The 115,343-nt window shown below is 59.8% G+C and carries 81 protein-coding genes and 8 tRNA genes (1 of these 89 running past the window's edge); 18 read left to right on the forward strand and 71 right to left on the reverse strand.

Annotation, left to right across the window (positions count from 1 at the left end; genetic code table 11):
* Nucleotides 1-179 precede the first annotated feature (179 nt).
* On the forward strand, nt 180-1,745 hold the full coding sequence (locus O3648_RS02950; protein WP_279754143.1) for an LssY C-terminal domain-containing protein: 1,566 nt from the start codon (nt 180-182) through the stop codon (nt 1,743-1,745).
* A 133-nt stretch (nt 1,746-1,878) separates the two neighbouring features.
* On the opposite strand, the gene O3648_RS02955 is transcribed toward O3648_RS02950, so the two are convergent.
* The 9 genes from O3648_RS02955 to O3648_RS02995 all read right to left on the reverse strand — a co-directional run bounded on the left by O3648_RS02955 (nt 1,879) and on the right by O3648_RS02995 (nt 9,633).
* On the reverse strand, nt 1,879-2,520 hold the full coding sequence (locus tag O3648_RS02955) for a DsbA family protein (RefSeq protein ID WP_279740141.1): 642 nt from the start codon (nt 2,518-2,520) through the stop codon (nt 1,879-1,881).
* Between the two features lie 189 nt (nt 2,521-2,709).
* Nucleotides 2,710-4,077 (reverse strand): ATP-dependent Clp protease ATP-binding subunit ClpX, encoded by a 1,368-nt coding sequence (gene clpX / locus O3648_RS02960; protein ID WP_279740143.1) that lies wholly within the window; start codon nt 4,075-4,077, stop codon nt 2,710-2,712.
* Nucleotides 4,078-4,577: 500 nt separating this feature from the next.
* Nucleotides 4,578-5,267 carry an ATP-dependent Clp protease proteolytic subunit gene (locus O3648_RS02965; protein WP_012903382.1) on the reverse strand — a complete coding sequence of 230 codons (690 nt, stop codon included), beginning with the start codon at nt 5,265-5,267 and terminating at the stop codon, nt 4,578-4,580.
* 5 nt (nt 5,268-5,272) lie between these two features.
* Nucleotides 5,273-5,926, reverse strand: a complete 654-nt coding sequence (locus tag O3648_RS02970) for an ATP-dependent Clp protease proteolytic subunit (protein ID WP_005505718.1) — start codon at nt 5,924-5,926, stop codon at nt 5,273-5,275.
* Nucleotides 5,927-6,229: 303 nt separating this feature from the next.
* The gene (gene tig / locus O3648_RS02975; protein ID WP_279740149.1) at nt 6,230-7,531 is read right to left on the reverse strand and encodes a trigger factor; all 1,302 of its coding nucleotides are present in this window, start codon (nt 7,529-7,531) and stop codon (nt 6,230-6,232) included.
* Between the two features lie 109 nt (nt 7,532-7,640).
* Nucleotides 7,641-7,715: transfer RNA gene (locus tag O3648_RS02980), tRNA-Pro, on the reverse strand.
* Nucleotides 7,716-8,006: 291 nt separating this feature from the next.
* Nucleotides 8,007-8,080 (reverse strand) — tRNA-Gly (locus tag O3648_RS02985).
* A 73-nt stretch (nt 8,081-8,153) separates the two neighbouring features.
* Nucleotides 8,154-9,038: an Fpg/Nei family DNA glycosylase gene (locus O3648_RS02990; protein WP_371568337.1), complete on the reverse strand. Its 885-nt coding sequence runs from the start codon at nt 9,036-9,038 to the stop codon at nt 8,154-8,156.
* 103 nt (nt 9,039-9,141) lie between these two features.
* Complete coding sequence (locus O3648_RS02995) at nt 9,142-9,633, reverse strand: ribose-5-phosphate isomerase (RefSeq protein WP_279790196.1); 492 nt, start codon at nt 9,631-9,633, stop codon at nt 9,142-9,144.
* A gap of 377 nt (nt 9,634-10,010) precedes the next feature.
* On the opposite strand from O3648_RS02995, the gene pepN reads away from it, so the two are divergent.
* Entirely contained in the window at nt 10,011-12,560 is a 2,550-nt protein-coding gene (pepN, locus tag O3648_RS03000) for an aminopeptidase N (RefSeq protein WP_371568339.1), read from the forward strand.
* Nucleotides 12,561-12,763: 203 nt separating this feature from the next.
* The gene (locus tag O3648_RS03005; RefSeq protein WP_371568342.1) at nt 12,764-13,924 is read left to right on the forward strand and encodes a GDSL-type esterase/lipase family protein; all 1,161 of its coding nucleotides are present in this window, start codon (nt 12,764-12,766) and stop codon (nt 13,922-13,924) included.
* Between the two features lie 547 nt (nt 13,925-14,471).
* Here O3648_RS03005 and O3648_RS03010 read toward each other — a convergent pair.
* Nucleotides 14,472-15,335: a transcriptional regulator gene (locus O3648_RS03010; protein WP_279754144.1), complete on the reverse strand. Its 864-nt coding sequence runs from the start codon at nt 15,333-15,335 to the stop codon at nt 14,472-14,474.
* 206 nt (nt 15,336-15,541) lie between these two features.
* Here O3648_RS03010 and O3648_RS03015 point away from each other — a divergent pair, with 206 nt between their 5' ends.
* Nucleotides 15,542-16,450: an acyl-CoA thioesterase II gene (locus O3648_RS03015; RefSeq protein ID WP_279754145.1), complete on the forward strand. Its 909-nt coding sequence runs from the start codon at nt 15,542-15,544 to the stop codon at nt 16,448-16,450.
* Nucleotides 16,451-16,600: 150 nt separating this feature from the next.
* Here the strand turns inward: O3648_RS03015 and O3648_RS03020 are convergent, their stop codons facing one another.
* The 10 genes from O3648_RS03020 to ffh form a co-directional block, all read right to left on the reverse strand.
* A complete protein-coding gene (locus O3648_RS03020) occupies nt 16,601-17,176 on the reverse strand; it encodes an HdeD family acid-resistance protein (protein WP_279754146.1) in 576 nt (191 codons plus the stop codon).
* Nucleotides 17,177-17,398: 222 nt separating this feature from the next.
* Nucleotides 17,399-19,078 (reverse strand): energy-dependent translational throttle protein EttA, encoded by a 1,680-nt coding sequence (ettA, locus tag O3648_RS03025; protein WP_279788945.1) that lies wholly within the window; start codon nt 19,076-19,078, stop codon nt 17,399-17,401.
* Nucleotides 19,079-19,887: 809 nt separating this feature from the next.
* Nucleotides 19,888-20,175 (reverse strand): antibiotic biosynthesis monooxygenase, encoded by a 288-nt coding sequence (locus tag O3648_RS03030; protein WP_371568346.1) that lies wholly within the window; start codon nt 20,173-20,175, stop codon nt 19,888-19,890.
* Nucleotides 20,176-20,382: 207 nt separating this feature from the next.
* On the reverse strand, nt 20,383-21,339 hold the full coding sequence (gene trmD, locus O3648_RS03035; RefSeq protein ID WP_371568349.1) for a tRNA (guanosine(37)-N1)-methyltransferase TrmD: 957 nt from the start codon (nt 21,337-21,339) through the stop codon (nt 20,383-20,385).
* A 3-nt stretch (nt 21,340-21,342) separates the two neighbouring features.
* Entirely contained in the window at nt 21,343-22,005 is a 663-nt protein-coding gene (gene rimM, locus O3648_RS03040) for a ribosome maturation factor RimM (RefSeq protein ID WP_371568352.1), read from the reverse strand.
* A gap of 237 nt (nt 22,006-22,242) precedes the next feature.
* Nucleotides 22,243-22,488: an RNA-binding protein gene (locus tag O3648_RS03045; RefSeq protein ID WP_005505691.1), complete on the reverse strand. Its 246-nt coding sequence runs from the start codon at nt 22,486-22,488 to the stop codon at nt 22,243-22,245.
* Between the two features lie 2 nt (nt 22,489-22,490).
* The gene (gene rpsP, locus O3648_RS03050; protein ID WP_005505689.1) at nt 22,491-22,913 is read right to left on the reverse strand and encodes a 30S ribosomal protein S16; all 423 of its coding nucleotides are present in this window, start codon (nt 22,911-22,913) and stop codon (nt 22,491-22,493) included.
* A gap of 254 nt (nt 22,914-23,167) precedes the next feature.
* Nucleotides 23,168-23,653: an NUDIX domain-containing protein gene (locus O3648_RS03055; RefSeq protein ID WP_371568355.1), complete on the reverse strand. Its 486-nt coding sequence runs from the start codon at nt 23,651-23,653 to the stop codon at nt 23,168-23,170.
* Nucleotides 23,654-23,665: 12 nt separating this feature from the next.
* Nucleotides 23,666-26,338 (reverse strand): hypothetical protein, encoded by a 2,673-nt coding sequence (locus O3648_RS03060; RefSeq protein ID WP_371568357.1) that lies wholly within the window; start codon nt 26,336-26,338, stop codon nt 23,666-23,668.
* A gap of 118 nt (nt 26,339-26,456) precedes the next feature.
* On the reverse strand, nt 26,457-28,034 hold the full coding sequence (gene ffh / locus O3648_RS03065) for a signal recognition particle protein (RefSeq protein WP_371568360.1): 1,578 nt from the start codon (nt 28,032-28,034) through the stop codon (nt 26,457-26,459).
* Nucleotides 28,035-28,345: 311 nt separating this feature from the next.
* On the opposite strand from ffh, the gene O3648_RS03070 reads away from it, so the two are divergent.
* Nucleotides 28,346-28,425, forward strand: a tRNA-Leu gene (locus tag O3648_RS03070).
* Nucleotides 28,426-28,654: 229 nt separating this feature from the next.
* Here O3648_RS03070 and pyk read toward each other — a convergent pair.
* A complete protein-coding gene (gene pyk / locus O3648_RS03075) occupies nt 28,655-30,118 on the reverse strand; it encodes a pyruvate kinase (RefSeq protein WP_314079126.1) in 1,464 nt (487 codons plus the stop codon).
* Nucleotides 30,119-30,634: 516 nt separating this feature from the next.
* Here pyk and O3648_RS03080 point away from each other — a divergent pair.
* Nucleotides 30,635-31,207: a flavodoxin domain-containing protein gene (locus tag O3648_RS03080; RefSeq protein ID WP_049354549.1), complete on the forward strand. Its 573-nt coding sequence runs from the start codon at nt 30,635-30,637 to the stop codon at nt 31,205-31,207.
* Nucleotides 31,208-33,027: 1,820 nt separating this feature from the next.
* On the opposite strand, the gene adhP is transcribed toward O3648_RS03080, so the two are convergent.
* From adhP to O3648_RS03105, 5 genes are all read right to left on the reverse strand, one after another.
* Nucleotides 33,028-34,068 (reverse strand): alcohol dehydrogenase AdhP, encoded by a 1,041-nt coding sequence (gene adhP / locus O3648_RS03085; RefSeq protein ID WP_279790177.1) that lies wholly within the window; start codon nt 34,066-34,068, stop codon nt 33,028-33,030.
* A gap of 722 nt (nt 34,069-34,790) precedes the next feature.
* The gene (gene lgt / locus O3648_RS03090; RefSeq protein WP_279790175.1) at nt 34,791-35,795 is read right to left on the reverse strand and encodes a prolipoprotein diacylglyceryl transferase; all 1,005 of its coding nucleotides are present in this window, start codon (nt 35,793-35,795) and stop codon (nt 34,791-34,793) included.
* The gene (trpA, locus tag O3648_RS03095; RefSeq protein WP_371568365.1) at nt 35,795-36,649 is read right to left on the reverse strand and encodes a tryptophan synthase subunit alpha; all 855 of its coding nucleotides are present in this window, start codon (nt 36,647-36,649) and stop codon (nt 35,795-35,797) included. Before trpA ends, lgt begins: the two co-directional genes overlap by 1 nt.
* Nucleotides 36,649-37,983: a tryptophan synthase subunit beta gene (gene trpB / locus O3648_RS03100; RefSeq protein ID WP_371568367.1), complete on the reverse strand. Its 1,335-nt coding sequence runs from the start codon at nt 37,981-37,983 to the stop codon at nt 36,649-36,651. The genes trpA and trpB overlap by 1 nt, the downstream gene beginning before the upstream one ends.
* 331 nt (nt 37,984-38,314) lie before the next feature.
* Nucleotides 38,315-41,593, reverse strand: a complete 3,279-nt coding sequence (locus tag O3648_RS03105; protein WP_371568477.1) for a chromosome segregation SMC family protein — start codon at nt 41,591-41,593, stop codon at nt 38,315-38,317.
* Between the two features lie 318 nt (nt 41,594-41,911).
* On the opposite strand from O3648_RS03105, the gene O3648_RS03110 reads away from it, so the two are divergent.
* The 3 genes from O3648_RS03110 (at nt 41,912) to O3648_RS03120 (ending at nt 47,352) form a co-directional block, all read left to right on the forward strand.
* A complete protein-coding gene (locus tag O3648_RS03110; protein WP_371568369.1) occupies nt 41,912-42,967 on the forward strand; it encodes a 3-oxoacyl-ACP synthase III in 1,056 nt (351 codons plus the stop codon).
* An 87-nt stretch (nt 42,968-43,054) separates the two neighbouring features.
* Nucleotides 43,055-46,060, forward strand: coding sequence for an alpha/beta fold hydrolase (locus tag O3648_RS03115; RefSeq protein ID WP_371568371.1), 3,006 nt, complete (start codon nt 43,055-43,057; stop codon nt 46,058-46,060).
* A gap of 35 nt (nt 46,061-46,095) precedes the next feature.
* On the forward strand, nt 46,096-47,352 hold the full coding sequence (locus O3648_RS03120) for an NAD(P)-dependent oxidoreductase (protein ID WP_279789006.1): 1,257 nt from the start codon (nt 46,096-46,098) through the stop codon (nt 47,350-47,352).
* Between the two features lie 159 nt (nt 47,353-47,511).
* Here O3648_RS03120 and mutM read toward each other — a convergent pair whose 3' ends face one another.
* The 14 genes from mutM to murA all read right to left on the reverse strand — a co-directional run bounded on the left by mutM (nt 47,512) and on the right by murA (nt 65,243).
* Nucleotides 47,512-48,567 carry a bifunctional DNA-formamidopyrimidine glycosylase/DNA-(apurinic or apyrimidinic site) lyase gene (gene mutM, locus O3648_RS03125; protein ID WP_371568373.1) on the reverse strand — a complete coding sequence of 352 codons (1,056 nt, stop codon included), beginning with the start codon at nt 48,565-48,567 and terminating at the stop codon, nt 47,512-47,514.
* A 76-nt stretch (nt 48,568-48,643) separates the two neighbouring features.
* Complete coding sequence (rnc, locus tag O3648_RS03130; protein WP_371568375.1) at nt 48,644-49,333, reverse strand: ribonuclease III; 690 nt, start codon at nt 49,331-49,333, stop codon at nt 48,644-48,646.
* Nucleotides 49,334-49,349: 16 nt separating this feature from the next.
* Nucleotides 49,350-49,553, reverse strand: coding sequence for a 50S ribosomal protein L32 (rpmF, locus tag O3648_RS03135; protein WP_005505656.1), 204 nt, complete (start codon nt 49,551-49,553; stop codon nt 49,350-49,352).
* 30 nt (nt 49,554-49,583) lie between these two features.
* Entirely contained in the window at nt 49,584-50,192 is a 609-nt protein-coding gene (locus O3648_RS03140; protein ID WP_348539273.1) for a DUF177 domain-containing protein, read from the reverse strand.
* Nucleotides 50,193-50,396: 204 nt separating this feature from the next.
* On the reverse strand, nt 50,397-50,873 hold the full coding sequence (coaD, locus tag O3648_RS03145; protein WP_371568377.1) for a pantetheine-phosphate adenylyltransferase: 477 nt from the start codon (nt 50,871-50,873) through the stop codon (nt 50,397-50,399).
* A 132-nt stretch (nt 50,874-51,005) separates the two neighbouring features.
* Nucleotides 51,006-51,665 (reverse strand): 16S rRNA (guanine(966)-N(2))-methyltransferase RsmD, encoded by a 660-nt coding sequence (rsmD, locus tag O3648_RS03150; protein WP_371568380.1) that lies wholly within the window; start codon nt 51,663-51,665, stop codon nt 51,006-51,008.
* 110 nt (nt 51,666-51,775) lie between these two features.
* Nucleotides 51,776-55,486 carry a helicase-related protein gene (locus O3648_RS03155; RefSeq protein ID WP_371568383.1) on the reverse strand — a complete coding sequence of 1,237 codons (3,711 nt, stop codon included), beginning with the start codon at nt 55,484-55,486 and terminating at the stop codon, nt 51,776-51,778.
* A complete protein-coding gene (locus O3648_RS03160) occupies nt 55,483-56,790 on the reverse strand; it encodes a Dak phosphatase (protein WP_371568385.1) in 1,308 nt (435 codons plus the stop codon). The genes O3648_RS03155 and O3648_RS03160 overlap by 4 nt, the downstream gene beginning before the upstream one ends.
* A gap of 234 nt (nt 56,791-57,024) precedes the next feature.
* Entirely contained in the window at nt 57,025-58,386 is a 1,362-nt protein-coding gene (locus O3648_RS03165) for a thiamine-monophosphate kinase (RefSeq protein ID WP_371568388.1), read from the reverse strand.
* A gap of 78 nt (nt 58,387-58,464) precedes the next feature.
* Nucleotides 58,465-59,766: a hypothetical protein gene (locus O3648_RS03170; RefSeq protein WP_371568390.1), complete on the reverse strand. Its 1,302-nt coding sequence runs from the start codon at nt 59,764-59,766 to the stop codon at nt 58,465-58,467.
* Between the two features lie 620 nt (nt 59,767-60,386).
* Nucleotides 60,387-61,505 (reverse strand): D-alanine--D-alanine ligase, encoded by a 1,119-nt coding sequence (locus tag O3648_RS03175; protein WP_279740207.1) that lies wholly within the window; start codon nt 61,503-61,505, stop codon nt 60,387-60,389.
* Nucleotides 61,506-61,731: 226 nt separating this feature from the next.
* Complete coding sequence (locus O3648_RS03180) at nt 61,732-62,850, reverse strand: NAD(P)H-dependent glycerol-3-phosphate dehydrogenase (RefSeq protein ID WP_279740208.1); 1,119 nt, start codon at nt 62,848-62,850, stop codon at nt 61,732-61,734.
* A 102-nt stretch (nt 62,851-62,952) separates the two neighbouring features.
* Nucleotides 62,953-63,810: a 1-acyl-sn-glycerol-3-phosphate acyltransferase gene (locus O3648_RS03185; RefSeq protein ID WP_279740209.1), complete on the reverse strand. Its 858-nt coding sequence runs from the start codon at nt 63,808-63,810 to the stop codon at nt 62,953-62,955.
* Nucleotides 63,810-65,243 (reverse strand): UDP-N-acetylglucosamine 1-carboxyvinyltransferase, encoded by a 1,434-nt coding sequence (gene murA / locus O3648_RS03190; RefSeq protein WP_279740210.1) that lies wholly within the window; start codon nt 65,241-65,243, stop codon nt 63,810-63,812. Before murA ends, O3648_RS03185 begins: the two co-directional genes overlap by 1 nt.
* Nucleotides 65,244-65,929: 686 nt before the next feature.
* Here murA and O3648_RS03195 point away from each other — a divergent pair.
* Complete coding sequence (locus tag O3648_RS03195) at nt 65,930-67,378, forward strand: transcriptional initiation protein Tat (RefSeq protein WP_371568394.1); 1,449 nt, start codon at nt 65,930-65,932, stop codon at nt 67,376-67,378.
* A gap of 189 nt (nt 67,379-67,567) precedes the next feature.
* Here O3648_RS03195 and leuD read toward each other — a convergent pair whose 3' ends face one another.
* Both leuD and leuC read right to left on the reverse strand, forming a co-directional pair.
* A complete protein-coding gene (gene leuD, locus O3648_RS03200) occupies nt 67,568-68,161 on the reverse strand; it encodes a 3-isopropylmalate dehydratase small subunit (protein WP_371568396.1) in 594 nt (197 codons plus the stop codon).
* A gap of 26 nt (nt 68,162-68,187) precedes the next feature.
* The gene (gene leuC / locus O3648_RS03205) at nt 68,188-69,630 is read right to left on the reverse strand and encodes a 3-isopropylmalate dehydratase large subunit (RefSeq protein WP_279740215.1); all 1,443 of its coding nucleotides are present in this window, start codon (nt 69,628-69,630) and stop codon (nt 68,188-68,190) included.
* Nucleotides 69,631-70,041: 411 nt separating this feature from the next.
* Between leuC and O3648_RS03210 the strand changes: the two genes are divergently transcribed.
* Nucleotides 70,042-70,929: an IclR family transcriptional regulator gene (locus tag O3648_RS03210; protein WP_371568400.1), complete on the forward strand. Its 888-nt coding sequence runs from the start codon at nt 70,042-70,044 to the stop codon at nt 70,927-70,929.
* Nucleotides 70,930-71,042: 113 nt separating this feature from the next.
* Here O3648_RS03210 and O3648_RS03215 read toward each other — a convergent pair whose 3' ends face one another.
* Complete coding sequence (locus tag O3648_RS03215; RefSeq protein ID WP_371568403.1) at nt 71,043-72,929, reverse strand: GTPase; 1,887 nt, start codon at nt 72,927-72,929, stop codon at nt 71,043-71,045.
* 87 nt (nt 72,930-73,016) lie between these two features.
* Complete coding sequence (locus tag O3648_RS03220) at nt 73,017-74,912, reverse strand: dynamin family protein (RefSeq protein ID WP_371568406.1); 1,896 nt, start codon at nt 74,910-74,912, stop codon at nt 73,017-73,019.
* 659 nt (nt 74,913-75,571) lie between these two features.
* On the opposite strand from O3648_RS03220, the gene O3648_RS03225 reads away from it, so the two are divergent.
* From O3648_RS03225 to epsC, 6 genes are all read left to right on the forward strand, one after another.
* Nucleotides 75,572-76,693, forward strand: a complete 1,122-nt coding sequence (locus O3648_RS03225) for a DUF6318 family protein (RefSeq protein ID WP_371568409.1) — start codon at nt 75,572-75,574, stop codon at nt 76,691-76,693.
* A 260-nt stretch (nt 76,694-76,953) separates the two neighbouring features.
* The gene (locus O3648_RS03230) at nt 76,954-77,784 is read left to right on the forward strand and encodes a DUF6318 family protein (protein ID WP_371568412.1); all 831 of its coding nucleotides are present in this window, start codon (nt 76,954-76,956) and stop codon (nt 77,782-77,784) included.
* A gap of 106 nt (nt 77,785-77,890) precedes the next feature.
* On the forward strand, nt 77,891-78,835 hold the full coding sequence (locus tag O3648_RS03235; RefSeq protein WP_371568414.1) for a DUF6318 family protein: 945 nt from the start codon (nt 77,891-77,893) through the stop codon (nt 78,833-78,835).
* Between the two features lie 118 nt (nt 78,836-78,953).
* A complete protein-coding gene (locus tag O3648_RS03240; protein WP_371568416.1) occupies nt 78,954-79,706 on the forward strand; it encodes a DUF6318 family protein in 753 nt (250 codons plus the stop codon).
* A 398-nt stretch (nt 79,707-80,104) separates the two neighbouring features.
* A complete protein-coding gene (gene cysK, locus O3648_RS03245) occupies nt 80,105-81,040 on the forward strand; it encodes a cysteine synthase A (protein WP_279754173.1) in 936 nt (311 codons plus the stop codon).
* Nucleotides 81,041-81,305: 265 nt separating this feature from the next.
* On the forward strand, nt 81,306-81,890 hold the full coding sequence (gene epsC, locus O3648_RS03250) for a serine O-acetyltransferase EpsC (RefSeq protein WP_005507433.1): 585 nt from the start codon (nt 81,306-81,308) through the stop codon (nt 81,888-81,890).
* A 210-nt stretch (nt 81,891-82,100) separates the two neighbouring features.
* Here the strand turns inward: epsC and gndA are convergent, their stop codons facing one another.
* Nucleotides 82,101-83,573 (reverse strand): NADP-dependent phosphogluconate dehydrogenase, encoded by a 1,473-nt coding sequence (gene gndA, locus O3648_RS03255; protein ID WP_371568418.1) that lies wholly within the window; start codon nt 83,571-83,573, stop codon nt 82,101-82,103.
* A gap of 195 nt (nt 83,574-83,768) precedes the next feature.
* Nucleotides 83,769-83,841, reverse strand: a tRNA-Val gene (locus tag O3648_RS03260).
* A 489-nt stretch (nt 83,842-84,330) separates the two neighbouring features.
* Here O3648_RS03260 and aceE point away from each other — a divergent pair.
* Nucleotides 84,331-87,063, forward strand: a complete 2,733-nt coding sequence (aceE, locus tag O3648_RS03265) for a pyruvate dehydrogenase (acetyl-transferring), homodimeric type (RefSeq protein ID WP_371568421.1) — start codon at nt 84,331-84,333, stop codon at nt 87,061-87,063.
* A gap of 83 nt (nt 87,064-87,146) precedes the next feature.
* Here aceE and O3648_RS03270 read toward each other — a convergent pair whose 3' ends face one another.
* The 25 genes from O3648_RS03270 to O3648_RS03390 form a co-directional block, all read right to left on the reverse strand.
* Complete coding sequence (locus O3648_RS03270) at nt 87,147-88,016, reverse strand: hypothetical protein (protein ID WP_279754176.1); 870 nt, start codon at nt 88,014-88,016, stop codon at nt 87,147-87,149.
* 97 nt (nt 88,017-88,113) lie between these two features.
* Nucleotides 88,114-88,467, reverse strand: a complete 354-nt coding sequence (locus O3648_RS03275) for a beta/gamma crystallin-related protein (protein ID WP_279754177.1) — start codon at nt 88,465-88,467, stop codon at nt 88,114-88,116.
* 456 nt (nt 88,468-88,923) lie between these two features.
* Complete coding sequence (locus O3648_RS03280; protein ID WP_371568425.1) at nt 88,924-93,246, reverse strand: amino acid adenylation domain-containing protein; 4,323 nt, start codon at nt 93,244-93,246, stop codon at nt 88,924-88,926.
* Nucleotides 93,247-93,433: 187 nt separating this feature from the next.
* Entirely contained in the window at nt 93,434-93,661 is a 228-nt protein-coding gene (locus O3648_RS03285; RefSeq protein WP_219101141.1) for a phosphopantetheine-binding protein, read from the reverse strand.
* Between the two features lie 38 nt (nt 93,662-93,699).
* Nucleotides 93,700-95,400, reverse strand: a complete 1,701-nt coding sequence (locus O3648_RS03290) for a (2,3-dihydroxybenzoyl)adenylate synthase (protein ID WP_279754180.1) — start codon at nt 95,398-95,400, stop codon at nt 93,700-93,702.
* A gap of 315 nt (nt 95,401-95,715) precedes the next feature.
* Nucleotides 95,716-97,152: an enterochelin esterase domain-containing protein gene (locus O3648_RS03295; RefSeq protein WP_279754181.1), complete on the reverse strand. Its 1,437-nt coding sequence runs from the start codon at nt 97,150-97,152 to the stop codon at nt 95,716-95,718.
* A gap of 533 nt (nt 97,153-97,685) precedes the next feature.
* A complete protein-coding gene (locus tag O3648_RS03300) occupies nt 97,686-98,528 on the reverse strand; it encodes an ABC transporter ATP-binding protein (protein WP_279754182.1) in 843 nt (280 codons plus the stop codon).
* Entirely contained in the window at nt 98,528-99,634 is a 1,107-nt protein-coding gene (locus O3648_RS03305) for an iron chelate uptake ABC transporter family permease subunit (RefSeq protein ID WP_279740247.1), read from the reverse strand. The genes O3648_RS03300 and O3648_RS03305 overlap by 1 nt, the downstream gene beginning before the upstream one ends.
* The gene (locus tag O3648_RS03310) at nt 99,634-100,683 is read right to left on the reverse strand and encodes an iron ABC transporter permease (RefSeq protein ID WP_280926398.1); all 1,050 of its coding nucleotides are present in this window, start codon (nt 100,681-100,683) and stop codon (nt 99,634-99,636) included. The genes O3648_RS03305 and O3648_RS03310 overlap by 1 nt, the downstream gene beginning before the upstream one ends.
* Before the next feature lie 164 nt (nt 100,684-100,847).
* Nucleotides 100,848-101,738 carry a plasmid partitioning protein gene (locus O3648_RS03315; RefSeq protein WP_279740251.1) on the reverse strand — a complete coding sequence of 297 codons (891 nt, stop codon included), beginning with the start codon at nt 101,736-101,738 and terminating at the stop codon, nt 100,848-100,850.
* A 171-nt stretch (nt 101,739-101,909) separates the two neighbouring features.
* Nucleotides 101,910-103,340, reverse strand: coding sequence for a hypothetical protein (locus O3648_RS03320; RefSeq protein WP_279740252.1), 1,431 nt, complete (start codon nt 103,338-103,340; stop codon nt 101,910-101,912).
* A gap of 129 nt (nt 103,341-103,469) precedes the next feature.
* On the reverse strand, nt 103,470-104,543 hold the full coding sequence (locus O3648_RS03325) for an iron-siderophore ABC transporter substrate-binding protein (protein ID WP_279740254.1): 1,074 nt from the start codon (nt 104,541-104,543) through the stop codon (nt 103,470-103,472).
* Nucleotides 104,544-104,909: 366 nt separating this feature from the next.
* Nucleotides 104,910-105,605, reverse strand: coding sequence for a ribulose-phosphate 3-epimerase (gene rpe, locus O3648_RS03330; RefSeq protein WP_279740256.1), 696 nt, complete (start codon nt 105,603-105,605; stop codon nt 104,910-104,912).
* Nucleotides 105,606-105,659: 54 nt separating this feature from the next.
* On the reverse strand, nt 105,660-107,642 hold the full coding sequence (locus O3648_RS03335) for a transcription antitermination factor NusB (protein ID WP_371568431.1): 1,983 nt from the start codon (nt 107,640-107,642) through the stop codon (nt 105,660-105,662).
* On the reverse strand, nt 107,639-108,607 hold the full coding sequence (gene fmt / locus O3648_RS03340; protein WP_279740260.1) for a methionyl-tRNA formyltransferase: 969 nt from the start codon (nt 108,605-108,607) through the stop codon (nt 107,639-107,641). The genes O3648_RS03335 and fmt overlap by 4 nt, the downstream gene beginning before the upstream one ends.
* Before the next feature lie 6 nt (nt 108,608-108,613).
* A complete protein-coding gene (gene def / locus O3648_RS03345) occupies nt 108,614-109,210 on the reverse strand; it encodes a peptide deformylase (protein WP_279740262.1) in 597 nt (198 codons plus the stop codon).
* Nucleotides 109,211-109,475: 265 nt separating this feature from the next.
* A complete protein-coding gene (locus tag O3648_RS03350) occupies nt 109,476-110,324 on the reverse strand; it encodes a PD-(D/E)XK nuclease family protein (protein ID WP_279754185.1) in 849 nt (282 codons plus the stop codon).
* 108 nt (nt 110,325-110,432) lie between these two features.
* A tRNA-Val gene (locus O3648_RS03355) sits at nt 110,433-110,507 on the reverse strand.
* Nucleotides 110,508-110,704: 197 nt separating this feature from the next.
* Nucleotides 110,705-110,780 (reverse strand) — tRNA-Glu (locus O3648_RS03360).
* Between the two features lie 22 nt (nt 110,781-110,802).
* Nucleotides 110,803-110,874, reverse strand: a tRNA-Gln gene (locus tag O3648_RS03365).
* A gap of 519 nt (nt 110,875-111,393) precedes the next feature.
* Nucleotides 111,394-111,469 (reverse strand) — tRNA-Gly (locus tag O3648_RS03370).
* Nucleotides 111,470-111,856: 387 nt separating this feature from the next.
* Entirely contained in the window at nt 111,857-112,222 is a 366-nt protein-coding gene (locus tag O3648_RS03375; RefSeq protein ID WP_279754186.1) for a hypothetical protein, read from the reverse strand.
* A gap of 17 nt (nt 112,223-112,239) precedes the next feature.
* Complete coding sequence (gltX, locus tag O3648_RS03380) at nt 112,240-113,751, reverse strand: glutamate--tRNA ligase (RefSeq protein ID WP_279788870.1); 1,512 nt, start codon at nt 113,749-113,751, stop codon at nt 112,240-112,242.
* A 57-nt stretch (nt 113,752-113,808) separates the two neighbouring features.
* Nucleotides 113,809-114,561, reverse strand: a complete 753-nt coding sequence (locus tag O3648_RS03385) for a fumarylacetoacetate hydrolase family protein (protein ID WP_371568434.1) — start codon at nt 114,559-114,561, stop codon at nt 113,809-113,811.
* Between the two features lie 235 nt (nt 114,562-114,796).
* Nucleotides 114,797-115,343, reverse strand: the 3' portion of a protein-coding gene (locus O3648_RS03390) for a branched-chain amino acid aminotransferase (RefSeq protein WP_279790114.1). It continues 551 nt past the right edge of the window; 547 of the gene's 1,098 nt are visible here — the last part of the coding sequence; the start codon falls outside the window, past its right edge; the stop codon is at nt 114,797-114,799.

Here is a 115,343-nt window from a genome sequence, read left to right on the forward strand (position 1 = left end):
CCATATTCTCTTTCGTGCGGCAACACTAGCACTTTCGCGTTGGTACCGCGTTTTTCTGGGGCGGGGCAATCAAGCCAAGCAATTAAGCCCTGCCCGGAATGCATACTTCACACAACCCGTCCCTTGCTATAGTTATGGATATTCAAAGACCCTAACTATGTTTTGCAGAAAGGGCGGGAATGCCCCACCAAAAACGCGTCCTGCGGCCTATACGTAGTGACGTTGCTCCCCCAGTTACCTCTCCACCGGTCTACCGTGGCGATATTGACACACGCGGCTCAGCTCAAGACCTCGTCCCGCGCAGCTTGTGGGTCAATTTCTGGGATATTCTGTTCTTCATCTTCGCAGGCATCGCGGCTCTCGTACTGACCTTCATGATTCTGGCGAATACGGTCGGCCACTCTTTTTGGGGTTTCCCCATCGCCTTCATTTTCTGGGCGGTCACCGCATACCTGACGCTACCGCGTTTTCACGCCATCATGACCCGCATCTACGTACCCGACTACTTTATTGGCCGTACCCGCACCCCGGACGGCCTGCTTGGTGACCCGGTCAATATCGGTCTGATTGGTACCGAGGAGCAGATTCACCAGGTCATGCAGGACGCCGGCTGGACTCGCGCTGACGACGTTACCCTCGTCTCTTCCTGGAAGATTATTCTTTCCACCATCACCCGCCGCTCCTACGCGGAGGCACCCGTCTCCCCGCTGAAAATTTTTGGCAAGACACAGGCTTTCGCCTATCAGAAGGAAGTGGACGGCAACCCCGAGAAACGCCACCATGTGCGCTTCTGGAAAACCCCGGACGGCTGGTTGCTGCCGGGCGGTCACCAGGTGGATTGGTTGGCAGCGGGCACGTACGACTCCGGCGTGGGTTTCAGCTTCTTCACCCTGCAGGTCACGCACCGCATTGACGCTGAAACCGACTTTGAACGCGACTACATTGTGGAGTCCATTCAGTACGCTCACCCGGAAACTCACGTTGAGATTCTGCACGATTTTTCCTCCGGGTACCACGCCCGTAACGGTGGCGGTGACGCAATCCGCACGGACGGCGCGCTCCCGGTCATCGTGCTGAACAACGAGGGCCTGGAGCCGCAGGAGCAGGAAGAAATTCACCTCTCCAGCGCACACGACCTGGCGTACCGCATGCCGCTGAGTCTGCTGGTCGGCTCGGGTATGCTCATCGCCGTGACGCTCGCAGACATTATCAATAGCATCATTCTGGCGCTCAGCCGCCCGGCAATGCGCGCCAAGTTGCTGGAGGAAGGCTCCGGCAACGATGTTGAGTTGTTAAGCCTTTTCGATCAGATGGATAGCGACGTACTGCTGACCATTACCAGTACGGTGCTGGTTGGTTTCGTAGCGATTTATTCGGCGGTGCACCTGTTCCTACTGTGGAGCACCTTGCGAGGCTCGTCGAAGGCTCGCCGACTGGCTCTACTATTAACGGCTCTGAACTTCACGGCGATTACCGGCGGCGTGCTGTTGGGGCGCCAGTCCCTAATGCTGTCCACGATTTTCTTCCAGTTGGGCGTTGCCGTGTTCGCGATGCTAGCTTTCACCTCGGACGCGGCAGTCCAGTACACGGCAACCCGCACCTTCCATATGCGTGATACGAAGATCGTGCAGCGCGCAACGCACCCGAAGGTGCTCGAGCACAGGGCTCAGCACAAGGCACAGAAAACGCAGAAGGCGCAGAAGGCTCGCAGGGGTACCTCTGCAAGCCGCACTCACCGCGCGTAGAGTGCACGCTTCAGGGATTGTACGCTTCAGGGCAACATAGTGAATAGAAAAGTACCGCCCGGTCAGTAACCGGGCGGTACTTTTATGCTCTGCAGCCGCAGACTCTAACGAGCCTCAGCGCAGTGCAGGATTCTTAGGCTTCGCCGATTTCGCCGTGGAAAATCGGGCCCACGTTACGGGGGCGCTTGAGCTCAAAGAAGCCGGGGTAGGAAGCCAGCGCCAGGGCGCCGTCGAAGAGCTTACCTGCCTCTTCACCGGCAGGGCTCGGGGAGATGACCGGGCCGAAGAAAGCGGTGCCGTTGATAGAGATCAGCGGAACACCAACATCGGTGCCGCCCACGGTCTCCAGCGCCAGGTTCAAGGAAGCGCGCATCTGCTCATCGTACTGATCGGTGAAGGCGACATCTGCCAGCTCTACGGGCAGGTTGACCTCCTCCAGTGCCTTGACGATTGCGTCGCGGTAGGAATCAGCCTTGTTGCTATTGTGGTGAATCTGCTCACCCAGAGCGTCGTAGAGGGGCTTGATGACCTTGTTGCCGTGCAGCTCCCGCACAGCGGTGATAAGGCGGGTCGGCGCCCAGGACTGGTCCATCATTGTCTGGTAGTCAGCGGGCAGCTCGCGACCCTGGTTGTGCATGGACAGGGAGAAGGGGCGCCAGGTCACCTCAACGTTGCGGACCTTCTGCACCTCACCAATCCAACGGGAGGTAATCCAGCACCAGGGGCAAATCGGGTCAAACCAAAAATCAACCTGTGCGGGTGCGTTCTCAGCCATGAGTGTTCCTCTCTCATATGATTGCGCCAGCCGCTTCTATGAGCCGGCGCTTATTCTTCGGTACATGCTCTTCAACATATGCTCTTCAGGACATGTCAATGAGAGCGGTACCTGCTAGTGAGCCGTCACCCCATACAACCAGGGCGACGGCTTCTTTATTCCCTAGCCTTATCGGCTGGAAGTATTCGGTTATGCTGCCTGACGGTCCGCATCTTTCAGGGAGGCGGTCTTCGCTCCCCCCTTCACGGTGCGGGTGGCCTCGGCTTCAGGGTCGGGCGCCTGTAGCACGTAGCGGGGTTCCGTGCCGTTGAGCACGGTGTCCTCACCAATGACGATAGATACCACATCGGTACGGTCCGGGATGTCAAACATAATCGGCTGCAGAATCTGCTCCATCATGGAGCGCAGGCCGCGGGCACCAGTACCGCGCTCGGCAGCGAGGCGCGCAATAGCCTCGACTGCTGCGTCATCAATGATGAGTTCTACTCCGTCCAGGGCGAAGAGGTGACGGTACTGCTTGAGCAGTGCGTTCTTCGGTTCGGTCAGCACGCGAGCCAGCTCTTCTTCATTGAGCTCGCTCAGGGTCGAGATAACCGGCAGACGGCCAATCAGCTCGGGGATGATGCCGTAGTGCGCCAGGTCCTCGGGCATGATCTGGTCCAGCGGGTTCTTCACGGAACCGCCCAGTTCAGCACCGAAACCGATACCGCCGGCACCCACGCGGGCTGCGATGCGGTCGTCAATATTGTCGAAGGCACCAGCCACGATGAAGAGAATGTTTGAGGTATCAATCTCAATGTTTGCGTGCGCGGGGTGCTTGCGTCCGCCCTCCGGCGGTACGGTCGCCACGGTGCCCTCAATAATCTTCAGCAGCGCCTGCTGCACGCCTTCACCGGACACGTCACGGGTGATGGAGAGGTTCTCGCCACCCTTGCGGGCAATCTTGTCGATCTCGTCAATATAAATAATGCCGCGCTGAGCCTTGGCAATATCACCGTCAGCAGCGTTAATGAGGCGCAGCAGAATGTTCTCCACGTCGTCACCCACGTAGCCCGCCTCGGTGAGAGTGGTTGCGTCGACCAGGGCGAAGGGCACATCCAGCTTCTTCGCCAGGGTTGCCGCCAGGTAGGTTTTACCGCAACCGGTCGGGCCGAGCATCAGAATATTCGACTTGCCCAGCTCCACCTGCTCCCCCGCGGTCGCTGAAAGAATGCGGGAAGTCAGTACTGGGTTATCAATATCGTGGATGCGCTTGTAGTGGTTGTACACCGCCACCGCCAGGGTGCGTTTCGCCGCGTCCTGACCGATGACGTAGTCGTTGAGGTAGCTGTAAATTTCGCGCGGAGTAGCCAGCTGAGCCGCGGGGGCAGCTGCGGGGGCTTTGACTTTCAGACGCTCTTCAGCGAGAATCTCTTCGCACAGCTCCACGCATTCGTCGCAGATGGAAACGTTCGGGCCGAGCACAATCTTGAAAACCTGCGCGCGAGTCTTCTTGCAGAATGAGCATCGCATGCTGGCGTTGGGCTGTTCGGGAGGCACAATGATGTCTGTAGCCACGAAAATTCCCTTTCAATCGGCGTGGTGAAATCGGTACAGAAGGGTCGGTGACCTGATATCTGCGGTGATTTCTCAGGAGGTGCACCGGCGGGTAGTGGGTGCCTTAAGTTTGAGTGAGAAAACGATATGAAATACTCGAATTTTCTCCTTCTCTAAGGCTACCGGAGTTCACCCCGGAACCAAGAATTACGCACCGCAAATGCACGGACTTACCGGGCATATGACAAAGCGCGTCTTTTATGACGGCGGCGGGGGCTGATACTCCGGCATGTGACGCGACAACCCGGCAGAGGCTAAAGCCTGGCAGATCGCAAAACCTTACAAGAAAGCGCAGGCCAACGCCACCTGTCAGCTGGTCTCGCCGCACCCCACCCGGCGGGCACAAATCAGCGGACACAAAAAGGGCGGCACCACACCGCGCACCAGCCCGAAGGCTCGCACACGGCACGATGCCGCCCCTCCCCTAAAAAATGCTCGGGGATATTCCTCAAAACTAAAGTTTAGGTGTGGGAAATAGCAGTGTTGGTCGCAGGCTTACGTAGCTTACGAGACTCCAGCACCTTATCGACCAGGCCGTACTCCAGGGCAGCAGCCGCAGTCAGAATGTTGTCACGCTCAATGGATCGGTCAACTTCCTCGTAGGTCTTGCCCGAGTGCAGTGCCAGGGTCTGTGCAGTCCACTCACGCATACGCATAACTTCGTTTGCGTGAATCTCAATGTCAGATGCCTGACCGCCCTGCTGGCCGCTCAGCGCGGGCTGGTGAATCAGCACGCGAGCGTTCGGCAGTGCCAGACGCTTGCCGGGGGTACCGGCAGCCAGCAGAACCGCCGCAGCGGATGCCGCCTGGCCCAGGCATACGGTCTGGATTTCGGGGCGGATGAACTGCATGGTGTCGTAGATGGCGGTCATTGCGGTGAAGGAGCCGCCGGGCGAGTTGATGTACAGGGTGATGTCACGCTCGGGGTCCTGTGCCTCCAGCACCAGCAGCTGAGCCATGATGTCGTCAGCGGATGCGTCATCCACCTGGGTGCCCAGGAAAATGATGCGGTCCTCGAACAGCTTTGCGTACGGGTCCTGACGCTTGTAACCGTAGGGGGTGCGCTCCTCGAAGCTGGGGAGCACATAGCGGTTGCTCGGCATAGCCGGCGCCGAGGTGGTGATATCGTTCGGCAGGTAGTTCATGTGCATCTCCCTTATGCGTTCTTCGATTCGGGCAGCTTACCGGCGGTGGTGGCAATGTGGTCGAAGAAGCCGTATTCCAGGCCTTCTTCCGCGTTGAACCAGTTGTCGCGGTCGTTATCCTTCAGGATGGTTTCCAGGCTCTTGCCGGTGCGCTCAGCGGTGATCTCTGCCAGGCGCTTCTTCATGTCCAGAATCAGCTCAGCCTGGGTGCGGATATCCGATGCGGTACCGCCAATGCCACCGAGGGGCTGGTGCATGAGGATGCGGGCGTTCGGGGTTGCGTAGCGCTTGCCGATGGTGCCTGCAGTGAGCAGGAACTGACCCATGGATGCTGCCATACCGGTCACCACGGTCACCACGTCGTTCGGGATGAGCTGCATGGTGTCGTAGATAGCCATGCCGGCGGTTACAGAACCGCCGGGAGAGTTGATGTACAGGTAGATGTCTGCCTCGGGGTCTTCAGCCGAGAGCAGCAGCATCTGGGAGCAGATGAGGTTAGCGTTGGAGTCGCGCACCTCGGAGCCGAGCCAGATAATACGCTCCTTCAGGAGGCTGTTGTAGACGTAATCTTCCTGGGCACCAACGATGGGGGTTGCCATAGACGGCGCGGGCGCCACGCCGGCTGCCTGGGAGGCGCCGATGGGCAGAGGCATGTAGCTGGACATTCTTCCTCTTCTTCTCTAATGGGTCTTCGCTGCGTCTTTGCGCGATTTACGCGCCGGAGCGCACGCGAAAAGTTTCGTTGCTACTACCTTACCGATAGTTGCTCTCCCCCGCTTCTCTGCACGTTGTTCGTTCGCCAGGGGGTGAAGCATAGGCAAAAACTTGGGGTGGAATAGATTGGGGGGTGAAAAGAGCCTCAGCGGGCACCCAACCGGTAACTCGGTGGATGCCCGCTGAGGCTACACGTTTCAACCAATCAGCTCACGCCCTCTAGCGGGGTGGCTTCTTGCAGACCATGGCGGGATTTAGGCAGCTGCCTCTTCGCCCTCACCCAGGTACTTGGACAGGTCAACAACGTTGCCCTTGGTGTCCTTGACCACTGCGGTCTTCAGCACAGTTGCCAGAGCCTTGGAGCGGCGAACCTCGCCGACCAGTGCGCCAGCCTGGCCGGAGCCATCCAGCATCTGTGCGAACTGGTTGGGGTCCATGCCGTACTGGGAGCTCATGGTGATGATGTAGTTGATCATCTCAGCCTGGTCAACGGTCACTTCTTCCTTGTCCGCAACAGCGTCGAGAACCATCTCGTTCTTGAATGCGGTCTCGGTGTTCTCGCGAACCTCGGCGCGGTGCTCCTCGGTATCGTGAGCTGCTTCAGCGTTGGGGCTGTTGAAGTGCTGCTCGAGCTGGTCTTCGATAACCTTCTCGGGGACGGGGATCTCAACGAGCTCAACGAGCTTTGCGAGGACCTTGTCGCGTGCCTGGGTGCCCTGCTCGGCAACCTTAGCTTCTGCAACCTGCTTCTTGATGTCTTCCTTCAGCTCGTCGATGGTGTCGAACTCGGAAGCCAGCTGTGCGAACTCGTCGTCAGCTGCGGGCAGCTCGCGCTCCTTAACTGCCGAGAGCTTGACCTTGATGACTGCCTGCTCGCCTGCGTGCTCGCCACCGGAGAGCTTGGTCTCGAAGGTTGCGTCCTCGCCAGCAGACAGGCCGGTCAGAGCCTCGTCGATGCCGTCAAGCATGGTACCGGAACCGATCTGGTAGGACAGGTCGTTTGCTGCGTCTACCTGCTCGCCGTCGATTTCTGCGGTGATGTCGATGGTCACGAAGTCCTTGTCAGCTGCGGGGCGCTCAACGGTCTTCAGCGTGCCGAAGCGCTCACGCAGAGCGTCCAGTGCCTGAACCTCGTCCTCAGCGGTGACCTCTACCTCGTCAACCTCAATCTCGAGGCCCTCGTAGTTGGGCAGCTCGATTTCGGGGCGGACGGTGACGGTAATGGTCAGCTTGACGTCTGCCTCACGGTTCTCGGTGGAGGGCTGGGACTGAACGTCCAGCTCGGGCTGTGCCAGGGGGGAGAGTTCGTTCTCGCCCAGTGCCTGTGCGTAGTAGTCGTTCAGAGCGTCGTTCAGGGATGCCTCGACGATGTAGTCGAAGCCCGCACGCTGCTCGATGAGCTGCTTGGGCAGCTTACCCTTGCGGAAGCCGGGAACGCTGATCTGGCCTGCGAGGTTCTTGTAGGTGCGGTCCAGGTAGGGCTTGAATTCTGCGAAGGGAACCTCGACCTCAATCTTTGCGAGGGTCGGGTTGAGCTTCTCGACGGCGGTCTTCACGTCCGTGATCTCCTCATATCGTTTCGGTGCGGCACGAATCGTGTGTGCCGCGGTTGCTTACTGGAAAGAGCGCCGCGACACGATACGATGTCGCGGCGCTCGTTTCACGTCGGGGCGACAGGATTCGAACCTGCGATCTCCTGCTCCCAAAGCAGGCGCGTTAGCCAAGCTACGCCACGCCCCGTGAAACTGACCATGCTAAACATATACATGCATAACACAATCAGTGCTCTAGTTTACCTGTTTTCCTGCTAAATGCCCAACACAGCGGCTCGTGCACAAATTATTTCCACTCAGCGCGTACTCTTCTGTCTTCCTTGGTTTTGTAGGGTGTTTTGTGTGGATGCGCGGTGAGGGGATGACGAGCTGGAGCATGCGGATTCCGAGCGCGCGAGGAAACAAATCCGCATGCGGAAGGGATTCCCGTCATCCCGCAACGAAAAAGGCCCCGGCGCTTACGCCGGAGCCTTTGAAGTGGAGGGGATGACGGGAATCGAACCCGCGTAATCAGTTTGGAAGACTGAGGCTTTACCATTAAGCTACATCCCCGGAATGGAACTTGACTATAGTAGCGAGGTTCCATCTGGGCTGTCAAATATATGAGCAAATGTATGAGTAGTTTTTAGACCTGGCAGCCGGGGCACCAGTAGAGTTTGCGGCCGGCGATTTCTTCCATACGGATGGTGGTTCCGCAGCGACGGCAAGGTTCGCCGTGGTGCATGTACACGTAGTTGGCGTGCTCGGGCCAGGCTTCGGTTTCGGGTATGCCGGGGCGGTCTTTTGGTTCGGTGGTGATGATGCGGCCCACGCGCACGCCGATGACCAGCAGATGCTTATTGTCTTCCCAGAGTCGCTTCAGCTCCTCGTCGCTAAGGCTCTTGCCGGGGCGTAGCGGGTCAATTTCCTGGCGGTAGAGCGATTCGGCGCGGAAGATATTGCCCACGCCGGAGATTGCTGCCTGATCCATCAGAATCACACCGATCGGGCGGGAGCTCTTACGTGCGGCGCGGTAGAAATGTTCGGGGTCGGCGTCCGGGTTGAGCGGGTCGGGGCCAAGCTTAGAGCGGACGGTGCGAACCTCATCCGGCGTAAGGGTGCGGCAGATAGTCGGGCCCACCAGATCCGCCCAGCCGTGTTCGGAAACAATACGGCAACGCACCGTGCTCTTCGGCTCGGGAGGACCGGCGTAGGGCTCTCCCTCCCCCGCGGCGTATTCTTTTTCGCCAATCTTGCGGGGCGCACCGATGCTCGAAGCACCCGTGAACGTTTCGTCTCCGCCGAAGCTCCAGTTACCGTAAATACCCAGATGCACATTCAGGGTCAGGTCGTTGTCGAAAGTCACGAACAGGTGCTTACCGTGCGCGTATGCACCGGTGATGGTGTGCCCGTCCAGCAGGGCGGCACCCTCAGCGTAGCGGCCCTGCGGGGAGGAAACCTGCACGTGCTCGCCGGTGAAGACGTCGCTAATCTGGCGGGCGATACGGTGGATGGAGTGGCCTTCGGGCACGGGTTCTCCTCGAAAACTTGCTGGTTAGAAATAGTGTGGATTATATGGGGTGCAGAAATAACTGAGGCGTATAGCCTGCACTATACGCCTCAGATTTTAGAGCTTAGGCAGCGTCAATCTGCTTGCCGGCAATGTCGCCGGTCTGCTCGTACTCAGCCAGCTGACCGATACGGCGTGCGTGACGCTCTTCGTTGGTCCAGGGGGTAGCCAGGAAGACCTTGATGATTTCCAGTGCTTCTTCCTTGGTGTGCTGGCGGCCGCCCACAGCAACGACCTGTGCGTTGTTGTGCTCGCGAGCCAGTGCCGCGGTGTCATGGTTCCATGCCAGAGCCGCACGGATACCCTCAACTTTGTTCGCTGCCATCTGTTCGCCGTTGCCGCTACCGCCGAGCACGATACCCAGGGAGTCCAGGCCGCTCTCGCGGTCGCGCTTCACGCCAAGGGCTGCGTTAATACAGAACGAGGGGTAGTCATCCAGCGGGTCGTAGTCGGCGGGGCCATGGTCAATCATTTCGTAGCCCGCAGCGGTGAGGGCCTCGATCAGATAGTGGCTCAGTTCGAGGCCAGCGTGGTCGGTTGCGATGTGTACGCGCATGGGTACTCTCCTGGTGATTTTGTCTTGGTGTGACGTGCGAATGTGTGTTCGTGGGAGACGCCGGTTCTCAGTTCTGAGCACCGTTGCTAGAGTGCGCCGCGCATCCATCAGGTGGGATGCGCTTCCCCGTTTAGGTTTTTTCTGTCTTAACTGTATCGAATTCGCGTTGGTTCGGGTAATGGGATGCCTTCTAGACCCCCGCCTATGCGGTAGACTGTGGGATATGGCACTTTGAGTGTCCCGATTCACCGCGCCTGAGTTTCAAAACCTCCAGCACTACGTATGCAGCGTCGCAGGAGCCGCACCTCGGGAACCAGGACACCATGACAGAGCGTGCCAGCACGGCACGCTATTCACATCTAAGGAGAGGGAGCTGTATGCCCGGCCTGAACCTAACCCGCAATGAGGCAATCGAACGCGCATCCATTATTAAGCGTGTGCACTCGTACCGTATTGAACTCGACCTGCCGAAGGACAAAGACGTCTTCTCCTCGAAGGTTGAAATCCGCTTCGACGCTCAGGAAGGTGCCTCCACCTTCATTGACGCCATCACTTCCTCGGTCAAGTCCATTAACCTCAACGGCGAAGAGCTGAACACCGAGCTGGCTGACGGCGAGCGCATCCAGCTGCCGACCCTTGCTGCTGAGAACACCCTGGTCATTGACGCAGAGATGTTCTACACCAACACCGGTGAGGGTCTGCACCGTTTCGTGGATCCCGCCGACGGCGAAGTGTACCTGTACTCCCAGTTTGAGGTGCCGGACTCCCGCCGCGTGTTCCCCGTCTTTGAGCAGCCCGACCTGAAGGCTGAGTTCGAGTTTATTGTGCGGGTTCCCTCGCACTGGGTGGTTGTGTCTAACCAGCCCGAGGTGAAGGTTGAGGAGAAGGAGTGCGGTTGCGGCCGTGCGAAGACTTGGTTCTTCAAGCCGACCCCGCGCATGTCTTCGTACATTACCGCGATTGTGGCTGGCCCCTACGAGAAGGTCACCAGCGAGCTGACTAACTCTGAGGGTCGCGTGATTCCGCTGGGCGTGTACGCTCGTAAGTCTCTCATGCCGTTTGTGGATGCTGAGGATATGTTTGAGCTGACCCGTCAGGGCTTCGAGTTCTACGAGGAGCAGTTCAAGACCCCGTACCCGTTCGAGAAGTACGATCAGCTGTTCGTGCCCGAGTTCAACGCCGGTGCGATGGAGAACGCTGGCTGCGTGACCTACCTGGAGACTTACGTCTTCCGCTCCAAGGTTGCGGAGGCTCTGCGTGAGCGCCGCGCTATCACCGTTCTGCACGAGCTGGCTCACATGTGGTTCGGCGACCTGGTCACCATGAAGTGGTGGAACGACCTGTGGCTGAACGAGTCTTTCGCTGAGTTCATGTCGACCCTGGCTGCTGCGGAGAACACCCGCTACGCGAAGGAGGCGTGGGCTACCTTCGCCGCGTCGGAGAAGACCTGGGCGTACCGTCAGGATCAGCTGTCTTCGACTCACCCGATTGTGGCTGAGATTCGTGACCTTGCCGATGTTCAGGTGAACTTCGACGGCATTACGTACGCGAAGGGCGCTTCGGTGCTGCGTCAGATGGTGGCGTGGGTTGGTCAGGAGAACTTCATGGCTGCTCTGAAGGTGTACTTCGATAAGCACAGCTGGGGCAACACCGTTCTGGATGACCTGCTGGTTGAGCTGGAGCGCACCTCCGGCCGTGACGTGCGTGCGTGGAGCGCTAAGTGGCTTGAGACCGCTGGCGTGAACACTCTCGCCGTTGAGGTTGAGAATGACGAGGCGGGCAACATTTCGAACCTGGGTATCCGTCAGTCCTACGCTGAGGGCTTTGAGACTCTGCGCCCGCACCGTGCCGTGATTGGTTTCTACAACCTGGTGGACGGCAAGCTGACCCGCACCGACCGCATCGAGCTGGACATTGACGGAGAGATGACCGTGGTTGAGGAGGCTATCGGCAAGAAGCGCCCCGACCTGCTGCTGCTGAATGATGAGGACCTGGCGTACGCAAAGATTCGCCTGGACGAGCGTTCCATCGAGACCGCGATCAAGCACCTAGGTGACATTGATTCTTCCGTGGCTCGCGGCGTAGTCTGGGGTTCGCTCTGGGATACCGTGCGTGACGCTCAGATGCCAGCACGCAAGTACGTTGACTTGGTGCTGAACAACATCGGTCAGGAGACCAACTCCACCGCTCTACGCACCCAGATTAACAACCTGTCTGCTACCCTGCACTCCTTCGTGGCTCCCGAGGCTCGTGAGGAGACTCGCCGCCGTGCTGCTGACCGTCTGTGGGAGCTGGCTAACGCCGCAGAGCCCGATTCGGATGCTCAGTTGCAGCTGGTGCAGGCGTTTATCAACCAGACCCGCACCGAGGTGCAGTACGACAACGTGCAGCGCCTCTTCGAGGGCGAGCTGGCCCTTGAGGGCCTGGACATTGATGCTGACCTGCGTTGGAACCTGGTGTGCCGTCTGGCAACCGGTGGCCGCTTCACCGCGGAGCAGGTCGCTGAAGAGCTGGAGAACGACAACACCGCTAACGGCCAGCAGTATGCTGCTCAGGCGTACGCTTCCATGCCCTCTGCTGAGGCAAAGGCAGAGTACTGGAATAAGATTATGGTTACCGGCGAGCTGTCGAACATGATTCAGCGTTACGCTATTTCTGGTTTCCAGTCCGGCAAGCCCGAGCTGATCAAGCAGTACCACGAGCCGTATTTCGAGCAGATTGAGGGTATCTGGCGTTCGCGTTCGCATGAGATTTCCATGCAGATTATTAGCGGCATGTACCCGAGCGAGCCGACTGCTGAGCTGTTGGAGCGCACTGAGTCGTACTTGGCTTCTTTACCTGATGATGCTGCGGCTCTGTACCGTCAGATTGCGGAGGCACGCGATGGCGTGGCTCGTGCCCTGAAGGTTCAGGCTGCTGACATCTAACAATTCTTGTGAGCGGAGGTGGGTTGACCGTCTGCTCTTATAGGTTTTGTTCGTCCCCTTCTGCCCCGTTCTGGGGTGGGAGGGGACGTTTTGCATCAAGGGTTTAAAATCTTGTCACTGCGGTGCATATTTTTTGTTATTTTCATTTGATTATCCTTCAAAGGCTCTCTACTTGGGGTTGCGGCTATCGTATACTGTTGTGCATGCCTTCTATCCAGTCTCCTATCGCGAAAGTTTCTCTGACCGGCGCAATCCTTGCTGTGGTTGCCACCGGTTCTGTTGGCGTGTACTACTCCGTAGGAGGCTTCAACTCACCTGGTAGCACCACCGCAACCGCTGCGGCGAGTGCTGAGCCTACCCAGTCAGCGCAGGAAAGCCCGAGTGAGTCCCCCTCCCCCGAGCCGACTCCGGAACCGACCACCCCAGCGCAGAAGATGGAACGCACCGCACAGAACGCCTTCGGCAAGGAGGGGGCGCAGGCAACCAGCGAGGCTCAGGTGCCGTTCTCTACCTCCGCTGATACCGCCGACATGCAGGTTCAGCAGTTCAAGGGTGGCGTGGTCATGTACACCCCCAAGTACGGTCCGGTTGCGGTGGAATCCGGTGTCTACGAGCATTGGTGGAAGCAGCGCGGGTACAGCGACTTTGCCTCTTGGGAAGGTCTGCCGGTGAGCTGGCGATCCGAGAACGGCGTTCTGTACACTAAGTTTGAGAAGGCTGAACTCTACTGGGATAAGGGGAATGGTCTGCCGCGTAACGCGAACATCCTGGGCGCTCAGGATGCCCTGGTGATTGGTGACTCGCAGGTGACCTCAACCTCATGGGTTGGTTTGGGTCTCAAGCAGGCAGGTTTCATTCCTTATCTGTTCCGTTGCGGCGGCGTGGGTTTTGTGATCGCCCGCGACGGTGCATGCCCCTCCTACTATCAGGGTGTGATGGGTGGCCGTTGGGCTCTACCGAGCGGTAACCCCGGCGTGATTTATCTGGATGCCTCCGGTAACGACATTTATATTCACGAGGATGAGACGAAGGCTCGTGAGCACGTGAACGCGCACCAGACTCAGGTCATTGAGCAGTTGCGACGCATGTACCCGTCTTCGAAGATTGTGCTCGGTGGCGTGGTGTCTATGGATGAGGCGTCTGCACCGGATAAGCAGCTGGCCCATAAGCGTCACGTGGCGAACGAGGTCGCACAGCAGGGTGCCCGCGAGACTGGTGTACTATTCATGGACACCGCGGGCTGGCAGACCATTTATCTGGCTGAGGGTGACATGGCTGATAGCGTGCACCTGAAGGATGAGGCACAGTACAAGCTGGCGGCACCCTTTGCAACTCGCCTGCGTGAATTGCTCGGCACCGCCTAATCAGCTGCGTGCATCAGCTTCAATCAACGCATATAGCATCAAAAATGAGGCGCCGGAAGGATTCAAGCCTTCCGGCGCCTCATTTGTTTGACCTGTTCCCGTTTATACCGCCATGGCGCGAATACGGTCAGCAACTTCAACGTTAACAGTTGTGTGGCGAATCGCCTTGAAGAATCGGCAGTAGCTGGCGAAGAAACCGGTCAGGTATTTGTCCATCTAATCTCGGTTACTGGCAAGAGTGCCATCGATATTGACTGCCATCAGATCCATAAAGGTCTCACGTTCGATCTGTACTGGAAGGATACGCCTGGTTAGGGTGCTGCGGAAGAGTTCCCGTGCGGTGTAGCTGGTAATCGGCGTGTCAAAGATGCCCCGGTGAAAGGGCGTGTTTTTTCTAGAAAACCCTATTTTTGTAAAGTAATGCCTCATCGAGCATCATATTAAGCTTGTCATCTTTATTTTAATGCGTCTAGAAAAACCGCTGGTGGTGCAGGCGAAAATCCCACGCCACCAGCGTAAAGAGTCAACAAGTGTCTCAAGGAGCGGTTTAGAGCAGCGAACCGGAACCGCGGCGCACCAGCACCATACCGGCGGGCGCCACAATGCGTAGCCACTCTTCCGAACCTACATGCGCCGCGAACAGCGGCAGATCACCCGTGAAGCCTTCCGGGATGAAACCGAACACGCGCAGGGCAAATGCTGCACCGGTCGGTACAAGCACGATATCAAATTCTGGTAGGTACTCCAGCACCATATCGGAGGACCAAATACGAGAGCGCACCGTGGAAAGCACCGCGGCGCCGGGGTTCTCGGGCAGGGCGCGTTCTACCGCCTCCAGGCCTTCTGCGGTGGCCCGGTGGAACTCTTCAACCGGGACGGTGCCGACCTCGTACCAGCCGCTGAGCGGGGCTGACTTACCTGCCCAGCTAGCGTTGACGGTCACCGGCGGCATGAACAGCACCAGCTGCGGGTTCCCTTCGTTGCGCTGTTCTTCTGCCTGCTTCTGCAGATGTGCCAGACGGTCCAGCAGCGCCTGCGCCTGAACAGTCATGTCCAGGGTGGAGTCAGCCAGCAGATGCAGGGCACGCAGACCCATGATGACCGGGGTATCCGAGGATGCGTCCTCCGGCTCCAGGGAGCAGGCGAATACCGCCACCACGCGGCCGCGCGCGGTCAGTCGGATAACGGCGTCCGGGTTCACCGCCAGGGCGCGAGAAATGTAGGTGGCAAGGTCCTTAACCACTGCGGCCCCCTGGGCTCCGCCGGGCAGAATCAGGTAGGGTTCCTCCACGCCTTCGTGGGGGTTGTATTTGAGTTCAATAGGTGCTGCAGCGTTCGGCACGCTGTTCTGGTTGGGAGCGTTCTCCTGCACGGGGGTATTGTCAGGGGTGGTTTCAGACGTCGTAGTCATCTCTGCTCCTTCTCGGCGTTGGCCTGCTCGGTGGCAAGTTGGTGGGTGATATTGTGCGATGGTGTGTTAGGTAGGCGTTCCGGATCGACAATCCGGGTCAATGTTCACAGTCAATACTCCAAATCAACCCGTCGTGGTTATCTCAGAGTATGCTCTCCCACTCTACGCCAGAAACCGGTTCCTTGAAAACGTGCGAGAATAAAATCATGACCAAGCCCACTGTGACCCAAAACCTTATGCGAATGCTGGACCTCTCCCCCGTGGAGGTGGCGCCCGCCTCCTTCGGTAGTGATGAAGTGTCTACCGGCGTGACACTCACCCGCGAGCAGCCGCGTACTTTCGGTGGTCAGGTTCTTGCCCAGTCGATTATTGCCGCCGACCGCACGGTGGAGGGCAAGGGCATCCACTCGATTCACGCTTATTTTCTGCGCCCCGGCGATATTGAGCGTGAACTGTTCTTCGCCACTCAGCGCCTAAACGATAGCCGTTCCTTCTCGACCCGTCGTGTGCAGGTGTTCCAGGATGAGGTGCCCATGTTCTCGGCGATTATGTCTTTTCAGTCCGATAGCCGCGGCCCGGAGCACACCGCGGTAACTATGCCGGAGGTTCCGGACCCCGAATCGCTGCCGATGGTCAGCGACTACCTGGGCCAGCTCCCCCACCCCATTGCACAGGCGGTCGCGTGGGAACGCCCCATTGATATGCGACACGTGGACGCACCCCTGTACACTCAGGCGGATGCTTCCTCGACACAGCCGCGTGCCTGTGTGTGGTTCAAGACCTTTGACCGCCTGGTGCATGCTGATGGTTCTGAGGCCTCGGAGGCGGAGCACCGCGCCGCTATCGCCTACGCTTCGGATTATCTGCCGCTGGAGCCGGCTCTGCGCCGTCACGGCAAGTTCTGGCTGGAGCCGGGCCTCAAGAGCGCCTCGCTAGATCACGCAATGTGGTTCCACCGTTCGGCACGTGCCGATAAGTGGCTACTGTACGTGCTGGATTCCCCGAGCGCGCAGGGCGGTAGAATGCTCGCGCAGGGGTCGATTTTTAATCGTTCCGGCGAGCTGGTGGCAACCGTGGCGCAGGAAATGATGTTCCGCCTGCCCGAATACCGCTAAAGTCGAGCACCGCTAAAGCCGAATACCTTTAGAGTTTCGGCACCGTAACAGCGTAAAACGTCAGAGCATACAGAAAGACCGTGTGAGGTGGTTGTCTCACACGGTCTTTCTTATGTTCTAGTGTACGGTCTAGAAGCCGTTTGGAAACTCTTATTTGGTTTCGACGTCAATCACACCGTCCGGAGAAATATGCACGGTGCGCTTGGTGCGGCGGGAAACAAAGAAGTCACCCACAAACACCAGACCAGCCAGCAGGAGCACCAGGGCAATCAGCCACACTGCCACCGCGCCGAAGAACATCGGGAACAGCAGCACGAGCAAACCCAGGATCAGGGTACCGATAGCAGAGAACTGCAGGTGGCGTCCGGCGGCGAAGCTCAGGTACTTCAGGCCCTGAGCAGCCATCAAACGAATCAGCGCCCACGCAATCAGCCATACGCCCACAATGGTCGGGATGTAGGTCGCCTGTGCGCCCGCCGAGGCTGTCAGCAGAATCAGGCCAACCACCATGGTCAGGATGCCGTTGATTAGGTCCCAGCCGGTACGTACCTGCTTCAGCGCACCGAAGTAGCGGACCACTTCAAACACACCACCGAGTAGCACCGCAATGGAGAACACAAAACCCAGAACAGCCAGCGGGGTGGCGGGGTTGGCGAACATGTAGATTGCCGTTGCAAACAGCAACAGACCGGTAATGAGGGACATCCAGTTATATTTTGAAAGCATGAGCTCCAGTCCTTCGTATCAAATGTGTTAGTTATACACACCCATTAAACCATGAATGTGAACTCCGCCATGACGCACCGGTCACCACTGGGCGAACTATTTCTACCGGCGAACACACACTCCTTCCCTCACCAGCGCATACGGCATCTAGCGTGCACAGCAAAGCCCCGCCTCCTGCGTCATAACAGCATCAGGAGGCGGGGCTCGCTACCGAACCGAACCCTATCGGGTCAGCTTGCGGTGCACCACGCGGTGCGGCTTAGCAGCCTCAGGGCCGAGGCGCTCAATCTTGTTCTTCTCGTAGGACTCGAAGTTACCTTCGAACCAGTACCACTGATCCGGGGTCTCATCGGTGCCTTCCCACGCCAGGATGTGGGTTGCCACGCGGTCCAGGAACCAACGGTCGTGGGAGACGACCACTGCACAGCCGGGGAATTCCAGCAGCGCATTTTCCAGGGATGCGAGGGTCTCAACATCCAGGTCGTTAGTGGGCTCATCGAGCAGCAGCAGGTTACCGCCCTGCTTGAGGGTCAGCGCCAGGTTCAGACGGTTACGCTCACCACCGGAGAGCACACCCGCCTTCTTCTGCTGGTCCGGGCCCTTGAAGCCGAACGCGGAAACGTACGCACGCGAAGGCATTTCTACATTGCCGACCTGGATGTAGTCCAGACCGTCAGAGACGACCTCCCAGAGACTCTTCTCCGGGTCGATGTTCGCACGGTTCTGGTCAACATAGGAGATCTTCACGGTCTCGCCGACCTTCAGGTTGCCGCCGTCGAGAGGCTCCAGACCAACGATGGTCTTGAACAGGGTGGACTTACCCACACCATTGGGACCAATCACACCCACGATGCCGTTACGGGGTAGGGAGAAGGACAGACCGTTAATCAGGGAGCGGCCGTCGAAGCCCTTCTGCAGGTTCTCAGCCTCAATAACCACGTTACCCAGGCGGGGTCCCGGAGGAATCTGAATCTCTTCGAAGTCAAGCTTGCGGGTCTTCTCAGCCTCCGCAGCCATCTCCTCGTAGCGTGCCAGACGAGCCTTTGACTTAGCCTGGCGGCCCTTAGCGTTGGAACGGACCCAGTCCAGTTCCTCGCTCAGGCGCTTAGCGAGCTTAGCGTCCTTCTTGCCCTGAACTTCGAGGCGGGAGCGCTTCTTCTCCAGGTAGGTGGAGTAGTTACCCTCGTAGGGGTACAGGTTACCGCGGTCAACCTCAGCAATCCACTCGGCCACGTGGTCGAGGAAGTAACGGTCGTGGGTAATCGCGATGACCGCACCCTCGTAGGACTGCAGGTGCTGCTCCAGCCAGAGCACGGACTCTGCGTCCAGGTGGTTAGTGGGCTCGTCGAGCAGCAGCAGGTCAGGCTTCTGCAGTAGCAGCTTGCACAGCGCCACGCGGCGGCGCTCACCACCGGAGAGGTGGGTGACGGGCATGTCAGCGGGTGGGCAGCGCAGCGCTTCCATTGCCTGCTCCAGCTGGGAGTCGAGGTCCCAAGCGTTAGCAGCGTCGATAGCTTCCTGCAGCTGACCCATTTCTTCCATGAGGGCGTCGAAGTCAGCGTCGGGCTCAGCCATGAGGGCGGAGATTTCGTTGAAGCGGTCCAGCTTGGACTTGATTTCGCCCACGCCTTCTTCAACGTTGCCCAAAACGGTCTTCTCTTCGTTCAGCGGCGGCTCCTGCATGAGGATGCCCACGCTGTAGCCTGCGGTCAGGCGCGCCTCACCGTTGGAGGGCTGGTCGAGGCCAGCCATGATTTTCAGGATGGTCGACTTACCCGCGCCGTTCGGACCAACCATACCAATCTTGGCGCCGGGGAAGAACGACATCGTCACGTCGTTAAGGATGACCTTGTCACCCACAGTCTTGCGGGCCTTGATCATCTGATAAATAAATTCAGCCATAGTTACCTATTTTAGCGTGAATTCGATTGAGGGTACGAGAGTTTTGGATTACATGCTATGCGGAGTACCACGCAGGCACTATACTCGAAGCTATCACAAGAAGACTTAAAGCAGGAAGCACTGAGCCTAGTGTGTGAAAAGCGGTCCTTAACGGCGGAGCGGGTGAGCACCGGTCCGGACCACCGGCTTACTCACCCGCTTTGCAAAGCACATTCCTATCCGCATTGGGTGGGTCATCAACCACGATGAACGCTCGAACCACCAAGCTCCCATCCCATATATTGCGGGGTTTTGTACCATGCACCACTTGTGTGAATACGTGATAGTTGAGTTGGCTCCCTTGCCAGAGCTTCCTATGGAGAGGAAGCGCTCACATGGGTGCGCTGAATATTTCCCTTGAGTGACTCAACCACATCATACGACATAGCTGAGAGGGGATCGCTGTCTTCGCCCGAACTACCGGCACGGACGAATGTGTGCTCTCGGGAACCATAATAACCTTTTTGCATCAAGGTGTCACTTTCAGGTTGAGGTATTCCACCGGTTCCCGTTGAGCACATTTCAGGTGCTTTATAGTGCCGACCCCATATATCCAGCCAGGACAAAACACCCGCGGACTATAACCCCTGAAAAATCAAGGAGGGGCCACCCTAAACCTTCCCTATATCACTCCACCTGGGCTAATACCCACCTAAAGCAATATGCAGAAAAGTTAGTGCAGCCCCTCACTGTTTGAGATAAAAATGAGATAGAACCCTGCTCAGGGCGATAACCGGTGGAGTTTATCCGTAGTTCTCCCGAGTGACCGGTTACTCGCCGAACTCCACCTTCTCGAAGCTCATGGTGCCATCAGTGTGAGAGACAACAGTATTGGGGGCACGCTCACGACGAGCCGCCGCGTACGCATCATGGCTTGCCTCATCAACCCAGCGGGTCACCACAAAGTAGTCGCCACCCTCATCCAGGGGGCGCCAGAGCTCAAACCCCTCAAAGCCGGGGAAAGAGTCAGCAATGTGGCGGGCAGCAGCAAAGCGCTTCTCCAGCTCAGCGCGGTTGTCGCCAACGACAGTCAAACGGTGAACCTTAACAACGGACATATGTCCTCCTTCTGTTGAGTACGTACTTTCAACAATGAAAGCGGGTTACAACCTCGCGCCAGCTATAGGTAGACTATGCTCTTAGCGAGGTTAACCTCAGCATAACGGTTCATGGACACAAAAAATAGGGGTTAGCACCAACTAACAGTTATATGACGCTAACCCCCGTTCAGAGAATCACAAGGCACTCACGAGCACCCGTTCAGCTTAGGATTCCGGCTGGGTCTGCACGGTATCAGGCTGTGCTGTCTGAGCCACGATATCAGTCTGAGCCACACCATCAGCCTGAGGTGCGGGGTTCTTCTTCGCCTTCTTCTGAGCAGCCTTCGCCGGGTTCGCAAAATGCACCCCACGCTCAGCCAAGAAGCGGCGGTCCTTCTTATCCCACTGCTCCACCGGGTACGCCTCCAACAGGTCGGGGCGGCGCTCCAGGGTGCGCTCAATCTGACGGTCACGACGCCAACGCGCAATCGCACCGTGATTACCCGATAGCAGCACCTCCGGCACCTCACGGTTACGCCACACGGCGGGCTTCGTATACACCGGATACTCCAGCAGACCACCCGTATGCGACTCCTCCTCCAGGGAGGCGGGGTTACCCATCGCACCCGGAATCAGGCGGGTGATAGCCTCAATCATTGCCATGACTGCAACCTCACCACCGTAGAGCACATAGTCGCCCAGGGAAACGGGCATCACGCGGAAGCTCTCCTGCGCCCAGTCCAGCACGCGCTCGTCAATGCCCTCGTAGCGCGCCGGGGCGAAGACGATATGCTTCTCCTCCGCCAGCTTGTACGCCATTGCCTGATCAAAAACGGCACCCGCCGGGGACGGGACAATCAGTAGCGGGCGGGTATCAGCAGGAGTATCGGCGGCAGGCCCAGCGCCCTCAGACTTGGCGCCCTCAGACGCATCTTCGGTAACGTTCAGCGGGGAGGCGGCAAGCACCTCATCCAGCGCCAAACCCCACGGCTCCGCCTTCATCACCATGCCCGCGCCACCGCCATACGGGGTGTCATCCACCGTGCGGTGACGGTCAAAGGTGTGCTCACGCAAATCGTGCAGGTGCAGGTCCACCAGGCCCTTCTCGCGCGCCTTACCCAGCAGGGACAGCTTCAGCGGCTCCAGGTACTCGGGGAAAATCGTGACCACATCGTAGCGCACGGACTACTCCCCCGCCTGCTCGGTCGAATGCTCAGTCACCTGGGCAGAATCCTCAACCAGATCAATCAAACCCGCCGGAGGAGTCAGCAGTACAAAGCCGGGCTCATTCTCGGTCGAGGGAACCACCTCGGGCACAATCTCCTCAACAAAAGGGATCATGATCTCTTCACCCGCACCGGAGGCAAGACGGGGCGAACGAGCCAGCTTAATCAGCAGCAAATCCTGCACCGGCATGGTCTGCAGGCCGGTCACCTTACCCAACGGCTTACCCACAGCCGGGTTATCCACGGGGCTCTCACCCTCGGGAACGTCTGCCAGTAGGTACACTGGCAGGTCCACGAGCTCCTGCTCGTAGAAGCCCTCTTCATCGCCCTCGTCCTCGGGAACCTCGTAGACCAGGCGGCTGCCGCGTAGCTCCTCAGCCTGGTTGCGGGTAGTCACCTCATCAAAACGGACCACCAGAATCTTCTTGTTCCAGCGGGCACCGGCAACCGTCAGCGCACCGGTGGGCGCCACCGAAGCGACAGCAGAGCCGGGCTTGAAATTCTCGATACCGAGCACCTCACCGCGGGCAAAACGTTCCTGCGGGGCATCAGTAAAGAGCTGAACCGTCACCTCACCACGAATACCGTGAGGCTTACCGATACGAGCCACCACAACCTGCATAATTTTCCTCCGCTGGGTACAAGCCAAAAACCTACGCCGTGCTCGTACACGGCTCCCCCTATTCTACCGGGCACTTAGGGCGGGCGCATTCTTCTGCCTCTCCCTCGCCTCCACGGTGACCGGGGCGAGCGCTCGTACAGATAACTCACAGCAATAACTCGCGCAGAGAAAACGGGTACGCAAAAGCCCCCGCCTTCCGGAATAATTCCGGGAGCGGGGGCTTCAAGCGTTTACGAGCTAGCGTCGCTTTTTGTCGGTGTCGATAATGTCGATACGCATCGGCTCGCCATCAGATATCGCGTCCATCACCAGACGGATGCTCTTGGCGGTACGACCGGACCTGCCGATAACTCGGCCCAGGTCATCCGGATGCACGCGAACCTCAAGGGTTTCACGGTGACGCTGGGTGCGCAGGCGCACCTTTACGTCTTCCGGACGATCGACAATCCCTCGAACCAGGTGTTCGAGTGCATCAGCCAACATAATTACTCAGCTGCTTCCTCAGCCTCAGCCTCGGGTGCTGCTTCTTCAGCAGCCTCTTCAGCCTTCTCAGCCTTGGGGGTGATAGCCTCGGGCAGGATCACGGAACCCTTTTCGGGAACAACGAACTCAGCCTTAGCTTCAACGGGCAGAACCTTGGACTCTGCCTTCTCGCCCTTGAATGCGGCCCAGTCGCCCGAGAGCTTCAGCAGAGCCAGAACCTGCTCGGTCGGCTGTGCGCCGACGGAGAGCCAGTACTGAGCACGCTCAGAGTTGATCTCGATACGCGAGGGGTGCTCGGTCGGGTGGTAAATACCGATCTCTTCGATGGTCTTACCGTCGCGCTTGACGCGCGAATCAGCGATCACGACGCGGTAACGAGGATCGCGGATCTTACCCATACGCTTGAGACGAATCTTAACAGCCACTTTAGTGGTTACTCCTGTTTCATAATTTGGTGCGAGGCACACGGTTCAGCACCCGTGGGGCGGGCCATTCACGGCGCCTCTATGGACACAACGGCGCGCGAAGAGAGGGGTCGCGCGTCGCCGGGTACTCAGCTAGGGTATCAGAGCCCAAGATTTTAAGCTAGCGACACAGAAAAATAATTGCCGCAGGCACCGAACATCACTTTTAAACAGCGTTCTGTAACAGTGTTCTGCGCCCGTGATGCGCCCGGCCGCTAGTCGAGGTTGCTCATCTCCAGAGTCTCCCCCGTCTCCAGGGCGCGGTAGCACTCACGCAGACGCTCCACCATCGACGGACGCACGTAGCCATCTAGGTTCTCCGGAGCAACCCACTCGTAGGTCACCAGCTCAGCATCCTGCAGGGTAATCTTCGTATCCGCTGCTATCACGCCGCCGTCATACATGTAGTAGGTCGAATCGCCCCACACGCCCAACGCCAGGCCGTGGAAAATCAGCAACACACGACCCAGCTTCACATCCAGGCCCAGCTCCTCCGTAATCTCACGCTCACAACCGGGCTTGGGCGCCTCGCCTGCCTCCACGGTACCGCCGGGAAGAATCCAGCCGTCCTTATAGTTCGGCTTCACCAGCAGCATCTCGCCACGCTCATTACGAATCAGCGCACCCGCCGCCAAACGGCGCGTGGGCAAGGTGGCGATAAAAGCCTTCAGCTCTTCATTGCTCAGATAGGAATCCTTCATGGCTTCTTTCCTTTAGCGGTCGGTTTTCTTCGCAGCACGCTGCCTGATGCTACGCACTATACCCAGGGCACGCTCGCGCAGTCCAGAGGGTGCCTGCTCCGTGGACGGGGTAGCATCCTCCACCGTGCGGTAGTGACCCTCACGCAAATCATCAATCAGAGTGCGCTTCTTGGTCGAGCGCTCATCGCTCCCGCTACCACCCGGATGCACCAGCTCAGCGTCCGCCACCGTGTGGGCATGCTTCTTCGTCTGAGTACGTTCAAAAGAACGCAGCACAGTGGGAATCAGCGCAGATTCCACGGTGGCATTCAGAGCAAAGAGCGCTGCGGCCACCGAGCACTTACGGCTCGCCTTACCCTGAGCGCGACGGCGGCGTGCCACATTCGCCAGGATCAAGGCGATAGCGCTCTGAGCCGTCACATCAATGCTGAGGGCAATGCCCACGCGGCGGGTCTTGGCACGAATCTGCTCCGGAGTCAGACGCTTGCAGCGCGAACGTGGTACAAGGCTCTGCACGAAGGAACCCTTCGGTGCGGAGCTCTGAGATGCACTCATCTGCGGGGCATTCGGCTCATTTCCTTCACTCACCACAGCATTCTTCTGAGGCACGAGCCCAGCAGAACCCTCGAAATCCTGCTGACTCACCATCACCTCCTGCGATACGATGCCATACCCCTCATCCACCGCGGAGTCAGCCTCATGCAGGGCGCTGTCAAGAGTCAGGTAGCCTTCTTCAGTCTCCACAAAAGAGTCCGACTCAGAACCTTCCGGGGAACCCAGGTGGGTGTACTCGTAAGGAATATGAGCGTTATTGATAGCGTCCGTCCACTCGGCAAGAGTCACGCGGCGGCCAGTCGACACGAGGCGGTAGCTACGATCCAGCGGCGAGGTGTAGCCGCCCGGGTAAGGTGCGACCTCCTCATCCTCCTCAGAGAACGTACCTTTAGACACATCGGCAGTTTCAGCCGCATCTGCAGGCTGCGTGAAGCCCTCATCCTCATTGCCGAAGACGCGCGCCGTACTAATCGACGCCACATCAAAACCGGTGGTCGGCACCAGCGCCAGCTCCGTGGGAACATCCAGCAGCTGCAGCACCGACTCCAACGCTAAGGTATTGCTCGTATCGCGCAGGTACGCATTCAGGCGGCGACTGGTAATGGAGTCAACCTCCACACCAAACATCGCCATGACATTAGCGATACCCTGCTCGATTTCCTCCTCCTCGAAACCGAAAATCTTCGAACCCGACAGCTCCGGGGCGCTACCGGGAAGCTCCGAAAGCAGGTCCTCCAACACACCTCCAAAACGTGCAATTTCCTCACGACTGAGAGCACGGTTCAGGCGCTTAGGGACACGCTGCCAGGTGAACTCCTCCACGATATTCTCGTAGGGCTCACCGAACGTCTCCAGGTACCACTCCTCATCCGAGTAGGGTTCACGGGCAGGCTCCTCATAGACCACCAGGTGCTGCTGGTTCGCGTTGCCCTCAGCAATCAGGGCGTTACAGTTCAGCAGGCCCAGCAGGCCCATCAGATCCACCGGATCGGCAGAAATGAGGGTCCACTCCCCCGCCGGCGCGGCAACAACCTGCCGGGTACCAGCAGGAAGGTACGCCAAAAGAAGCCCCGTAATCATGTCAATGGGCAGGTCAATGAGCATGGCGGCGTCGCCGTCCACCAGGAACTCCAACTCACCCTGTCCATTGGGCAGTTCCTCCCACACGGTCGCCTCACCCTCAAGGGCGGCACCGGTAACCGGCAGCTGATCCACCAGCTGCGCCACGTAATCCTCAACCGGAGTACCCACGTGCAGGTGGCCGTCAGCGACCTCCAGCACATTCATGTAACCTTCATCATCCACGGCGCACAGCACGTAGAGTTGTACCTGATGCTCGCCCACCTCGTAGGCAATCAGTTCCGGGGAGGCGGCGGTCGCTTCAATGAGGGCGACAATCAGCTCCTCATCGGTGGTGGAGCGAGCCATGATGCGGCGGCGCTGAATGTTCTCCTCCAGCTCCATGGTCTGCTCGATGCGCTCATTGCGCTGCTTCTTAGCGGTTCGCTCCTCATTCTGGGCGCGCAGGTACTCGGGGTTATCCGATTCGCCGGTTCCGGCGGGTGCGGGGGCGTCGTCCCACATGCCGGTGAGCTTATCGACGGTCCACTCTTCGCTCTCCAGGGCGGCGGCTAGGCGGTCAACCTTCGTGCGGTCGTTCCAGGTGCGCTGCTTATCGTGGTCTTCCGCCTTCACCTCATCGTGTATGCTGCGGGCTTCACGAATGAGGTTCATGATGGTTGCGGCAACGTCGTCAACGGCGGGGTCTTCGCTCTCGCTGGAGTAGATGAGGTCGCCCGTCAGTTCGGCGGAGTGCTCCCCGTACTCGAGGGCGATACGCGCCCAGACGGGGGTGTACCCGGGAAGGATGCTCGAACCATCGTCGAAGCCATCCGCAAAGTCCTTTGAAAAGTCACCTGAAAGGTCGTCTTCACTACCCTCTGCGGGAGCATCGGAGAAGCCCAGCGAGCCCTCCTCAGCTACAGGCTCAGCTGCAGACTCAACTGCAGATTCGCCGGCGGGGTCCTCTACAGCGTCATCAGCGAAGGCGCGCTGAGACCACGGCATGACCTGCTCATCCAGCTGATCATCCGCGTTCTCTCGATTCCAATTCTGCTCGTTCTGAGCCATTGATACCTTCCCTTCACACACCCGTTCATATACCCAACCCGGGCACCATACCGGTACGGGTGCGCCCCGTCACCACGTGCGCACCCGTACCACCCCTTACCGGGGCTCATATTTGCTCTTACTGCAGGAACTTCTCGAAGCCCTTCGGCAAGTTCATGCTGGACAGATCCATCTCCTGGCTCTGAGCCTGCTGACCGAATGCAGCACCGGCGCGGGCCTGCTGTGCCTTAGCTACTGCCGCCTCCTGAGCCGCACGCTTCTGCGGGTTGCCGGAGCGAGCCTTCTTCTTCTTGTTGTTCTTCGCGTTCTTACGAGCGCCACCGGCTGCAGCCGCCATACCGGGCATCTGCATACCACCGGGCATGCCGGGCATCTTGCCCGAAGCAAGCTTCTTCATCATCTTCTGAGCCTGAGCGAAACGCTCCATCAGCTGGTTCACCTCAGACACGGTTACACCCGCACCCTTAGCAATACGGGCACGGCGAGACCCGTTAATGATGCGCGGAGCCACACGCTCGTGCGGGGTCATGGAGCGAACAATCGCCTCCACGCGGTCAATTTCGCGCTCGTCAAAAGCCTCAAGCTGCTGACGCATCTGAGCCGCACCGGGCATCATCATAAGCAGCTTCTTCATGGAACCGAGCTTACGAATCTGCTGCATCTGAGCCAGGAAGTCCTCAAACGTGAAGTCCTCCTGATCGATGAACTTCTTCGCCATGCGGTCGGCTTCAGCCTTATCCCACTGAGCTTCAGCCTGCTCAATCAGAGTCAGGATGTCACCCATATCCAGGATGCGGCTTGCCATACGGTCCGGGTGGAACTGCTCGAAGTCAGTGACGTTCTCACCGGTGGACGCGAACATAATCGGCTTGCCGGTGACCGAAGCCACCGACAGTGCCGCACCACCGCGGGCATCACCATCAAGCTTAGAGAGGACCACGCCGGTGAAGTCCACCCCCTCGTTGAAGGCGTTAGCAGTGTTCACGGCGTCCTGACCAATCATCGCATCGATGACGAACAGAACTTCGTGCGGCTCAATAGCGTCACGGATATTACGTGCCTGCTGCATGAGCTCAGCGTCAACACCCAGACGACCCGCGGTATCGACGATGACCACATCGTGCAGCTTAGCGCGAGCCTCAGCTACGCCGTCACGCGCCACCTGCACGGGGTCGCCGGTGGGTACGTCAAACTCGCTGGTCACACCGGGGTGCGGCGCGTACACGGGCACGCCCGCTCGCTCACCGACGACCTTCAGCTGAGTCACCGCGTTGGGGCGCTGCAGGTCGGATGCAATCAGCATCGGGGTGTGGCCCTGGCCCTTCAGCCAGTGAGCCAGTTTGCCAGCCAAGGTGGTCTTACCAGCACCCTGCAGACCCGCCAGCATAATGATGGTCGGGCCGCTCTTCGCCATGTTGATGCGGCGGGTAGAGCCGCCGAGAATATTCACCAGCTCCTCGTTCACAATCTTGACGATCTGCTGGGAGGGGTTCAGCGCCTCGGAAACTTCCGCACCGAGAGCGCGTTCCTTCACGTGGGCGGTGAATTCGCGGACCACGGGGACAGCGACGTCAGCGTCGAGCAGGGCGCGGCGGATTTCGCGGACGGTTGCATCAATGTCTGCCTCGGAGAGGCGGCCCTTGCCGCGCAGGTTCTTAAAAGTTGCCGTCAAGCGGTCTGAGAGAGAATTGAACACGAGCCGTGATCACTTTCTTAACGTTGAGATGGCCCCCAGCCGCGAAGGCGAACGGGGATGGTTAGTCAGTCTTTAAGGATACAGGATGAGCGCTTTCTCCCCCGCCTCCACCTGTGGATAAGCTCCACCGGTTCACCCTCAGCTCAGGATTTAGACCGAGGGGCGCCTCTAGCTAAGGCGTATCAGGAGCACGGCAAATACCTTCAACAGACGCTCCGCACCCCGCAGTACCCTCAACATGTCAGATGAATTAGATTTTCTAGACAGCCTGGGTTAGAATTCTAAAGGTGTTACGCACTAGTGCGTGATACGCCCGAGTGGCGGAATTGGCAGACGCGCCTGACTCAAAATCAGGTTCTTCGGAGTGTGGGTTCGAGTCCCACCTCGGGCACTCACACTGAAGCGGCGGGAAAGTTTGAAACTTTCCCGCCGCTTTTTCTATACCTGTGCATGCCCATACCTTCGCATAGCCAGCCGAAGGTAAACACCCGTAAGCATAAGAAACCTCCGCCCAGCCATGATAGTTCACGACCGGGCGGAGATTTCTATACATCGGGCAGTATGTTCCAGGAACTAATCCGAGCTACCCCTCAAAAATTCACTCAGAAAGAGTTAGCGGCTTAGCGCTTGACCTCGTTCTCCTCGTAAGGACGCAGGTCCTCACGCTCACCCTCAGCACCGGAGACGCGGTGTACCTGCACCATATTGGTGGTACCTGCGTGGCCTGCAGGAGCACCAGCAGCAACGACGACCAGGTCGCCAGCTTCTGCCAGACCATTCTCAAGCAGGTACTCATCCACGTAGTGGAACATATCTTCCTGGTTGGTAATCATCTCAACCTGCTCAGCGTCAACACCCCACAGCATGGACAGGAAGGAGCGAACCTTCGAGCTGGTGGTGAACGCAACAATCGGAGTCTCGGGGCGCAGACGTGCCAGACGACGTGCCGAGTCACCGGACTGGGTGAAGGTTACGATGAGCTTTGCATCCAGCTGGTCTGCGATGTTCACTGCTGCACGGGTGATTGCACCACCGCGGGTTCGGGGCTTGCGGTCCAACTCAGGTACGCGGTACAGGCCGTCCTTTTCGGTGTCCTTGACGATTGCAGCCATTGCCTGCAGGGTCAGAATCGGGTACTTACCGACCGAGGTCTCACCGGAGAGCATAACGGCGTCTGCACCGTCGAGGATTGCGTTAGCGCAGTCAGAAACCTCTGCACGGGTGGGAACGGGGTTGTCGGTCATGGACTCGAGCACCTGGGTTGCCACGATGACGGGCTTTGCCCAGCGGCGTGCCATGTCAATAGCCTTCTTCTGGACGAGGGGAACCTCAGAGAAGGGTAGCTCAACACCGAGGTCACCACGAGCGACCATAATGCCATCGAACTTGTCAATGATGTCCTGCAGGTTCTCAACTGCCTGGGGCTTCTCAATCTTTGCGATAACGGGCACGCGGATGCCCTCTTCGTCCATGATCTTGTGGACGGGGTCAACGTCTGCACCGGTACGAACGAAAGAGAGTGCAATAATGTCTGCACCCATCTTCAGTGCGAAGCGCAGGTCGTCTGCGTCCTTCTCGGTCAGCGCGGGCAGGGAGACTGCTGCGCCGGGCAGGTTAATACCCTTGTTGTTAGAGATGGGGCCGCCGACAATCACGCGGGTGCGAACGGTGGTGGGGGTGACCTCAATTGCTTCGAGGCGAATCTTGCCGTCATCGAGCAGGAGCTTGTCACCGAGCTTTACGTCGCCGGGCAGGCCCTTGTAAGTGGTGCCGCAGATTTCTGTGGTACCTTCAACGTCTTCGGAGGTGATGGTAAAATCTGCACCGGGCTCAAGGTATTCCTTACCGTTGGCGAAACGCTCGAGGCGAATCTTGGGGCCCTGCAGGTCGGCGAGGATTGCAACATCCTTACCGAGCTTTGCGGATTCTTCACGGATAGTGTTGTAACGCCCCTGGTGCTCGGCGTGGTCACCGTGGCTCATGTTCAGACGGGCGACGTTCAGGCCAGCCTTGATTGCCTCGGAAATCTTCTCGGGGGATTCGATTGCCGGACCGATGGTTGCAACGATTTTTGCGCGCCTCATGTACCTAACCTTTGTGTATTGTTTTGCGTGACCTCTAGGGTTCACGCTGATTTTCCAGGGAAGACTAACGTCAAAATTCCCAACTATTCCCACGTGCTCTAACAGGTCACCACGTGCCAGATGCGTGGGGTTCCTTCTTAATTATAGGCGTTTTGGCTCTAGTTGGGTATGCCTCACCCAACTCTTTCCACTTGAAGAATAGTGTTTCACATCGCATTTTATTTACCCCTCCCCACTGGACACACCAGAGGGAGCCAACCGTCACCCCATTCACCCTCATTCCCCGGAAAGTAGATTAGGGTACTTTTTACTCATGCATAGCCCCTACTGCACAATATTTAGTTACATTCGAGAACGTTCGAGCATATTTCAAAAACATAGAGACACTCAGACTGGGCTATGAGAAAATAGATAGGGCATCCAAGAGCTAGGCGATTTCACATTTTCGCGCGCCTAGCCTATATTGGAACCCATAATTAGTATTTGAAATGCGAAATATATCTGGAAGGTTCACAGATGACTACTCGCGTGCTGATTATCTTCGGCTCCACCTACGGCTACACCGAACAGTACGCCACCTGGTTGGCAGAAGATTTGCGTGCACTCCCGCAGGCTCCCGAAGTTGAGACTGTCCCCGCTTCCAAGGTCACCCCCGAGCAGGCAGAGGCATTCGACGCTTTCGTAATTGCCGGCAGCGACTACGGTGGATTCCTCAACGGGGCACCGGCACTTCGCAAGAAGATTCTGCCGATTATTGCACCCAAGAAGAACCGCACCGCATTCTTCACCGTCTCTTTCACCGGTGAATACTCCAAGAAGCTGCTGGACAAGGCCGTCGCCAAGAGCTACACGCCTGAACTCACCGAAGGTCGCCCCGTCTACCACCTGCGTGGCGGTATCGACTTCGACAAGATTTCACTGGCTCATAAGACCGCACTGAAGGGCCCGGTACGCGCATGGCTCATGGCGAACCCGCACCCCAACGAAGGTATTCAGCAGATGCTCGAATGCTACAAGACCGGCAAGGCTGAGTACATCGACCGCGAGACTCTCAAGCCGCTGATTGAGGACATCGCGAAGTTCCTCTAAATCCTTCAGGATTCACTAGCTTTCGTTGACCCCCACCCGCCCCTCTCGGATAGGCACGGTAAGAAGCCAAGAGGTCGGGCGGGGCTCACCGAGATAAACGTGCCAACAGGCACCATAGCGTGGTCGATGACTCTTCATCTCTCCTGCATCGGCCATGTAACTCCGGATGCTGGATGCGAGGCCGCACCCCAACAGTAGCCGGACGCTGAGGGGGTGGGTCTTTGTGTGTGCGGCCCACCCCCTTCCTTCGCGCTCCAAGAGGTATTCCCTCAGGCCGATCACACCGCGCTAGACACCTCCGACAGACACCTCGACAGACAGTCGCCCGATAGTGCGGTCCGCACAGTAATGAACACACGAACCGGTGCCACCTCCCCCGCTTTTACCACAACTCTGAGCGGTATTTCCACAACCCGGAGCTCCGCACAGGGTCTGGCGGCTGGTCAGGGCCTGGCATCCGGTCAAGCGCTGGCGCAAGGCCGCTCCTTCTAGATCCCTTCCGGCGGAACCCTCGGCATGGACGTCTCCTCACACCAGCAGAACGTGAACTGGGTGAGTGCCTACGCCGTAGATTCCGCTTTGCCTACGCGAAAGCGGCCGAGAGCACCTACTACACCAACCCCTACTTTGCTCAGCAGTACAACGGCTCGTCGCAGTTCTGCACTCTGCCGCTGCACCTGGCAAGCTACTCGACCGTGGTCGATGCAATTCCGGCGGGTTGGAGCAGCTACAGCATGTGGCAGTTCACCAACTCCGGCCCGTTCGTGGGTGACTCGAACTTTTTCCTTGGCATCGTGAATGATCTGAAGGCTCTGGCGAAGAATCCCAACGCGGTGCACCGCAACCGGGTGAACGGCCAGGACCGCGCAGCGTGGAATCTACCAAAGAGCGCGTCAGGTACTAAACGGCGTGGAATCTACTCAACGATAAAACGCACATATAAGAACGAGAGGCACCTGGCAGAGGTGCCCCTCGTTCTTTCGCTACGGGACGCATCTTTTGAACAACACAAAAATCAAGATGTGCTCTGTAGCGGGTGAGGTACCGAGTGAGTAGAGAACTCAGCTATATTACCCGTGCCTGCAGATAAATTTATGTCGAGGCAGTGCGCCGCCGCAAAGCGTTGGTGCGGTATCGTCCAAGAATTTCGGATTAGTGTGGCGGACATAGTCCCCATTGACTATGTCCGTGGGGCCCACACTAATCTTTCTGAGACCTCTTCCGCAGGTATCTTAGAGGGGTGCCTGGCCGGAAGTAAGGACTCAATGGTGAATAACGGCACGGTACGAAGATGCTGAAATTCACCCGGGTATAACGTTCTGGGAGAAGGAATCGATATCTAGGAGGCCGAAACCTTCACACGTTACATCCCGATACATCAAGGGTATGCGCAGGGGCGTTCGAAACCTATCTTTTCGGCAAATATTACACTTCAACCAGTGATTAAATGTTTACAATGTAAGTATGTATTTTAAGGTCAATAGACGTCAAATAAGGTACTCTAATGAACTAATATGGTGGGAATTTTGAGATATTCTCCGATATTTTCAAAATAAATTCCCGTACATATTACGTTTATGAACATAGTACTCACACAGATTTTCAGCCCCTTACGATAACGGCTCTCAAAAACCCGGCACTAAAACATCTAGCTAAAAACACTAGGACGCACCCCGCGTCGTATGCACGGCAGAAAGAGTACCCCTACTCCCCCGCCACACGGGATGCGCCCTAGACGTTATAACCATCGAAACTACCGGCAGGACCCCAGCCGAGTGAGACCTTGAAGCCCTACCGAGGACCTGGAATCATCCGCCAGCTTAGAGGCTGGTGAAGTCCAGAACCATACGGCCGGTAATCTTACCTGCCGCCATTTCCTCGAAGACAGCCGGTGCTTCATCAACCTCACGCAGCTGAACCACCGGAACCACGATGCCGTCAGCACCGAACTGGAACGCCTCCGCCAAATCCTGACGGGTGCCCACCAGGGAGCCCACCACGCGGATGCCATCCAGAATAATCTTCACAATGGACAGTTCCATCATCTCCGAGGGCAGGCCAACAGCCACCACAGAACCGCCCGCACGAACCGACTCGACAGCCTGGTTGAACGCAACCTTCGACACTGCGGTCACCACAGCAGCGTGAGCGCCGCCGCCGGTCAGCTCGCGAATACGAGCCGGAACATCCTCAACCTTACGGCCGTTGATGACGTGGTCAGCGCCGGTCTCACGAGCCAGAGCCAACTTGTCATCGTTGATGTCAACAGCGATAACCTTAGCGCCGAAAACCTTCTTAGCGTACTGAACAGCCAGGTTACCCAGACCGCCAGCACCGTAAGCAACCAGCCACTCGCCGGGGCGAACCAGCGACTCCTTAATCGCCTTGTAGGTGGTCACACCGGCGCAGGTAATCGAGCTTGCCTGCGCCGGGTCAAGACCCTCGGGAACCTTCACAGCGTAATCAGCGGTCACCAGGGTGTACTCGCTCATGCCGCCATCAACCGAGTAGCCTGCGTTCTTCACTGAACGACACAGGGTCTCACGGCCCGAGGTGCAGTACTCACAGTGACCGCAGCCCTCGAAGAACCAAGCCACCGACACGCGGTCGCCTTCCTTCAGGGACTCAACACCCTCGCCAACCTTGACAACACGACCGATACCCTCGTGGCCCAGAATACGACCCGGAACCCCACCGAAATCGCCGGAAGCCACATGCAGGTCAGTGTGGCACACACCCGAGTACTCAATCTTCACAAGCGCCTGGCCGTGACCGACAGCCGGAACGGGAACCTCACGGACAACAACCGAACCGTCAACCTTCTCAGGGACGACAACAGCCTTCATGGTTTCCTTGCACATGACCTAAACTCCTTAGTCATTGGTGGCCGCGCTCAAGCCGCAATTTGCGCTGTACAACCTAACGGGGTGGGCGCGCGTATTCTTTACATTTCCACCGTAAAATGATGAGCCGCCAATCTAAAGGTTTACCCCCGAATATGACAGAGGGGTTACTTAGTGGTCGGCACGCGAGCGAGGATAAGCTTTCGATAAGGTCTATTCCTACCAATGCACTAAACCGCCAAAGGTTTATATGACGCTATGACGAAGTGACACAGAAGATGAGAATGCTTCCTAAACCAGAGGCCTGGGAAGCATTTAGAAAAAAAATTTAAATATTAAGTTTGAGGCGCATACCACCCTAAAGAAAGGGTTCAATCTGCACCTATACAATCCCTACAGGCTCATAGCCGCTCATAGCCACCGTCTAGAAGCAGAATACAACCCTAATAGCCTGCACCGCCGCGCTCACCCGGACCATTCGGAGCGTTCAACGCCTAGCCCAGATCCATGAACCTACTACCGCTGCCAGCGCCACCGTCAGCCAGCTGCACCGGCAGTCGCAGTACTCACTAGCTTCTGGGTGCAAGTGCTCGAAAAATCAATCACCGAACCATCAGCAGTCGGCGGCGTGACAGGGCAGATGAAGCATCGGCAAGTACAGCAAACCCGCCGTGCGGAGTGCACCTCCACACGGCGGGTTCAATCAAGATGAAATTTAGACGAAAGCTAGAAGACGAAAGCTAGGAGCCCTTCCTCGAAGACTCAGAAGAGTCAGAATCCTCGGCGGACTCTGCCCTCTCGGATGCCTTCTTCTCAGCATCCTCTGCAGACTCATCTGCGGCAGGCTTCGGAACGAACTCCGCAGGAGCTGGCTCAATACCCGCAGCAGCCTTCGCCGCCGCACGACGACCAGCCACCACAAAACCAGTAGCACCCAGCAGAACCAGCAGCAGAGCAGTCCACACGTGAATACGAACACCCCAGAGCATCTCCGAGGTATCAATACGCAGGAACATCTCAATGAAGAGGCGCCCTATACCGTAGTAGAGCACGTACAGCCACAGGGTCTGCCCCAGCTTCAGCACGCCCTTACGGCCCAGCCACAGCAACAAAGCCACACCCAGCAGGTTCCACAACGACTCATACAGAAATGTCGGATGGAACAGCGTACCCGCCGGATACTGGGGCGGGAAATTACTGCTCGACGCGCTAATCTCCAAGCCCCACGGCAGAGTCGTCGGCTTGCCGAACAGTTCCTGGTTGAACCAGTTACCCCAGCGGCCAAACGCCTGAGCCAGCAGTATACCCGGCGCTACCGCATCCGCAAAAGCCGGGAAATTAATCCCGTAGCGGCGGCAACCATACCAAGCACCCAATGCGCCAACCGACACGGCACCCATGATGCCGATGCCGCCCTCCCAAATCTTCAGGAAAGCCCACGGATCAGCAACATTCGGACCGAAATAGCTACCCGGGTCAGTAATCAGCACGTGGTAGGCGCGAGCACCAATAATGCCCGCCGGAATAGCCCACATCGCCACGTCAAAAACGCGTTCAGGGGTGCCACCCGCCGCCTTCCAACGGCGAGCGCCCAGCCACAAGCACACCGCCATACCCGCAAGAATACACAGGGCATAGAAATGCACACGGAACGGGCCCAGCTGCAGGTACGAAACGCTCGGGGAGGGAATCGAAGCCAGCACGTTAGCTACCGGCACGCTCGCCAGAGAGAGTACATCAGACATTAGCCTTCACACCCCGCCAGCTCACGGGTCAGCTTAGCCACCGCATCAACACCGCCAGAAGCCAAAGCCTTCACCAGTGCGGTACCGACAATCACGCCGTCCGCATACGCACCAATCTCCTCGACGTGAGCGCGAGTCGAAACACCCAGGCCCACGCACGCACGAGGCGCACCGGCAGCCTTAATGTCTGCAACCAGGGTACGAGCCGCCTCCGACACGGAGGTGCGGGCACCAGTCACACCCATCACCGACACGGCGTATACGAAGCCGCTCGACGCCTTCGCAATAGTCGCCAGACGCTCCGGCGAAGAAGAAAGAGCCGCCAAGAATATACGATCCAGACCGTACTCGTCAGAAGCCTCAAACCACGCCGACGCCTCATCAGGCACCAAATCCGGTGTGATCATACCCGCGCCACCGGCGGCTACCAAATCACGCGCAAAATTCTTCACACCGTACGCCAGAACCGGGTTCCAGTAAGTCATCACTACAACCACCGCGTCGGTCGCCTCGGTAATACGGCGGACCGCCTCAAACAGATGAGGAAGCTTGAAACCGTTCTCCAGCGCCATGCCAGTCGCCTTCTGAATCACCGGGCCATCCATGACCGGATCAGAATAAGGCACGCCCAGCTCAATAATGTCCGCGCCGTTATTGCCCAAAGCGATCGCCGCGTCAATCGACTCATCCAGGGTCGGAAAGCCCACCGGCAGGTAGCCAATCAGCGCCGCGCGGCCCTGCTTCTCACACTCAGTCAGACGAGCTGCCAGCGGCGAATCGGGGTTAGAAGTCGGGAACGTACCGTCCAACACCTCAAAGGGGGCAGCATGCGAAATAGCGTCCTGGTAGCTCATTACTTAGCCTCACTTTCAGCCTGTGCGTTCCGTGCAGTGGATGCGGCAGCTTCCTTATTACCGGTCATCAGGGTTGAAGAGGGAATCGCCTTACCCAGGCCGAACCACTTCAGGGCGGTCTCCATGTCCTTATCGCCACGACCGGACAGGCAGACAATCATCGTCTTCTCGCGTGCGGCTTCCGGGTCCTCCGCAGCCCAACGCTGGCACACGCGCAGCGCGCCCGCCAGAGCGTGTGAGGATTCAATCGCCGGGATAATACCCTCAGTACGGCACAGCAGGCTCAGGGCATCCATCGCCTCGGTGTCAGTCACCGGCTCGTAGGTCACGCGACCAATATCAGACAGGTAGGAGTGTTCCGGACCCACACCAGGGTAGTCCAAACCAGCCGAAATCGAGTGGGACTCAATAGTCTGACCGTCTTCATCCTGCATCAGGTAGGTCATCGCGCCGTGCAACATGCCCGGACGACCCAGAGTAATAGTCGCCGCGTGACGGCCCGTCTCCACGCCGTCGCCACCAGCCTCAAAACCGTAAATCTCAACCGACGAATCGTCCAAGAACGCGTGAAACAGGCCAATCGCGTTCGAACCGCCACCCACGCAGGCAGCAATACCATCGGGCAGGCGGCCGGTCTCAACCAGAATCTGCTCACGCGCCTCCTCACCGATAGCGTCGTGGAAGAAACGCACCATCGCCGGGAACGGATGCGCACCAGCAGCAGTACCCAGCAGATAGTGGGTGTTCTCAACGTTCGAAACCCAATCGCGCAGCGCCTCATTAATGGCATCCTTGAGAGTGCGGGAACCGTTCTGAACCGCAATCACCTTCGCACCCAGTAGCTGCATACGGGCCACATTCAGCGCCTGACGCTCAGTATCTTCCTCACCCATGTAGACCACGCACTCCATGCCGAAGAGCGCAGCCGCAGTAGCAGTCGCAACACCGTGCTGACCCGCGCCAGTCTCCGCAATCAGACGGGTCTTACCCATACGCTTAGCCAGCAGAGCCTGACCCAGCACGTTATTAATCTTATGGCTACCGGTGTGGTTCAGGTCCTCACGCTTGAGGAACACACGCGCACCAGCATGCTCAGAGAACTTCGGAACCTCCGTCAGCAGCGACGGACGGTTCGAATACTCAGCAGAAAGACGCTGGAACTCAGCAATAAACTCGGGGTCGTTCTTCGCCTCGTTAAAGGTCGCCTCCAGCTCATCCATGGCGGCAATCAGCGACTCGGGCATCCACCGCCCGCCGTACTCACCAAAATAGGGGCCGGGGGCATTCTTCAACGACTTACCGTTGAGGAAAGCATCTGCCAGGTTTTCGCTCATCACTATTCCTTCCCTGGATGGTTACCGCCAGATGCGCGCCGCGGGTAGGGCGGGGCATCAGGCCTAATCACAGCGAAACACCACGCAGCCGCGGGTAGGGCGGGGCGACGTTCGCATATATCCCCCTATAGTACCCGGGCGCAGGCGGTGAACAGTACCCTGGGGTGCACATGACCACCCCTAGGACATGTGACATTCGCCGGGGTGGGTGCGCTCGAGGGTATGTGAGGCTCACCTGGGAAGATTTCAACGCTACGCAAGCGAGGGTAGGCAGGGGTGTGCGGCAAGAGCGCACAGGTTAAGGGGTGCATAGTTTGAGGGGCGCGTCGAGCTACAGCAGCTCGCGCAGCTCCTCCATCTGCTGAGAAAGCACCGTCGATACGCCACCGCGCATCGATACCCCGTACAGGGTCTCCGCAATCTGCATCGTGCGCTTCTGATGCGTAATCACAATCAGCTGCGAACGCTCCCCCAACTCCCCAACCACCTGCAGCAGGCGCGACAGGTTGCGGTCATCCAGCGCCGCCTCAACCTCATCGAGGGCGTAGAACGGCGAAGGGCGAGACATATAAATCGCAATCAACAGCGCCAGCGAAGCGAGCGAACGCTCACCGCCAGACAGCAGCGACAGGCGCTTAACCTTTTTACCCGCCGGGCGCGCGTGAATCTCCACACCCGAATTCAACGGATCGGACGGATCGTCCAGCTCCAGGTGGCCCTCGCCTCCCGGGAATAGGGTCTCAAAGATACGGCGGTAGTGGGTATTAATGTCCTCCATCGCGGCGGTGAACACATCCGCAATGTGGCTGCTGACCTCATCCATGACCGTGTTCAGGTCACGGCGGGTAGCCTTCAAATCCTCAATCTGCTGGTTCAGGTAGGCGTGGCGTTCAGACAACGCCTCATACTCCTCCAGCGCCAGCGGGTTAATGGCACCCAGCGCCTCCAATTCGGCGCGGGTTGCCTTGAGGCGAGCGCGGACGCTCTCGGTGGAGGCTTCGGTAGTCTCTGATGCCGTTCCGGTAGCAGTGTTTTCGGAATCCGCGTTTTTGGACATCTCCTGAACGGGCGCGTCAACCGGCAGCTGCTCGGAGTACTCCTCCTCCAGCTGCTCCAGGGTCAAACCGGTCACCAGGCGGGCACGCTCAGCCAGAGCCTGCACACGCTCCTGCACGCGCGCCGCCTCCGTCTGGGTGCGCGCCAGCAGGGTCAGTGCCGCCGCGTGTGCCCCTTGCAAATCCTGCACCTCGTCATTGGTGCTGGTCAAGCCCTCCTGGGCGTTCTTGAAGTCGGTGCTCAACTCGTGCAGCTGCTGCTCACGCTCGCTTACCTGCTCGGCAAGTACCTCACTCAGACGCTGGGCGCGGCACTCAATTGTCGCCGCGGGAGCCTGCTCCCCCGTGCCCGCCAGGTAGGAATCCTCGCGGGTGCGCGCCGACTCGTAGGCGGTACGCGCCTGCGCCACGGATTCCTCTGCGGCGGTTAGGCGCTCGTTCAGGCGGGCGCGCTCGTTCTGAATGTTCTGCGCGGATGCTTCCAGGGACTCTGCCTGGGCGCGGGCACGCGCATGCTCAGCACTCGCCACGCCCGCTGCCTTCGCAGCCTCGCGTTCTACTTCAACCGCTGCCTCTGCCGCGGCCTGAGCCTTCTGAACGGTCTGCTCGGTTTCATCCAGTTCGGCGCGGGTGTGGGTCACGACCTGGGATGCAGCGCGGTATGCGGCGGCAAGTTCCAGGGGGCTGGCGCCATCAGCCGGGTAGAGCAGGCTGTAGCGGGTGTGCTCGGTGCCTGCGGGGTCAAAAATACGCCAGATAGTGCGCTGACCTGCGCTCTCTGCGAGCAGATGCAGGGCGTACTCTGCGGAGGCGGCATCCGGCGCAAACAGCACGCCCGCCAGGCGCTCGCCCAGCGCCGCGGTGATGCGAGTGAGGGTATGCTTGTCGATGCCTGCGAGCGCGGCGGCGTCTTCGCTGAGCGGCTTAATCATCTCGGTTGCGGGGCGGATACCCAGCTCATGCAGCTCGGCGGCGCAGGATTCGGGCAGTTCTGTTGAAAGTTCCTTCGCGGCAGATTCGCCGCTTTCTTCACCCTTATTACCGCGCAGCTGCGATACCTCGGCGCCCTCAACCGGCACGCTCAACGCCGCGGTTGCCAGCGAGGTCAGTGCCGCAGATGCCGCGCGCGCATACTCGGGGTTAATCTGCACGGCATCCAGCACACGCAGCAGGCTCGCGCCCTCGCTCGCAGAATCCATGAGCTCACCAGTCTCAGGGTCGAACACCGCCTCGGCAGATTCAGTGCCCAGCTCGGCGGGTACTTCCCCCAGGCTCTGACCCAGCGCCTCACGCAGAGTTGCTGCACGCTCAGCCGCCGCCGCGTAGGCGCGGGTCGCCTCCACCGCAGCGGCGCGGGCGGTATCGAGCTGAGCCTGCGCGCGGGCACGAGACTGCGCTGCCTCACCCGAGACACGCTCAGTCTGCGCCACCTCAGATGCCGCCTTCTCAACGTTCTTCAGTGCCGCATCGTAGCGCTCTTCAAAGCTAGAGTAGATTTCAACTGCGCGTTCTGCCTCTTCGCGGCGTTCCTCCAGCAGTTCCAGGGTACGTTCGTATCCGGCGCGGGCGGAGGCGGTTGCCTCGGTCAGCTCCACGCGGTAGGTGCGCACACGTTCGGCGGCGATGGACTGCACGGTGCGCACGCGCGCGGCGGACTCGCGCAGGGTCGACACGGCCTTCTGGCAAGCGGTGACCTCAGCGTTCAGACGGTTCTGCTCCTGCTGATGCTTCGCGGATGCGGCACGCGCCGCCTCCAGCTGTTCTTTCAGGGTTTCGGTGCGACGGGTACCTTCAGACTCGGAGGCGAGAGCCTGCGCTTGCTCAGCCTGCAGAACACCCAGCTGACGCGCCAAAAGTACCGCCTCCAGCTGGCGGATGCGCGCCTGCAGCTGACGCGCGGTCGCGGCGGATTCCGCTTGCTCGCTCAGCGGCTGCAGCTGCGAATCCAGCTCGGCCACCAGGTCGCTCAGGCGGGTAACGTTCGATGCCACAGACTCCAGCTTGCGGCTGGTCTTCTCCTGGCGGCGGCGGTACTTGACCACGCCTGCCGCCTGCTCAATCATGTCGCGGCGCTGCTGGGCGGTAGCGTGCAGAACCGCATCCAGCTGCCCCTGCCCGACGAGCACGTGCATCTGCTGACCCAGACCCGCCTCCGAGAGCAGGTCCTGAATATCGGCAAGACGCGCCGGGGAACCGTTAATCTCGTACTCGCTGCCACCTGAGCGGAACATGGTGCGCGAAATCTGCACCCGGTCAGCGGGAATGCTGAGGGTGCCGTCGGAATTATCGAAAGTCAGGGTGACTTTGGCCCGACCCAGGGGCGCACGCTGGGCCCCGTCGCCCGAACCAGCCTCGCCGGAGCCCGCGAAAATGACGTCCTTCATGCTGCCGCCACGTAGGCTCTTAGCGCCCTGCTCTCCCATCACCCAGGCGAGCGCATCCAACACATTGGACTTACCGGAGCCGTTGGGTCCGACCACCGCGTTAATGCCGGAGGTGAACTCAAAAGTGGTAGCGGAGGCGAAAGACTTGAACCCGCGCAGGGTCAGCGACATCAGGTGCACAAGGGGCCTTTCTGCAAAAGAACTGGTGTGTGCCAGGCACGTTTTGTGGTGCGTGGCGGCATCCCTCTAGTGTACGCGGTGCGGCAGGCGGGCGGCGTTAGCGTGCACCGGGTGATGGGGAGTCAAAGTTCGTCATTGTGCATCATCTTACGCGCGGGGTGAACGGGGGCGTCCATATTGGGTCTACGGATACGGGTCCGCTCGACCGGTGCGGTATGTTGGAATGAGCATCGCGAATTCTGCGGGAGCGCAGTGCGTATCCCCGCCGTCTTTGTATACCACTGACATCTATTTTCAAGGGCCACACCATTGTTGAATGCACCCGCCGAGAAGGTCGGCACGAACTCTGACATTCGTCACGCTAATGCAGCTCTGCTGTCCATTACTCATGAGCTGCCTCCGGAGGTCGTCACAAGCGACTACTTCGATGAGCAGCTGGCCCAAACCTATCAGCGTCTGCGCATGCCGAAGGGCCTGCTGGAGCGTCTTGCAGGTATTAGCACTCGCCGCGGCTGGACCGAGGGCCAGACCTTCGAGGACGGCGTGGTTGCCGCAGCCGAGAAGGCTATTGCGGAGGCGGGTATTGACCGTTCCCAGATTGGCCTGCTGATTAACGCTTCGGTGACTCGCGATAACTTTGAGCCCGCCGTTTCGGTGGGTGTGCATGACCGCTTGGAGCTGCCGCGTCACGCCCTGAACTTCGATATTACGAACGCCTGCCTGGGCTTTGTGAACGCGATGACTGTTGCCTCCACCATGATTGATGCGGGTGCTATCGACTACGCCCTGATTGTCGCTGGCGAGGATCCCTCCCCGTGGCACCGTACCGCGGTGCGCATTCTGAACAACCCTGATTCGACCCGCGAGGATGTGCTGGCACAGTTCGCGACCCTGACCCTCGGTTCGGGCGCGGCGGCGGCTGTGATCGGTCGCGCTGACCGCCACCCGGAGGGTCACCGCATTGTCGGTTCGGTATCCCGTGCGGGCACTGAGCATCGTAACCTGTGCATCGGTGGCGAGGCGGATCAGGGCATGAACACTGATGCTGAGGGCCTGCTCAAGCACGGTCTGGAGCTGGTGGCGCAGGCCTGGGAGCAAGCGCATCAGGACGGCTGGGAGTGGAACGACATGACCTCCTACGTGACCCACCAGATTTCTAACGCCCACACGAACGCGATTATTGAGGCGGTCGGTATTGAGCGTGAGCGCATCCCCATGACCTTCCCGAAGTGGGGCAATGTGGCTGCGGCAGCTCTGCCGATGACTCTTGCGGAGTGCGCCCCGACCTACAAGGGGGGCGACCGTATTTTGTGCATGGGTGTGGGTTCTGGTCTGAACACTGCCCTACTTGAAATTCAGTGGTAGCCCGTTAGTCGGCAACCTTTAGCCGGCAGCCCCTTAACCTTTGTGCGGTAGACATTTACCGATTCGATCCGGAAGGATTCCCCCAGCATGCGCCATTTGAACTTCCCTAAGGCTCAGCCTCCCTACAACCCGGAGGAATGGGCGGGCGTGAACCCGCGCTACTCCCACCTTCTGGAGGTGCCCACCACCGCTCCCATTGAGCAGCGGGCGCAGCAGGCTGGTGCGCGCCGCTGGCACTACCTAGATAACCTTCCGGTGCTGGTCGAGCAGGGTTTGGAGCCGATTGGCACTATCCTCTGTGTGCACGGGAACCCGACCTGGTCGTACCTGTGGCGTACCGTGCTGGATGCGGGTGTGAATGAGCGCGCTCCGTGGCGTGTGGTTGCGGTTGATCAGATTGATATGGGTTATTCGGAGCGAACCCACCTGGATTTGGAGGGTGAGCGCCGTACCCTGACCGACCGTATCGCTGACCTGGGTGATTTCACGAAGGCGCTGGGTCTGGATGAGACCAACAAGCCGGTCGTGATTCTCGCCCATGATTGGGGTGGGCTGGTGTCCTTTGGTTGGGCGCTGGAGCATCGTGAGATTCTTTCGGGCGTGATGCTGACGAACACCGCGGTCTACCATGACGGCATTGAGAATATCCCTGCCGCCCTACGTCTGGCGTTGGGTGTGCACGAGTGGGGTACTCACGATTCGACCGCGTTTATTGATGTGACTTTGGGCTTGGCTCAGAATGAGGGTCGCCTGCCTGTGCCGGGTTCTGCCGGTGCCGGGGCGCTTGATGGTGCTCTACCGCAGCCGGTAGGTAAGCAGCCTAAGCGCCTGTACCCGAGCCCTCTGAACGAGGCGATATACCGTACATACCGTGCGCCGTACGCTCATTCGGCGTGGCGTGAGGGTGTGCGTAATTTTGTGGGTGATATTCCGACCGGTACTGATATCCCCTCCTATGCTCCGATGCAGCATATTGCCGAGCAGATCCGTGAGCTGGATGTGCCCGCGTTCTTCCAGTGGGGGACGAAGGACCCGGTGTTCCAGCGCCGCTACCTGTTCGATCTGATGGAGCGCATGCCGCAGGCGAAGGTGCACCGTTACGAGAAGGCGTCGCACCTGGTCATTGAGGATTACGATATTGCCACCCCCATGATTTCGTGGCTTGCGCAAACCTTTGGCACGCTGGAGGATGGCGTATTGGTTCCGGCGCGTAATGCGGAGGCGGAGCATCGTGCCGCACGCGCACGCCGCCACGGCCTTACGACCGGCGAGGGCGCTGCCGCTGAGGAATCTGAGGGTACTGTTCCCGCGGCGTTCCGCCCCATGCTCGCCGCTCTCACCGAACGCGCCGACGATGCCTCCATCGCCGTGGTGGATATGGACCCCAAGGGTGACGGCACCTCCGTGTCTGTGACCCTGACCTGGACTGAACTGAACCAGCAGGTCAACGCCACCGCTACCCGCCTGCACGCCCTGGGTGTGCGTCCGGGCGACCGCGTGAACCTGATGGTGCCTCCGGGTGCCCGTCTGACCACTCTGATTTACGCTTGCATGAAGCTGGGCGCTGTCATTGTGGTGGCTGATACCGGTCTGGGTCTGCCGGGTCTGACTCGCGCGTTGAAGGGTGCTAACCCGGGCTTCCTGGTGGGTATTCCCGCTGCGCTCAGTGCTGCACGTACGCTGCTGTGGCCGGGTGTGCGTATTTCTGTGGATCCGCTGGGTCCGGTGCAGGAGAAGCTACTAGGCGTTGCCGGTTCGGTATTTACCGCGCCCGCCGCTGACGGTACTCCGGGTGCGCCAGTGCCCACCCCGACCGTGGTGGAGTTCCCCTCCCCCGTGCCGGATGCTGATGCAGCGGTGCTGTACACCTCCGGTTCGACCGGCCCGGCTAAGGGCGTGGTGTACACGCAGCGTCAGCTGGCGGGTATGCGTGATGCCATTGCGAATACGTACGGTTTTGCGCCCGGTAGCGGTCTGGTGGCTGGCTTCGCGCCTTTTGCTCTGTTGGGCCCGGCGCTGGGTGCTACCAGCGTGACTCCTACGATGGATGTGACCCGCCCGAAGACTCTGACGGCTTCTGCACTGGCGTCGGCTGCGGCGGCTATTGATGCGACGGTCGTGTTCGCTTCCCCTGCCGCTCTGGTGAATGTTGTGGCAACCGCCGATGAGCTGAACGGGGAGCAGCGTGCGGCATTGGCTAAGGTTCAGACCGTGCTGAGTGCTGGCGCACCAATTCCCATGCCGCTGCTGGAGGCGCTCTTCGCCCTGGTGCCGAACGCTTCCCTGCACACCCCGTACGGCATGACCGAGGGCCTGCCGGTGACCGATGTGTCTTTCGAGATGATTCGCCAGGCGATTGCTGAGGGCACCCCGAATGCTGCCGGTGAGGTGCTTGACCCGTTCGCCCGTGACGGCGTATGCGTTGGGTTTGCGGTGTACGGTGCGGCGGTCGCTATTGCGCCGCTGCTGCAGGACGGTTCGGTGGCGGATGAGCTGACCCATGAGCCGGGTGTGACCGGTGAGATTCTGGTGTCGGCACCGCATGTGAAGGACCGCTACGACACCCTGTGGGTGACTGAGGAGCAGTCCATTAGCACTCCGGGTTGGCATCATACCGGTGACGTTGGACACCTGGACGCTTCGGGTCGCCTGTGGGTTGAAGGCCGTCTCGCGCACGTACTGCTGACTTCGCAGGGTGTACTGACCCCGGTTGCGGCTGAGCAGTCCGCCGAGTCCCTGCCGGAGGTGCGCCGCGCCGCCCTGGTTGCGGTGGGCCCTGCCGGTACTGCCGCCCCGGTGCTGGTCATTGAGGCTTCGGCGAATACTGCCGCTTTGGAGGCACGCCAGTCGGCATCGGGTCTCAAGCGTGCCCTGCTCAATCGCGTGCCTGGCACCAACCGCTTCCCCGTTGTAGAGGGTGTGGCTCCCTTCGAGCTGTCGCAGCTGGTGCGTCAGAAGGTTGCCGAGGATACCGGTGTGGAGCTTGCCGCGGTGCTGGTGGTGCACGAGCATCCGACCGATATTCGCCATAATTCGAAGATTGACCGCCCCGCCCTGGGTGAGTGGGCGTCGAAGGTTCTTGCGGGGGCGTAAGCGCCTGCCGGATCCCCCTAAGTCTAAGGAGTATGATGTCCCCTCATTCTTCGCGTGAGTCCTCTTCCCATGAGTCTGTACCCCGCTTATCTGTACCCCGCTTATCTGAACCGCGCCTGTCGACCTCGCATGCGGTGACTTCCCCGACGGCTCGGTTCCGTAAGCCGGCGCAGCCGCTGGCGGCACGCTACACTGATCCCGCCCCGCGTTCGCTACGCCCAATTGAGGAGCCTGATTTTGCGCCGCGTATTGGCGAGCGCATCCTCTTTACCGGTGCGAGCGGCCTGCTAGGTCGTGAGAGTGTGTTGGCGTTGTTGCGTGCCGGCTATGATGTGCGCGTTTTTCAGCGTGGTGATTCGGGTATTGCGGCTCTGTTGCCCGATTCGGTGCGCCCGCGTTTTGAGCAGGTGCGCGGCGATATTACGAACGCGCAGGCTGTGGATCTGGCGATGACCGGTATGAACGGCGTGGTGCATGCTGCGGCGAAGGTTTCGGTCAGCGGCGAGTGGTCTGATTATGAGCGCATCAACATTGAGGGAACCCGCACCCTGTTGCAGGCGGCACTGAACCATTCGGTGGGTTCGTTCCTGTATATTTCCTCGCCGTCGGTGGCTCATGCCGGTGCGGCAATCGTGGGTGATGGTGCCGGCGTAGCGTCCCCGGAGCATGCGCGCGGTAACTATGCGCGTTCAAAGGCTGCCGCTGAGCTGCTGGCGTTGGAGGCGAACGGCACTGCCCTGCCCGACGGCGGGGTGTTGCGCGTGGGTGCGTTGCGTCCTCACCTGATGTGGGGTCCGGGCGACACCCAGCTGGTGGAGCGTATTCTGGAGCGTTCCGCCGCGGGCCGCCTGCCGTTGCTCTCTGGCGGTACGGGGCTGATTGATACGCTCTACATTGATAACGCCGCGGATGCGCTGGTGCATGGCTATCAGCGCATCGACGCTTTTGCGGGTCGGGCGCTGGTGGTGACGAACGGTCAGCCGCGCACTATCGCTGAGCTACTGGGTGGTTTCTGTGAGGCGGTCGGCGTTCCCGCTCCGCGTTTCTCGGTTCCAGCGAAGGTTGCGGCTCTGGCGGGTAAGGTTATTGAGCGTGTGTGGGAGCGTCTGCCGAAGAACGTGACCGCCGGTGATGAGCCGCCGATGACGGAGTTCCTTGCGGAGCAGCTGTCGACCGCGCACTGGTTTGATCAGCGCCGCACCCGCGAGCTTCTGCATTGGGAGCCCGCCGTGTCGATTGAGGAAGGCTATGAGCGTCTGGGCTTATTCTACGGCAACAAGTACAGCCGCTAAGTGCTTCTTTTCGGGGTGGCTTTCGGGTTGGCTCCCCCACTCTCGGTTTAAATGAATGAGGTTTAAGCGAATGACGGCGTAGCTACATCCCCCATATGGGAGAAACGTAGCTACGCCGTCATATGCATAACTAGCGTGAGTTTGTGCCTACCGTAAGCCTTATCGAGAGCCCTCAACTTGTCGAGAGCGCGGTGCCCGCTGGCAGTGCGGGCAACGGTAGGACGAACGGTTCTGGAACGGTTCGCGCACTATCAGGGATGTGCGGCCCGCCTCCGCGCAACGGTGGCAAGGCTCCCCGGCACGGCCGTAGGCGTTCAGCGAGCGCGCAAAGTAGCCAGACTCCCCCAGCACATTCACGTACAGGGCGTCGAAGCTTGTGCCGCCAGCCGCCAAGGACTCGCGCAGCACCTGGGTGACAGCCTCCAGCAGTTCGCGGGTTTGAGTGGCGCTGAGGGTGCGTGCGGGCTTCGCATAGTGCAACCGCGCACGCCACAGCGCCTCATCGGCGTAGATATTGCCTACGCCAGAGATGACCGACTGGTCCAGCAGCACCTTCTTAATCCCGCTGGAGGTACGCAGGAACTTGCGACGCACCGCCGCGGGGTCGAAGAATTCGTCCAGCGGGTCGCGGGCAATGTGCTTGACTGCTTCCGGCACCAGAAAACGCTCAGATACTTCACCCGCCGCAGCTTCATTCACTGCTACCACCGCGGGTACGTCCGGTACCATCGGGCTGAGGAACATACCACCGAAGATGCGCTGATCCACGAAAAGCAAGCGCTGCCCGGTACATGCCCGGTTGGTGCTCACCGCATCGCCGGTGGCTCCCGCCGGTCCTAGCTCTAGCGCCACGCGCAGGTGCCGCGGCTGCTCATCAAAGGCCGCACGCGCCTGCAAATCATTACCCGAGTCACTGCCCAAATCTCTGCCCGGTTCATCGCGCACAAGCAGCTGACCGCTCATGCCCAGATGCACCACGAGTGCCTCGTCGGCAAGTGTGCCGTCCGCCTCGCTCAGGGTCAGCCACAGGTACTTGCCGCGGCGGTAGGCACCGCGCAGCACCCTGCCGGTCAGTGCCGCCTCAAAGTGGGCGGGACCGGTCAGGTGTCTGCGCAGCGAACGGGCATCGACCACGCGCACCGCCCGCACGGGGCGACCCAAGGAATGATTGGCGATGCCCGCGCGAACGGTTTCTACCTCGGGTAGTTCGGGCATGATTTACTCCCCTCAACAGGATTGCAGGATCAAGAGCCCCGCAGAGTTAGCAGACCTGCAGGATGATTGAACGAGCCTAAACCAGAACGCGGTACGCCTGCTCAGCGGCAAGGCGCTCTGCTTCCTTCTTGCTCGGACCCACACCGGTACCGGTCTGCTGGTTCGCCACAATAGCGACCGCAGTGTACACGCGCGCGTGGTCGGGGCCCTCACCGGTGACCTCATAGCACACGTCTCCCCAACCGCGGGCGGTGGCGAGGTTCAGCAGCTCGGTCTTCCAGTCTCGTCCAGAGTTCAGGACCTTCTCATCATCGAGCAGCGGGGCGATCAGGCGTAGCACCAGGTCACGAGCCGCCTCGCGACCGCACTCCAGGTAGGTCAGGCCGAAAATCGCTTCCATGGTGTCGGCAAGGATCGAGTCCTTATCGGCGCCGCCGGTGTGAATCTCGCCCTTACCGAGCAGGATGTACCGACCCAGATCCAGGTCGCGTGCCACCTTCGCCAACGCCACAGTAGACACCACCACGTGGTGCAGCTTCACGAGCTCTCCCTCGGGCAGGTCGGGGTAGCGTCGGTACACTTCTTCAGCAATTGCCAGGGAAAGCACCGAATCGCCCAGGAACTCCAGACGCTCATTATGCTCCACTCCGGGGTTCTCGAAGGCGTAGGAGCGGTGGGTTAGGGATAGCAAAAACGTCTCGGCGTCGATATCGACCCCGAGACGTTTACGCAACTCCCTAGTATCAACACTAGGAAATTCAAACATAAGGATTCACCGCTTCTTAGGCGTCTGCAACCTTACGGCCCTTGTACTCCAGGAACAGGGCGTTGCCTGCAGCGTCGGTTACAACCTTTGCCTGGTGGGGCAGGCTGTAGGTCACGCGACCATTTTCAACGGTCTTAACCAGCTGGGGCACGGATGCCTTCCACTGGGAACGGCGTGCGCGGGTGTTAGCGCGGGACATCTTGCGCTTGGGAACAGCCACAGCTATCTCACAATCTCTAGTAACAACAATTTAGTTTTCGGTATCTGCGCCGAGCAGGCCCTGTAGAGCCGACCAGCGCGGATCCAACACCTCGTGATGATGCCCGGGGTCATCCTCCAGGCGCGCACCGCAATCAGCGCACAGACCCTGGCAGGTATCCCTACAAACAGGCTGGAACGGCAGTTGAAGGATTACTGCGTCCCGCAGAGCCGGTTCAAGGTCGATGGAATCATCCTCAACGGCGTACTGCTCATCTACTTCGTCTTCGGGGCCGCCAGCCGGGGCCTTCTCAAAGACGAAAAGCTCTTGAATATTGGCCGACATCTCATAATCAATCGGATCCAAGCAAAGGCTACACTCGCCGTGTACATCCACAACAACGGAGCCGGTTACTAGGATACCATCAACAACAGACTCCATACGAATATCGAGGTCAATATCCGAACCCTCTTCCACGCCGATGAGCGTGTTACCCAGGTCTGCCGGTGCGGGCAGAACCTCAGCGAGAGTTTCCATGGCGCCGGGGCGGTGAATCAGGTTAGTGACTGATACAACCAGCGGCGATGCGTCTGCACGTGAAATGGCGTTTCTCCTTACGAAATGTATAAACCAAAGTCCCATTTTAGGGGTCATTCGCACCGTTAATCAAGATTAAGCGCCTTTTAAATCTCTTTAAGTGGCGCTCACCTCTTAAAAATCCTCTTAAGGAGACACCGCGCGGCACTTAACCAGCCGGTCGGGGCCATTCCAGAGGTAATTAGCGTCCGACCGGCTACAGTTTGCTGTGCCGTGTGCGTATCTGGCGTATCGGAGACGGGTGCGCATCCGGGTTGCCCGGGTTGATTAGGCGTTTTTCAACGCGCGGGCGACCGCCTCCGGCACGAAGGCAGTCACATCACCACCCAACGACGCCACCTCACGAATAATCGTGGACGACACCGCACCGTAGCGGTCCTCACCGGCCAAGAACACCGTCTCAACCTGCGCCAAGTGGCGGTTCATACTCGCCATCGGAGCCTCATAGCTGTAATCCGTCGCCGAACGCAGACCCTTCACCAGAACCTTCGCACCACGCTCCGCCGCGTACTCGGCAAGCAGCACGCCCGGCGGAATCGGCTCCACGCCCACACCCTCAATGCCGAGCTCCCGCAAAGACTCACGCACCAGCTGCACGCGCTTCTCCAGGGAGAAACGGTACTTCTTGGAGCTATTGTGCGCCACGCCCACGATCACCTCGTCAAAGAGCTGAGCGGCGCGGGCAATGATTTCCAGGTGGCCGTGGTGCACGGGGTCAAAAGATCCGGGGCAGAGGGCAATCATGGCGGTTCCTTCACGAATAAATATCAGACGTTGGAATGACTAGATGCGGGCGAATTTAGGATGCGGGATAGCGTCATGCGGGCGAGCGCAGGCTGAGGCGGAAAGATTGATCGGTGAGATGAGACAGAAATCTTAGGCAGCGATCTCTTCAGCGTCCTCACCAGATTCGTTGCCGAACTCGTCGCCCGCTTGCTCCTCCACCTCGTCAGGCTCCACATAGTAGAGAACTGTCTCGCCGTGCTGACGGGTCGAAAAACAGTACAGGCCCTCGCCCCACACCGGCTCCGGATCGCGCGAAGAACGCTCCACCACGACCACGGCACCCTCGGCAAGCTTAGAGGTGAGTTCCTCCAGCAGCTCGCTGACCTGCTCATTTGGCACGGCGTAGGGCGGGTCAACAAACACCAGATCCCACGGACCGGAGACGGACTTCACGTAGGTCAGCGCCTGAGACTGCTGCACGTGTGCCACAGAACCGGTAGCGTCAGAAGGACCAGAGCCGGTGCACCCCATTGCCTTCTCCACCGCGGCAAGGTTCTTGCGAATCACCGCAACAGCCTTCGGGTACGTATCCAGCAGAGTCACGGAGGCTGCACCGCGCGAGAGCGCCTCGCAGCCAAGCGCACCCGAACCGCCAAAGGCGTCCAGCACACGGGCGCCACGAATAATGTCGTAGCTCTCTAGTTTGGAGAAGAGGGATTCCTTCACCCGATCGGTGGTGGGGCGAGTATTATCCCCCGGAACCGAGGTAAGGCGAACACCTCCGGCGGCACCGGAAATAATACGGCTCATAGGGATTCTCCTCTTAACTAGTGCGGTGTGTTAACGTCACGGTTTCGGTGGGTTATGGTCAAAGCAAGTTGGTGGGCGGGGCTGGCAGAGCGTTCTGCCCCGTTGAGCGCTTATCCCCTGCCGAGGAACGCCTCACGGTCAGCGTCCAGGGCACGGTCAATCGTACGCGCCAAAGACGGATGCTTAGCCAGCGTCGGATCCTTCTCCACCACCGAGCGGGCATCCTCGCGGGCACACTCAATAATGTCAGCATCGGCAAGTGCCCGCAAGAAGCGCAGAGTGCTCTTTGAGCCCGATTGTGCAGCACCCAGAATATCACCCTCGCGGCGCTGCGCCAGGTCGATACGAGAGAGCTCAAAGCCGTCCGTGGTGGAGGCAACCGCATCCAGGCGCTCGCGGGACACGCCACCTGCCTCCTGGCGGGTAACCAGCAGGCAGGTGCCCGCGTAGCCGCCGCGGCCCACACGACCGCGCAACTGGTGTAGGCCCGAGATGCCAAAGCGGTCGGCGTCCATGATAATCATGAGCGTAGCGTTCGGAACGTTCACGCCCACCTCAATGACGGTGGTGCTGATGAGCAGGTCAATTTCACCGCGTTCGAAAGCGGTCATGACGGCCGTCTTCTCCGCCGGGTCCATGCGTCCATGCAGGGTGCCGATACGCACACCGATGAGGGCGTCCTCAGCGCTCAGGTACGAGTACATTGAGGCGACCGAGGTCAGCTGAACCTTGCCGTCGCTGCTGGCATTACCACCCTGACCGAAATAGCCCTGGGCTGAGTTGCCCGTGCCTGTTCCCGCACCATTCAGGCTGGATGCGCCAAAGAACGCGGCACCTTCCTCCAGGCTGTCGCCGTCCTCCCCAATTTTGGGTACGACAACATACACCTGGTGGCCCGCGTCGATTTCTTCGCGGGCACGCCTCCACAGCCGGGATGCCCAGGCAGGCTTCTCGGCGAGGGGCACCACATGGGTTGAGATTTTCTGGCGACCGGCGGGCAGGGTGTCGAGCACGGACACATCCAGATCACCGAACACGGTCATGGCGACGGTACGCGGAATGGGCGTTGCGGTCATGACTAGGCGGTGCGGCAGAGCGCCGTCAGTGCCGCGCAGACCGTCGCGTTGCTCCACACCAAAGCGGTGCTGCTCGTCCACGACGACCAGACCCAAATCGTGGAAGCGCACCTCATCGGAAAGCAGGGCGTGGGTGCCAATCACAATCTGGGCGGCGCCGGCGGCGAGCTCCTGCAGTACCTTGCGCTTAGCGCGGGTACCCATGGAGGCGGTCAGCAGGCGCACACGCACACGGCGGGGTTTCTCCCCGCTCCTCCAGGGAGTTTCATCGGCAGAACCGGCGGCTGAATCGTCAGTATCAGAGTCTTCGGACGCCGCCATATCCCCCAGGATGTCTAGTACCGAACGCAAATGCTGCTCAGCGAGCACCTCGGTCGGGGCCAGCATCGCGGACTGGCCGCCCGCATCAGCAACCTGCAGCATGGCACGCAGAGCCACCACGGTCTTGCCGGAACCCACATCACCCTGTAGCAGGCGGTTCATGGGCGATTCGCTCGACAGATCGGCGGCAATCTCAGCGCCTACCTTCTGCTGCCCCTCAGTCAGCTCGTAGGGCAGAACCTGAAGCAGCTGATCGGCGAGTCCACCCTCCACGGTGGGGCGCGGCTGAGTCAGGTGCGCGGCACGCACCGAATGCAGGCGGGCAAGCGCACTCTGCAGCACGAATGCCTCGCGGTAACGCATCTGCGCCTGCGCGGCACGCCAGGTGTCCTCCGATTCGGGGGTATGCAGGGCGCGATACGTCCACTCCAGCGAGTGCACCTTGCGGGCGCGACGAATCGTGTAGGGTACCGGGTCTTCGAGTTCTTTGAGCGGCACCTTTTCGAGCAGCTGCGCCATGTAGCCGCTGATGCGGTCGGTGGGTAGCTTCACTGGGGCGCGGTAGACGGGCACGGGGGCGGTGGCGGCGTCGGTGACGTCCGCGCCGGAGGCGTCCTTCGATAGCAGGGCGTAGTGCGGGTTGGTGAGGGTGTATTCGCCGCGGTAGATGCCGACCCTGCCGGAGAACATCATGGTTTCGCCCTCACGGATTTCACGGGCGGCAGTCCAGGCGTTGAAGAAGGAGAGCTTGATCTGCGAGCCGATGAGCGCGCCGGGGTTCGTCATGCTAGGTGCAGGCACGCCAAAGAGGCCTCCCTGTGCAAAACTATCCTGTGCAAAACTATCCTGTGCAAAACTATCCTGTGCGAAGCTATCCTGACCGTAGCTGTCTGCGTAACCGCTGTAGGAGGCGGGTTGCACTCCCCTGCCCTGTATCGGGTTCTGGGCGCTGGGAATCTGGGCGGCTGGGTTCTGCGTGGAGTTAGCGAGCGCGTTGATACGCGGGTTGTGCATCCCGGTTGCTTGCCAGTTCTGCGCGGGCGCACCGGATACTCTGGATACGCCGGATGCACCGGGGCGGTTAGCGCGCCCGGGCACCACGGATACAGGACCGCCAGCCCCAAAATTAGCGGCACCAAAACCTGCGGGTGCATCCTGCCCGGTGGCGTCGGAAAGCCGGTCAGTGATGGTCACTTCCGTGATTTTGCCGCGGCGCGCCGCCATATTTCGGGTGCTCACGTGCACCACGCGGGCGATGATGGTGACGTCTTGGCCCTCAACGAGTTTTGCGAAGGAGCTGAGCTCACCGCGCGGCAGGTACTTGCGAGGGAAGTAATCGAGCATCTCCCCGACGGTGTGCAGGTCCAGGTGCGTGGAGATTGTCTTGGCGCTGGGCGCGGGTAGGTACTTTTTGAGCGGCGCATTTTCGATGCGGTCTTCGGAGGCGTAGCGCGCCAGGGCACGGCTCTTAGCCTCCGCGGTAGCTGATGCGGGCTTCTCAGCCACAACCTTCTCAGTAGTTGCCTTCTTCGTCGAAGCTTTCTGGGCGGGGGGTTTCTGTGCAGGCGTTACCTTCTTGGATGCGGTTTTCGGCGCTGCGGTTTTCGGCTTTGCCGGGATTTTCGATGCCGAGGCTTTAGAAGCGGGAGCTTTCTCCGCGGGCGCAGTCTTCTTCGCTACAGCCTTTTTAGGTGCAGGCTTTTTGGTCGCGGACTTTTCAACTTCTACCTCGGGCGCGCTCTTCTTCGGCGCAGGCTTCTGCTCGGCCTCTTCGCTCGCTTTCGTTATCTTCTGCGGGCGCGCCGAAGTAGCCCGGGCGGCAGTTTCGCTCTGCTGCGGGTTGGGGTCGTTCTGAGCTAGTTCCTTCTGTGCAAGTTCCTTCTGAACTGCTTTCTTCTGAGCTGGCTTCTTCTGAGCTGGCTTCTTCCGGGCGGGCGCTTTCCGGGCAGGTTCCTTCGGTTGCTGTTCATCCGGCTGAGTTGCCTGCCGCGCCGCAAACGCAATATCAACCAGCTCGTAGATAGCGTCGTCGGTCATGGTGTGCGCTGCGGGGCCCAGCGAATGCTTGAGCGTCTTGAGCGCCTTACGGTAGGGGGCACTGGCGCGCTGCGCGGCGCGTTTGCTCAGCTCAGCGCGGCTCACCTCGCCTCGGGCGTAGGCGGCAAGATCACGCACGGTCAGCTCGGCGGTGGTGCGGAGCTGCTCATCGCTCAGTAGCGGCGCGTCTTTTTTCCCATGATGAGCTCGGGTCGCAGAACCGGCACGGGTATGCTCGACACCCGCTGAATCTACGGGCTCACCCTGCGCTACTTCAACCTTCGCAGGTTTAGTATTTATCGGCTTAGTTTTTTCGGGCGCAGGCTCAGGAAGCCCCAAGTCCAGGGCTTCCTGCTGCGGGTTCACGGAACGTCGGGCGGGGCTCATACGCCGCCCTCCGCACCGCACGCGTGGTCGGTGTGGTGACCATCCGCGAGGGAAGAAATACGCTCATCCGACCACTGACCGTAGCCCATAATCAGCTCGCGGGCGGGGTCGATGTCGGGCACATGCACGTGCAGTGTCCAGAGCCCAGCCGCCATGTCCAGGGGCGTAATAAGCAGGCTGTCACCCATGGCTTCAAGTTCAGGGCGCAGCTGCGCCAGGGCCAGAGGTTCGCAGCTCAGTGTACCCATGAGCTCCCAGCCGCTCTGCCCCACCTGTTCTGTGTGCTCAGCAGATTCAGAGCCCGTTCGCACCGCATCTACTGCAGAAGGCGCACGGAGCATGGACTCCACCTGCGCCTCGTTCAGGGTTGCTCCCTCCCAGCGCGGGTTGGAGTGCACCACGGCAAGGTAGAACCCGAGCGCACCGGCATCCACGAAACCGGCAAGCTCTGGCGAGGGCGGAAACTGCGCGGTACGTTCCAGGGTGGCACACATCAGCACACGTCGACGCTCTTTCAGCGCCTCGTCAGCGGCTTCTGCGTCCTGTAATGCATCGTAGTGTGCGTCCAGGCGGGCGAGCTCCACCATAACCGACAGCATTGTGGAGGGCACCATCTGCTCCCCCACGCTGGCGCGAATCCGCTCCGCCGCGAACGCCATCGCGCGTGCTTCCGCGTGGGCGTACTCCAACTTCACCTCACGGTGCTTCGGCAAGCAGCCGCTAGCAATAACGCGCTCGTAGTCTGCCTCCAGGGCTCGCACGAGCGGCAACTCATCGGCTGCGTCACCGAGCTCCCGAGCAAGGTTTCCAGGCAGGAACCAGTAGCTGCGCACTGCCTCCAGCGCCCAGGCACAGAGCAGAGTCCCCGAGTTGCCGCGCGCCACGCGGGATGCGCGCATAATCGCGTGCTCGTAGATACCGCCCAGCTGAATCCACAGGTCGGCGAGGGTTTCGGCTTCGGAGGCACCCGCCGACTCGGGCACGCACGCACCCTCCCCGCCAGGAATTTCGTTAGCTGGCAGAACCTCACCGGACAGAACCTCACTAGGAAGAATTTCACTGGGCAGAACCTGCTCCATACCCCACTCAAACTCTTCAGTCAGGGTCAGCAGGGTGTGGGCGATATTGGAGCCGGTGTCCTTATCGGGCACGGGGAACCCATTGAGTTCATTGAGCGCCTCACGGTAGCGTTCGATGGTGGTGCGGGCGGCGGTGGACCACGCTATACCGAAGCGGTAGGCGCGCACGCAGGCGCGGCGGTAGATCTCGCGCTCTTCGGTGCGCTGGTTCTGTTCTGCGTTCACGCTACCCTCCCTATCAGTTTCACCTGGTTCTCGGCTGATTTCTCAACTAGTTCTCGGCTAGTTCCTGACTGATTTCTCAGCGTCCGCGGCACGGGCGGTATCCAGCCTATTTCGTACTTCTATTCTAGTAAATTTTCGGTTAAATGTACGGTATTGTCCGCCATTTGTCCCGCGGAATGAAAGCACAGAGGGAACGCACAAACCGCACGCACCTCACGGCCCTCAACCAAGCTCCTACGCGGAAGCTCCGTAGTGCTCCCAACCCATGCCGTCCAGGGAGCGGCCGTCCATCACGACCGCCGCGCCGGTTACCGTATCGTGGCGGCGCTCGGCACCGTAGAGCTCAGCACTCAGACCGCGCTCCGGCACGTCCGCAACGCAGGTTCCCAGGGGCACGAACTCTTCGGGTACTTCACTGGGGAAGGTCGCCAGCAGACCGTGGTCTTCTCCACCGACCAGCACGAAGGCGCGCGCCAAGGATGCAGGGCTCTCCCCCGCCTCATTGCGCTCACCAATCGCCAGTAGCAGGCGTGCCAACGGTAGTAGCGGCTCGGCGAACGCATCCACGGCGGCGCGGTCAAGGCGCATCTGCACCCCGGAGGCGGCGGCAACTCGTCCAGCGTCCTTGACGAGGCCATCGGAGAGGTCCAGCATGGAGCTTGCCTTGTGCTGGCGTGCCACCTCTCCTGCGGGGATGGGGCTGACGGGGTGGTGCTGCGAGTCGACGGCGCGCTCGCAGACCGCGAGCATCTGCGCGGCGTCTTCGGGGGTGAGAGTGCGGGCAAGCTCGATGAGTCCTTCGGGAAGAGCAGCAAGTGCAGCCGAACCTTCAGCCTGCTTCTCAGTGTGCTTTTGAGCCCACGCTTGAGCCACCGCACTCAGTGCCACCTCAGCATCCTGACCTGCAGCAATGGCACATAGCAGTGCCGTAGCGGGTAGGGAGAGCGGGTTGAGCAGCAGGCGCAGACCGGCATCGGACCAGGCGGTACGTCCCGCCAGGGCGATAGTGTCACCGGGTCGCGCACCGGAGCGCAGCACGGCATGATCCGTGTAGCCGAGGGCGGTAACAGTCACCGACATTTCGGTGGAGTCGCCAATATCGCCGCCGCCAATCACGCATTCGGTGGCTCCACAGGCATTGATTCCATCCACAATGCCGTGGGCGAAGCCGTCAATCCAGCCGTAAGGAGTGCTACCGGGCAGACTCAAGGAGATGAAGAGGCTTGCCGGGCGTGCACCCATGGCGGCAACGTCGGCAAGGTTCTGGGTCGCGGCTTTGCACCCCACATCGTAACCGCTGCTGCGGGCGGGTTCCAGAATGAACTCGCCACCCTCACCCGTCCGCGCGATGCCGCCGGGCCAAAGGTTCATGAAGTCCTGGTCCTCAACGAGAGTGTCGGTGGTGACCACTGTACGCTGACCGGGTGCGGGCGCGGCGAGGACGGCACAGTCGTCGCCGGGACCCACATCGAGGGGTTCAATGTGCCCAGCCTGGCGTGCCGTAGCGGCGACCTGCTCGTTGTGGGCGTTGATAATCGGCATGAAAGCGCGCAGAACGCGGGACTCCCCCAGCTTTGAGAGAGGTGTCTCTCGCATGGGGTTGTCCCGCGTATCGCTAAAAGTCTGAGGATTCACATCCTCTATTATCGCGTATTCTTACGCGTTATGTTCGCCTTATGCTCCGCGGCTGAAGTAGCGGATTGCCAGAGCAATCAGCACCAGACCGATGAGTGAGAAGAGAATCAGCGGTGCAATGCCGGAAAGTCCGGAATCGTCAGCGTCCGCATTCTTCACGGCCTGCTCCTGGGCGGCGTTCGCGCCGTCAGCCTTTGCCACGCTCTTTGCGGAGTGGCTGACGATAGCCGAGGTGGAGGAGCTGGACGACTTCGAAGCTGATGCCGAGCTTGAGAAGTTCGAGGGGCTTGCCTCCTGGGAGTGGTCTTCGTCGGTCGTATTGCGCGAGAGGTATCCAGCAACCCAGTCTGCCGCCCCCGGGATGGAGTCATTCGAGCCATTATTGGCTGCGATTCGTCCGAGGGTGGTGCCGCCAGAACGCAACGGATCATCCTCGTCGTCATCAAGCCCGTCATTCGGTGCCTTGGTACTCGATGAAGAGCTTGAAGATCCCGAAGAGGAGATGGAGGATTCAGAGGAACCGCCCGGTCGCGGAAGCTCAATCGAAATAATGACATCTTCCCCAGAGATTTCCTGACGGTTGCCGGGAGTGGTCACCTGGTTGTTCGCCGGAGGAATCGGAGCAACAGGCTCAGTCTCGACCGGAGCAACCGATTTGGAGTCCGAGTCGTTACCTGTGTCCTTTACCGGAGCTACGGGAGCTACCGGAACCACGGGGATTTCTGCTTCCTTAGAGGGTTCCTGAGTTGACGCGGGCACTACCGGAGCCTGAGTCGGCTCCTCGGAGGGTGCCTCGCTCGGTTCCTGAGTCGGTTCGGGAGTTACATCCTTGGTCGGCTCCGGATTCGGTTCGGGAGTATGCTCCGGTTCCGGAGTCGGCTGCGGTTCCGGAGTAGGCTCTACCTTCGGATCAGAGGTGGGTTCCGGGGTCAGCTCGGGAGTTACGTCCTTAGTGAACTCAGCGGTAGGCTCTGCCGTAGGTTCCGGGGTTACGTCCTTAGCGAGCTCATCGGTAGGCTCTGCAACAGGAGCTACAGTGGGCTCGGCAGTCGGCTGTACGGTCACGTCCGGAGTAGGTGTCGCGTCCAGAGTGGGCGTAGCGATCGCAGAAGGTTTAGCACTAGCAATGGGCTGAGGGTTGGAAGAAGTGCTAGGCTGAGCGGTGGGCTCTGACTGCGCGTTGTCAGTCTTATTGTCCCCCTGCTCGGTGGGCCATGCGCTTATGGTAGTAAGCGCGGGTAATACCGTCTGGGAGGAGGATGCCGCGGTCGCGGCGGAATCCAGGGTTTGTTCTGCGGTGCCAACAGGGTTCGGCGGAAGCTGTGATGCTGCCTCCTGCATATCTTGAGCAAACGAGGCTACGCATGGACTTCCGGAAGCAACCAGTGCTGTCGCCAGACTCGCAGAGACCACCTTACGGCTTCGTTTTCCCAAAGGTTGTCCTTGACTTTCTAATACGTTGTGAGTGAATAGATATCCGGTCATTAGGTAAACCGGAGTTGCCTTCGTCTATTCTACCGAATCAGCTTTTTCTTCATTACTCATTTTAGTGCTTTCCTGGCAAGCTTTGAGCTTTGCCAAGTGCTAGGACTACCTAGCGAATCTTTTCGCCATCTAGAAGCATTATTTCATGCACTTATGAACAGAATTACATTTCACCCTATCAATGCCGCTTTAGAACTTACACTCCCCCATTGGAGTACCCCAAGATAGACATTAGTGATTTGCTCATGAATGAAAAACAAGCGATTCTCATCAGCATATATGCGGGAAATACATACCAATTCACCGTTTTCCCCGGCAACTAACTTATCAGCCGCGCAAGAAACGCCCCGATGCAGAGTCTCAAGAATCCGCACCGAGGCGCCTTCCAGCAGGGACACTCCTCCACCGTTAAATATTCATACGCTGAGCGTCAGCTCAAGAACTTAGCCCACTCAAAGCTTAAGCACTCTCTAAAACTAGCGCAGACCCAAGGGGCGTTCCATCGCCAGGGTCAGCAGCTCGCTAATCAAATTAGTGTAGGAAATACCAGTGTTCTCCCACATGGTCTTGTACATCGAAATCGGGGTGAAGCCGGGCATGGTGTTCACCTCGTTAATGATCAGGCGGCCATCCTCGGTGTAGAAGAAGTCCGCACGCGACAGGCCCTCGCCATCCAGCGCCAAAAACGCCTTCACAGCCAGCTCACGCAGACGATCTTGCACATCCTGCGGCAGGTTCGCCGGGCACACGGTCACAGCAGAAGACTCAGAAACATACTTCGCCTCAAAGTCGTAGAAGCCGTGGTCCTCGTCCACAACCTCAATCTCACCGGGGTAGGATGCGCGAGGCATCTCGCCGTGGTGACCATCAAGCACAGCGCACTCAATTTCACGGCCCGCAATACCGGCCTCAATAATAATCTTCGGATCGTGGCAGCGAGCCTCTTCAATCGCCGGCACAAGCTCCTCCACCGAATCCACCTTGGTAATACCGAAAGAAGAACCAGCACGAGTCGGCTTCACAAACATGGGGAAGCCCAGCTTCAGCACGCGCTCCAGAATCTGCTCGCGGTCCTCGTGCTCCCACTGGCGGTTAGTGACAACCTCGTAGGGTCCGACCTCCAGGCCAGCAGATTCGAAAGCAACCTTCATGAAATGCTTATCCATACCCACAGCGGATGCGGTCACACCGCAACCCACATAGTGCAGGTCAGCCATTTCCAGCAGACCCTGCACGGTACCGTCCTCACCAAATGGGCCGTGCAGTAGCGGGAAGACAACGTCCACCGGTGCGGTGCGGGTAACGTTACCCTCAGCATCCACCAGGGTCAAACGGGAATCACCGGCACCCATCGGCAGGAACACCTGCTGGGTACCCTCGGGAAACTCTGCGGTACCGCGTGTACCAGCGGTCAGCTCGGCGAGCTGTTGCTCGTCGGTCAGATACCAGCGGCCGTCACGGGTAATGCCGATAGTGATGACCTCATAGGCAGTGCGGTCAATGGCGCTCAGCACACCAGCGGCGGTAATGAGCGAAATGGGATGCTCGGAGGAGCGGCCACCGCACAGCAGGGCGACGGTCTTCTTCTCGGTCATATATTTCTCCTAGTCAATGTTCCCCTACCCTCAGAGCCGGAAGGTGGAACGGCAATGCGTCAATAATCCTAACGCACGAATACCGTCGCGGTCACTGATGCGTTTCTCACGCACAGGTCTTCCGCAACGGTATCCGTCCTCGGATGTCTACGTTCAATCTTCTTCTAGTATGTCCTGGCACACATCACTAATTAGGGGTTACCAGCACGCCAGATAGCTTCAAAACCTAGTGGCTCTCATGCTTGAGGCGGCGACCCAACAGCTGAGGCGCCAACTCCTCAATGCCAATACGACCCGAAAGCACAGCCACCACAGCCTCAACAATGGGCATCTCCACACTGTGACGACGAGCCAACTCAGCCACCACCGGCGCCGACTTAATCGACTCAGCGGTCTGGATCATATGCTCATGCAGGCGGTCAGGGGTAATACCCTGGGCCAGCAGGCGCCCCGCCGTGTGGTTACGAGACAGCGGCGAAGAGCAGGTCGCAATCAAGTCGCCCATACCGGCAAGACCGCTCATCGTCGCAGCCTCGCCACCCAAGGCCACCGCCAGGCGGGTAATCTCCGCCAGACCGCGAGTCATAATGGACGCCTTCGAGTTATCACCGTAATTGCGGCCCTCGCAAATACCCACGCAAAGGGCAATTACATTCTTCACCAGGCCACCAATTTCGGTACCCACCACATCCGTGTTGGTGTACGGGCGGAAATACGCGCACGCAATTGCGTGAGCAACAGACTCAGCTACCGGCAGGGTACGAGCTGCAACCACGGAGGCGGTAGGCTCCTCCCCCATGATTTCCTTCGCCAGGTTCGGGCCCGAGAGCACGCATACGCGGTGCGGAATATGACCAATCGCGCGCACATCAGCACCACGCAGAGCCATAGATTCTTCCAGCTCCTCAGTAATGACCTGCGACATGCGCAGACCCGTACCGGTTTCCAGGCCCTTCGCCAAAGACACCAACATGGCGTTCGGCTCAATATAGCGGGCGAAGCTCTGCAACTGCGAACGCAGAACCTGCGCAGGCAAAGCAAGAACCACCATATCGGCACCGGTCAGCGCGGCGGGGGCATCCGCAGTGAAGTGCATGTTATCTGGCAGCTTCATTCCCGGAAAATAGCGAGCGTTCTCGCGGGTGCGCTCGCACTCAGCCATCACCTGCTCATCACGACCGATGAGAGTCACGCGAGTGTCATCGCCGCGCTCGCGGGCAGCATCCGCTGCAATCTTAGCGAAAGCGGTGCCCCAGCTACCGGCGCCCAACACCGCAATAGACTGCACGGTTGCCGGAGGGGTAAATTCAGGGCTTGCTGCGGGGGTGCGTCCAAAGAAGGTCACGAAAACACCAGCTTCTCTTCCTTGTGAGGTCCTTAGGTGAGCCACCGAAGGCACCCGGTCGGGCACCTATCGGTGACTCTCATATGTTTCCCAGTGGGAATACTACTTTTCGTCCGGTTCGCCGAGTGGGCCACCGACCGGACCGGAGGGGGTGCCGGAGGCTTCACGACGCTTAGCGCGCGGATTCCAACGACCCTCAGGAGCCTTCTCACCGCGGATCTTCTCCAGCTCGGCGGTAATAGCATCCAGCATGGCGTCCGTGACCACGCCCAGTTCGGTGCGGGTGTGCTTAGCATCGGGGCTGATGTCCTCAACGAGGGAGGCAATATCCAGTGCCTTGCCAACCTTCACTTGGACGGTCTTGCGCGGGAACAGCGAAATCTTACGCTTCTCCTTGATGCGGCCATCCTCGCCGTCCTCATCCACGTAACCAAGAATCTGCTCGTCGCCCCAATGCGCCACCGGGTAGACGGGCGCGCCGGTCGCAAGAGCCAGACGAGCCGCACCGGTACGCGCCTGCATGGGCCACAGCTGCGGATCGTGGGTGGTGGTGCCCTCCGGGAAAATCACAACGGCACCGCCAGCCTCAACAATCTTGCGGGCAGTAATCAGGGACTTACGCGCATCCACCGAACCGCGAACCACGGGAATATGCGCAAGCTTACGCATAATGTAGCCGAGCACGGGAGCGCGGAAGAGTGAATCCTTCGCCAAGAAGCGCGGCAGGGCACCTTCAACGAAAACAGGGAAAGCCACAGTCACCGGGTCAAGCTCGGTGGTGTGGTTAGCCACGATAATGTACCCGCCACTCTTAGGCAGGTTCTCACGGCCGGTAATCTCAACATGCGCGATGAGCTTGTACAGCCCACGCGTAGCGTTACCGAGCACCTTGTACAGAGCGTCACCATAGGCGGTGGGCTCAATCTCAGACAGAGCCTGCTTTCCCTGCTGTCCGCTCACTAGTCCTGAACCTCAACTTCCTCGGGCTCAACAACGACTATTGCAGCATCGGGCTTGGGAGCCTTCGACACCTTGCGTGTCAGCACCTCAAAGTTGGCGCCCAGGCCCTTGAGCTTCTCCTCAAAGTTCTCGTAGCCACGAGCAATCAGCTCAACACCGCTCACGTGAGAGGTACCCTTAGCAGCCAGAGCAGCAATGATGTGGGAAAAGCCGCCGCGCAGATCCGGAACCTCTATGTCGGCACCGGTCAGCGGGGTGGGACCAGAAATAATAGCGGAGTGGCCGTACCCCTTACCCTCGAAACGGCAGGGCGTGCCACCCACGCAGTCACGCATGACGACAATATCTGCACCCATCTGCTTCAGGGCGTTGGTGAAGCCGAAACGTTCCTCGTACACAGTCTCGTGCACGATAGATGCACCCTTAGCCTGGGTCAGCGCCACAACAAGGGGCTGCTGCCAGTCGGTCATGAAGCCGGGGTGCACATTGGTCTCAAAGACAATGGGCTTCAGCTGAGCACCGGGGGTGCGCTGAGCCGGGTGGGTGAAGCGAATACCCTCGGCGGTCACCTCATACAGGCCGCCCATCTTGCGGAACTGGTTGAGGAACGCGGTCATATCCTTCTGATCTGCGCCGCGCACAAAAATATCGCCGCCGGTAGCCAGTGCAGCAGAAGCCCAGGAAGCGGACTCGTTACGGTCGGGCAGGGACGTGTGATCGTAGCCGGTCAGCTCGTCCACACCCTCAATGACGATGGTGCGGTCCTCATTGATGAAGATAATGGCACCCATCTTCTGCAGAACAGCGATCAGGTCAATAATTTCAGGCTCAATCGCTGCGTTGCGCAGGACGGTTTTACCCTTAGCTCGCACACCGGTGAGCAGAACCTGCTCGGTAGCACCCACGGAGGGATAGTTCAGTACAATCTCTGCACCCTTTAGGCCCTCTTCAGGAACGATCAGAGTGGTACCGGTTTCATCATCCTTTTCAACAACTGCGCCGAACTTGCGCAGAGCCGCCATATGGTAGTCGATGGGGCGGTCGCCAATCTTGCAGCCACCCAGGTTGGGGATGCGTGCGGTACCAAGGGTGTGCAGCAGCGGGCCCACCATCAGAATCGGGATGCGGGAGTTACCGCCGAAGAGCTGAATCTCCTCCGCGTTCTTTGCAGCGGTGGTTGCATCCTGTGCGGGGTTGAGGGTCAGAACACCAGCTTCGCGGTCGTAATCAACCTTTGCGCCGTGCAGCTCCACGAGGGTGGTAACGATTTCGACATCGCTCAGGTCAGGGACGTTACGCAGGGTCGAGAGGGTCGAACCGTGCAGTGCTGCGACCATCGCCTTGGGCACCAGGTTCTTGGCGCCTCGAACGTGGACCTCACCAACGAGCGGAGTGCCACCTTCAATGCGAAGCTTGCTGATGTTCTCAGTCATTAAAAATCCTTTATGGAGTCGGCTGGTTTAGGCCGAACTTTAACAGTGTGCCAATGCGCCGCGTTCTCATACGTACCCCTGCCGGTAGCAGGGTGAAACGGGCGCACATATTCATCATTATTCTAAGCCCTGTATATAGGTGCTCCAAACGATGAATAATCTTTGGCAGGGCCGACGAGGATTTTGCTCTGCTATGTATGTGAAGAATCGGTCTGAACCTTCAGATTCAGTGCCGAAAAATAAAAAAATACACAAAAAATCACAATAATACAAACATTTTTGGGTTCTTCGCGGAAATTTGACGTTAGTTTCGTCTTTTTAACGTCCGAATTTAAATTTGAGAGCAACCTCACCCCTACAATAGCGTGCACACTTGTGCCCGCTGAACGGCACCTCCGCTCTCTAGGAGGAGCCAATCAGCTCTACACTGCGGCATCGGCGCCGGCACCGCCTTTGCAACCGCGCAGTATAGAGTCCCACGGGAGAGCGCGGGGCGTGCATTCACCGCATACACCTTTGCGATAGTGCCCACCCAAAATGGTTCGGCTTCCTGATTCACTTCAACTTCAAAAATTCATCTCAACCTCACCGTTAAATATTCGAAAGTCAACTAAAAACCATGGGCACATCACAACCAACCACAGGTCACTTCGCGCCTGCATCCGCGAACTGCTGGAGGACCCAATATGACACATCACAACACTGCGTCTGCCATTTCACGCCGTCGCCTCGTACAGGGTGCGGCATGGAGTGTCCCCGTTATCCTCGCCAGTGCAGCCGTCCCTGCATGGGCGGCAAGTAGCGAGCCCACATGCTCCCCCGTCCTCACCCTCAAGCCAACCGCAACCGGCTTCGACGACAAGGCTGGTGCGTACACCGAATGGCTCGTTCCTGAAGGCGTTGGACGAGTACGATTCAACCTCGTGGGAGGTGCCGGCGGTGCCGCATCCTCCTTCACCCCCAGCTACCTGACCAATGTCACGAACGCGTCCCTGGCTGGCGGCGGTGCTGGCGCACAGCTCAGCGGCGTTCTGATGGTCAAGTCCGGCGATATCCTTCGCGTCTGGGCGGGTAACGGCGGTGTCGGCTCCGCAGCCGGCGCGCAGCCCGCATACGGTGGCGAAGGCTACGCAGCCGGTGGTGACTCCACCGGCTCCAGCACCGCAACCGGCAGCGCACAGGTAGTGGGCACCAGTAGCGGTTACGTCTACGGTGCTTCCGGCGGCGGATCCTCCGCTGTCGAGCTGGTCCGTGACGGTGCGGTCACCGTCGTGGCTGTTGCGGGTGCAGGGGGCGGCGGTGCCCAGCTGGGCACCCTCACCACCCACCAGCACGTCTTCAACGTACAGCCCAAGGATCAGCTGAACCCGGCACTGCGCGTGGCATTGGACCGCCGCGACGCATCCACTACCGCAGGCGGTAGCGCAGGCAGTGACTTGGGCACCGATAACACCGGTCAGGGCGGCATACTCATGGCAAGCCCCTACCAGGAATTTAAGCCTCTGGAAGAGGGGGACAAACCCTTCGATATGCGTTTCGTGGTCACCGGCGGTACCGCTGGTCGCTCCGGCACACCCGGCACCCTCGGTGAGGCACTGACCGGCATCCTCAACGAGAACAATGAGCTAAAGCTTCAGTCGATGTCCGACCCCTGGTTCGATTCGTACAGCTTCCCGCGCTACTACTTCTACGAGGGTGACTCCGTACATGAGGGCGAGAAGGGCACCGGTGGCGCGGACGCTACCGGCTCCTACCGCGGTAAGGGTGGCTCAGGCGCTCTACTCTCCCACACCCACGGCAGGCTCTCCCTCACTTCCGTAGCATCCGGCGGTGGCGCCGGCTATGGTGGAGGCGGCGCAGGTCTGAACATCTGGACTATCGGCGCATACTACGAGAGCGTTTTCGGCCGTCAGGTACAGTTCGAGGGCGAAGGCAACATCTACTCAATCAGCTCCCTGAGCAGTGGCGGCGGCGCGGGCGGCAGCTACATTAACTACGAGGTGGTCTCTGACTTCGCTCTTACCACCGCACAGAACGCGAACCCGACTGCAGGTGTGCGCTCCCCCGGTTCGGCGGCACTGTACAAGTGCGCCGAGAATACAACCTTGGAAACCCCCATCACTGAGGGTCCCTAATCTCTAGGCATTGAATAAATACGCCTCTCCGGGAGCTGATGCTCCGGGGAGGCACTTTTATCTGCGTGCCAAGGGTTTTAGGTACAGAAAAGCTCGAAGGCGGCGACTGATTCAGTCGCCGCCTTCGAGCTTTATATCCCTAGGTTTTAGAACGCTCGGCGTAGATATTCCCTATATAGAGTTCTCTACTTAGAGCTCCTGAGTGCGGGGCATCCAGGAGGGGCGCTTCGCCTCGTACGCCTCAATAGCGTCCAGGTTCTGCAGGGTCAGACCAATATCGTCCAGGCCCTCCATGAGGCGCCAACGCACGTAGTCGTCAATCTCGAAGGGAACAACCAGCGCACCCGCGGTTACGGTCTTGGACTCCAGGTCAACGGTGATTTCGGTGCCGGGCTCGTACTCCAGTGCCTTCCAGATCAGCTCAATATCATCCTGTGCAACCTGTGCGGTAACCAGGCCCTGCTTACCGGAGTTGCCACGGAAAATATCGGCAAAACGAGCGGAAATAACGACCTTGAAACCGTAGTCCTTCAGCGCCCACACCGCGTGCTCACGGGAAGAACCGGTACCGAAATCTGGGCCCGCCACCAACACGCTACCGTGCTTGTAGGGCTCCTGGTTCAGGATGAACTCGGGGTCCTTACGCCAGTTAGCGAAAAGGGCATCGTTGAAGCCAGTCTTGGTCACTCGCTTGAGGTAGACGGCGGGAATGATCTGGTCGGTGTCAACATTCGAAGAACGCAGCGGCACGCCAATGCCGGTGTGCTTAATAATGGGTTCCATAATGGCTCCTTAGCTATAGCGGCGTGCTAGGCCACGACGTCGGACGGGGCGGACAGGGTACCGCGTACAGCGGTTGCGGCGGCAACCACCGGGGAGACCAGGTGGGTGCGGCCACCCTTGCCCTGGCGGCCCTCAAAGTTACGGTTCGAGGTGGAGGCGCAACGCTCACCGGGTGCCAGCTGGTCGGGGTTCATACCCAGGCACATGGAGCAGCCAGCGAAACGCCAGTCGGCACCGAAGTCCTTGAAAATCTTGTCCAGGCCTTCTGCTTCAGCCTGTGCACGGACCTTCTGCGAGCCGGGCACGACCATCATGCGCACGTTCTCGGCGATGGTGCGGCCACGCACGATGTCCGCCGCGGCGCGCAGGTCCTCGATGCGGGAGTTGGTGCAGGAGCCCAGGAAGACGACATCCACAGGGATTTCCTTCATGGGGGTGCCCGCCTCCAGGCCCATATATTCGAGGGCGCGTTCTGCTGCGACCTTATCGTTCTCGTCCTCGAAGTCATCCGGGGAGGGAATGGCGTGGCTCAGCGGAATACCCTGACCGGGGTTGGTGCCCCAGGTGACGAAGGGTTCGAGCTCGTCAGCGTTAATGAAGATTTCCTTGTCGAAGATGGCGCCTTCGTCGGTGGGCAGGCTCTTCCAGTACTCGACTGCCTTGTCCCACTCTTCGCCCTTGGGTGCGTGCTGGCGGCCTTTGACGTACTCGAAGGTGGTCTCATCGGGGGCGACCATGCCGGCGCGGGCGCCCGCCTCAATGGACATATTGCACATGGTCATACGGCCCTCCATGGAGAGAGAGCGAATCGCGGAGCCACGGTATTCGAGCACGTAGCCCTGACCACCGCCGGTGCCGATCTGGGCGATAACAGCAAGGATGATGTCCTTCGCGGTCACACCGGGCTTGAGGGTGCCTTCAACATTGATTGCCATGGTCTTGAAGCGTGCCAGGGGCAGGGTCTGGGTTGCCATGACGTGCTCCACCTCGGAGGTGCCGATACCGAACGCGAGAGCGCCAAACGCACCGTGGGTGGAGGTGTGGGAGTCGCCGCAGACCACGGTCATGCCGGGCATAGTCAGACCCAGCTGGGGGCCGACTACATGCACGATGCCCTGCTCCTCGTCGCCGAGGGAGTGGATGCGCACGCCGAACTCTGCAGCATTACGGCGGAGGGTCTCAATCTGGGTGCGGCTGGTCAGGTCGGCAATGGTGCCGAAGATGTTGTCGGTGGGGGTGTTGTGGTCCTCGGTGGCGATCGTCAGGTCGAGGCGGCGCAGGGGGCGGTTCTCGATGCGCAGACCTTCAAATGCCTGGGGCGAGGTCACTTCGTGCAGTAGCTGCAGGTCGATGTAGAGCAGGTCGGGCTTGCCGTTTTCACCGGGGACGACGACGTGTGCGTCCCAGACTTTTTCTGCCAGGGTGCGCGGACGGGTGCCCGCGGTGGTTGCGTTCTGTTCGCTAGTCATGCTTTCTCCTGCTTGATGCGTTCCTACGGTGGATGCGTTCGGGGTGGTGCGTGCCGCCGGTTTTGGGGATTGAGAGGCGGATTATGTACCCGATGGGACCCTCAAACCGGTATTTCCCTGCGGCGTGTCGCGTATTTTTTCACGGATTCTTAGCCTGTGAGACAGACCGGAATCACCCCGAGATAGCGGGTGATTTATTGTGGGTTTACACTATGGCTCCGTAGTGATTTTGCGGGGTTGCACGCACTTTTCTGCGACTCTTTCACACATTTTCACCCATAAACCCACATAAACACTTATTATGACAAATTCATAATTTATCCCGTAGGGGGTGATTCCATCTTCAGCTGTGCGCCCGGAAGAGTCCACAAAGTCCAGGGCATCTTTCATATTCTGAGATAGAATATAAGAATGACTCTTTCCGCCTCACGTTTTAACGCATACGGAATGCGTCACCCCAACGCATCCACACACCACAACGCACCGATTGTCGACCCCGTCAAGCCGCCCGAACACATGGCCGCCGACGAGCAGATGGTAGAGGTAAACTCCCACGGCTCCTCCGGCGTTGGCGTACTCGACAAAGCGACCCTCATTCTTGATTGCCTCGAGGCAGGACCCGTATCTCTGGGCGACCTCGTCAAGGCAACCGGTCTGGCACGCCCCACCGCACACCGCCTCGCCGTGGCGTTGGCACACCACCGCCTCGTAGCCCGCGACGTGCAGGGACGCTTCATGCTCGGACCCCGTCTGGCCGAACTCGCATCCGCAACCATTGCTGACGAGCTCATCACCGTGGCAGACCCGATTCTGCAGAAGCTCAGCCTCGCAGCTGACGAATCCACCCAGCTGTACCGCCGCCAGGGTGACTGGCGCGTCTGCACGGCGACCGCGGCACGCCCCTCCGGCATGCATGAATCTATTCCGGTCGGCACCCAGCTGTCCATGCAGGCTGGCTCCGCCGCCCAGGTACTGCTGGCTTGGGAAGACCAGAACCGCATTGTTGAAGGCCTGCGCGATGCACACTTCAGCGCCGCCATGCTCGCCGCTGTACGCCGCATCGGCTGGGCACAGTCCGTGGGCGAGCGTGAGCGCGGTACCGCCTCGGTGTCTGCTCCGGTGTGTGCTCCCGGTGGCAAGGTGATTGCGGCAGTCTCTATCTCAGGTCCGGTGGATCGTATGACCCGCCAGCCGAACCGCAACTACCCCGAGCTGGTCGTCAAGGCTGCTCAGGCGATTACTGACGGTTTGCGTGAGCTTTCTGCTTCTCACTCGGCATCGAATGTTGAGGAAAGCTAAGGCTCTGTTCTGGATAGTTTTCATGAAAAGGATCCCTCTCCACCTCGATTTGAGGTGGGGAGGGATCCTTTTATGCGCTCTTAGCCTGATACTGTTTTTCAGATAATACGCCGCTAAATATCCAGCGCCTTGCGGTAGGAGTTGAGGCGCTTAGCTTCCAGCTGCACCGGGGCAACCACGCAGGACTGCACCGCCTTCTCAACACCGGTCTGCAGGCGACCTCGCAGCTTACGTCTGTAGTAGCGTGAGCCCATGGCGGTGAGCAATCTGCCCACCCCCGCCGAAGCGATGCCAAGGAGTATGCCCAGCAGCAGAAGCAGGGTCGGCAGGGGTACCGGGGAGCCTTCGGGGGTCGGGGCGGGCGGTAGCTGAATCTGCAGGTACGCCATGCCGGAGATGAGGGTCAGCCATCCGACGCCTACCAGGGCACTCAGTAGCGCGATCCACTGCAGCGCGTTGAAGAGGACCCAGGGGGCGCGGGTACGGCCCAGACCGTAGTCGATGCGCATCATGTCCCGTTCGAGCAGTTCGGGTAGCTCCGCCTCGCGGGAGAGAGCGGCTTCCTTCATACTGCGCTTCCACGGGTCTTCGACGCGGTCCGCCATCTGATTGCTGTATTGGCGCACGGCGTTCGCCATGCCTGCCTTCTGGGCGGCGCTCAGCGGGGGTAGCGAGGATGCCACCAGCTCGGGTGCATTCTCACTATCGGAGCCAAGCATACCCGAGGATTTCTCCGCTTTAGACGCGCTCTTTGTTTCGTCCTGCTGCCCCAAGTGCAGGCGGCGCAGGGGGTCAGCTTTCAGACGGCTCATCCAGCGGGTGAGGATCCAGCCGGTGTGCTGACCTGCGGCGCGACGGTAGGAGGCGGTTGCCGCCTGCAAAACCTGCTCTGCCTGGCTGGAAGTGTAGCACGCCTTCGCGAGCTTCTGTTCCGCTTCGAGGGCGTAGGCTCCGGCGAGCACGGCTCCCTCTCCCCCGGCATAGGTGCGCAGCTGGGATGCAGTGGCGTGCAGCTGTGCGTCGGTTCGTTGGAGGGATAGGCTCTTGGCGGCAGCTACCTGCGCGAGCAGGTCGCGTAGCACGTCGACGCCCTCACCGGTTCGTGCGGAAACGGCGATGGGTGCGGCGAGCAGGTGCGCTTCGGTGCCCTCAGCCTGAAGCAGGCGGGTGAAGGATGCGAGCACGGCGGGCACCTCGGCAGGTGCAAGCTTGTCTGCCTGGTTGAGCACGCAGAGTGCTTGCGCGCCGGAGGCGGCAAGCGGCACCATGAAGTCGCGGTGGATAACGGCGTCGGCGTATTTTTGGGGGTCGACTACCCAGACGAGTACGTCCACATAGCGCATCATGCGGGCGGCGAGGTCGCGGTTCGTGGTGGTGACTGAGTCAAAGTCGGGCATGTCCAGCAGAATGAGGCCGCCGGTGCGGGTACGCATTTCGCCGCGTCCGCCTGCTGCGCGGCGTATGCGGTTGAAGAGTCCGGGTGCCGGTTCGGTGACGGCGTTGGGTGCCGCCGCTCCCCCGGCTGCTTTATTGTTTCCGCCTGCTTCATTCCCCTCGGATACGTTTCCTTCGGCCGCGAGCGCCTGAGTTTGCGGGTAGACGCGCTTGTCAATGCCGAGCCAATCGAGCAGTTCTTCGCTGCCTTCTGCCTCCCAGATTGCCGCCTGCACGGTGCAGGTGGTCGGGCGCGTGGGGGCAGAGAGGGCGATATTCTGCCCGGCGATAGCGTTAAATAGCGTGGATTTGCCGCTACCGGTTGCACCGAAGAAGCCGATGACGGTGTGTTCGGTGGAGAGTTCGCGGCGCTGGCTGAGGCGTTCGAGGGTTTCTGCGGCGTCGAACAGGACGGTTTCGGGGACTCGTCCTTCACCGTAGCTAATGGCATCCTTCAGGGATGCAACGGAGCGCGCGAAGGGCGAGGACGCCACGACAGAGGTGGCGCCTCGCTCCGCGTTGCGCTCAGCGGCTTTGTTCTCGAGTTTCTTCTCGGGGGTAGTCATAGTGTATTTTTCTTCGTCTGTGGTGCGCGGTGAGGTGGTGCGCGGTGGAGATGATCTGGTGACAGGCGGTTGACCGCGCTACCCCGACTATGCTGTAGCCGACCAGGGGGTCTGCACGTCCTTTGCCTGGGCAGCTTGGCTCTGCGCGCTCATTTCTGCGGCGATTTTCTGCACCTGCTCGGCCGCACGATGAATGTCCTCAGCCTCAGCCTGCGGGTCGGTTTCTTCGAGTACAGCAGTGAAGGGCTGAGCATGCTCGGTGAGCAGATCCGCCATGCGTTCGAGCAGGTCGGTGCGGGCGCGGGTTGCCATGCGGCGCACCGCGTCTTCACCAAAGATGGACTCGAGCAGCTTGGTGCCGACCACGCCGCTACTGCCCGCAATACCCGCTTCAATACCGGTAATGCCGCCTGTGAGGCTGAACGCGGCGACCATGAGTATCACGGCGGTGGCGTTCACGCCCAGGGAGAGGAAGCGGGCGCGTTTGCGCTTGTCGGCGCCTTCTTTGCGGATCATTTCGAGGACGGAGCCCTGCCAAAGTCGAATCTGCTCGGCAACGGCTGCGGAGAAGATGTCGTCGGCGGACTGCACCTCACCCTTAGCTTCTGCATTCTGTTTGGACGCGGCAGAGACAGTCTGTGGCACATCCAGGCGCGCAACTAGCGAGCGCCCGGCGCGGCTGGCACGCCAGCGGGTGCGGGTGTTTTCGGAGGCGCGGGCGGCTGCATCCAGCACGACGGCGTGGATGCCACTTTCGAGGGCGTCTTCTACCTTCTGGGCAGCGGCGGGCTGACCGCGCAGGGCGGAGCCGACGCGGTCGCGCAGGCGACCGATGGTGCTGTCGAGGGATCGGAAGAAGTCGCCGGTTCCCACGAAGTCGTGCCAGCGTGAGAGTACTTCGCCGCGTAGCAAGGAGCCATCGGAGAGGGCACCGTCGATGGTCGTCAGCGCATCTTCGTATTCTTCGGCTGCGATGGCGGCAAGCGACTGGTGTGCCACCTGCTGACGTGCCTGTTCGGCGGCGAGCACCTGCAGGTTACCGGCGAGGGTTTCGACGGCACCGGCGAGGGTCTGCCGGGCGATGGCGGCGCGGGCGGGCGCGTCGGCGCCGAGTTCGCGGATCCACAGGGTCAGCGGGGCAAGGCTGACGGGTGCGAGCATGCCGCTTTCATCGCGCGGCTGTTCGGTGACGGTGTGAATCAGTACGGCGTGGATTCCGGCCTCGTCGAGCATGCGTCGCAGGTCTTTTTCGATGGCTTCTTCATCACCTTCGGGCACGCGGTTGAGCACCACGACAATAGCGATGGAGCGTGCGGCTGCTTGGTGGAGTAGTTCCCAGGGCACGGCGTCGGCGTAGCGGTTGGCGGTGGTGACGAAGAGCCACAGGTCAGCGGCGGAGAGTAGCTCCTTGGCGAGGGTCCGGTTTTCCTCGGAGACGGAGTCGATATCGGGTGCGTCAATAAGCGCGATGCCCTGTGGTAGTGCCGAGGTGGTAATAGGAATGAGGGCGCGCGCAATCTTCGGGTCGAGGCCGGGTAGTGCCTGCACTCCTGCGTTCATGCCGGAGGTGCGGGTGCGCGGCAGGGTGGGTAGGAAGCGTTCGGGTGACAGAGCCTCCTCATCTTCTGCGCGGTGCAGGAGTACGGGGTGGCGGGTGGTGGGTCGAATCGCACCGGACTGGGTGAGCGGCTCGCCGAGCAGGGTATTGACGAGGGTGGATTTGCCGGCACCGGTGGAGCCTCCGACCACGATCGTGAGGGGGTTGTCGACGCTGGCGCTACGCGGCAGGATGTAGTCATCAAGTTGGCGTGCGATGGCGGCGAGCAGGGTGCGCGCGGTGGCGGTGCCGTGCTCGCCGGTGCCGTCGTGGGTGACGGTGTAGGGCGCGCCAGGGGTTTCGCTGGCTTCTACGTCGAGTGGGAGGGGGATTCGAGTGAGCAGTTCGCGAGCTGCTTTGAGCTGCGCATAGTCAGTGGTAGTCACAGCGCTATTGTCCCATAGGGCGCACCTGCTTCATGCCATGTTTGGGTGTTGGCGCGCCGCCATCTTCTTACTCTCACATCTGGTACAGCTTTGAGTGCGCCCGCAAGCGCGTGCAGCAACACTGCAGATTCTCATTCTCATTCAGTAGTAGAGCCTCCCCCCCCCATCTCAGCACCGCAAGGTTCTCAGGAGGTACGGTCAAACTCCTAGCGTAGAGTCCCTAGCATTCGCCAGGTAGAGCCCCTGTCGGTATCGGCTTTGGATGGCTGGTTTCTACGAATAACCACCCCTGTGGCTAACTCTGAACCATCCACGAATACTCCGAGTGCACAGCCAACACCTCACATGAGTAGCCTCTCGAAGGCGACTCGTTACATTCGAGACTCAGCCTAAAGCTTCTTTCCATCCGTGCCTTGAAGAACCCTCCATATTGGGTGATATGAGGCACGGATGAGGGCTTTTATTTGTGTGCCACGCGCGAAATCTATAGGCTAGGGCTAGATGAGGTCGGCCCATTTTCGTCTCAATCCGTGTCTACCCGCCCCGCGGGTGACTGCTTCGCATCCTCCTGTAGGGGCGATGTTAGGCTGAGGATTAGGATGTGAGCCCTTCACTTATCACCGATATTTCCGCATCACAGCACATTCAAGGGGATCACTATGATTCACAGCCGCCGCCACTTTATCGCGCTCACGGGCACCGCTGCCATGGGTACTATGCTTGCCGCTTGCGGTTCCAAGAAGACTGCGGAGGCGACCGCCTCCCCCACTGCTTCCGCTACGATTGCGGGTGCCTACGACAACCTGTCGGGCGAGTTGAAGTGGACCAAGTACATTCCCGGTCATGGTGCAGCTCCGATGAGCAGTACCGATCCGGAAACCGGTCAGGTGTACACGATTGAGCCTACTGCCGGTCCTGCTAGCACAGATTCTAAGGCAAGTGCTGTGCCCATCCCCATTGAGGATGAGAGCATGTACGACAAGAACGCCCGCGGTCTGCGTGCCACTTTCGCGTATTTTGCGGCGGCGGTGAACTATGCCCGTATGACCGGTGAACCCGGTCCGGCTCTGCAGGTGGTGCATGAGCATAATTCTGTTCAGCGTGCTTCTTTAGAGAAGCTGCGTGCGTTCTATGCGCCCGGCACGAACTGGTTGGTTGATGGCGAGTGGACTTTCCGTCTGACCGAGAAGCAGCCGACTATTCGCGGTACTAAGTATTCGTGGGCGTGTTCTGTTACTCAGGCGCACGGCTTGCAGGTTGAGAAGTCGACGAACGCTACCAAGCCCCTGGAAAATACTGAGGCTGCGGGGATCACTGCTCTGTACGCTGAGTACGATGAGGAGGCGAAGCGCTGGTTGGTGATTGCGCCTCAGCAGTATGATCCTGCGTTGACTCCGAAGCCTACTCAGACTCCGCGTGCTCAGCCTTCTTCGACCTATACCCCGACGGTGACTGATGACAGCACCGTGGCGGCTAATGGTGGCGCGAACGCCGGTGCGAACACCTCGGGTAACGGTGCCGCGCAGGGTACCACAAATAATGGTGCTGCGCAGGCGCCTGCCACCCAAAACAGTGGTGGACAGAACGGCGGCGCACGACTGGACACCGGCTCCCAGAATGGTGCGGCGCAGAATAGTGGCGCGCAGAACGGTGGAGCACAGGATCCTCAGCCTGCCGTTGCGACGGCTCAGCCGAGTGTAGCTCCCGGCGCTCCTGAACCCGGTGTTGCTCAGCCCGGTGCCGCTGGTGCAGATACTGCTCCCGCCGGGGGCGCCCAGTAGCCCCTCCGCTATAGACCAATGAACGCGTCCTCTCCTTCACTATGTCCTGTGCCCCTTCGCTGCCCTGCTGCCACTGGTTGCGGTAAGTTCGCTGATGGGCGGCATATCACGCTCAATCGAGCGGTGGTACACACGGGTGTGAAGGCGAGGGCGCGTTATACTTAGGACTGTCTCTAGAGGGATATCCGCGTGTGATATCCGTTCAACGAGGCACACTCTCACTCGTCTCTCACCTGAGATTCTCACCTGAAAGGTACTCCGTGGCGCTTTTCCCTTTGACCTCTGGGCTTTCTGGTAGTTCCGCTACCGGCATCAGCCGCCGTTCTGCTCTGCGTTACGCCGGTGCGGGCGTTGCAGGCGTGTCATTGAGCGCCCTGCTGGTTGCCTGCGGTGGCTCTTCCCCCACCACCGAGGACACTGACGTGAATACCCCTCAGTTTTCCTCCTCTGCTTCTTCGCGCACTGACTTTAGCGGCGAGGTAACCTTCGATAACTATGAGAATAAGGGCATTTTCGTTCCGGCGACCGAGTCTGCTCCCGCACAGAACGTGCCGGTCCCGAAGCGCCCGCCGAGCGCTTCGGAGAACTCGGTGCAGGGTCTGTACGATTCGATTGCGTTTGTGTATGCGGCGATTAACTACCTGGTGTTGACCGGTGATGCAGCTCCGCTACGTGAGTCGAAGGCTGATGAGAAGTTCGTTGCGTCGTTCTCATCGTTCATGGATGAGTCGGATGAAAGCTCGCAGGTGCGTAACTGGTTTGTGTCGCCGAAGGTGACGATGTCTGCATTCACTGCTGTTCCGACCTTGGTGAAGAAAAGCGTGCAGTGGACTTTCGATTTGGTGATTGATTTGGGTCCGACCGTTGTGGTTGAGGGCGCTCCTGCGGAGATGTCTGAGAAGGTTCGCCGCACTGAGCGTGGCCTGGTGGTTACAGGTGTACGCGACGATAATGATTGGACTTTGACTATTCAGGACGAGTATGAGGCTCAGGCTTCAGCTCAGCCTAAGAATGGTGGCGCTAACTTCGGTAATGCTGGCAATTCCGGTACCTCCGGTAATGGCGGAAATTCTAATGGTGAGAACCTTTAAGCTCTCAGATGGATGAGGCATCATGCCCTAACTCGCACTCGGGTTAGGGCATGATCTGTTTTACTCTGGTAGTAACTAGCTTTCCTGGATTGAAGGTTTTTCTCTTATGTCTTCTTTTTCTCAGTCTTCTCTCTCTCGCCGCTCCCTGCTGCGCCTGGGTCTGGGCGTTTCTGCTGTTGCTGGTTCTGCAGCACTATTGAGCGCTTGCGGTTCGGGTGGATCTAGCCGCCAGTCTGGTTCTCAGGGCGGTAACCTGAACGGTTCTAAGTCGAGCACTAACCCGAATGGGTACAGTGATGATGGTCAGAACTATTCGGGTCTGGTGGAGTACACCCACTATGAGGGCACGCTGAGTTATGAGCAGGGCGCGGTGGAGCATCCGCCGCGTAATGCTCCGAAGCCGAAGGTGACTGATGCTTTGTCGGTAAATACGGTGACGGGTTTCCATGAAGCGATTGCTTATTTTGCGGCGGCCATGGATTATCTGGTGAAGACCGGTAGCACGGATGCGTTCTCGACCGGCATTCTGTTGTCGTCAAAGACTCGCTCGGAGGTGGATGCCCTGTCGGCTTCTATTCTTGCGGGTGTGGAGAAGGGGTCCTGGTATGTGAATCCGTCGGCTTCCTATGCGCTTTCGAGTGCGCAGCCGTCCATTATGAGTGATGGCAATCTGCTGTTTAAAGCCAAGTACACTCTGGACTTCGGTACGGATGCGGTGGCTGAGGGCAAGATTCAGCCGGTGGTCACCTCCGCGAGTACTTCTGCTGAGCCTACTGAGTCTTCTGAGGATGCGCTGGTGTCTGATGCGCCGTCCCCCACTGCTTCTGCGACGGCGGCGGATCCGGTTTCTCAGGTGACGGTTCAGGAGTGCGATTTCCGCGGCCGCTACCATGCTGATTCTAAGATGTGGGAGCTGAGCGTAGCGTACGGTACGACACTCCAGGGAGGCGCTACTCAGGGCACCGCGAGCGCGGCGGTATCCGGAGCAGCATCTGCTTCCGAGTCTGTTTCGGGTTCTGCTGAAGCTTCCGCCACCTCCGCGGCGTCATAGTTCGTCATAACACTTTTATCTGCGAGGCGCTTCTCACGCTTCGCTTGACTCAACTCTGTATCCTGTTGGGTTTGCGGCTAAACTGGTTACAATCACCGACTGACTGAAAGGTATCACTATGTCCGAGAACCTGACCCGCCGCGCGGCGCTGGGTGTGCTGGGTGTCAGCTCCATGGCTTTGCTGGCGGCTTGTGGCTCTAAGACTACTTCTGAGGCGTCTGCTTCCGCTTCTGGCTCTGAGAGTGCTTCTGCATCGGCTTCTGAGTCTGCCGCCACCTCGCCCTCTGCCTCTGCATCTGCGTCTGCGTCGGCTACCACAGCGAATTCTCCGCTTCCTAACGACAATAAGGATTACAGCGGCGTAGCGAAGCTGGAGAATATGGAGGAGCACGGCGAGTACCAGCCGGGTAACGCTGAGCACCCACCACAGAATGTTCCCTCCCCGATCATTCCGGAGACCATGCACCAGAACTCGGTGGCTGGCTTCGCGGCGGCTCTGGCGTACTTCGGTGCGGCATTTGAGTACCTGCTGCGTACCGGCGATATGCGCTATATGAACGAGGTCAGCACCGACCAGGAGACCCTGACTGCGATGAAGAAGTACGCGGACTCCACCAAGGCAGGTATTGATGAGAAGAAGACTTGGTACGTGAACCCGACCGCTACTTTGACCATTGGTACCAAGCAGCCGGTTCTGGCGCAGGGCGCGTACAACTGGACCGTGACTCTGAACGTGGATCTGGGTGAGAAGCTGTTCAAGGATGGTAAGGAGCAGACCGTGGCGGCTGATAAGCGTCACGTGAAGATGTTCGGTGAGTCTGTTGGCCGTTACTTGAACAACAAGTGGGATTTGCACATGGACATCAACTAGTCCTCTGGACTGGTTTTCTCCTCCGCTTTTGCATCTTTTCCATCTCAGGATGCGGTTTTTCACTGTTTTTCCATTGATGGCAAAATTTATGGCTCCAGATTGCGGTGAACAGAGTTCATCACTCCTCTTATACATTGAGGTTGTCTTTTGGGGTACATAATGTTTCTAGAGCGCCGCACATGCATCATCCTTTGTTGAGAAAGGGGTTGTGCGGCGCTTTTCTGTACCCTCTTCCCTGAACCTCGTTCCTTGAGGTTTTTCTTTGGCATTATTACGAACTGTGACTGCAGGTTTAAACCTGTTGCTGGCGAGTAGTAGAGTTGCCACGTAACCGATTATTCATTGTGGAGACCCCCGACGCGGCCGGCCTCCCCCAAGCTCACAAAGGAGAGCACCCCATGGCAAAGATTCTCAACAGCATTGTTGAAGCAACCGGCCAGACCCCCCTGGTTAAACTGAACCGACTGGACGAGGGTCTTCCCGGTAACGTAGCGGTCAAGCTTGAGTTCTACAACCCCGCAGGCTCGGTCAAGGACCGTATCGGTCGCGCCATCATTGACGCCGCTGAGAAGTCGGGCGCACTGAAGCCCGGCGGCGCCATTGTTGAGGGTACTTCCGGTAACACCGGTATTGCATTGGCTATGGTTGGTGCTGCTCGCGGTTACCGCGTCATCCTGACCATGCCGGAGACCATGTCTGCTGAGCGTCGCGTGCTGCTGCGTGCTTACGGTGCTCAGATTGTGCTGACCCCCGGTACCGAGGGTATGCGCGGTGCTGTGGAGAAGGCTAAGGAAATCGTTGCGACCACCGAGAACGCTATCCTGGCCTCCCAGTTCTCTAACGAGGCAAACCCCACTATTCACTACAACACCACCGGCCCGGAGATTTGGGAAGCAACCGACGGTAAGGTCGACATTTTCGTGGCGGGTATTGGCACCGGCGGCACCATCTCCGGTGCCGGCAAGTACCTGAAGGAGCAGAACCCGGACGTGAAGGTTGTTGCGGTTGAGCCGAAGGACTCCCCGCTACTCTCCGAGGGTCGAGTTGGTCCCCACAAGATTCAGGGCCTGGGCGCTAACTTCGTTCCCGACACCCTGGACCGCGGCATCTACGATTCAGTGACTCCGGTCAGCGCTGAGGACGCTATGCGCACCTCCCGTCTGCTGGCTACCCAGGAAGGTATTCTGGGCGGTATTTCTTCCGGCGCGGCTGTCTGGGCTGCTCTGGAGGAGGCTAAGAAGTCTGAGAACAAGGACAAGCTAATTGTGGCTATCGTTCCCGACTTCGGTGAGCGTTACATCTCTACCGCGCTGTACGAGGATATCCGCGGCTAATTGAGCTTCTGAGCCCCGGGAGGGGCTTATAGCACTACGCCCCGTCTACCGGTTGCACCCGGCGGGCGGGGCGTTTGTGCATCCTTGCGGTGTTTCTTGTGACCGCTTACCTGAGAGGGTTTTACTCCCGCAGTGAACCGTCGCCCCGTATTCTTTGCCGTATCCCCGCTGAGGGTTGCGGCGGAAATAGCCGAAAGGGTCCCGTTGTTGGTACCTTTGGAAAGGTCGCATACACAGAGCACGACCGATGAGGGAAAGGGAACCCATGAGTTTTATTGCGCGTCTGCGTGAAGATATTGAGAACGTCCGCCAGCACGACCCTGCTGCGCGCGGCGCTGTCGAGATTGCGCTGAACTATTCGGGCATGCACGCCATTTGGGTTCACCGTCTGACCCACAAGCTCTGGCAGAAGGATGAGACGAAGGCTCTGGCTCGTACTCTCTCGCAGTTTGCTCGTTTTTTGACCGGTGTGGAGATTCACCCCGGCGCGACCATTGGCCGCCGTTTCTTCATCGATCACGGCATGGGCATTGTCATTGGTGAAACCGCTGAGGTCGGTGACGATGTGATGCTGTACCACGGCGTGACTCTGGGCGGTCGTTCCCTGGAGAAGGTGAAGCGTCACCCCACCATTGGTGACCGCGTGACCATTGGTGCCGGTGCTAAGGTGCTGGGTCCGGTGGTTATTGGTGCCGATAGCGCTATTGGTGCGAACGCTGTGGTGGTCAACGATCACCCCGCCGATTCGATTATTACCGGTATTCCGGCGAAGCACCGCCCGCGTACCCCGGAGAAGAAGAAGCCCCTGGTGGATGCTGTGGAGTATATTGACCCCGCCATGTGGATTTAGCGCTTGTTAGCGTTTTGAGGCGATAGAGGCGCGCCTGGAGGCTCCTAGCTAGGTTCTTACAGGTCTTCCCCCGCTATACCCTAAAGATGCCCCTGACCCATCTCGTCCTGACCCATCTCGGTGGCGTCCTATATCAAGACATAAAAGCCCGCCTTTGGTTGGATTCTCATCCAGCCGAAGGCGGGCTTTGACGTATTCAGCTACGGGAGCTTAGTGAACGTGAATGTCCGCTGCGTTCACCTCGGAGCGGTCACCGCTCCACATAGTGTGGAAGGCGCCCTCTTCGTCAATACGACCGTAGGTGTGCGCGCCGAAGAAGTCACGCTGACCCTGAATCAGGGATGCGGGCAGGCGGTCGCGGCGCAGGCCGTCGTAGTAGGACAGTGCGGATGCGAACACCGGCACGGGGATGCCCAGTGCGGTTGCCTTAGCCACCACGCGACGCCAGGAAGGAACGAGCTCCTCCATGAGGTTCTTGAACGCCGGTGCGAGCAGCATGTTCGCGGGAGCCTCATCAGCGTAAGCAGCCATGATGTCGCCCAGCAGCTCGGCGCGAATGATGCAGCCTGCACGCCACAGCGATGCAATGGTGTCCAGCTTCAGGTCCCAGCCGTATTCCTTACCTGCACGGGTGAGCAGGTCCATGCCCTGTGCGTACGCGACGAGCTTGGAGGCGAAGAGTGCGCGGCGCACATCCTCAACGAACTCGGGGTCGCCTGCACCGATGCCGGTGGTTGCGATCAGGCCCGCGGGCAGTTCGCGCTGTGCCTGCTCGCGCTGCTCACGCTCGGAGGAGGAGAGGGCGCGTGCGAACACGGACTCTGCGATAGCTGAGACGGGGGAACCGAGGTCCAGGCCAGCCTTAGCGGTCCACAGACCGGTACCCTTCTGGCCCGCTGCGTCAACAATAACGTCGACCAGGGGCTTGCCAGTCTTTGCGTCTACCTGTGCGAGCACCTCTGCGGTGATTTCAATCAGGTAGGAGCTCAGGTCGCCTTCGTTCCAGGTCTTGAAGATTTCTGCCTGCTGTGCCGGCTCAATGCCTGCGATGGAGCGCAGAATGTCGTAAGCTTCGCCGATGACCTGCATGTCAGCGTACTCGATGCCGTTGTGGACCATCTTCACGAAGTGGCCCGCACCGTCGGTGGAGATCCATGCGCAGCAGGGTGCGCCGTCCTGAGGTGCCTTCGCTGCGATCTTTTCGAGCAGCGGGCCCAGGTGCTTGTAGGACTCTGCGGAGCCGCCGGGCATCATGGAGGGGCCCCAGAGAGCGCCCTCTTCGCCACCGGAGACGCCAACGCCTACGAAGTGCAGACCCTTTTCAGCCAGGGCGCGCTCGCGACGGATGGTGTCGGGGAAGTGGGAGTTACCGCCGTCGATAATAATGTCGCCTTCATCGAGCATGGGGGTGAGCTGTTCGATCACTGCATCGACGGGTTCGCCCGCTTTGACCATAATCAGGATGCGGCGGGGAGACTCGAGGGAGTCAACAAGTTCCTGCAGGGACTCGGTACGGATGAAGTCGCCGTCTGCGCCGTGCTCAGCCAGCAGTGCGTCGGTCTTCTCTACGGAACGGTTGTGCAATGCCACGGTGTAGCCGTTACGTGCCAGGTTGCGGGCGAGGTTTGCGCCCATGACAGCAAGGCCGGTGACACCAATCTGTGCCTTCTTGTTTTCAGTCATGTATATAAGGATACGCGCTTAGGGCAGACTATATATAGGTGGAGTGCAGTTTTATACCCCGGGGGGCTGGCGCTTCCGACCGGATTTTCTTCTGAACCCTTGAGTGAAGTGTTTTTAACCTCTGAGCGAAACATTCTGGGGGCCTGCACGAGGGTAAACAAAAACCCCGGTACCTTGCGGTACCGGGGTTAGCGGTGGGTCCTACCGGGATCGAACCGATGACATCCACGGTGTAAACGTGGCGCTCTACCAGCTGAGCTAAAGACCCATAGTTCTCACTGTTTCGTTTCCGTTCCAGTGGCGAACACAAGAAAAGACTATACGGACTTCTGGAGCAACATGCAAATCCTGAATACGTGTTCTATATCTCAGTATTTTTTCATTTTCCCACAACACCCAACACTAAGCCACAGTAAGCCATGGCAAGCCATGTTGGGCCACTACCTTTTAGGCAGGCCATACCCCTTCATTCCGCGCCATTCCGCCAAGCCCATCATTCCGCGCTATTTAGGTGCAAAAATACCTTAACTAGTACTTTTGATGCGCGTATTTTCCACCCAGATTGTCACAATGCGAAACCCACATCACAAAAACCTTCATTTGAGACCAAGAGGAGCACCTTTAGGTCTAAGATAGTAGAGATAAGAAGCGAAGCAGGTCTCTTTGATCTACATCGCTTAAACATAAAGATTGTTCGACATCGCAACAAGGCGGGGCGGGCAATCTCACAACCGCACAGAAGAGAGGTTGGATTAGTTTGGCTAACGTACCGAACGAGCACTCCCTGAGCACCCTTCTTGATGGCCTCAAGGACATCGACGTAGAAGAGACCCAGGAATGGGCCGAGTCCCTCGAGGACCTTATCAAGACTCACGGCACCGAGCGTGCAGAGTACATCCTTCGCGCACTGCTCAAGGAAGCTGGTGAGAAGGGCGTAAAGGTTCCGACTCTGGTCAAGACCGACTACATCAACACCATCCCCGCAGACCAGCAGCCCGAGTACCCCGGTGATGAGGAACTCGAGCGCCAGTACCGCGCATGGATTCGTTGGAACGCAGCAATTATGGTTCAGCGTGCCCAGAAGAAGGGCATCGGCGTTGGTGGCCACATCTCCACCTTCGCAGGTGTTGCTGACCTCTACGAAATGGGCCAGAACCACTTCTTCCGCGGCCGTAACCACCCCGGTGGCGGTGACCAGGTCTTCTTCCAGGGTCACTCCTCCCCCGGTGTCTACTCCCGCGCATTCGTTGAAGGCGTCCTGACCGAAGAGCAGATGGACGGCTTCCGCCAGGAGAAGACCAAGGGCGCAAACGGTATTCCTTCGTACCCGCACCCCCGTTGCATGCCCGAGTTCTGGCAGTTCCCGACTGTGTCTATGGGTCTGGGCCCGCTGAACGCAATCCACCAGGCATCCTTCAACAAGTACCTGCACAACCACAAGATCAAGGACACCTCCGAGCAGCACGTCTGGGCATTCCTGGGCGATGGCGAAATGGACGAGCCCGAGTCGCGTGGTGCACTGCAGCTGGCTGCAAACGAGCACCTGGACAACCTGACCTTCGTCGTCAACTGCAACCTGCAGCGTCTGGACGGCCCCGTTCGCGGTAACGGCAAGATCGTTCAGGAGCTTGAGGCATTCTTCCGCGGCGCGGGCTGGCACGTTATCAAGGTCCTGTGGGGCTCTGACTACGACGAGCTGCTCAAGAAGGACAAGAGCGGCAAGCTCATCCAGCTGATGAACGAAACCCTCGACGGTGACTACCAGACCTTCCGCGGCGAAGACGGCGGCTACATCCGCGAGCACTTCTTCGGCAAGTACCCCGAGACCAAGGAACTGGTTGCAGACCTGACCGACGAGCAGATCTTCAACCTGCGCCTGGGTGGCCACGACGACAAGAAGATCTACGCAGCCTACAAGGAAGCTATGGAGACCAAGGGCAAGCCCACCGTCATCCTGGCACAGTCCATTAAGGGTGCGGAGCTCGGCCCGTTCTTCGAGGCACGTAACTCCACCCACCAGATCAAGAAGTTCACCATGGAAGCGCTGAAGGGCTTCCGTGACCACCTGAACATCCCCATCTCCGACGAGGAGCTGGAGAAGGATCTGTACAACCCGCCGTACTACCTGCCCGAGGCAAGCCACCCGGCTCTGCAGTACATGCAGGCACGCCGTAAGGAACTCGGCGGTTATATCCCCGGCCGTGCCAACACCCAGCCTGAGATTATCCTGCCCGAGTCCAAGGTCTACGCACAGACCAAGAAGGGCTCCGGCAAGCAGACCGCTGCTACCACCATGGCGTTCGTCCGCCTGATGAAGGACCTCATGCGCGTGAAGGGCTTCGGTCACCGTATCGCTCCCATCACCCCCGATGAGGCACGTACCTTCGGTATGGACTCCTTCTTCCCCTCGGCTAAGCTGTACAACCCCAACGGCCAGAACTACGTGCCCGTTGACCACCAGCTCATGCTCACCTACACCGAGTCCCCCGAGGGCCAGATTGTTCACGTGGGTATTAACGAGGCAGGCGCAACCGCTGCATTCATCGCTCTGGGTTCGTCCTACGACACCCACGGCGAGCCGATGATTCCGATCTACATCTTCTACTCGATGTTCGGTTTCCAGCGCACCGGCGACTCCTTCTGGGCAGCAGGCGACCAGCTCTGCCGCGGCTTCGTCATCGGTGCAACCGCAGGTCGTACCACCCTGTCCGGTGAGGGCCTGCAGCACGCTGACGGTCACTCCCCGGTCCTGGCGTCCACCAACCCGGCGTTCAAGATCTACGACCCGGCATACGGCTACGAGATTGCGCACATCATGGAGCGCGGTATCGAGCAGATGTACGGCACCAAGGACGAAGACCACAACGTCATGTACTACCTGACCGTGTACAACGAGCCGATTCACCAGCCTGCTGAGCCGGCAAACGTTGACGTTGAGGGCATCATCAAGGGTATCCACAAGATCAGCGAGTCCCCGCTGACCTCCGGCCCCAAGGCACAGTTGCTGGCATCCGGCGTTGCTGTTCCGTGGATCGAGAAGGCTCAGAAGCTGCTGGCTGAGGACTGGGGCGTCTCCGCAGACGTCTGGTCCGTCACCTCGTGGACCGAGCTGCGCCGCGACGGCATTGCCGCTGAGGAAGAGGCTCTACTGAACCCGAACCAGCCCGCTCGCGTTCCTTACGTGACCCAGAAGCTGGCAGGCGCTGCTGGCCCGATCGTCGCGACCACCGACTTCTCCTCGGATGTTCCCGACCAGATCCGCCAGTTCGTTCCGAACGACTTCGCAACCCTGGGTGCTGACGGCTTCGGCTTCGCAGACACTCGCCCGGGTGCACGTCGCTTCTTCCACATCGATGCAGAGTCGGTTGTTGTCCGCACCCTGCAGATGCTGGCAAAGCGCGGCGAGGTTGCAGCAGACGTCCCCGCGAAGGCATTCGCTAAGTACGACCTGCTGAACGTGAACGCTAACTCCGAGCTGGAGCAGCACTAAGCATTTAGCTGTAGAACCCCGGTTCTGCGTTAGACGCTAAACGAGGTCCCCGGTTGATGATTTATCAACCGGGGACCTTCTATTTATTGGTTTTTGAGAACCCACTCTTTATACCGAAGATTAACTGCTGATTTCTGCTGTCGCTGTTCTTCTAGTTTTGTTTCGTTATCTCGAATGAGTGGTTTTTGGTATGAGGCTACAAGATTGGCAAGACCTTGAGCCATTCCTGTATCTTTACTGCATTGTGCTTCAATGACGCTGAGCCGAATTTCTTCTTCCGATGCAGGGGCATTATCATCACCGCTAGCGCGGGTTGCATCTGATAGCTCTTTTGTACCCCATTCTTCGTCGCCCTTTCGTGGTGTTAAACCTTTATCCGATAGGCATTTCCACCATGCTTCACGGTATTTTTTCCATTCGGGATGATTCATGGCAGCTGCATAGGATTGGCCGTGGATTCGACGATAGGCTTCTGAGAGGCCACTTTGCTCTTCGAGGCTGATGCCCGCAATCTCTTTCAACGTGGCTAAGATTTCAGGCATGCACTGTTCCATGATTTTTGTGTCATAGCCCCCCGATGATGGTGCATTCCCAAATCGCTTGTAGTTTCCATATTTGGCGGAGTATTCGGGGTTCCAGAGACCAAACTCGCGACCGGATGAAAAGAATTTCCTATCTTCTACATCCGGGATATATATTTCGTAGGATTGGCCGTGTTTTGCGAAACAGCGCTGCCTGAGAATTTCCAAGGCTTGATTGTAATACTGGGAATTTTCATCGAAAATGTCATTGTATTCTTCGAGTGGAGTAATGATTTGGTTGTTTTTATAGTCTAGAGTTGCTTGGGCTGTTTCATCACGTTCTAGTTGCGGGCCTGTAGAACAGGATGTGCACGCTAGTGTGAATGCAAATGTTATGGCCATTGCGGGCTGAAAGAATTTCTTGAGGTTCATGATTTTTCCTTTCAAGAACAACAAGGGGATATATTTTATGGTTGGGTGGCATAGTACTTATGCAATACCACGCCACCCAACCATCTATACGGGGAAATTACTTTCGGTGAAGGGAAGTGATCTTATCGTTCCAGTCTCCGTTCCACCAATTTCGACCTTCATAGAAACCTTCGAGGCTGTTGAAGTCGCGATAATTGACATCGAATGAGAATCCCTGGTAGTTTTCATCCTGATAAACGACGTAATGTTCGCCATGGCTTCGGATGGAAGATACGCGATCATTCATATCGCCCAGGTGATGCACAGCCCAGTTACCGTGGGTGTCGTGAATACCGCCTGCCTCGTTATAGTTGCGCCAGTCGTAAAAGACTGCGGCGTTACCGGCGGGCATCGCTGCCATGGTAGCTGCCGTTGCAACCATCGCGGTTGCAAGAGCCTTGTAGAGCTTCATCGTAAACTCCTAGTGTTTTGAGAAGGATATCCTTCTGCGTGAGTGAAATACATTCTACGGCTTGGTGTATACCAAGTCGTTCTCTTAGCTACAATCCCTCTCTATGTAATCGGAATCATATTTAAGAGGTGGCTACAATGTAGCACTCATTAAGGAGTCTTTTCAAGCAACGAATGAGGCATGTGTCACAAAATCTAAGAGTACATGTATAATAAGGGCTGTAAAATTTGGTATTTTACACCATTTGCGTACTGATAATTTTTTGCACAAATATTTTATGTGACTAAAATCACTAAAAAATACTCTTTGTGATAATAAAGCGATGCCCCCGGTTGATGATTCATCAACCGGGGGCATTCGTTTTTACCTCAACCGCATGTTTTAACCGATGTAGCCCGGAGGTAACGACTATTACCTCCGGGCTACATCAGTTATGGGGAAATCAGTTATAGAGCGTTAGCTGGCGAAGTGGCCGGTCACCTCCGCCAGACGCGCCGGATTCACCAGGTCAGGGTGCGTGCCCTCCAGCAACACCGCACGGAACGACGACGCATGCGCCGCCCAACCCGCCGCATCCAGGTACGGCTGATCCTCATGCGGCACACCCACCAGCAACACATCACCATCAAAGAACGCCTGCTCAGCACCACGCATCAACGCCGCCGAAGCGCGCATACTACCCAAGCACACGCCCAACTTCTCCTCCGGTAGGTAACCCATCGCCGAACCCGCCCGCTGCAAACGCTCCAACGTACCCAGCAAATCAAGCTGCTCGTCGGCCGCCGGCTCCGGCAAACCACCCATACGCAGCAGCGCGCGGAAGCTCTCCTGCTCATCAGGCGCAGGCACACCCTGCCACTGCTCCGAAGGATACGCATCCAGCAGGATGACGCGCTCAACCTGAGCACCCGCAGCCTGCGCCAAAGCTGCCACCTGCACCGCGGCAGTACCGCCCACAGACCAGCCCATCAACGCAAAACGACGCGGCAACGAACGCTCCGCCAGAGTATTCTCAATCAGCTTCAGGTAACCCTCAGCCAGCTCCTGCAGGCTCGATGCGAAGCCAGCCTGCGGGTCAGAGAACGCCTCAGCCTGCAAAGCATACACACCCTGCTGAGCCGGAAGATGCGAGAGATACCCCGCATAGCACCAGCCCAAACCACCCGCAGGCGGCAGAATAAACAGCGGCGCGGGGGCCTCGGTAGTATCGGAGGCAACAGGCTGCTCACGCAGGGGCAGCACCGGCGCGAACTCCGCGCCCTCGCCACGCTCGCCCGCAATGGACGCCGCCAACGCCTGCACGGTCGGATGCGCAAACAGCGCACCGATACTCACGCTCAGGCCCAGCTGCTCCTCAACCGCGGCAATCACCTCAAGAGCCGCCAACGAATGACCGCCCGAGGCGAAGAAATCCTCATCCACGCCGAAACGCTCACGACCCAGCACGCCCGCAATAATCGAGCACAGCTGCTGCTCCAGCAGACCGTGCGGGCCCTCAGCGTCAGAAGTCTGAGGGGTCAGGTCGAGGGTCGCCAACAACTTGCGATCCGCCTTACCGGAGGGGCTCACCGGCAACGCAGGCAGGGTGTGCCACAGGGTCGGAACCATGTAGTCCGGCAGAACCTGCGCGCAATGCTCGCGCGCTGCTTCCACCAGCTGCTCGGCACGCTCGGCGGGCACGTCGCCCACCTCCAGCACCGCCGCCAGGGCAGGCTCACGCAGACCGCGGTACAGCAGAGCCACCGAAGCGGTTACGCCCTCAACCGCGGCAAGGGCCATCTCAATATCGCCCAGCTCCAGGCGCTGACCGCGCACCTTAATCTGATAGTCCGTGCGACCACGGTAGCCAATGACGGCGCGACCATCGGGAAGAATCTCCCAGCACGCCAAATCGCCCGTACGGTACAGGCGCTGACTCTCACCGTTCAGCAGCGCGAGCACACCGTCGGGAGTCTGCTCCACGAAAGCCGCCTCGGTCGCCTGCGGGTTGTTCTTGTAGCCGCGCGCCAGCTGCACACCCGACAGGTGCAGTTCACCCGTCACACCCACCGGCACGGGGTGACCGGTCGGGTCAAGAATCAGGGTGCCGGTGTTCCAGACCGGCTCGCCAATGGGCACGCTCTCACGCTGCGGGTCGGTGGAAGTCTCCCAGAAGGTGACGTCCACCGCCGCCTCGGTCGGGCCGTAGAGGTTCAGCGGGTACACGCCCAGAACCTCGCCCGCCGCCTGCACCTGATCCTTCTGCAGGGCCTCGCCCGAGCAGACCACATAGCGCAGGGGCTGCTCTCGACCCTGGCCGAAGCCGGCATCAGCCAGGATGCGGCGCGCCGCCGGCGACGAGGTCAGCGCCGACAGCATGGTCGGCACAAAGTGCACCGCCGTGACGGACTGCTCGGCAATCACGCGCGCCAGGTAGGCGGGGTCGCGGTGCCCATCCGGGGCGGCAATGACCACGGCGGCGCCCTCGGCAAGCGGCCAGTACAGCTCCCACACGTGCACGTCAAAGGAGATGGGGGTCTTGTGCAGAATGCGGTCACCCTCCCCTACCGGAATCTGGTGCTGCTGCCAGCGCAGGCGGTTATCAATCGCGCGGTGGCTAATGGCAACGCCCTTCGGACGACCCGTGGAGCCGGAGGTGAAGAGCACGTAAGCGTCCTCGTCCAGACCGGTTTTCACTCCCGGAAGCTCATCAGCGGCGGGTGCTGAGGAGGGGGCCAGGGCGGGATCGTTAGTGCTCAGCAACGGCAGGGTTTGTTCAGACAGCACGTGCTGGGGCAGGTTCACATGACGCTGCGGTTCCTGCGGGTTCAGAGCCTCCGCGCTCAGCGGGTGCAGGCCGGGGCCGTGCAACAGCAGGGAGCACTCGGCATCCTCCATCATCACGCCCACACGCTCGGCGGGTAGATCCGGAAGCACCGGCACATAGGTGGCGCCGGCGTACAGCAGGGCGTACAGCGCCACGTACTGCTCCACACCGCGGTGCACACGCAGACCCACCGCATCGGAAGGGCGAACACCCCAGTCCAGCAGCTGCGAGGCAAGCGCACGGGCGCGCTCGTCCAGTTCCGCGTAGGTGAGGGCGCGGTCGAAGGCGTAGGCGCGCTCCGACTCGGGGGTGAGTACCTCGCCGGGTGCGGGGGCGGAATCCAGCACGGCGAGCGCCTGCGGATGTGCCACCACCGCGTCACGGAAACGACCCAGCAGGGTCTTGTACTCCATCGGGTGCTCGGTGCGCGCCGGGGCGGTCAGCTCGCGCAGGGTCGCCAGTTCAGCCTTGGTCGCCAGACCCAGGTTGTTCAGGGAGGCGCCCTCGCGCTGCGCTTCGGCGGCGTAGGCGGGCAGCCACTCGCTCAGGCGGGCGGCGTGGCGCTCCAGCTCCTCGGCGGTATAGAGCGCCGGGTTCATGTCAATCTCACAGGAGATGCTGTTGCCGCGACCGGGCATGCCGCGCAGGGTGAAGGTCGCGTCAGCAACGGGACCGGCGGAGATATTGTGAATGCGCGCGGTCGGTACCGGGGCCCCGGACTCGTCCTTGGAGGGCGCCGCCAGCGGCAGCACCGCGTCAAAGGGCACCACGTTAATCTGCGCACCAAACAGCCTGGACTGGGCGTTACGTGCGGTACGTTCCAGGTCTTCCTGGCGAGCCAGCGGATGCTCAGCGTTACGGGTGTACTGTTCCTTCACCGAGTGCAGGGACTCCGCGATGGAACCGGTCGCCGCAACCTGCACCGGCAGAACGTTCACCGCGGTACAGCCGGTCTGCGCGCTCGCCGCACCCAGGGCGCGGGTCGCCTCCGGCAGGGTGCGGGCGAACATGCGGTTCATCTGCGGCACACCGAACGAAGCCTGCGAGTAGCCGCCCACACGCGCCAGGTACGAGCCCACGGCAGCGGTCGCCAACACCGGCCAGGAGACGGCGTGCTGCTTTGCCGCATCCAGCAGAGCCTGCTGGGTGGGCACGTCAATGCTGAACGCCAGGCGCACAGACCGCGCCGACGGGGAAGCTGTACGACCCGCCAGGGAGGTATCTTCCTGCTCCAGGGCGCCGCTCGCCTCCCAGAAGGCGACGTCTTCGTCACGGGAGGTTGAGGCAGCATCGTCGGCATCGAGCAGCTGTTGCAGGCTCATGCGGCGGGTTGCAGGGACCGGCTGGCCTGCGGACAGGGCACGGTATATCGCCGCCACGCGGGAGAGACCGTTGAACGCCGCGAACCCGTCAGCAACCACATGGGAGAAAGAATGGTACACCCAGAGGAACCCGTCGTAACGCACTGCAGCGCTGCGTACGGTCACGCCCTCATCGGTGGTAAGGGGCTGGGCGAGCAGACGCTGTGCCCAGGTGCGCACCGGCGCAGGCAAGTCAGAGTTAGGCAGGTCAGAGATGTTCTCCTCCCCCGCCTCCGCGGTGTCGTTCAGATCCCCCTCATCCACGAGCAGGTCAATGCCCGCGAGGAATGCCTCAAGCGACAGAATCTGCTGGGAGGCGGCACCATCGGCAATGCGGGTGCGCACGCGGAAGCCCTCGTTCTCGCGGTAGAGCTGCTCAAAAGCCTCACGCAGCAGAGCGAGGTCGGTGTCTGCGGGGCATTGCAGAACCTCCGCGGTGTTGTAGCAGGGATTCGTCGGGTCAATCGCGGCGGCAAAATAGATGCCGCGCGCGTTAGTGGTCAGCGGCAGCCAGGGACTGTCAGCACTATGCTGTGCGGAGGGGTTCGCGGCGGTGCGAAGGTAGGAAGCAGTCCCGAAGCTAGCGGCTGCGGTAGTATCAGCTACGCCCATGGTGGCCTCTCAAGGTCTGGATCAGGGGTCTGAGTCAAGGATGATATGCGGTGTGTAAAAGGTAGGCTACTGCCCCGCCAATTCACGCTGGCAGAAGTAAGCTGACAAGGGTAAACGAGGCGAGTAGCAAACACCCCGAGCACCCGTCTGCATTCGCGGCAGGTAGGCGCTCGGGGTACGATGAAACTTAGCCCAGGCGGGAGGCGATGAACTCCACAGTCGGGTTCTCCACCAGCTCGGTAAACTCAATCACGGCGCCCTCAGCGGCAAGGTCGTCGAGCAGGGCGAAGGAGCCCATCGAGTCCAGGCCCAGAGAAAACAGGTCGGTGGTCGGTTCGTCAAACGCGGTCTGCAGAGAGTCGGGCTCGACGATGTACTTCTCCATGATGGGGCGCAGGGTCTCAAGTGCGGACATTTTTCTCCTCAATAGGGGTAGGAATACGGGCTTAAGATTTAGCCAAAAATTTCGGCAAGCTTGGCGCGCAGTTCGCGGCGAGAAATCTTACCCACGTTCGTGGTGGGCAGCTTCTGCAGAACCTGCACGCGCTCGGGAATCTTGAAGTCAGCGAGCTTCTTCGAAGTGAAGAACTCATGCATCGTGCGGCGCGGGTTTTCACCCAGGTCGGCGCCTTCCTGCGGCACAATAACCAGGCCCACACGCTCGCCCACGGTCTCATCCGGGATGCCCAGAACCACGGCGTCAAAAACGTCGGGGTGGGTTAGCGCCAGCTCTTCAATTTCATCCACGGCAATCTTCTCGCCGTTGCGGTTAATCTGGTCCTTCGCGCGGCCGGTCACCTCAAGGTACTTAGCGGCAACTAGGCGCACAATATCACCGGTGCGGTAGAAGCCTTCCTCGGTGAAGCCGTAGCGGTTCGCGTTCTCCTCCAGGTAGTAGCCGCGAATCGTGTACGGGCCGCGGGTGAGTAGGTGGCCGCTCTCGCCGCGCTTAACCGGCTGGTCCTGATCATCAACAATCAGAATTTCATCGTCGGGGCTAATCGGGTAGCCCTGAGTCCTCAGGCGCATCTCAATCGGGTCGGTCGAACGGGTGTAGTTCACCAGGCCCTCAGCCATGCCGAACACCTGCTGAACGGTGCAGCCGAGCACCGACTCGATCTTGCCCGCAACCGCCGGAGCCAGCTTCGAGCCGCCCACCTGCAGGGTCTGCAGGGAGGGCAGGGACACTTCGCGCTTCTCCGCGGAGGCGACCCACGCCTGAGCCAGCGGCGGCACCAGCGCGGAGGTGGTCACACCTTCCATCTCAATGAGGTGGAACGCAGTCTGCGGGGACGGATCCGCCGCAAACACCAGCTTGCCGGAGGCGCACATGACGCCCAGAATACCGGGCGAGCTCATCGTGAAGTTATGAGCGGCGGGCAGCACCACGAGCATGGTCGTGTTGTTGTTCAGCTTGCAGATATCGACCGAACCGCGTACCGAGTACAGGTAGGCAGCGTGGGTGCGAGGAATCAGCTTCGAAATGCCGGTCGTACCGCCGGAAAGCTGCAGGAACGCCACCTGCTCGCTCGCACGCAGGTTCTCGGTGTTCTGAATGACGCCGGGCACGAACTCTTCAGCGAGCTCCTCTTCGGTCAGCGGGGTCAGCGGCTCCGCAACGTCAATAGCAACCGGCGGCTCTTGAAAGTTCTTGCGCAACTCGGCGGCAACATCCTCGTGCAGGGCGGAGAAATCTGCACCCGGGGTTAGCGAAGAGAACACATGCGCCGCCGCGTCGGTGCGGGTCGCAAAGTGCACGAGCTCAGTGGTGCGGTGCTGCGGCAGGCAGAACACCGGCAGAGCAGCCGCCCAGAAAATACCGAGCAGGTACACCAGGTACTCGGCGGTGTTACCCAGCTGCAGCAGCACGCGGTCACCGGGCTGCACGCCAGCCTGAATGAGGCGCACCGCAGCGGCACGACCTGCCGCTTCCAGCTCACCGTAGGAGAGGCGAATCTGCTGGGGCTTGCCGTCCTCATTAAGCTGCGCGTGCGAGATCGCCACCAGCGCAGGAAAGTGCGGCTTCGCTCGGCAGGCATCCAACAGGAACTCGGGGATGGTCTGGTCAATCCAGTAGCCGGCTTCGCGGTACTTCGCGGCAAAAGACTCGGGGATGAGCGGTGTGGGGGCCAGGGGGCTACGTTCTACGGTCATCTTCTCTCGATTTCTGTGTCGTTTGCGGTTTCTATAGCGCTCACGTGCTGCGTGCGTTCGCAGCGTGATGCCATCTCGTCAATGAGGGCGGGTGCGCAGCCTACACCGGGTACCCTTCGGTACCCCTCGTGGCACGGTAGTGCTACATCTACCAAGAGACTACGCATCTCTTATGCTGTCCTTTTCTAGGATACGGGCGCGGCGGTGTTTACCCTAACGGGAACCCCGCATGCCCACCATGCGCCCCCAGCGGGCGGGGCAAACCTCAGCAGGCGAGGGGTCCGGGGCGCCCAATCATCGGCAGCGGTACAAGCTCTACGCTACTTTTCGTGCATCTTTCTCGTAGTTCTGCTCGCCACGCTCAATATTCCGCTGGTGAGCATCAATGATGCGTTCCAGGGTCGGCACAATCGCACCGCGCCAGCACGCATAATCGTGACCGCCGTTAAAGGTCGTGCAGCGCGCTCTCTCCAGACCAAGCTTTTCCAGGCGCACCTTCAGCTCACGGTGAGGAGGCACCAAAACCCACTCCTGCTCCCCCACCTCAATCTCAAGGTACAGGTGGCGCAGACGATCAATCTCTCCCGCCGCCTCCAGCTCGTCCAGGCGGTCCATGACCTGTGGCTGCCACAGCGACGATGACTGCGCGATCGCACCGCCAAAGGCCTCCGGGCGGCTCAGCACCGCCAACAGGGAGGACAGGCCACCCAGCGACTGACCGTTAATCACAATGTTCTGCGGCGCGGTCTTAATACCGTGCACCGCTTCCAGGTGCGGGAAGGCAATCTCCACCAGGTAGTCGGCAATCGGGTTGTCACCGTTCAGTTCCTTCCAGCGGTTCTCACGACCGCCAGAGTGAAGGAAGAACACGTGCATCGCCGGAATACGGCCCACCTCATGGGCGCGATTGAGGATACGCTCCATGCCCTGACTAAACCACATTTCGCCGTCGAACTGGATGAACAACGGCGCATCCGGGGCGGGATCGCCCACGCGACCGAGCACGTACTGGTGGCCGTCAGGGGTATGCATCCACTCGGGGGCGGGCAGTGCGTCAATCTCTTCCTGAGTCAGGATGAACTCCTGCACCGGCGCGTGCTCAAGCTGCACCACACCCATGCAACGACCGATGCGGTTGCACACGGTCTCGGGGTTCAGCGGGTCGCCCTCACCGGAGTCCAGCGCGGCGCGCAGGCGCACCTGGTCGTCATCACCCAGCCAGGCGGGGCGCTCGCCGGGCAGCACCGGCAAGAAGTTGTAGGAGGCACGCCAGGTAGTTTCCATCTGCATGCTCAGCTGCCACCATCCGGTGCCCTCGATGCGGGTCATGAGGGAACGGTCAAGATTCTTCTCATCGGTCAGGCGGTTGATGAACATGAGCACCTGCTCCGCCTGCTCGTTGTGGTACAGGAAGGTAACGATGCGCTCGTTCTCACTGATGCTGCCGTCTTTACGGTGCACCGGCTCGATGATGGGGGTACCTTCGGAGACGACCTCAACGATGCGGGCGTTCAGCTCTTTGGAGCTGACTGCCTCGGCGATGAGGGCGCTGATGAGGGGGCTGTCCACGCGCGGTGCCGGTACGGGGCGCGGGGTTTTGGGAGGACTCGGGCGCACAGCCGGCGCAACGGTACACGGCTGCGCAGAGGTAGCCTGTACAGAAGCAGGCTGTTCAGAAGTGCCCTGTACAGAAATGCCCTGTACAGAAATGCTCTGTGCGGGAACGGTCTCGGTGGGTTCGTGCTCGCCCAACGGTTCCTCCTTGGTCTGTGGAAACACTCAATTGATGAGAATCGGTGAGGAGGCACATTATCGTTAGTTAGCCTCTACTACCTCACTCTATGGTATCCCTTACCCAAACTCCAGCCAAAGGGAAAAACGAAAGAACCAAAAGATGACAATCATGACAGCCAGCACACACTACTAAAACCCAAGCACGAAGCCACCACAACCCTGCCCAGCCCAGCCCCACCTAAAACCAGCCTGTCCACCCCAAAAGTTAAAAGAGATGAGGCACCGAGACCGTGCATCAAACCTCTCAAGTCGTAACTTTCAAAGCCTCATACGGCAGTCTCGGTGCCTCATCTACGGGTTCCCAAAATGGAACCTACCCAGTGCTCGGATCCGTTCATGCGTCAAAGACGGGCGAGCACCGGGTAGGCGCCCTACGCGCAGGGGATCCTGGGTCCCTCAGATCCTAACGTTCGCTACTCGGCGCAATGCCGAGCTTTTCCACCCGTACTGAGACGATTGGCGCCAACTCCCACGCGGCTTAGGGGCGAAAACTATTCGCTTTCGCGGGCCGCCGAAATAGCATCAGCGGCAATATGAATTGATTGGTTCTCCTTCGGAATAACCAAAGGAGTACCAGTGCACGGATCAGGAATAATAACCGATTGCAGGTCAAAAACTTCCTGAATAAGTTCCGGTGTAATTATCGCACGCGGATCACCCTGAGCGATAATCCGACCCTGCTTCATTAAAACAACATGAGTAGCATACCTGAAAGCAAGGTTCAGGTCATGCAACACCACGGCTACAGTCCGGCCTTCGGAATGCAATTTCTTCGTCAGGTTCAGCACCTCAATCTGGTGTGTGATGTCCAGGTAGGTGGTCGGCTCATCGAGAAGAATCAGCGGGGTCTGCTGCGCCAGGGTCATGGCAATCCACACGCGCTGACGCTGACCGCCCGAGAGCGCCTCAATGGGACGCTCCGCAAGCTCCAGCACGTTCGCTGCCTGCATCGCCTCCACGCAGGCTCGCTCGTCCTCATCAGACCAGGAACGCAGTAGCGACTGGTGCGGGTAGCGGCCGCGCGCCACCACATCCGCCACGGTCACGCCACTCGGCGCCTCCGGGGTCTGCGGCAACATCGCCAGGATCTTAGCAATGGCGCGGGACTTCATCTGCGGCAGCGGGGTGCCGTCTAGGCGAACCTCGCCCTCTTTGAGCGGGTTCACGCGGGCAAGAGCCTTCAATGTGGTCGACTTACCACAGGCGTTGGGGCCCAGGATAACGGTCAGCTCCCCCTCCGGCACCTGAAAATCTACCCCGTTGAGCACCGTATGCTCACCGTAGGCAACCACCATGTTCTCGCCTTCAAGGCGGGTCGTCACACTAGTGTTCACTAGCTCTTCTTCCTTTCGAGGTAAATCAGGTAAATCAGGTACAGGCCACCAATCGCGCCGGTCACCACACCCACCTGAATGATGCGTCCGGAAACAGCGAATCGGCCAATCAGGTCGGAGCCGAGCACCATGAACGCACCCATGAGTGCCGCGGAGGTGAAGCCCACCCCACCACTACGGGAGAGAGTCTTCGCAATGTGCGGCGCAGCCAGGGCGACGAAGGCAATCGGACCGGTCGTCGCGGTCGCCAGCGAAACCAGAAGCACACCGATGAACAGAGCCGCCACACGGTACGCATTCACGCTCACACCCAAACCGGATGCCACCTGGTCACCAAAACGAATCGCGCCCAGCGGGCGGACCAGCATCAGCAGCAGCGGAGTCACCACAAGCAGCAGACCCAGTAGCGCGTAGGTGCGCTCCCAGGTGATGTCATTGAGCGAACCGGCAAGCCAGGACGCCGCGGTCTGCGCCTGAGTCAGCGAAGCACGCACCACCAGCAGCGCGTTGAACGCCGCCAGAGTCGAACCCACACCAATACCGACCAGCACCAGACGGAAACCGTACAGGCCCGTGTGCCGCGTCAACAACCACACCAGCACCGAGGTCGCTAAGCCACCAACCACAGCGCCCAGGGCAACCTCAACGGGGCCGGAATTGAACACAATAATCTGCAACAGCGCACCGGTTGCGGCACCATTTGTGAAGCCGATAATATCCGGTGATCCTAGGGCGTTACCCGAAATCACCTGGAAAATCGCACCCGACAGACCAAGCGCCGCGCCCACCAGAAGCGCCGCCACAATACGCGCCGCACGCTGCTGAGCAAAAGTCACCGTAATCTGCTTACCCTCACCTAGCAGCGCCGGGATCAGCTTCTCCGGGGCAATCTTGTAGTCCCCCTGCAGCATGCCCCAAAACGCCAGCACCGCAATCAGCACCACCAACGCCACATTCAGAATCAGCACACGCCACGGCACCTGAGCACTCAGCGGACCGCGCACAGTCAACACCGGGCGGCCACCCAAATCGCGGCCACGACGACGCGCAGAACGATTAGTCGCAGTGGTGGCGGCCTCCGTCGATAGAGCGGAAGAATTCGACATTAGAGAGCCTCCACCTTACGACGAGTCATCAGGAACAAGAACACCGGGGCACCGGCAAGAGTCGCCACAATACCCACCTGAGTCTCCTGCGGAGCCACCAGCACACGCGCCAACACGTCAGCACACAGCAGCCACACCGGACCCAACAGCGCCGAACCATAATTCACCCAGCGCACATCATTACCGAGCAGAGCACGCACCACAAACGGCACTGCCAAACCCACAAATCCAATCGGACCCACAGCAGCAGTCGCCGCACCAGCAAGCACCGTCACCGCCAGCAACGTCAAATTCTGCGTCGTACGCACACTCACGCCGAGGCTGGTCGCCGCCTCCTCGCCCATACTCAGAGCATTAATCGCAGGAGCCACAAAAAATGCCACCAGCACACCCAGCACAATCACCGGGCCCACCGTTGACGCGATATCCATACCGCGGCCCTCCAGCGAACCGGCAACCCACACACGGAACTCGTTATACGCATCCTGATCAGCCAAAATCAGGCCCTGCGCAATCGCCGACAACGCCGCAGAAATCGCCACACCCGCCAACGCAAGCTTCACAATCGACCCGTCACGGCCACGACCCAGCGTGTACACCAGCACCGCAGCCAACGCACCACCAATCGTCGCAGCAACCATGTACTGCCAAATGCCCATCACACCAAAAACCACCACGGAAGCAATCACAGCCACCGCAGCACCGGCATTCACACCCATCAGACCGGGCTCAGCCAGCGGGTTACGGGTCAACGACTGCATCAACGAACCGGCAACCGCCAACGCAGCACCCGCTGCAAGACCCACCAGGGTACGCGGAATACGCTGCTCCGTCACAATCGTCTGCGTCTGCTCAGAAGCAGTGCCATTGAAAACAGCCAGAACCTGATCCGGCGGAAGATTATTCGACCCGAACAGCAAAGAAGCAGCCACAGCCCCCACCAAAAGCACCGCAAACAGGAACAGAAAAGCCAGGCGCTTACCCAACTTCTGCCCCTGAATCACAGAACCCTGACGGGACGTACTCTCCTGCTGAACATCTCGGGACAATGAGCTCGTGCGGGCCACTATGCTCCTTATGCTCGATACAAGAAAACTAAGGAGGCGCGCCCGGCGCACCCACACCACGCGAGGGGTACCCGGCACACCGGTAGATAATGAGAGAAACGCCGGAGCGGGTGGGTTACTCCCCCACCCGCATCCGACGTTAAGTCTTAGCGCTTACGGGTCAGCAGCAACGCAGCGGCACCCACAACGCTTACGCCCAGAACCACCACGCCAATCCACGGGAACGCAGCACCGTAAGTCACGGTCTGAACGGTGGATGCGGTGTTAGCCGCGCCCGAAGCTGAAGCGCTCGGGTTCGACGCATTACCGCGCGCAACAGCCGAAGAAGATGCGCTCGCCGAAGCGGTAGCCTTCTTCTGGGCATTTGCAGAAGCCGAAGCAGCCGGCGCAGCGGAAGAGTCAGCTTCCACGTTCAGGCGGTCGTACTCCTCCTTGGTGATGGTGTTGCCGTCAGCGTCGGTGTACACAGTCTCAGCCTCAGCATTCGACTCATCACTCTGAGAGTTTGCGGAATCATCAGAACCCGAACGACGAGAGGAAGAGTTAGAAGATTCAGAACCGTTCTCGCCCACCACGGTGAACTCGGGGCTGCGGTTGCTGTACGCCTCGGTACCCAGGTACTTGCCGTCCTTGTCACGCTTCTCACGGGAAGCGAGGAAACGCAGAGTGTGGGTGCCAGGGCCTACATCCGGCAGCACGAAGGAACCGGAGACGTTACCGTTGCCATCGGTCTTCTGCTGATGCACCACGCAAGCGCCCTGAGCCGCATTGGAGGGGCACAGGTTGCCGTCGTCCACCTTCACGGACACCACAGCGTTCGCGGGGAAGCCGCTCACGCTAAAGGAAATCACGCCGTGCTCGCTCACAGAGGGGGAAACGGTTGAGGAGGTGTTATCGGTAGATGCCTTCGCACCACCCGGAGGCAGAGCGGATGCAGTGCCAACACCCAGGCCCAGTGCCAGGGTTGCGGCGGCGCAGGCGGTCAGTGCCTTAGAGGTCAGGGATGCCTTCGGGGTTCCCGAAAAAGGTGCACGCATGGTTGTCCTTTCAAATCTTTGCCAGGTTCATCTCTGGATATTCCGGTCCGTAGCAGAAACAACGGAGCGACGCTGTATATCTGAACCCAAGTAGTCGGAGGGGCACCCGGTTTACGCACCCCTTCTCCAGGGGGGTGAGCCGGTGCCGGTGTGAGTGTGCAGTCAGAAAATTTACTTCTTGGAGGTACGCAACACCAGAGCCGTAGTCAGAATCACCAAGCCAGCTGCCGAAAGCAGCAGGTTGTTGGCGTTATTGACTAGCCACTTGGTCATACCGGTTAGCTCAGTACCTTCAATGGTTGGCCCCTGCGCAGTCAGGGCCGTAGGGCTGGAGGTAGCACTTGCATTCGAACGCGGCGAGGCAGAAGCAGAAGGTGAGCTGATGGCTTTAACACTCGCATTAGCCTGGGGCGTCGAGGCAGCGCTTTGGGGAGCTGCTTCCTTCGCCTTAGCCTGCACTCGCTTCACAATAGGTTCGGCGGGAGTAACAACTGTGGCGAGTGACGGCTCCACATCGTAGGAGCCCTGGTCATCATTGGATACATCCTCGCGGGGTGCCACGACACGCTCGATAGTTATGTCAGCAAAACCAAGCACGGCATTCTCAGCATCCTGATTACCGTTGTGCACAACCACTCGGTAGGTGGTGGGAGACATAGTTCCGCTAGTCTCGTAGCTGAAACTGCGGTTGTTATCCAGGCGCTTCCAGCCGGAGCCGTAGAGGGTCTGCGGGGAGTTACCGAGATAGGTCGCGGCGTACACCCAGGTGCCCGGTTCAGCGTTCGGCACGGTCACGGTCACGGTGGAGCCGTCACGGCTCACCTGCACGCCATTACCAGCGGTCAGTTCGGAGGCGTTGACCGGCTCGGGTGCGTCACCGGGGGCGTACTCCGGAGCCTTGTCGCTGAGCTTAATCTTCTGTCGAATAGACACGCCGCGGTCGTAGTTTTTACCCTGCTCATCTGCTCCACCCAAGGAACCGGAGAGGATCTGCACGTTGTGCTCGGAATTTTCGGTAGCCCAGCCTGCCTCCACCAGTTTTTCGGCACTCAAACCGGTGTTTTCGGTGGTGGGCAGAGGAACCTCAACCTCAAAGGTACCGTCTTCATTGGCAATTGCCATGAAGTTTGCAGGCGAGTTGCCACCCTCCTTAGTCAGGGGATTAATGGCCTGGTGTGCTTTATCGGGGAGGGCATCCAGGAACTTGACCGCAAATATGGCGCCGCGGTCGGGGGCATTACTCACGAAGCCTTCACCGCGCACCACAATCTTGCCTTCGCGCCACTTTTCGGTGGAGATGGTCACACGTGCCTTCACAGGGTTCGCTGTCTTGGAGCTGGCAGACTTAGTCGGCTGAATACTCGATGACGCGGACGGGGTAGGCTCAGCGGTCTTGCTCGGCTCATCAGAGGGAGCAGCATTAGGGGTAGCCGAGGCTGACGGGGTCGCCGCCGGGTCCGAGGCGATACCAATCGGCAGGTTGGAATCCGCGAATGCGAGAGTGGTGCCGGTCAGCGCTGCTCCAGGGGTGATGAGCGCGCCGGCGAGAGCCACGACGGCACCGTAGCGGGCTGCGGTGCGCACGGGTCGAGTTTCGGTCATTGTGCTCCTTGAGGATGGTGTGGTGGGTCGTGCATCCCCTTCCCGCCGCGGTTTTCAGGTCGCGGTGGGAAGGGGTGTGGCGGAAGCTTCAGCGTGTGATTGCTTCACCGAGTGTTCAGAACGGGATGTTTAGAGCGGAAGCGCCTTCTTGACGTCTTCGATAATGCCCTCGAGCAGCAGCGGACCGCCGGTGGAGGTCCACTTGGAGCCGTCCACGAGAATCACGTGGTCGTCCTTGACGGCCTTCAGGTTGGTGAAGCCGGAGGTTTCCTTCGCCTTATTCAGTGCTTCTTCGGCGCCCTGCAGACCTGCGGAGCCCTGCGCGTTCGGGTTCTGCTGGCTTGCGCCGCCGAGGGTGCCCAGGAACATGTAGTCCGCGTCGATGGTTGCCAGGTTCTCCAGGGAGACGGGCTCGGAGTGACCCTGGCCGTTACGGTCCTGCGCCTCGGGGCGCTTAAGACCCAGGTCGTTGAGCACCTGGCCGGCGGGCAGTTCCTTGAGAATCAGGGCGGGGCCGTTGCCTGCCCAACGGACGATAGAGAAGGTCTTGTCGCCGTACTTGGGGGCGAGCTGACCCTTCAGCGCCGCGGCATTTGCCTCGTATGCCTTGATGACTTCTTCGCCCTTGTCGACCATGTTCATGGCGTTGGCGACGTTGCGGAAGTTGATTCGCCAGTCGCCACCCGCGTAGCCGCAGTAGACCACGGGGGCAATCTTCTTGAGGGTTTCGTAGGCATCGGAGCGCTTGTCCACGCCAGTGGAGTCGACGAGAATCAGGTCGGGTTCGAGGTTGCCGATCTGCTCGTAGTTGACCTGGGCGACGGTGCCGATGATCTGCACGTCCTTGGCGCGGTCGGCGAGGTAGTTGGGTACGCCGGACTGGCCGCGGCCAGAGACCGAACCGGCGGGGGTCACGCCGAGGGCGAGCAGGCCGTCGAGGGTGGGTTCGGAGAGGACGATAACCTTCTTCGGGCTGGCGGGAACTTCTACGTTCTCGTCGTCGATATCCTTGATGGTTCGGGTGCCGCCGTTGCCGCCCGAGGTGGAACCGCCGGAAGTGGTGGTCGTGGTGGTCTCGCTGCTGCATGCCGCGAGGGCGAGAGCAGCCGAGGAGGCAAGCGCCAAGCCGAAGAAGGCGCGGCGGTTAACGCCCGATGCGCCGTGGTTTTCGGTGTCGGTCAGATCGGTTTGGTTGAAAGGCATAGTTCCCCCTAGATATAACTAAACTATACCTAACCTTACAGATATCTGAGTGTTACATCAAGACGTATTCAGTTTGCATTCTCCGACCGTCAGGATGCCCAGGTTTGCCGCGGAATTCGGCGGGTTAACATATTTCACTCTTTGTCACTGTCTTGCTGACACTATGTCGCTTAAATGAGTGTCTCTCCCTCACCGTTATCTCGTTATAAAACCACGGTGGGCAAAAAGCAAGACATGCAAAACGCCCCGTTGCAAAGAACCGCGACGGGGTGCAGTCTTCGCAACGGGGCGTTGAGGTTTTATAGGTGCGGGGTTTTATAGATGCCGGGCGCCATTACTGGCGTACACCGTTATCGGCGAGTACCGCTAGCAGCCACAACCGGTGCCAGAGCGCTTGACCGATGCGGCCGCCGCACGCAGGGAGGCGATGGCCGCCTCCGGACCGCCGAGCGCCTCGTCCACACCGTAGACCGAGCTGCCGGCAACGAAGCAGGTTGCGCCCGCCTCCGCAGCACGCAGAATGGTCTCTTCGGTGATGCCGCCGTCCACCTGTACGGTCACCGGCAGGTTCGCGCCCTCAATCGCCTTGGCAGCACGGGCAATCTTCGGCAGGGTTACGTCCAGGAACGCCTGGCCGCCGAAGCCCGGTTCCACGGTCATAATCAGCAGCATGTCCAGTTCGCTGAGCATGTCCAAGTAGGGTTCCACGGCGGTTGCCGGGCGTAGCGCCATACCTGCCTTCGCACCCTCAGCACGCAGGGTTCGCGCCAGCTTGATGGGTGCGATAGCCGCCTCCGCGTGGAAGGTCACCGATTCGCAGCCCATGCTGGCGTATTCGGGTGCCCAGCGGTCGGCCTCGTCAATCATCAGGTGCACATCGAACGGCACCGGGGAGATTTCGCGCAGACGCTTGACCACCGGTGGGCCCCAGGTGAGGTTGGGGACGAAGTGGTTGTCCATCACGTCAATATGCGCGGCGTCTGCGGTGGAAATGCGCTCCAGCTCGCGTTGCAGGTTCGCGAAATCCGCCGAGAGAATCGACGGGTTAATGGCAATACCCATGGGGTTCCTTTCAAATCCGTGCCGTATGGCGAATGATGCTAGGCGGTGAAGCGGCTAGTTCTTGCGCAGCAGGGCGAGGAACATTGCGTCGGTTCCATGCACATGCGGCCACAGCTGTGCCGTGGTCGGGTTCTGAGAAGCCTTCACGTCCGGGGCACCCTTCTTGACCTTGATCTCGGGGGTGTGGCCGGGGTCCTTCTCCCCCACTAGTACGCTCACGGGTTCGCCTTTCGCGCCTTCAGTGTGCTGGGCAACTTCACGCAGTGCGGCGGCGGAGTCGAGCAGGCTGACCGCGCCGCTTTCGAGCACCTCAGCCACAATGTTCTGAGTTTCTGCCGCGTGCGGGGAACAGGTCACGTACGCGATGACGCCGCCGGGGCGGGTCGTCTCAATCGCTGCATCCAAGAGCTGACGCTGCAGGGGCAGCAGCTCTGCAATATCGCGCGGGGACTTGCGCCAACGTGCTTCGGGGCGGCGGCGCAGGGCACCCAGGCCGGAGCAGGGCACATCCACCATGACGCGGTCGAACAGCTGACCGGGTTCAATGGAGCCGGGCAGGTCGGAGGTGTTCCTGCGCAGGGTCTCACGGATCTGGCGGCCGTCGCCGGTAAGTACCGTGTAGCTGTCCTCGGGAAGAGGGCGCATAGAGGATTCCACAAGCTGAGCGCGGTGCGGTGCCGCCTCGTTGGCGACCAGGGATGCGCCGCGCTGAATACCGAGCGCGCCGAGCAGCGCCGCTTTACCGCCGGGGCCTGCGCACAGGTCGAGCCAGGCGGTGTCGGCGCCGTCCAGGGGTGCTGCGGCGAGCGCGCGTGCTACCAGCTGGGAACCGGCATCCTGGGCGCGGACGGTGCCTTCACGTACGGATTCCAGGCGCGCTAAGTCGCCGGAGGCGTACAGTGCCGACCCGTCAACCAGTTCGCCGTCGACGGCGCCCTGGTCGCGTGCCTCGTCGAGGGTACCCAGACCGGGCAGTGCAACCAGGTTGACCACGGGGGCGAGGTTGTCCGCTTCGAGCAGCTGCTCAATTTCGGAGGCGGGGCGGCCATGCGCGACGAGTGCCTGGCGCATGGAACGCACAATCCAGCCGGGGTGCGAGGCGAGCAGTGCCATGCGCTCGGTGTCGTCTTTCGCGTCCTCAATGATGAGTTCGTACCACTCTTCAGGGGTGCGTTCAGAGACTCGGCGCAGCACCGCGTTGATGAAGCTTGCCGGGCCCGCACCAATCTTTTCGCGTGCCAGGGACACACTCTGGTTCAGTGCCGCGTGGGCGGGAACGCGCATGTTCAGCAACTGGTGCACGCCCATGCGCAGCACGATAAGGGTGGTGGTGCCGACCTTCTCGATGGAGCGATCTACGCAGCGGCTGAGGATTGCGTCGTAGGTGCCCTGGTGGCGCAGCGTACCGTAGGTCAGCTCGGTTGCGAAGCCTGCGTCGCGGTGGTCGAGGCGGTGGCTACGAATCGCCTTGGGTAGCACGAGGTTCGCGTAGGCGTCAGATTCCGCCACGGAGCGCAGTACGTCGAAGACGGTTGCGCGTGCGGTATCTGCGGTACGCGAGCGTGCGGAGGGTGCCGCAGCGGAGAATTCGCGGGCGGACATAGAGCGGCGGTTGCGTTCGTGGCCGCTCTTATTGCGCCGGGAGGTGCCGCCGCCACCGCGTTTGGTGTCGTCGTGCTCGGTCTTGGCGCGGCGTGCGGCGCGTTCGACGCTGGTCAGGCCGTCAAAGCGGCGACCGGTGCGCGATTCGGGGCGGGAGTTGTCATCCCACTTCTGCGGGCGGCTCTGAGAGCGGTGATTCTGCGAGCGCTGATTCTGCGAACGCTCGGAGTTCTGAGACTGCTGGCGGTTCTGCTCACTCACACCAGAGCCGGTACCTGCACCGGAGCGGCGGCGACGCTTACGCTTCGCACCGCCCTCACCCTGGCCGTAACCCTGGCCGCCACCCTGATTGGGCTTGCCCTGGTTGAACTTGCCGTTACCGGAGTGACTGGACTTGCCGTGTCCACCCTTGTAGGGGCGCTTTTCGTTGCTCATGCGAGTACCACCAGGCCTTCCGCCATGTCCTTGCCAGCGCCGCGAGCCCACGCGGGCGCATCCATCATTTTCTTACCGGCAGGCTGAACCTGCAGCAGCATCAGCGGTTCGGTACCGGTGCCGACCAGTACCTTCTTCGCGTGCAGACGCACCGCACCGGGTGCGAGGGGGCCGCTGTTCGCCTCGGTCAGGGACTGTACCAGGCGCTCGTCGGCAACCGCCAGACCACCGATCTTGAAGCGGTTTTCTCCCAGTTCGCACCATGCGCCGGGCTCGGGGGTCACGCCGCGGAAGCGTGCCAGGATCTGCTCGGCGGGTTCGGTCCAGGTGAGGCGGCCGTCGGCAATGCTCATCTTGGAGGCGTAGCTGACCGACTCGTCCTCGACCTGCACGGTGCCGCTCTCGCCCGCTTCGAGGCGTTCGAAGGTGCGTTCAAGCAGTGCGCCACCGCTGGTGGCGAGGCGCATCAGCACGGTGCCTGCGGTGTCGTCGGCGGCTACGGGTGTGGATTCCTGTTCGAAGGTTGGGCCGGTGTCCAGGCCTTCTTCAAGCAGGAAGGTGGTGGAGAAAATTTCCTGCTCACCGGCGATGAGAGCGCGCTGTACGGGGGCGGCACCGCGCCATGCGGGTAGCTTGGAGAAGTGCAGGTTGACCCAACCGTAGCGCAGGGATTCGAGCGCGGGCAGCGGCAGCAGGGCACCGTAGGCAACCACGGCGGCTGCGTCAGCGTTCAGTTCGGCAATGGCCGCGGCGGCTTCGTCGTTCCAACGATTTGCTTTCACGATGGGCAGACCGAGCTCTTCGGCACGCTGTGCCACCGGGGAGGGGGTGAGCACGCGCTTGCGGCCCACGGGGGCGTCTTCGCGGGTGAGCACGCCGACCACGCGCACCTTATCGGAGTTCGCCAGGTAGTCGAGCGGGGGCACGGCAACATCTGGAGTGCCTGCGTAAATAATGTTGAGCATGTGAGCCTACTTTCCGAAGCTACCGAGGGAGGAACCGGCACCGAAGGCGCCACCACCACCGAAGGCACCGCCCACGCGGGTTGCACGCTCGGTCACGGTCTTAGCTGCGACCGTGTTGTAGTCTGCGGCGCGCAGGGCACGCATCACGCGCTGCCGGTCTTCACCCACGAGACGGTCGATGAAGAGCTTGCCATGCAGGTGGTCAGTCTCGTGCTGCAGCATGCGCGCGAACAGGCCCTCCCCCTCCAGCACGAGGGGTTCACCGTGTCGGTCCACGCCGGTCACGCGCGCCCAGTTCTTGCGTGGGGTCGCGGATTTCTGACCGGGCACGGACAGACAACCTTCGCCACCTTCCTGATTTTCTTCGCCGACCTCAAGCACGGGGTTGATGATGTAGCCCTCGCGGTCGTCAATGCCTCCGAAGGTGAAAATCTGCTTGGAGATGCCAACCTGCGGGCCAGCAAGGCCCACGCCACCCACGTCGTACATGGTTTCTAGCATGTCGTCGATGAGTCGTGCCAGGTCGTCGTCGAAGACGGTGATGGGGTCACAGACGCTGCGTAGCACAGGGTCGCCTACGGTGCGGATGCTCAGGATGGTCATGATTCTCCTTTGCCGGCGGGTGCCGGGAATGTGCTTACGGATTTCAAAATGGTGGCAGAACTGCGCTGACGGTTTTCCCAGCAGGTTTTTCCCAGTGGGAGCGTGCCGTTCTGCCTATTGTTCTATTGTCGCCGATTCAGTAGCGCGAATCTAGAACGAATCGAGGCATTGGAGTGAGGACTGAGCCTCACCTCCCGGGGGTTACAGCCTCTCCCCTATACCGCAGGCGGGGGTACTGATCTATGCCGCGGGCGGAGGTACTGATCTATGCCGCGGGCGGAGGTACTACGGGCATGAGCGCGGGGTCTTCAAATTCTTGAACCTGGCGATCGAATTCCCAGACCCGGCGCAGGGCGCAGAACTTGTACCAGTTGCGTTCGAGTACGGCGGGGTTTGCCTGCTGCGGCAACACCTGCGTTTCGCCGAGTGCCACGCCCATGAGGACGGGTGCGTCGCCGTATTTCCAGGGTTCCCAGGTGCCTTCGTCGGGGTCGAGGAGGGATTCTTCGGCTTTGAGTCCGGCGACGAGTTGCATAACGACTTTTTCGTCAAGTGCTTTGACGCGACCGCGTTTGTCGGTGCCCTTGGTTTTGTAGTCGATAATGCAGGTTCGACCTGCGATCTCTGCGACGAGGTCGAGGGTGCCCGCGTAGCCGACGGTTTCGTTCCAGATGGTAACTTCGGCAGCGAGGGGTCGGGGCTTGAAGGCTTCCCACCATTCGTCGAAGCGGTCAGCGTAGGCTTGTTCCCCGTTGATGATGAGCTGTTCACGGCTTTCATCGAAGTTGTGTTCGCGTCCCATGGTGCGTAGGGCGACTGCTTCGGCGTAGTTGTGGACGCGGTCGCCTCGGGCAGCAGCTGCGTCGCGGTATCGTTCGGAGGCGCTGGCTGCGTCGCGGATGATGGCGAATTTGAGGCCGTGGGATCCGGTGGCGCGGTATGCGCGCTGGTCTTCGAGGGCGGCTTTGGCTGCCATATACCCGTGCCAGCCACTGAGATCGCTGGTGTGCTGCCCGATGACAGTGGTGATGGAGGGGACGAGGGGTTCTCCTCCGCGGACGCGTGCGTACATGCGTCCGTAGTCGGTGGCTGCGGCGAGTTCGGGTGTTGTCACGGGGTACCTCATTCTCGGGTGGTTGTGTCCGCGGCTGAGTTTGTACTGTTTGTGGGCACAAATACCGGTGGGCATAATAAAACCCCCGTTCCTTGAAACGGGGGTTATTGGTGCGTGATACTGGGTTCGAACCAGTGACCTCTTCGGTGTGAACGAAGCGCGCTACCACTGCGCCAATCACGCTTACGGATAAGACTATACCGGGGCTTGGCATGAAGGTCAAATTTTGCGCGCCACCCCCTTTTTTATTCCTGTGTTGCTCCCCGCCGAGAAGCCACTTGAGTTTCGATGAGTACACGGCGGCACCGTAGAATCTAAAACCAGTTTCGCCGAATAAATAAATAAGCCCCCAGTCAGAAGACTGAGGGCTTATTTCCTAGTGGTGACCCCAACCGGATTTGAACCGGTGTTGCCGCCGTGAGAGGGCGGAGTACTAGGCCGCTATACGATGGGGCCGCAACCTCTGTTAGGAGGTTAGCTGGGATACCAGGACTCGAACCTAGAACAAAGGAACCAGAAACCTTCGTGTTGCCAATTACACCATATCCCATTACTCTACTGAGTTACCGTTCCGCTTCTTGCCTTTCGGCTTTTCACCGGAACGAGTAATAACTATACGGGTCTTTCAGGAGGCGTGCAAGCCGAAACCTGGAGAGACGTCTCACATTCACGGCTTTACACCCGCCAATTCCGCGTATTTCCGGGGTTTTTAGGGCTAAAAAGTTTTTTAAATTTCTTCAAAAAGAAGGTTTTGGGGCCACTTTTCACCCCTCAAAGCAGCTTCAAGGGAGCTCAGAGAGCAGCTTTAGTCTCTCCCCCGCACATTTTGCATCTCAAATTTTTTTGAAGATTTTTTCTTTCTGCACCACCTCCCGACAGCCGGGTATTCGAACAGTCAGTCAGGCAGAAAATCAGATAGCCAGACAGTCAGCTCACCCAAGCAGTCACCTCGAGAAGATCACAAGACCTCTATCTCACTCCCAACCCACGCCTTCAAAAGCTAAAACTTCTGCAGACAACAAAACCCAGAGACAACGAAAAAGCCCCGAGGCGAACCTCGGGGCTTCAGTGGAGCGGTTGACGAGACTTGAACTCGCGACATCCACCTTGGCAAGGTGGTGCTCTACCAACTGAGCTACAACCGCATGTTTTCGCTTTGAACTTTTCAGTTCGTCGCAACAACAGGTACTACTATACGAGTCTTTACTGGGGTACGCAAACTAAATTCTTGCCGCACTCCCCCAGATAGAACCAGATTAACCCCCATAAAATATACTGACTAGCAGTCTTGCAGGAAATACCCATCACAAAAAATATTCTCAAATTTATAAAAAATCCCCTTATCCACCGGGTTTCTTCAGACTTTTCGGTCCTCTGATTCCCGCTGGATAAGGGGATTCTCTTGAAACGTGGGTTCTCGCCGGGCTCTCACAGTACGCGCCACACACACCTGAGGTGCCTGCGAGCGCGCGCCATGAGTAACTACGCCATGTAGCTACGCAGAGAGTAGCTGCATCAAGAGTAGCTAGAGCTTAGTCGCTGCCTCCACCGGAGTCGCCTCCGCCAGAGTAGTCGGAGCTACTGGAGCTTCCAGCGTCGAAGTCGCCCGCCTCCGGGTCGGGGCCCGGGTCCACGAAGTCGTCGCTCTCTTCCTCTTCTTCGTCCGAAGGGTCCGAAGAATCAACAACAGACGAGGAGGTGCTTACGTCGCCGCCGTGAACCGCGTTCTGCATGGCGCGTGCCTCCAGGAATGCGGTCACGTAGGCGAGCGCCGCAGCGGCAATAATGATGACGACCATCCACACGGAGCGGTCAAAGCCAGCAATATAGGCGAACAGCCAGATAATGCAGGCGTTGGTGAGCGCCATGATGGAGCCCTTCAGCAGCGCCTTCCCCATGATCGGCTGTTTCATGGTTAGCTCAGTTCAGCGGCAAGCTTGCGCAGGCGTGCGAGGGAGGATTCCTTGCCCAGGATTTCCATGGATTCGAACAAAGGCGGGGAGATGCGCTCACCGGACACTGCGATACGCACGGGGCCGAATGCGAGGCGTGGCTTGATTGCCAGGCCGTCGACGATTGCGGCGCGCAGGGCTCCCTCAATGTTGGCTGCGGTGAAGTCCTCGAGGGGCTCCAGAGCCTCGATAGCGGCGGCAAGAACCTGCGGTGCGGATTCCTTGAGCTGCTTGCGTGCATCGTCTGCGGTGCTGATTTCTTCGTCAGCTTTAAAGAGGAATGCGAGCAGGCCGGGTGCTTCGCCAAGCAGCTGCATACGCTCCTGAACGAGGGGGGCAGCTTCGGTGAGGACCTGCTCTTCACGCTCAGTGAGGGTTTCGCCGAGTACGCCTGCGGCCTGCAGATACGGGATGAGTCGGTCGCGGAAGTCCTTGGGATCGAGCGCACGGATGTGATCGCCGTTGATAGACTCTGCCTTCTTCACATCGAAGCGTGCGGGGTTGGCAACAACGTCGTGTACGTCGAAGTGCTCGACGAGCTCGTCGATGCTGAAGACGTCCTGGTCTGCGGAGAGGGACCAGCCCAGCAGCGACAGGTAGTTCAGCAGGCCTTCCTTGATGAAGCCGGAGTCGCGCAGCAGGAAGAGGTTCGACTCGGGGTCACGCTTGGAGAGCTTCTTGTTACCCTGGCCCATGACGTAGGGCAGGTGGCCGAATTCGGGGATGAAGCTGGTCACGCCGGTGTCGATGAGCGCGCGGTATAGCGCGATCTGGCGCGGGGTAGAGGAGAGCAGGTCTTCGCCACGCAGCACGTGGGTGATGCCCATGAGTGCGTCGTCGACGGGGTTCACGAAGGTGTACAGCGGGTCGCCGTTGGAGCGGACGACCACGTAGTCGGGTACGGTGCCTGCCTTGAAGGTGATTTCGCCGCGAACGAGGTCCTTGAAGGTGATATCCTCATCGGGCATGCGCAGACGCCACACGGGCTTGCGGCCTTCTGCGCGGTAGCCTTCCTTCTGCTCTTCGGTGAGGTTGCGGTCGTAGTTGTCGTAGCCGAGCTGTGGGTCCTGACCGGCTGCCTTGCGGCGTTCCTTCACCTCGTCGGGGGTGGAGAAGTCTTCGTACACGTAGCCGCCTTCAACGAGCTTTGCGAAGATCTCGTTGTAGATGCCTGCGGTCTTACGCTCGGACTGGCGGTAGGGCTCGTGGGGGCCGCCGACGCCAACGCCTTCATCCCAGTTGATGCCGAGCCAGTGCAGGGATTCGAGCACCTGGTTGAACGACTCTTCGGAATCACGTGCCGCGTCGGTGTCTTCGATGCGGAAGATCAGCTTGCCGCCGGTGTGGCGCGCGTACGCCCAGTTGAAGAGGGCGGTACGGACCATGCCCACGTGCGGGGTGCCGGTGGGCGAGGGGCAGAAGCGGACGCGGGTGTCTGCGGGGCTGTTGAGTACGGGACCGTGGTATTCGGTCATGATGTCTCCTTAACGGTGTGTTTCAGGATGTACGTTACGTTGTTGGGCGCGGTCAGCTTAGTCGCGCACGCGGGTGACGAGAGAGCCGATGCCTTCGACTTCGACCTCTATTTCGTTGCCGTCGCGCAGTACGCTGATGCCGGCGGGGGTGCCGGTGAGCAGTACGTCGCCGGGCAGCAGGGTGAAGATTTCGGAGGCTGCGGCAACCTGTTCGGCTACAGAGTAGTGCATTTCGGAGGTGTTGCCTTCCTGCACGACGTCGCCGTCAACCCAGGTGGTAATATTCAGCGAGTCGGTGTCCAGGTCGGTTTCGATCCAGGGGCCGAGCGGGGTGGAGCCGTCGAAGCCCTTGGCGCGGGTCCACTGGCGGTCTTCGAGCAGGTCTCGGGCGGTGAGGTCGTTGGCTACGGTGTAGCCGAAGATGACTTCGTGCACGCGCTCAAGAGGCACAGACTTGGCGATACGACCGATAATGACGGCGAGTTCACCTTCTGCGCTGACAGCTTCGGAATACTCGGGCAGGGTCACGGGGTCACCGGGACCAATGACGGTGGTGTTGGGCTTGAGAAAGAACTGCGGGGAGGCAGGTGCTTCGGTTCCTGCCCAGTTTGCGATCGCTCCAATCACCTTGGATCGGGGGATGATCGGGGCGAGCAGGCGCACCTGGTCGATGCGGTAGGTGGTGCCGGTCGGTTCGATACCCGAGTAGAAGGGGTCTCCGGCGAGCACGCGCAGGGTTTCTTCGCCTGCATCGCCTTCTACCAGCCCGAAGTGGAGCTCATTATTTACGGTAAATCGTGCAATACGCATACCTTCTAGGGTACCAGCCTTCGAGGGCGGGGCGGCGGGTGGGGTCTGAGCGAGGCGGGGCGGCGGTGGGGTTCGCCTCCCCTCCCCTATCTTCGGGGTAGCAACGCCGCACGCACTATTGACCGGGCACAGCATTTACCGGGTACAGCGAATCCCCGCGGGCTACTCGCCGCGCGACGTGCGGGGTCGGGCGGGGCATCCTGCGGGGATTTCGCGGGTTACGTTTGTTGAACGTTTAGATGAGGCGGGTCATCCAGCCGTGGCGGTCCTCAACGGTGCCCAGCTGAATACCGACGAGCTCTTCGCGCAGGCTCTTGGAGATTTCGCCGAAGTGCTCGGTGGGTGCCGGGATTTCGAAGTCTTCAGCCTTGAGCTTGCCGATGGGGGCGACCACTGCCGCTGTGCCGCAGGCGAAGATTTCGGTGATGTCGCCGTTTGCCACGCCTTCACGCCATTCGGTGAGGGTGATGGCGCGCTCTTCGACGGTCATGCCGCGGTCCTTGGCGAGCTGAATCAGCGAGGAGCGGGTCACGCCTTCGAGGATGGTGCCGGTCAGTTCGGGGGTGACGATCTTGTTTTCCTTGCCGAAGACGAAGAAGACGTTCATGCCGCCGAGCTCTTCGATGGCGTCGCCGCGGTGTGGGTCCTTGAAGATGACCTGCTTGCAGCCGTGTTTTTCGCCTTCGGTCTGGGCAATCATGGATGCTGCGTAGTTACCGCCGCATTTTGCCGCACCGGTGCCGCCTTCGCCTGCGCGGGCGTAAGTGGTGGAGAGCCAGATG

Origin of the sequence: Rothia sp. 27098_8_161, assembly GCF_041432905.1 — a bacterium.
Classification (GTDB): domain Bacteria; phylum Actinomycetota; class Actinomycetes; order Actinomycetales; family Micrococcaceae; genus Rothia.

What these genes read in the sequence shown, in the direction of transcription:
- O3648_RS03195 (WP_371568394.1), top strand. Translation starts at nt 65,930, where the DNA reads ATGACACATCACAACACTGCGTCTGCCATTTCACGCCGTCGCCTCGTA.
- O3648_RS03305 (WP_279740247.1), bottom strand. Translation starts at nt 99,634, where the DNA reads ATGTCGAATTCTTCCGCTCTATCGACGGAGGCCGCCACCACTGCGACT.
- O3648_RS03240 (WP_371568416.1), top strand. Translation starts at nt 78,954, where the DNA reads ATGTCCGAGAACCTGACCCGCCGCGCGGCGCTGGGTGTGCTGGGTGTC.
- gltX (WP_279788870.1), bottom strand. Translation starts at nt 113,751, where the DNA reads ATGACCGAATACCACGGTCCCGTACTCAACAGCCCCGCAGACACCCGC.
- O3648_RS03375 (WP_279754186.1), bottom strand. Translation starts at nt 112,222, where the DNA reads ATGGGGAAGGCGCTGCTGAAGGGCTCCATCATGGCGCTCACCAACGCC.
- trpA (WP_371568365.1), bottom strand. Translation starts at nt 36,649, where the DNA reads ATGAGCTACCAGGACGCTATTTCGCATGCTGCCCCCTTTGAGGTGTTG.
- O3648_RS03010 (WP_279754144.1), bottom strand. Translation starts at nt 15,335, where the DNA reads ATGACTACGACGTCTGAAACCACCCCTGACAATACCCCCGTGCAGGAG.
- O3648_RS03275 (WP_279754177.1), bottom strand. Translation starts at nt 88,467, where the DNA reads ATGAAGCTCTACAAGGCTCTTGCAACCGCGATGGTTGCAACGGCAGCT.
- O3648_RS03080 (WP_049354549.1), top strand. Translation starts at nt 30,635, where the DNA reads ATGACTACTCGCGTGCTGATTATCTTCGGCTCCACCTACGGCTACACC.
- leuD (WP_371568396.1), bottom strand. Translation starts at nt 68,161, where the DNA reads ATGGAACCCATTATTAAGCACACCGGCATTGGCGTGCCGCTGCGTTCT.
- rimM (WP_371568352.1), bottom strand. Translation starts at nt 22,005, where the DNA reads ATGCAGGTTGTGGTGGCTCGTATCGGTAAGCCTCACGGTATTCGTGGT.
- O3648_RS03235 (WP_371568414.1), top strand. Translation starts at nt 77,891, where the DNA reads ATGTCTTCTTTTTCTCAGTCTTCTCTCTCTCGCCGCTCCCTGCTGCGC.
- O3648_RS03335 (WP_371568431.1), bottom strand. Translation starts at nt 107,642, where the DNA reads ATGAGCAACGAAAAGCGCCCCTACAAGGGTGGACACGGCAAGTCCAGT.
- mutM (WP_371568373.1), bottom strand. Translation starts at nt 48,567, where the DNA reads ATGCCCGAACTACCCGAGGTAGAAACCGTTCGCGCGGGCATCGCCAAT.
- murA (WP_279740210.1), bottom strand. Translation starts at nt 65,243, where the DNA reads ATGACTGAGAACATCAGCAAGCTTCGCATTGAAGGTGGCACTCCGCTC.
- rnc (WP_371568375.1), bottom strand. Translation starts at nt 49,333, where the DNA reads ATGTTTGAATTTCCTAGTGTTGATACTAGGGAGTTGCGTAAACGTCTC.
- O3648_RS03005 (WP_371568342.1), top strand. Translation starts at nt 12,764, where the DNA reads ATGCCTTCTATCCAGTCTCCTATCGCGAAAGTTTCTCTGACCGGCGCA.
- adhP (WP_279790177.1), bottom strand. Translation starts at nt 34,068, where the DNA reads ATGTGCAAGGAAACCATGAAGGCTGTTGTCGTCCCTGAGAAGGTTGAC.
- lgt (WP_279790175.1), bottom strand. Translation starts at nt 35,795, where the DNA reads ATGTCTGATGTACTCTCTCTGGCGAGCGTGCCGGTAGCTAACGTGCTG.
- O3648_RS03045 (WP_005505691.1), bottom strand. Translation starts at nt 22,488, where the DNA reads ATGTTGGCTGATGCACTCGAACACCTGGTTCGAGGGATTGTCGATCGT.
- O3648_RS03320 (WP_279740252.1), bottom strand. Translation starts at nt 103,340, where the DNA reads ATGACCGAAACTCGACCCGTGCGCACCGCAGCCCGCTACGGTGCCGTC.
- O3648_RS03270 (WP_279754176.1), bottom strand. Translation starts at nt 88,016, where the DNA reads ATGAACCTCAAGAAATTCTTTCAGCCCGCAATGGCCATAACATTTGCA.
- fmt (WP_279740260.1), bottom strand. Translation starts at nt 108,607, where the DNA reads ATGCTCAACATTATTTACGCAGGCACTCCAGATGTTGCCGTGCCCCCG.
- O3648_RS03385 (WP_371568434.1), bottom strand. Translation starts at nt 114,561, where the DNA reads ATGCGTATTGCACGATTTACCGTAAATAATGAGCTCCACTTCGGGCTG.
- O3648_RS03055 (WP_371568355.1), bottom strand. Translation starts at nt 23,653, where the DNA reads ATGAAGGATTCCTATCTGAGCAATGAAGAGCTGAAGGCTTTTATCGCC.
- cysK (WP_279754173.1), top strand. Translation starts at nt 80,105, where the DNA reads ATGGCAAAGATTCTCAACAGCATTGTTGAAGCAACCGGCCAGACCCCC.
- O3648_RS03020 (WP_279754146.1), bottom strand. Translation starts at nt 17,176, where the DNA reads ATGCTTTCAAAATATAACTGGATGTCCCTCATTACCGGTCTGTTGCTG.
- O3648_RS03210 (WP_371568400.1), top strand. Translation starts at nt 70,042, where the DNA reads ATGACTCTTTCCGCCTCACGTTTTAACGCATACGGAATGCGTCACCCC.
- O3648_RS03290 (WP_279754180.1), bottom strand. Translation starts at nt 95,400, where the DNA reads ATGACCGTAGAACGTAGCCCCCTGGCCCCCACACCGCTCATCCCCGAG.
- O3648_RS02965 (WP_012903382.1), bottom strand. Translation starts at nt 5,267, where the DNA reads ATGCACATGAACTACCTGCCGAACGATATCACCACCTCGGCGCCGGCT.
- O3648_RS02995 (WP_279790196.1), bottom strand. Translation starts at nt 9,633, where the DNA reads ATGCGCGTACACATCGCAACCGACCACGCTGGCCTCGAACTGAGCCAC.
- O3648_RS02955 (WP_279740141.1), bottom strand. Translation starts at nt 2,520, where the DNA reads ATGGCTGAGAACGCACCCGCACAGGTTGATTTTTGGTTTGACCCGATT.
- O3648_RS03215 (WP_371568403.1), bottom strand. Translation starts at nt 72,929, where the DNA reads ATGACTACCCCCGAGAAGAAACTCGAGAACAAAGCCGCTGAGCGCAAC.
- rpe (WP_279740256.1), bottom strand. Translation starts at nt 105,605, where the DNA reads ATGGGTATTGCCATTAACCCGTCGATTCTCTCGGCGGATTTCGCGAAC.
- O3648_RS03120 (WP_279789006.1), top strand. Translation starts at nt 46,096, where the DNA reads ATGTCCCCTCATTCTTCGCGTGAGTCCTCTTCCCATGAGTCTGTACCC.
- O3648_RS03155 (WP_371568383.1), bottom strand. Translation starts at nt 55,486, where the DNA reads ATGAGCCCCGCCCGACGTTCCGTGAACCCGCAGCAGGAAGCCCTGGAC.
- O3648_RS03105 (WP_371568477.1), bottom strand. Translation starts at nt 41,593, where the DNA reads ATGTCGCTGACCCTGCGCGGGTTCAAGTCTTTCGCCTCCGCTACCACT.
- gndA (WP_371568418.1), bottom strand. Translation starts at nt 83,573, where the DNA reads ATGACTGAAAACAAGAAGGCACAGATTGGTGTCACCGGCCTTGCTGTC.
- O3648_RS03315 (WP_279740251.1), bottom strand. Translation starts at nt 101,738, where the DNA reads ATGCGTGCACCTTTTTCGGGAACCCCGAAGGCATCCCTGACCTCTAAG.
- rsmD (WP_371568380.1), bottom strand. Translation starts at nt 51,665, where the DNA reads ATGAGCCGTATTATTTCCGGTGCCGCCGGAGGTGTTCGCCTTACCTCG.
- O3648_RS03030 (WP_371568346.1), bottom strand. Translation starts at nt 20,175, where the DNA reads ATGTCCGTTGTTAAGGTTCACCGTTTGACTGTCGTTGGCGACAACCGC.
- O3648_RS03285 (WP_219101141.1), bottom strand. Translation starts at nt 93,661, where the DNA reads ATGTCCGCACTTGAGACCCTGCGCCCCATCATGGAGAAGTACATCGTC.
- O3648_RS03060 (WP_371568357.1), bottom strand. Translation starts at nt 26,338, where the DNA reads ATGGCTCAGAACGAGCAGAATTGGAATCGAGAGAACGCGGATGATCAG.
- trpB (WP_371568367.1), bottom strand. Translation starts at nt 37,983, where the DNA reads ATGAGCGAAAACCTGGCAGATGCTTTCCTCAACGGTAAGTCGTTGAAG.
- O3648_RS03015 (WP_279754145.1), top strand. Translation starts at nt 15,542, where the DNA reads ATGACCAAGCCCACTGTGACCCAAAACCTTATGCGAATGCTGGACCTC.
- def (WP_279740262.1), bottom strand. Translation starts at nt 109,210, where the DNA reads ATGACCATCCTGAGCATCCGCACCGTAGGCGACCCTGTGCTACGCAGC.
- O3648_RS02970 (WP_005505718.1), bottom strand. Translation starts at nt 5,926, where the DNA reads ATGTCCAGCTACATGCCTCTGCCCATCGGCGCCTCCCAGGCAGCCGGC.
- O3648_RS03115 (WP_371568371.1), top strand. Translation starts at nt 43,055, where the DNA reads ATGCGCCATTTGAACTTCCCTAAGGCTCAGCCTCCCTACAACCCGGAG.
- O3648_RS03165 (WP_371568388.1), bottom strand. Translation starts at nt 58,386, where the DNA reads ATGCGAGAGACACCTCTCTCAAAGCTGGGGGAGTCCCGCGTTCTGCGC.
- epsC (WP_005507433.1), top strand. Translation starts at nt 81,306, where the DNA reads ATGAGTTTTATTGCGCGTCTGCGTGAAGATATTGAGAACGTCCGCCAG.
- pyk (WP_314079126.1), bottom strand. Translation starts at nt 30,118, where the DNA reads ATGAGGCGCGCAAAAATCGTTGCAACCATCGGTCCGGCAATCGAATCC.
- coaD (WP_371568377.1), bottom strand. Translation starts at nt 50,873, where the DNA reads ATGATTGCCCTCTGCCCCGGATCTTTTGACCCCGTGCACCACGGCCAC.
- O3648_RS02950 (WP_279754143.1), top strand. Translation starts at nt 180, where the DNA reads ATGCCCCACCAAAAACGCGTCCTGCGGCCTATACGTAGTGACGTTGCT.
- pepN (WP_371568339.1), top strand. Translation starts at nt 10,011, where the DNA reads ATGCCCGGCCTGAACCTAACCCGCAATGAGGCAATCGAACGCGCATCC.
- O3648_RS03225 (WP_371568409.1), top strand. Translation starts at nt 75,572, where the DNA reads ATGATTCACAGCCGCCGCCACTTTATCGCGCTCACGGGCACCGCTGCC.
- ettA (WP_279788945.1), bottom strand. Translation starts at nt 19,078, where the DNA reads ATGGCTGAATTTATTTATCAGATGATCAAGGCCCGCAAGACTGTGGGT.
- leuC (WP_279740215.1), bottom strand. Translation starts at nt 69,630, where the DNA reads ATGACTAGCGAACAGAACGCAACCACCGCGGGCACCCGTCCGCGCACC.
- O3648_RS03280 (WP_371568425.1), bottom strand. Translation starts at nt 93,246, where the DNA reads ATGGGCGTAGCTGATACTACCGCAGCCGCTAGCTTCGGGACTGCTTCC.
- O3648_RS03170 (WP_371568390.1), bottom strand. Translation starts at nt 59,766, where the DNA reads ATGCAGGAGGCAGCATCACAGCTTCCGCCGAACCCTGTTGGCACCGCA.
- O3648_RS03175 (WP_279740207.1), bottom strand. Translation starts at nt 61,505, where the DNA reads ATGACCGAGAAGAAGACCGTCGCCCTGCTGTGCGGTGGCCGCTCCTCC.
- O3648_RS03325 (WP_279740254.1), bottom strand. Translation starts at nt 104,543, where the DNA reads ATGCCTTTCAACCAAACCGATCTGACCGACACCGAAAACCACGGCGCA.